Genomic DNA, 112,144 nt, shown 5'->3' with positions numbered 1-112,144 from the left:
GCACGCCGAGGTCGTCTCGCACGACCTGCGTACTCCGGACATCGCCGTCGTCACCGTCCGGCCGGACCAGCCGTACCCGTTCCTCGCCGGGCAGTACACCAGCCTGGAGACTCCCTGGTGGCCGCGGATCTGGCGGCACTACTCCTTCGCCTCGGCGCCGCGCGCCGACGGTCTGCTGTCGTTCCATGTCAAGGCGGTTCCGGCGGGCTGGGTGTCCAACGCGCTGGTGCACCATGCCCGGCCCGGCGATGTGATCCGGCTGGGCGCGCCCGCGGGTTCGATGGTCGTGGACCACAGCACGGACAATGGTCTGCTGTGCCTGGGGGGCGGTACGGGCATCGCGCCGATCAAGGCCCTGATCGAGGATGTCGCCGAGCATGGCGAGCGGCGTCCGGTGGAGGTGTTCTACGGGGCGCGCAGCGATCACGACCTGTACGACATTGACACGATGCTGCGGCTGCAGCAGTCGCATCACTGGCTTTCGGTGCGGCCGGTGGTCTCCGACAGCCGCTCCGGCGGGCTGACCGGTCAGCTGCCGGAGGCGGTGGGTGAGTACGGTCCGTGGAACTCGTACGACGCGTACCTTTCGGGGCCGCCCGGCATGATCCGCAGTGGCGTGGACGCGCTGCGGAGGATCGGCATACCGGACGAGCGGATACTGCACGACTCGGTCGAGGAGCTGGTCGCTGCCGGTGACTGACGTCCGCGTCCCGGGAGGGGCTTGGCCGGTCTCGGCTCAGCCGAGGTCGGGTGCGTGCATCGCCCGTACTCCCTCGATGTTGCCGTCGAGGTAGTGGCGCAGGGACAGCGGTACGAGATGGACGGCGGCGATGCCGACGCGGCTGAACGGCACGCGGACGATCTCGTACTCTCCGCAGGGCTCGTCGACCTCGGGCCCGTGCCGCTGCGAGGCGTCCATCGATTCGAGCCGGCAGACGAAGAAGTGCTGCACTTTGACGCCTGTCACTCCGCCGTCGGCGATGTGCTCGACGGTGTCGACGAAGCAGGGGACGACGTCGGTGATCTTGGCGCCGAGCTCCTCGTCCACTTCGCGGTGGAGGGCGTCGACGACGGTGGCGTCCTCCGGTTCGACTCCGCCGCCGGGGGTGAGCCAGTACGGGTCCACGCCGGGCTTGGTGCGTTTGATCAGGATCAGGTCGTTGCCATCGAGCAGGATGGCGCGTGCGGTGCGCTTGACCACCGGACGTTCGGTCATGGGAAGAGAGTGGCCCGCGATTCCGGTTCTGAAACTCCCAGCCGTCCTTGTGTCGTGGGACGTCACCAGTCGGCGGCCGCGCGCAGCAGGTGTTCGTGCGCCCGCGCGAGGTGCGGGAGGGCGAGTGTGCCGGTGCGCACCAGCAGGAAGTACGTGCGCAGCGGGGGCACGGGCGGGTCGAGGAGTGCCACCACTTCGCCGCTGTCCAGGGCGCTTTCGCAGAGGTAGCGGGGCAGTACGGCCATTCCGGCGCCGGCGGCGGTGCATTGCAGGACGGCCCGCAGGTCGGGGGCGATGAGGGTGGCCGCGGCGGTCGGGCGGGTGTCGAAGACGGTGGTCCAGTAGCGGGAGAGCAGGGGCAGGGACTCGTGCACGTCGATGACGGGCAGCTGGTTCAGTACGGCGGGTCCTTTGCGGCGCAGCCCGGGGCCGATGCGGGAGGCCCAGCGGGGGGCGGCGAGCAGGACGTGTTCCTCGTCGCAGAGGGGGGTGGAGCTGAGCAGTCCGCCGCGGGGGCGGGCCGTGGTGATGGCGAGGTCGTGGTGGCCGGCGGCGAGGCCTTCCATGGTTTCCGCGGCGTTGCCGAGGAAGGCGGCGCGCAGGGCGAGGCCTTGGGCGATGAGTGGGGTGAGGGCGGGCAGGGCGCGCAGCGAGGTGAATTCCGGGGGGCCGGCGAGGTGGAGGGTGCGGGCGGCTGATTCCTCGTCGAGTCCGGTTTCGGTGATCTCGACCAGGGCGTCGAGGTGGGGGGCGGCCTTGTGGGCGAGTTCGTCGCCGATGGTGGTGGGGGTCACGCCGCGGGCCTGGCGCAGGAAGAGCGGGCGGCCCAGCTGGCGTTCGAGCGTGCGGATCTGGGAGGTGACCGCGGGCTGGGAGAGCCCGAGGAGGGCGGCGGCGCGCGTGAAGGAGCCGGCCCGGTGCACGGTGACGAACGTGCGCAGCAGGGCCAGATCCATGGACTGCCCCTCTCGGTTCGGCTGGACGGCGAGCGCGCGGGCCCCGGGCGACGTGCCAACTATAAATATGTCGATAGGTCTCTGTCGCTACGGTGATTGGACACTGACGCAGAGTCAACTAGCCTTGTGCGAGTGGTTCTTCGCGCGTGGAACCTGGGCGGTCCGAGCCATGAGGGGGGAGGCTCGGACCGTCCGTATTGCGTAGTCGTGGCGGAGCGGTGCCGCCGGATTAAGCCCCGGATCACGCCCCGGATTGCGCCCTGGGTCGGGCGCGGGCCGCCTCGTCCAGGGCGCGCAGTACATCCGTGACCAGGTCGGCGGTGTCCTCGGCGCCGGCCGAGAAGCGGATGAAGCCCTCGGCTACGGCGTCGCCGCCCCATCGTCCGCGCCGCTCGGCGGTGGACCGTACGCCGCCGAAGCTCGTCGCGTCGTCGACCAGCCGCAGTGCCGCCAGGAAGCGTTCGGCGTGGGCGCGGTCGGGAAGGGCGAAGGACACCACGCAGCCGTAGCTGTGCATCTGGGCCGTCGCCGTCTTGTGCGCGGGGTCGCCCGGCAGTCCGGGATGGCGCAGGCCGGTCACCTCGGGACGGGCGGCCAGGGCTTCGGCGAGCGCGAGCGCGTTGGCGCTCTGCCGGGCGGCCCGCAGGTGGAGGGTGGCCAGGGAGCGGTGTGCCAGCCAGGCTTCCATCGGCCCGGGGATGGCGCCGACGATCTTGCGCCAGCGTCGTACGCGGGCGGCGAGTTCGGCGTCGCGGCAGGTGACGTAGCCGAGCAGGATGTCACCGTGGCCGGTGAGGCCCTTGGTACCGCTGGCCACGGAGAAGTCCGCGCCCAGGGCCAGGGGGCGCTGCCCGAGTGGGGTGGCGAGGGTGTTGTCCACGGCGACCAGTGCGCCGGCGGCGTGTGCCGCGTCGGCCAGCCGCCGTACGTCGCACACGTCGAGTCCCGGGTTTGAGGGGGTCTCGAGCCACAGCAGCCGTGCGCCGTCCAGCAGCGCCAGCTGCGCGTCGCCGGCGGTCGGTGCGGTGCGCACCTCGATGCCGTACGTCTCCAGTTGCTCGCGTAGCAGCGGCAGTGCCTGGTAGCCGTCGTCGGGCAGGACCACCGCGTCGCCGGTCCGGGCGTGGGAGAGGAGTACGGCCGAGATCGCCGCCATTCCTGAGGCGAAGACGACCGTCTCGGTCCCGCCGGGCTCGTCCGGTGCCTCCAGTTCGCCGATGGCCCGTTCCAGGTGGGTCCAGGTCGGGTTCTCGTCGCGGCCGTAGGTGTAGGGGCCGGTGGGGTCGCCGGGCAGGTGGAAGTGCGCGGCGAAGACCGGTCCGGGCAGGGTGGGTTCGTTCTTGACGGGCTCGGGCAGCCCGGCCCGTACCGCTCGTGTGCCGTCGCCGATGTTCAACGGTTCAGTCCCTGTCGTCGGGCAGCAGGATGTTCATCGCCCAGGAGACGATGCTGATGATGAGGCCGCCGAGTACGGCGGTCCAGAAGCCCTCGACATGGAAGCTGAGGTCAAGTTCGTCGGCGAGCCACGAGGTCAGCAGCAGCATGAGGGCGTTGACCACGAGGGTGATCAGTCCGAGCGTGAGGACGAACAGCGGCAGCGTGAGCAGCTTCACGACGGGCTTGACGATGAAGTTGACGAGGCCGAAGAGCAGTGCGACGAGGACCAGGGTGAGGGCCTTGCGGCCGGTGCTGTCGCCGGTGAGGGTGATGTCCTGGAACAGCCAGATGGCCACCGCCAGCGCCGCCGCGTTGGCGATCGTCTTGACTACGAAATTCTTCATGTGTCTGATCGTGGCAGACGTGATCGGCGCTGGACACCGGCGAAGCCGTGGAGTCAAGGCCGTGGAACACCGTGGAATCAACACCGTGGAATCAAGCGCAAGGGGCGGACGGGCGATGAAGGCATTCCGGCTGGACGAACTGGAGGCGGAGCGCGCCGCCAACGACGGGGCGTATCTGCAGTTCCTGCGGGAGCGGAACATGTCCGTCGGCCTGTACGCGCTGGACGCCGGCCAGAGCGACCCGCAGCAGCCGCACCGGCAGGACGAGGTGTACTTCGTCGTCAGCGGGCGCGCGTCGATCACGGTCGGGATGGAGACGACGCAGGTCGGGCGGGGCAGCGTCGTGTACGTGCCGGCCGGTGTGCCGCACAAGTTCCATCACATCAGCGAGGATCTGCGGGTGATGGTCGTCTTCTCTCCGCCCGAGAGCTGACCTCTGGTCCCCGGTCTCCCTAGGGGTCGGATCAGGGGAGACCAAGGGCTGCCGGCGCCCCGTCCGGTACCTCTTCGCGCCTAGCATCGAAAGCACAGACACTGGCGGAAAGAGGTAGGGACGATGGCCGTACGGGAGATTTTCGCGGGCATGCCGTGGTGGGTGAAGTGGATCGCGGTGCCGGTCATCGCCCTCGTCGTGTTCGGCGGCCTCATCACGAGCCTGCTCAGCTTTGTGTTCTGGCTGCTCTTCAAGGTCCTGCTGTTCGTGGCGCTGGTGGGTGGACTGGTCTTCGTCGTCAGGAAGTTCATGTCGACGTCGTCCTCACGCAGCGACTGGTGAGTCAGGCCTTGCGACGGCGTCCCCGGCCCCCGCGCTTCGGCGGGGCCGGCGGGGCTCCCGGCGAACCCGCGGCTCCCGCGGATCCCCCGGGCCCGGCTCCCGCGGCGGATGCGGGTCCGGACGCCGACGCGGCTGCCGGACGGTCGGCGGAGACCACGAGCGCCGCGAGCGCCGTCGTCACCGGCACCGAGGCCACCAGGCCGATCGAGCCGACGAGGGTCCGGACGATCTCCTCGGCGACCAGTTCGCTGTTGGCGACCGTCCCCACGCTGCTCTGGGCGATCGAGAAGAGCAGCAGCAGCGGCAGTGCCGCGCCCGCGTAGGCCAGTACGAGTGTGTTGACGACGGACGCGATGTGGTCCCGGCCGATCCGGATGCCGGCCCGGTACAGGGCGCGGGGGCCCATCGTCGGGTCGGCCTGGTGGAGTTCCCAGACCGCCGAGGTCTGAGTGACGGTCACGTCGTCCAGTACGCCGAGCGATCCGATGATGACGCTGGCCAGCAGCAGGCCGCTCATGTCGATGTCCGGGTAGAGGCCGTGGATCAGGCCGGTGTTGTCGTCCGTGTTGCCGGTCAGGCTGGCCCAGTCGATGAAGACCGACCCGAGCAGTCCGATCAGCAGCAGGGAGATCAGGGTGCCGAGGACGGCGACGGAGGTGCGCGCCGTCAGACCGTGGCACACGTAGAGCGCGATCAGCATGATGGCGCTCGATCCGACCACCGCGACGAGCAGCGGGTTCGAGCCCTGCAGGATCGCTGGGAGGATGAAGAGCGTCAGGATGGCGAAGCTCGCCGCGAGTGCGACGAGCGCGAACAGGCCGCGCAGCCGGCCGACGGCGACGACCGCGAGGGCGAAGATCCCCGCGAGCAGCGTCATCGGGAGCTTGCGGTTCACGTCGGTCACCGAGTACTGCAGGTCGCGGGGCGCGTCCGGCGCGTACGCGACCACCACGCCCTGTCCCTTCTCCAGCTGTCGCGGCGCGTCCGGCTGGACGATCTCGACGAAGGTGCGGCCCTTGTCCTCGCCGGTGGTCACCTCGATCGTCGCCTTGGCGCACTCCCCCTCCTGCGCCTGCTGCGCCTCGCGGCCCTCGGGCGTGGATGGGTCGCCGGTCGGCGGGACCTGTGAGGCGTTCACGTCCTTGCAGTCGACCTTCTGGACCGCGGTCACCGTGCCCTGCTGCGTCTGCCGGTCGAATCCGACGCCGGTGCGTTCGTGCGCGGGCGCGCCGCCCGGCCAGAGCACCACGAGGCCGACGAGGACGGCGGTGGCGAACGGGATCAGCACCGCGGCGATGACCTTGCGCAGATGCTGGGAGACGGGGGCGGCGGGACCGTGGGCGTGGGCGTGGCTGTGGGAGGGGCCGGGTGCGTGGCCGTGCGGTTCGTCCGGGGGCGGAGGCATGGAGGTCACCGACCGATCATCGCAAGAACAGAGGGGGCCCACTGTTCAGCACGCCAGAGATGACGCTAGCGTGGGGTCACCTTTGCACACGCGGGAGCTCGGAGCACCGGGCTGAGAGGGCGCTGATCACCGTACGCCGGTACGGGAAGAGGCTGCGTCGACCGCCGAACCTGTTACCGGGTAATGCCGGCGTAGGGAGTAGGTCTCATGACCATTCAGGATGCACGCACGCCTGCCGCCGAGTCGGCGGAGCGCAAGCCGGGCTGGCACAAGGGGTATGTCACGGGTTCGCGCCCGGACCTCCGCGTGCCGGTACGTCAGGTGCACCTCACCAACGGCAAGGACGTGACGCTGTACGACACGTCCGGGCCGTACACCGACCCGACGGTCGAAACCGATGTCCGGCGCGGCCTTCCGCCGCTGCGGGAGAACTGGATCATCGGCCGCGGCGACACCGAGGAGTACGCGGGCCGTCCGGTCCGTCCCGAGGACGACGGGATCAAGCACACGTCGCCGCGCGGGGGGCTCCGGAACCTGGACGCGGTCTTCCCCGGGCGTCCGCGCCAGCCGCGCCGGGGCCGAGACGGGCAGGCGGTGACGCAGCTCGCGTACGCGCGCCGGGGTGAGATCACTCCGGAGATGGAGTACGTCGCGATCCGCGAGAACGTTTCTCCCGAGGTGGTTCGGGAGGAGATCGCGGCCGGCCGGGCTGTTCTGCCGGCCAACGTGAACCACCCGGAGATCGAGCCGATGATCATCGGCAAGCGGTTCCTGGTGAAGGTCAACGCCAATATCGGCAACTCGGCCGTCACCTCCTCCATCGAGGAGGAGGTGGAGAAGATGACGTGGGCCACCAAGTGGGGCGCGGACACCGTCATGGACCTCTCCACCGGCCGCAACATCCACACCACCCGCGAGTGGGTGCTGCGCAACTCCCCGGTGCCCATCGGCACGGTGCCGCTCTACCAGGCGCTGGAGAAGGTCGACGGCAAGGCCGAGGAGCTGACCTGGGAGATCTACAAGGACACGGTCATCGAGCAGGCCGAGCAGGGTGTCGACTACATGACGGTCCACGCCGGTGTGCTTCTGCGGTACGTGCCGCTGACCGCGCGCCGCAAGACGGGCATCGTCTCCCGCGGCGGCTCGATCATGGCGGCCTGGTGCCTGGCGCACCACAAGGAATCGTTCCTGTACGAGAACTTCGAGGAGCTCTGCGAGATCCTCGCCGCGTACGACGTGACCTACTCGCTCGGTGACGGCCTGCGTCCCGGCTCGATCGCGGACGCCAACGACGAGGCGCAGTTCGCGGAGCTGCGCACCCTCGGCGAGCTCAACACCATCGCCAAGCGGCACAACGTGCAGACGATGATCGAGGGCCCGGGCCATGTCCCGATGCACAAGATCAAGGAGAACATCGACCTCCAGCAGGAGATCTGTGAGGAGGCCCCCTTCTACACCCTGGGCCCCCTGACCACCGATGTCGCCCCGGCGTACGACCACATCACCTCGGGCATCGGGGCCGCGATGATCGCCTGGTGGGGTACGGCGATGCTCTGCTACGTCACGCCCAAGGAGCACCTGGGCCTGCCGGACCGTGACGACGTGAAGACCGGCGTCATCACGTACAAGATCGCGGCGCACGCGGCGGACCTGGCCAAGGGTCACCCGGGAGCGCAGGAGTGGGACGACGCGCTGTCCGACGCGCGTTTCGAGTTCCGGTGGGAGGACCAGTTCAACCTGGCTCTGGACCCGGACACGGCCCGCGAGTTCCACGACGAGACGCTGCCCGCCGAGCCGGCGAAGACCGCGCACTTCTGCTCGATGTGCGGCCCGAAGTTCTGCTCGATGAAGATCTCCCAGGACATCCGGCGTCAGCACGGAGGTACGCAGGAGGAGATCGAGGCCGGGATGGCGGAGAAGTCGGCGGAGTTCGCGGCGGCGGGCCGCCGCGTGTACCTGCCGCTGGCCGACTGACGCTGTTGCAACTGACGCTGTTGCACCTGTCCGGGCGAGCCTGTTGGGCCAATATGTTGATCTTCCGGGTGGCATGAAGCAGGTGCGCCTGTGATCCGAATCCGCGGGGGGAAGCTCTGAACGCTTCGGAGCTTCCCTTCGGAGCACCACTCGATTCGGTTTCAAGGAGCGACGTATGAGTCCTGAGTGCAGGACGAAGACGGCACTGGGCCCTCTTTCCGGACTGGGAAGGCGGACGGTCGGCGGCGCCATGGTGTCGCTGGCCCTCGTGCTTGGGGGTATGGCTAGCCCCGCGATGGCCGCGGCACAGGGCGTTGAGAAGAACACGGACCCGAGCGTCACCACCGCACCGGACGGACATCGGGGTGAGGACGGGGACGAGTGCAAGGACAAGCCGGGCAAGCCGAAGGACAGGAAGTGCAAGGAACGTCCTCCCGTGCCTCCCGGCCAGTGCTTCGACATCGACGCCATCAGGCGACAGGCCAGCCGTGAGCAGAAGGCCGCCCTCGTCGACGGGACCGCGTACGTGGGTATCCGGGACCTCCGGAGTCAGATCACGCCGTTCGTCTGGCAGGACCTCACCGATCCGGCGATCCACCCCGGCTATCCCCCGCGCGCGTGTGCCATCTCCATCGCCGAGCACAACAACCTTGTCTCGGTTGAGGTGCTGACCTTGGACGGGGAGGTGTACGAGACCCGGTGTGAGGTGGATCCGTCCGGCGGCAACCAGGATCCGGGCGTCAACTTCGCACTTGACTGCGTCGGTACGCCGACCGACGACATCGGTCCCTGGTTCCAGCTGACGTCGCCCGAGGACAGCATGCTGAAGGCCGGCAAGCGCTCCTGATCCCGTTCTTCGGGAACGTGCTGAATCTCTGTGCCGTGTCCGGCTCTGGCCGGGCACGGCACACGGCGTTTTCCGTCCGCCCGCGCGGTCAGTCCGGCTGGTGGTCCGGGCCACCGAAGTCCGGGCTCGTGAAGTCCGGGCTGCTGTAGCTCGGGCGCCCGGCCGCGGGGCCGCCGTCCGGGCCCGGGCTGGTGAAGTCCGGGCGGCTGTACCCCAGGTTCGGGATACGGCCCACCGGGCGGCGCGGTGCGGACGCGGCCGGGTCGGCGCTGGGGTCCGCCAGCGCGTCGCGCAGGAACGGCAGGATGCCACGCTCGAGCAGGGCATGCCGCCAGGCCTCCCGCGCCCGGGAGACCTCGTCGGGCAGCTCGTCCCCTTCGTTCGCGGCCACTTCCGTCGCGCTGTTGCGCAGCGCGGTGAGCAGCAGGCCGACCGCGGCGACGAGGATCGCCGCGGCCGTGAGGCCGCCGAAGAGCCAGCCCGTGGTGATCATGGTGTCCGCGAACGCGGGCTCGGGGGTGAGCATCTTGAGGACGTAACCCACGAGCAGGAAGATCAGCGCGGCGGTGCCGGCCAGGAAGGGCGCGAGGACAGCGGCGATCGCGCTGAGGCCGGCGCCGGTGGCCCCCTCCTCCGTACTGATGCCGGTGTCGAAGGTCAGTCCGCCGCGGACCGCGAGCGGATCGCGGAGCTCCTCGCGGACCTTCACGAAGTAGTCGTACTCGGCGGCGGCCGCCGAGGTGAGAAGCGCGCTTGCGTTCAGCGCCATCGTGCGCAGTTGTTCGGCGTTGAGCCGCTCGCCGATGGCGGACAGATCAGGACGTTCCTGCGCGGTGCGCAGCGCCTCGTCGAGGATCCGCTCGAATTCGGGACGGTCCTCGGTCAGCAGGTGCGGAGCGCTGGTCATGTGCATCCCCCGATGCTCCGTAGGGCCGGTTTGCCCGCGTAGACGGGGCAATCGGCGGAAACGGAGGAGAGCCTGCTACGGATAAGGCCGATGGTAGAACGGCTACAGCACGAGGTGACAGGGCCTTTCCGGAAATTGGCCGCACGGGCTGGGCCGTGGCCGGCCGATCTCCCCGAATCGGCCCCTACCCCGTCGGCCGTCGATTACTCGTCGTCAATTGCTCATGCACCGAGAGGGAGTTGGACGACGAGGAGTTTGCCCGCCATCGTCACTCCGCCGTCCATCGCGATGGCCAGCCCGTCCGCGTACACGTGCGGTCCCTCGACGGCCGGGGCTCCGCCGTCCTCGCCGTCCTCCGAGCCGACTTCGCCGAGGAGATACGGGATGGGGCTGTGGCCGTGGACGATGCGCTGCCCGCCGTACGTACCGAGCAGGTCCCGGACCGCCTGGGGGCCCGCGTCGTCACGGAACGCGAAGCGCTTGGTGAACTTCCGGAAAAGGTCCCAGCACTCGTTGGCGTCGTTGCGGGTGAGGACGTCGTGGACGGTGTCGTTGACGGCCTCGATCGAGTCGCCGTAGTCGAGGTAGGCGGTCGTGTCGGAGTGCATCAGCAGGTGCCCGTCCTCCTCGACGACCGCGTCGAGGCGGGCCATCCACTGGAGGTGCACGTCCTGGAGGCGTTCCATGTCGGTGCGCTGGCCGCCGTTGAGCAGCCAGGCGGCCTGGAAGGTGGCGGTGCCGGCGCCGGAGTTGACCGGGGTGTCCCCGAACCTCTTGGCGCCGATCAGCAGGAGTTCGTGATTGCCCATCAGGGCCTTGCAGTAGCCGCCGGCTGCCGCGGCCTCGGCGGACAGCCGCATGACGAGGTCGATGACGCCGATGCCGTCGGGGCCGCGGTCGGTGAAGTCGCCGAGGAACCAGAGCCGGGCGGTGCCGGCGGACCAGTGGCCGTCGGCGTCGATGAGGCCCTGGGCGTGGAGTTCGGTCACGAGTTCGTCGAGGTAGCCGTGTACGTCACCGACGACGTACAGCGGGCCGGGACCGTCCTCGGCGGCGGGCGCACCGGCCGGTGCGGGGTCCACCTGGACCTGCACGGTGTCGCCCGGGCCGCCGGGTCCGGCGGAGCCGCGGCCGATGACCGGGAGATCGCGCTGCGTCGGGGTGTAGCCGTCCGGTTCGTCGGCGGCGTACGGAACCTGCTCGGCGGTGTACGGCGGAACGCGGAAGTCCCGCAATGTCGCCGTCCGCAGTACGGGTCCCTGACCGGCCCCCTGTGTCATCGACCCCTCCACCACCGTAGCGCCGCCGTACACCGTCGGACCGTCCTGGTCGTGGGGGTCCATGGTGTCGTGCGCCCATCATAGGAATGCGGCTCGTGCTGTGTGACGCACCAGGGGTGGTGAATCGGAGCAGGCAACGAGGTTCGCCGGGTGTTTCTCCCGAATTGGGTGGTTCAGTCCTGGGACGGTGAGCGCGGCGCGCTGACCGTCGTGCGGGGCGGGCGGCGCTGCGACGAGGTACGGATGATGAGTTCGGTCGGTATCACCTGCTCGATGGGCCGGCCGCCGTCGCTGCCCTCGATGGCGTCGATGAGGAGCTGGACGACGGCGGTACCGATGCGTCGCGGCTTGAGCGAGAGGGTCGTGATGGGCGGTTCGGTGTTGGCGTACACGGTGGACTCGCTGCAGCAGACCAGCAGCAGGTCGTCGGGTACGCGTAAGCCGTACCGCCGCGCGGCGGCGAGCAGGTCGGTGCCGTTGGGGTCGAAGAGTCCGTACACGGCGTCGGGCCGGTCGGGCCGGGCCAGCAGCCGGTCGGCGGCGACGGCGCCGGCGCACGGGTCGTGGGCGGGGTAGGACTCGTACACCGGGTCCTGGCCCACGCGGTCGCACCAGTTGAGGTACGCGGTGGTGGAGAGCCGGGTGTACGTGTCGGTGGTGGTGCCGGTGAGCAGGCCGATCCGGCGGGCGCCGGCGTCGGCCAGGTGGTCGAGCAGTCCGAGGACGGCGGCCTCGTGGTCGTTGTCGACCCAGGCGGTGACGGGGAGGGAGCCTGCCGGGCGTCCGTCGGAGACGACGGGCAGGCCCTGTCGTACCAGCTCGGAGACGACCGGGTCGTGGTCGGAGGGGTCGATGACGACGGTGCCGTCGAGCGCGACGTTCGACCAGACGTCGTGCCGGGAGGTGGCGGGGAGGATGACGAGGGCATAGCCGCGGGCGAGCGCGGCGGAGGTGGCGGCTCTGGCCATCTCGGCGAAGTACGCGAACTCGGTGAAGGTGAAAGGTTCATCCCCGTATGTCGTCACGGTCAGGCCGATGAGGCCCGACTTGCCGGTACGGAGCGTGCGGGCCGCCGCGGATGGGCGGTAGCCCAGCCGCTCTGCGACCTCGCGGACGTGGCGGCGGGTGGCGTCCGGGAGCCGGCCCTTGCCGTTGAGCGCGTCGGAGACGGTCGTGATGGAGACACCGGCTGCGGCGGCCACGTCCCTGATGCCCGCCCGCCCTTGCCGGCTGCCCCGCCGGGGTGTGTCCGTCCGGCTCACCTGGTGCTTCCCTGCTGCTGTCATGGCGAGCCGATAGTAGGGCTCGGGCGGGTGGTTGGTCCGCGTGCATATGCACCCGTCGACAGGCACGTTTCTGCAAGGTTCGCCACCCCCAAATACCTTTGAAACCAAGGTAGTTGAGGAGCTTAGCGTCGATCAGGCATCCATCGGCCGGTGCGGGCCTGGCGAGGAGCCGATGTCTCGAAGCGGTCTCAACTCACCTTCACGAGGGACGCGCGCCACGGCGCGGGCCACCGGCGCGCGGCGAAGGGCGGGCGCCCCCTTGCTGTCCGGCCCCTTTCTGTCCGCCGCCCATTCGCACCGGAGCGGAATCCTCATAAGGTGAGGAGTATTGAGTTGCACGGGAACGGTCGAGGAGGACCTGCGGTGAGCGAGAAGAGCCCGAGGCTGCGCGCCGAGCTGGACGGCATCCCCACGTACAAGCCGGGGCGGTCCGCAGCAGCGGCCGGTGCCGCGGCCGGCGGGCCGGTGGCGTACAAGCTGTCCTCGAACGAGAACCCGTACCCGCCGCTGCCCGGTGTGCTGGAGACCGCGATCGCCGCGGCCGGGAACTTCAACCGGTATCCGGACATGGCCTGCACGGGGCTGATGAACGAGCTGGCCGAGCGGTTCGGGGTGCCCGCTTCGCATCTGGCGACCGGCACCGGCTCGGTCGGTGTCGCGCAGTCGTTGCTGCAGTCGACGTCCGGCCCGGGGGACGAGGTCATCTACGCCTGGCGGTCGTTCGAGGCGTACCCGATCATCACGCAGATCTCGGGCGCGACAGCGGTGCCGGTCCCCCTGACGGCCGGCGACGTGCACGACCTGGACGCCATGGCGGACGCGATCACCGACCGGACGCGGCTGATCTTCGTCTGCAACCCGAACAACCCGACCGGCACGGTGGTGCACAGGGCTGAGCTGGAGCGCTTCCTGGACCGGGTGCCGTCCGATGTGCTGGTCGTTCTGGACGAGGCGTACCGGGAGTTCATCCGGGACGCCGACGTCCCCGACGGCATCGAGATCTACCGGCACCGGCCGAACGTGGCGGTGCTGCGCACGTTCTCCAAGGCGTACGGGCTGGCCGGCCTGCGGGTCGGTTTCGCCGTCGCACACGAGCCGGTCGCCGCCGCGCTGCGCAAGACCGCGGTCCCCTTCGGTGTCAGCCAGCTCGCTCAGGACGCGGCGGTGGCCTCGCTGCAGGCGGAGGACGAACTGCTCGGCCGGGTCGGTTCGCTGGTCTGTGAGCGCAACCGGGTCTACGAGACGCTGGTCAAGCAGGGCTGGACCGTGCCCGAGACGCAGGCGAACTTCGTCTGGATGCGGCTGGGGGAGCGTACGACCGACTTCGCCGCGGCCTGCGAGCGGGCCGGGGTGGTGGTCCGGCCGTTCGCGGGCGAGGGCCTGCGGGTCACGATCGGTGAGACCGAGGCCAATGACCTGTTCCTGCACACGGCCGAGGCCTTCCGGCAGGAGCTGTAGTTCTCACGAGCTTCTCACGAGTTCTCAGGGCCGGGGTACGGCAGGCGCCGCCGGCCGGCGGTACGCACCGCCGGCCTACGGCACGAGTTCCACCCGGATCGGGTCGCCGTCGCGGACGGTGGCCAGCAGGCGCGGGTCGCCGTCGAGCCGGCCGAGGAGGTTGCACGGGCTCGCGAGGCGGCATTCGTCGCCTCGCGAGATCGGTGTGGGCCCATAGGGCAGGGCGAGCGCGTCACCGTCGGTCCAGAAGGCGACCGTGCCCGGATCCACCACCTGTTGCGCGTCCGGTTCGAGGGCGGCGCTCAGGCGGGTGTCGAAGTAGACCTCCTCTCCCCAGGTGTGGGCGGAGGAGGTGAGCGGCAGGGCCTCGCTGAGGGCCTTACTCGTCGGGGTTTCGTCGAGGGTGGCCGTGAGGTGTCCGGCGGGCCAGGAGATTCGGATCTTCATGCGCTGAATTCAACAATATGTTGAAGAAATCTGGAAGGGCCACCCCCGGTAGAAGGTACGGATTTCGTATGAGCCATAATGCTTGTGAATGTGAACGCGTTCACAAGCGCGTCCTGGTTTGACCCGCGATGTGAGGGATCTACGGGGCAGACGGCCGCTGTGACAACGGAGAAGTAAGGAGAGACGACGTGGACCTCGCTCTCGCGCCAGAGACTCTCGCGCGCTGGCAGTTCGGTATCACCACCGTCTACCACTTCCTGTTCGTGCCTCTGACGATCTCTCTTGCCGCGCTGACCGCCGGCTTGCAGACCGCCTGGGTGCGGACGGAGAACGAGAAGTACCTCAGGGCCACGAAGTTCTGGGGAAAGCTCTTCCTGATCAATATCGCCATGGGCGTGGTCACCGGCATCGTGCAGGAGTTCCAGTTCGGCATGAACTGGTCGGACTACTCGCGCTTCGTCGGTGACGTCTTCGGCGCCCCGCTGGCGTTCGAAGCGCTGATCGCCTTCTTCTTCGAGTCCACGTTCATCGGACTGTGGATCTTCGGCTGGGACAAGCTGCCGAAGAAGATCCACCTCGGATGCATGTGGATGGTCTCGATCGGCACCGTGCTCTCGGCGTACTTCATCCTGGCCGCCAACTCCTGGATGCAGCACCCGGTCGGCTACCGGATCAACGAGGAGCGCGGGCGGGCCGAGCTCACCGACTTCTGGCTCGTGCTCACCCAGAACACGGCGGTCACCCAGTTCTTCCACACCATGACGGCCGCTTTCCTGGTCGGCGGTGCGTTCATGACCGGCATCTCCGCCTTCCACCTGGCGCGCAAGAAGCACATCCCGGTGATGCGGATGTCGCTGCGCGTCGGTCTGGTGACCGTCGTGATCTCCGGAGCGCTCACCGCCGTCAGCGGTGACCTGCTCGCCAAGGTCATGTTCAAGCAGCAGCCGATGAAGATGGCCGCCGCCGAGGCGCTGTGGGACGGCGAGGCGCCCGCGCCCTTCTCGATCTTCGCGTACGGAGACGTCGACGCGGGCCACAACAAGGTCGCCGTCGAGATCCCGGGCCTGCTGTCCTTCCTGGCCAACGGCGACTTCACCTCGCACGTCCCCGGCATCAACGACGTCAACAAGGCCGAACAGGAGAAGTTCGGGCCCGGCGACTACCGGCCCAACATCCCGGTCGCGTACTGGGGCTTCCGCTGGATGATCGGCTTCGGCATGGCGTCCTTCAGCCTCGGGCTGCTCGGCCTCTGGCTCACCCGCCGGAAGTTCCTGCTGCCACCAAGGCTGCGCACCTGCGACGACGAGGTGCCTCATCTGGTGCTCTTCAGGAACAAGGCCCTCAGCCCCAGGTTCACCCGGTGGTACTGGATCGTCGCGCTCTGGACGATGGCCTTCCCGCTGATCGCCAACTCCTGGGGCTGGATCTTCACCGAGATGGGCCGGCAGCCCTGGGTCGTCTACGGCGTGCTGCGCACCCGCGACGCGGTCTCCCCCGGTGTCTCCCAGGGCGAGGTGATCATCTCGATGACCGTCTTCACCCTCCTCTACGCGGTGCTCGCCGTGATCGAGGTCAGGCTGCTGGTGAAGTACGTCAAGGCCGGACCGCCCGAGCTCACCGAGTCCGATCTCAACCCGCCCACCCGGATCGGCGGTCACGACACAGACGCCGACCGGCCGATGGCCTTCTCGTACTGAGCCGCTGAGGAGCTGAAGTATGGAACTCCACGACGTCTGGTTCGTGCTCATAGCCGTGCTCTGGACCGGCTACTTCTTCCTCGAGGGCTTTGACTTCGGGATCGGGGTGCTGACCAAGCTGCTGGCCCGTGACCGCAAGGAGCGGCGGGTCCTCATCAACACCATCGGGCCGGTCTGGGACGGCAACGAGGTCTGGCTGCTCAGCGCCGGCGGTGCGACCTTCGCCGCCTTCCCCGAGTGGTACGCCACGCTCTTCTCCGGCTTCTACCTGCCGCTGCTGCTGATCCTGGTCTGTCTGATCGTGCGCGGAGTCGCCTTCGAGTACCGCGCGAAGCGGCCGGAGGAGAAGTGGCAGACCAACTGGGAGCACGCGATCTTCTGGACCTCGCTGCTGCCCGCGCTGCTGTGGGGTGTGGCCTTCGGCAACATCGTGCGCGGTGTGAAGATCGACGCCGAGATGGAGTACGTCGGCACTCTCGGAGACCTGGTCAACGTCTATTCGGTCCTCGGCGGGCTGGTCACGCTGACGCTCTTCACCTTCCACGGTGCGGTGTTCAGCGCGCTCAAGACGGTCGGCGACATCCGGGACCGGTCGCGGCAGCTCGCGACCCGGCTCGGTGGGCTGACGGCCGTGCTGGCGCTGGTCTTCCTGGTCTGGACCCAGGTCTCCCACGGTGACGGCAAGAGCTTCGTCGCCATGGTCGTCGCGGTTCTCGCCCTTGTGGTGGCGCTGGGGTTCAACAGGGTGGGGCGAGAAGGCTGGGCGTTCGCGCTGTCCGGGGTCACCATCGCGGCGGCGGTCGCGATGCTGTTCCTGACCCTGTTCCCGAACGTCATGCCGTCCTCGCTGAACGAGGAGTGGAATCTCACCGTGACCAACGCCTCGTCCAGTCCGTACACCTTGAAGATCATGACCTGGTGCGCGGCGATCGCCACGCCGATCGTGCTGCTGTACCAGGGATGGACCTACTGGGTGTTCCGCAAGCGGATCGGCACGCAGCACATCGCCGATGCGCACTAGTGGGGGATGTTTCACGTGAAACCGATCGACCCGCGCCTGCTCCGTTATGCCCGCTCCACCCGTCACTTCCTGGTGGCGGTGGTGGTCCTCGGGCTTGCCGGGGCGGGCCTGGTCGTGGCCCAGGCGATGCTCATCGCCGAGGTGGTGGTGGGCGCGTTCCAGCGCGAGCTGGGCGGGTCCGAGCTGCTGACTCCGCTGCTGCTGCTCGCCGCTGTCGCGCTGGGGCGCGGGCTGGTGGCCTGGCTGACCGAACTCGCCGCCCACCGGGCGAGCGCGGCGGTGAAATCCGAGCTGCGGGGGCGGCTGCTGGACCGCGCCACCGAGCTGGGGCCCGGCTGGCTCAGCGGACAGCGGACCGGATCGCTCGTCGCGCTCGCGACGCGTGGGGTCGACGCCCTCGACGACTACTTCGCACGCTATCTGCCGCAGCTGGGGCTCGCGGTGGTGGTGCCGGTCGCGGTTCTCGCCAGGATCGTCACCGAGGACTGGGTCTCGGCCGCTGTCATCGTGGTCACCCTGCCGCTGATCCCGCTCTTCATGATCCTTATCGGATGGGCCACCCAGGCCCGGATGGACCGGCAGTGGCGGTTGTTGTCCCGGCTGTCCGGTCACTTCCTGGACGTCGTCGCGGGGCTGCCCACGCTGAAGGTGTTCGGTCGCGCCAAGGCGCAGGCCGAGTCGATCCGCGCCATCACCGACGACTACCGCCGGGCGACCCTGCGGACCCTGCGGATCGCCTTCCTGTCGTCCTTCGCTCTGGAACTGCTGTCCACCCTTTCCGTCGCGCTGGTCGCCGTGGGCATCGGTATGCGGCTCGTCCACGGGGACCTCGACCTCTATACGGGTCTGGTGATCCTGGTCCTGGCGCCGGAGGCCTATCTGCCGCTGCGTCAGGTCGGGGCGCAGTACCACGCGGCGGCCGAGGGGCTCGCGGCGGCGCAGGAGATCTTCTCCGTGCTGGAGACCGAGCCGCTGCGGGTGGCGGGAACGGCCGCCGTGCCGGCGGGCGCGCTGCACGTCGAGGACGTCATGGTCCGCCACCCCGGGCGCACCGAACCCTCGCTGCCGGCGGTGTCGTTGTCGGTCGAACCGGGCGAGACGGTGGCGATCGTCGGCCCGAGCGGCGCCGGTAAGTCCACGCTGCTGAACGTGCTGCTCGGTTTCGTGCCGCCGACGCAGGGGCGGGTGAGGGTCGGGGACACCGACCTCGCCTCGCTCTCGCCCGAGCGGTGGCGGGAGCAGATCGCCTGGGTACCGCAGCGGCCGCACCTGTTCGCGGGGACGATCGCCGAGAACGTACGGCTGGCGCGCCCGGACGCCGACGACGCGGCGGTGCGGGCGGCCCTGCGGGAGTCGGGTGCGTACGACTTCGTCGAGGCCCTCCCGCAGGGCGTGCACACGCCGCTCGGCGAGGGCGGTACCGGTCTGTCCGCCGGCCAGCGCCAACGGCTGGCCCTGGCCCGGGCGTTCCTGGCCGACCGGCCGTTGCTGCTGCTCGACGAGCCGACGGCGAACCTGGACGGTGAGACGGAGGCGGCCGTCGTGGAGGCGGTGGGCAGACTCTCCGCGGGCCGTACGGTCCTGCTGGTCGTGCACCGCCCGGCGCTGCTGGCGGTGGCCGACCGCGTGGTGCGGCTGGCTCCCGCCCTCGCCCCCGCGGAGGACCACGGCGGCGCCACGGCGCTGCGTACTCCGGAGGGGGCTCAGGTCACCGCGGACGCCGCGTACGAACCGGACGGCCCGCAGGCCGGCGGCGACAGCCGTACGGCACGGGATCCGCTCGCGCGGGTACGGCGGGACGCCGGCGCCCTGCGGGGGCGGTTCGGGCTCGCGCTGCTGCTCGGGAGCCTCGCACTCGGATCGGCCGTGGGGCTCATGGCCGTCTCCGGATGGCTGATCTCACGCGCGTCCGAACAGCCGCCGGTGCTCTATCTGATGGTGGCCGTCACGGCGACCCGCGCGTTCGGCATCGGGCGGGCCGTGTTCCGTTACGCCGAGCGTCTGGTCTCGCACGACGCGGTCCTCCGGATGCTGGCCGGTCTGCGGGTGAGCGTGTACCGGCGCCTGGAGCGGGTCGCCCCGGCCGGACTGCGGCAGGCCCGGCGCGGGGATCTGCTGTCCCGGCTGGTCTCCGATGTGGACGCGCTGCAGGACTACTGGCTGCGGTGGCTGCTGCCGGTCGGTACGGCGGTGCTGGTGGGCGCCGGCTCGGTCGGGTTCACCGCGTGGCTGCTTCCCGAGGCGGGCGCGGTGCTCGCGGCCGGACTGCTCGTCGCGGGCGTGGGCGTGCCCGCGCTCAGCGGTGCGGGCGCCCGGCGGGCGGAGCGTCAGCTCGCCCCCGCCCGCGGCCGGCTGGCCACCCGGGTGGCGGATCTGCTCTCCGGGACGGCCGAGCTGACGGTCGCGGGCGCGCTGGAAGGGCGCAAGGCCCAGGCGCGGGAGACGGACACAGAGCTCACGCGCATCGCCTCGCGGAGCGCCGCGGCGACCGCGCTGGGCGGCGGGCTGTCCGCGCTGGCCTGCGGCCTGACCGTGGTGTGTGCGGCGCTCGTCGGCGTGCTCGCGGTGTACGACGGGCGGCTTCCCGGGGTGCAGCTGGCGGTGCTGGTGCTGACCCCGCTGGCCGCGTTCGAGGCGGTCAGCGGCCTGCCGCTCGCCGTCCAGTACCGCCGGCGCGTCAAGCGCAGTGCCGAGCGGGTGTACGAGGTGCTGGACGCTCCCGTGCCGGTGACCGAGCCCCGCGTGCCCGCCCGGAGCCCCGGGTCTCCCTTCCCGCTGAAGGTGAGCGGGCTGTCGGCCCGGTACCCGGAGCAGGAGAGCGACGCGCTCAGCGGTTTCGATCTGACCCTTCGGGCGGGGCGGCGGGTCGCCGTCGTCGGCGCCTCCGGTTCCGGCAAGACGACGCTTGCCCAGGTGCTGCTGCGGTTCCTGGACGCGCGGGAGGGGACGTACACCCTCGGCGGAACGGATGCGTACGCGCTGCACGGTGACGCGGTGCGCAGGCTCGTCGGGCTCTGTGCCCAGGACGCGCACCTGTTCGACAGCTCGGTGCGGGAGAACCTGCGGATGGCCCGCCCCGGCGCCTCGGAGGAGGAGCTGCGGGCGGCTCTCGCCGCGGCCCGGCTGCTGGAGTGGGCCGACGGGCTGCCCGACGGGCTCGACACCCTGGTCGGTGAGCACGGGGAGCGGATCTCCGGCGGCCAGCGGCAGCGGCTCGCGCTCGCCCGGGCGCTGCTGGCCGACTTTCCCGTACTCGTGCTGGACGAGCCGGCCGAGCATCTCGACCTGGAGACGGCGGACGCTCTCACGGCGGATCTGCTCACCGCCACCGAGGGGCGTACGACCCTGCTCATCACCCACCGGCTGCAGGGACTGGACGCGGTCGACGAGGTGATCGTGCTGGCCGCGGGCCGGGTGGTGCAGCGCGGTCCGTACGCCGAACTGGCGGCGGCCGAAGGGCCGCTGCGCCGCATGCTGGAGCGTGAGCGGGAGACCGGGGCCGTGGCCGCACGGACCGTCTCCGGGTAGCCGGGTAGCCGGGTAGGCCAGACAGCCGTAGCAAGGCTGTTGATACGACACATCGCGTCGGGGATGGGAAACGATCCGTGCATGCGACGTGGACCCCTTGGCCTGCCTCTTGTGCCGGTGCTGTGCGTGTGCCTCGGGCTCGCGGTGTCCGCCGGTACGGCCGGCGGAGGTGGCGACCAGACGGAGCCGGCCGGCGGATGCGCGGGGGTGGTGCGGCTGAACCAGCCCGGCGGGTGGGCCGGCGGGCACGGCTGGGTCGCGCCCGTGGAGGCGTACGAGCTGTCCGCTTCCTTCGGCAGTGCGGGACCCCATTGGGTGGGCCGGCACACGGGGCAGGACTTCGCCGTGCCGTTCGGCACGCCGGTGCGGACGGTGGGTGACGGGCGGGTCGTGCGGGTTTCGTGCGGCGGTGCCTTCGGCACCGAGATCGTGGTCGCGCACGCCAATGGCTACTACTCGCAGTACGCGCACCTGGCCTCGGTCGCGGTAGACCGGGGGCAGCGGGTGCGCGCCGGCCAGTGGATCGGCCGGGCGGGCTCCACGGGCAACTCGACCGCGCCGCACCTCCACTTCGAGATGCGGCGCACCCCCCACCACGGGTCGGGGGTCGACCCGGCGCGCTGGCTGCGCGAGCGCGGGACGCGGATCTGACGGGTGGCCGGCGAGCGGGAGGGGAAGTGCCGCCTGGATGCGCGGGCCTACCGGGTGGCGTCGCGGAGCTCGGCGAGAATGCGCTCGATCACGACGGCGACGCCGTCCTCGTTGTTGGCCACGGTGTGTCCGGAGGCGGCGGCCACCACGTCCGGATGGGCGTTGCCCATCGCGTACGACGTGCCGGCCCAGCTCAGCATCTCCAGGTCGTTGGGCATGTCCCCGAACGCCACGACCTCTTCCGGCGCGATGCCGCGCTCGGCGCAGCACAGTTCGAGGGTGCTGGCCTTGGAGACGCCGGGCCCGCTGATCTCCAGCAGGGCGGTGGGGCTGGAGCGGGTGATGGACCCGAGGTCGCCCGCCGCGGCACGGCCGAGGGCGAGGAAGGCGTCCGGGGTGAGCTCGGGGTGGTGGGCGAGCAGCTTGAGCACCGGGGCACCGGAGCCGGCAGGCTCCTCGTGCAGCAGTTTCTCGGCGGTGGCGATGGTGGCGACCGGGTCCAGGTAGAAGGGCGGGTAAGCGGGCTCGTAGTGGATGCCGGTGGTCAGTTCGACGGCGAAGGTGGTGCCGGGGGCAGCGGCGCGCAGCGCGTGCACGACGGCGAGGGCTCGGGCCCGCTCCAGCGGGCGGACCTCGATGATCCGGCCGCCCGCGTGCAGGTCGACGACGGCCGCGCCGTTGGCGCAGATCGCCAGGCCGTGGCCGTGCACATGGGCGCTGACGACGTCCATCCAGCGGGCGGGGCGCCCGGTGACGAAGAAGACCTCGATCCCGGCCTCCTCGGCGGCGGCGAGGGCGGCGATCGTGCGGTCCGAAACCGATTTGTCGTCGCGCAGCAGGGTGCCGTCGAGGTCGGTGGCGATCAGCCGGGGGCCGGTGGGGTTCTTGGGAACTGAGGTCACAGATCCATCTTCGCGTACCGGGGCGCACGAGCGTGCGCGAGGGCGCACATCTGAGAGCACGCGCTCAGGGCCGGGCGGTGCGGCCCCAGGGGCCGAATCCCGCTGTCCATTGTCAGTGCCGGGTCCTACGATGAACATCAACTCCGACCCCCTGGACTTGCGGGCGCGCCTCAGCACGTCATGACCGGGGCCGGGCCCTATCGCGATTCGTGAGGGGGGGACCCCGCGATCGCCCGACCCGCGCGTGCGGCCCGCGAGTGGCCGCACCGGCGCACCCCTGTGCCCATGAATCCTGTGAATTCCGTACCCTCCGCATCCTCGGCCCCCGCCATCAGCACCTTCCAGGTCGATCTGCGCGGTCTGGTCGACCTCCTCTCCCACCACCTCTACTCCAGCCCCCGCGTCTACATCCGCGAACTCCTGCAGAACGCGGTCGACGCGACCACCGCCCGACTCGCCCTCACCCCGGACGCGCCGGTGCGGATCCGGCTCGCCGCCACCGGCTCCACGGTCACGATCGAGGACACCGGCATCGGCCTGACCGCCGACGAGGTGCACACCCTGCTGGCGACGATCGGACGCAGCTCCAAGCGCGACGGCCTGGAGAACGCCCGGCAGGAATTCCTCGGCCAGTTCGGCATCGGCCTGCTCGCCTGCTTCGTCGTGGCCCGCGAGATCCGGGTCGTCTCCCGTTCGGCGAGAACGCCCGGTGAGCCGCCCGTCGAATGGCTGGCCACCGACGACGGCTCGTACACCGTGCGTACGCTCCCCGACGAGGACCGCCCCGAACCCGGCACCACCGTGTACCTGACGGCCCGTCCGGGTGCCGAGGAGTGGACCGTCCCCCGGCGCGTCGAGGAACTCGCCCAGGACTTCGGTTCCCTGCTCCCCCACGAGGTGACGTTCACCGGACCGGACGGCGTCGCCCGCCCGGTGACCGACCGCCCCGCCGTCTGGGACCGGCCGTACCCGACGCCCACCGCCCGCCGGGTGGCCCTCGCCGGGCACTGCGCCAAGGTGTTCGGCTTCACCCCGCTCGACTCCGTCGACCTCGACCTGCCGGTCGCCGGGGTACGCGGCGTGGCGTACGTCCTGCCGGCCGCCACCAGCCCGGCCCACCGCTCCACCCACCGCGTCTATCTCAAGGGCATGCTGCTCACCGACCGGGCGGACAACCTGCTGCCCGACTGGGCGTTCTTCGTCCGCGTCGTCCTCGACACGGACACGCTGCGCCCCACGGCCTCCCGGGAGAACCTGTACGACGACGAGACGCTCGCGGCGGTGCGCGAGGCGCTCGGCGCCCGGATCAGGGAGTGGCTCGCCGAGCTCGCCGCCGGCGACCCGGACCGGCTCGCGTCCTTCCTCACCGTCCACCACCTGGGTGTGAAGTCCCTGGCCCGGCACGACCCCGCGCTGCTCGAACTGATGCTGCCCTGGCTGCCGTTCGAGACCAGCGACGGCCGGCTCACCCTCGACGAGCTCATCCACGCCCACTCGGAGATCCACTACACGCGTACGGTCGAGGAGTTCCGCCAGGTCTCCCCGATCGCGGCGGCGCACGGCCTCGGCGTCGTCAACGGCGGCTACACGTACGACGCCGACCTCGTCCAACTGCTCCCGCAGATCAGGCCCCGCGTCACCGTCAGCGAACTCGACGCCGGATCGGTCACCGCCCACCTCGACCCGGTCGACCGGGAACAGGAGCTGGCCCTCGCCGGTTTCCTGGCCACCGCGCGTACCCGGCTCGACCCGCTCGGCTGTGATGTGGCGCTGCGCTCCTTCCAGCCGGTCACCGTGCCCGCGCTGCACCTCGACGACCGCGAGGCACGGCACGAGCGCGACCGGGCGGCGGCAGAGGAGAACGCGGACGACCTGTGGAGCGACATCCTCGGCGCGCTGCGCGGCAGCGCGCCGCGCGCACGGCTGGTCCTGAACCACAACAACCCGCTGGTGCGCCGGGTCGCCGGCATCGCCGACCCCGAACTCGCGGGCACGGCAGTGGAGTCGCTGTACGGGCAGGCCCTGCTGATGGCGCAGCGGCCGCTGCGCCCGGCCGACTCCTCGCTCATCAACCGGGCGTTCCTCGGGCTTCTGGAATGGGCCACCCACACCACCACGACGGACCCGCAGGAGCAGCAGTGACCGCCCCCACGCCGCAGGACATCCAGCAGGCCATCTGGGAGAACTTCAACGCCCCCAACGGTCTCCCGCGCAACGCCCGGGCGGAGGAGCTCGTCGCCGCCGCGGAGCGGACCGGTGACCGCGATCTGGTGCGCCAGGCGCTCTTCGGGCTCGTCAAGGCGTACGAGTACAGCAGCGAGCGGGGCAAGCTCGCCGTGCCGTTCGCCCGGCTCATGCAGGAGTGGGACCGGGATCCGTCCGCCTTCGACGGCCACGACACTTACCGGTTCCACTGGTACTTCAAGTGGGTCACCTCCGGCATGCTGACGCTGCCGCAGATACCGCTTGCCTCCATGGAGCGCTGGCTGGTCGAAATGGAGCGCCGCTACCGTATCGCCGGCTACAGCGAACGTGCCGTGCGGCAGGCCGAGTTCGATCTGGCCGACGAGACCGGTGACACCGAGCGCGCCGCCCGCGCGTTCGCCGCATGGACAGCGGCGGAGCGCGACCAGATGGCCAACTGCCACGCCTGCGAGACCAATGACCAGGGCCACTACTGGGCGCGGCAGGGCCAGGACGCCAAGGCGCTGAAGGTGTGGAAGCCGGTCCTGGACGGGCGGCTCACCTGCGCCGAGGAGCCGCACCGCACGCTTGCCAAGGCGCTGATCCCGCTGGTGCGCACCGGCCGGGCCGACGAGGCCAGGGCCCACCATCTGCGGGGCTACCGACTGGCCCGCGGTGACGACAGCCTGCTGCCGACCATCGGCCTGCACATCGAGTTCTGCGCACTGACGGGCAACGAGGGCCGAGGCCTCGAACTCCTCGCCGAGCATGCCGCCCATCTCGCCCACGAGGGCAACCCGTCGGCGCGGCTGGAACTGTTCACCGGCGCGCTGGTGCTGCTGCGCCGGCTCACCGGGCTCGGCCACGGGGACCGGCCCGCCCTGACGTACGGCGGCCGCGCGCGTACGGTCGCCGAGCTGCACGACGTCCTGGCCGCGGAGGCGAACGCCATCGCAGCCGCGTTCGACGCGCGCAACGGCAGCAGCGTGGTCTCCGGCCGGTTCGCCGAACGGCTGGCCGCCGAGCCGTTGCTCGCCGAGCTGCCGCTCGGGGTGCGGGCCGTACGGTTCTCCCCGGCGCCGGCCGCGACCGGAGCCGGGGCCGAGGTTGGGGCATCCTCCGCCGCCTTGGCGGAGCGGGACGCCGATGTGCCGGCCCTGGCCGCCGAGGCCCGCCGGCTGCGTACGGCCGGCCACCCCGGCGTGGGCGCCGCGTGGGCCCGGGTCCGCGCGGCGCTTGCCGGCCGGGGGGAGAGGCCGGACGGCGGGCTCGCCACCGAGCTGCTGGAGGACGACGCGCTGAACGCCGCTCGGGCCGGAGCCGACGGGGCGCGCGAGCTGCTGGAACAGGTGGCGGCGGCCTACCGGGAGGCCGGGGAGCACAGCAGGGCGGCGCTCAACGCCGTACGCCTCGTCTACGCCGCCGTGCAGACCGACGCGGACCCGGCGGAAATACGGGAGCTGGCCGATGCCGCGGAGCGGGAGGCGGCGGCACTCGCCCCGGACGATCCGACGCGGGCCCGGCGCGTCGCGCACGTTGCTCTGACCCGCGTCAGGCTGACCGCGTATCTGGACCATCCGACCCACGGCCGGGACGAGGGGCCGGGAGGCGGGAACTCCGGTGGTGAGCAGCGGGTGGTGGCAGCGCTGGACGCCTTCATCGCCGATGCCTCCGCCGCCCCGCCCGCCGACGGTCTGGGCGACCTGGTCGCCGACGCCGAGGCGATGGCGGCGCAGTTCGCCTGGCAGGCGCGGGACTGGGAGCGTGCGGAGACGCTTCTCTCCTCGGCCGCCGCGCGCAGCCTGGGCGCCGGACGGCCCTGGGACGCAGTCGAACCGCTGACCCGGCTGGCCCGACTGCTGTTGATGCTCGGCCGGGCCGGGGACGCCGAGGAGCCGGCCCGCGCCGCCGTCACGCACTGCGCCGAGGTCGTCGAGGCCCACGAGCTGGGTTCGGTCCGGCTGGCCCTGGCCGAGGCGCTGTACCAGCAGGACGGCAAGGAGGCGGAGGCGGCCGAGTACGCCCTGGAAGCCGCGCACTGGTTCGACGCGGCAGATGAGAGCGCCGGGGCGGGGGCCTATGCCCGGCTGGTCCTGGCCAGGGCGTATCTGGAGACCGGCCGGAAGGAGGAGGCGGCCGAGATCCTGGAGTCCGCGCTGCCCGATCTCGTGGAGCACGGCGCGGAGCAGGCGGTGCAGGCCCGCGATGTGCTGGCCCGCAGCCTGCGGGAGCTCGGCGACCACCGGGCCGCTGCCGAGCAGTATCTGCTCGCGGCCGAGGTGACCCGGGACTGGGAGTACCCGCACGCGCAGGCAAGACTGGCGGCCCTGGCCGGTGAGTGCCTCGCGGCGGCGGGCCTGCGGGATCAGGCCGCGGCGGCGTACGGGCGGTCGGTCGAGCTGTGGCGTGCGGCGGGGGAGCCCGTCCCCCTGGTACGGGTGCTGCGCGCGCTGGCGTGGCTGCGGGTCGACAGCGACGAGACGGACCCGGTGAAGGCGGTCGCTGCCGCGCGGGACCTGATGGGTCAGGCGGTGCAGGTGCTGGAGGCCGGGGATCCGGCGGATCCGCAGCTGCTGCTGGAACGTGGACGCACCTGGTCGCAGCTGGCGGAGCTGCTGACCGACCACTTCTACGACGACGAGGAGGACGAGCGCGACGAGGAGGACGCGCAGGACGCGCGGGTTCGTCCCGGCGAGGAAGAGGCCGCCCGGATCCGCCAGGAGGCGCTGGAACTCTGGGAGCGGGCCGTCGAGGCGTTCACCGCATGCGGGGCGGAGGCGTTGCGGGAGCGCGCGCAGACCGTCTGCCGTGCGGCCTGGCTGGAGAGGGACCTCGGCCGCCCCGAGGCCGGCGCAGCCCGGTTGAGGGCGCTGATCGACGAGCTGAGCGATCAGGACGCGGACGAGGCGCGGGGGCTGCTGCGCAGCCTGGAACAAGACCTGAACCACCTCACCTGACGCCCGGGCGGGCCCCAGGGCCGTTCCCCGGCCCTGGGGGCCCGGCGCCGGCGCCGGCCCCGGCCCCGCCTGGTCCCGGCCTCCGGTGCCGCCCTGGTCCCGGCCCTGGTCCCGGTCCCGGTCCCCGGCCCCGGTCCTGGTCCTGGTCCCGGTCCCGGCCCCCCGCCCAGGCCCTGGGATCTGGGGCCCGGTCCCGGCCCCGCCTGGTCCCGGCTCCGGTGCCGCCCTGGTCCCGGCCTTCGGCCCCAGGGCCCGGCCCTTGGGGCCTCGCGCCCGCCGCGTCTGGTTCCGGCCGGCCGGTTCCGGCCCTGGTTCCGGCCGCTCCGGCCCGGGGCCCCGCCGGCCGTCTGTTTCCGGCCCCGTCCGGGCCGGAAACAGGGCCGGGCGGCCGGGGCCCGGCTCGGCGCGCGGCGGTGAGGCTCGGCGGCCGCCTGGGGCGGACCGTCGAGTGGGGCAGAGGCGGCGCGCGGGCGCCGTATGGTCGTACGTATGCGTCTGAGTACCGTCATCCTTCCCGTACGCCGCTGGCACGACGGCGGCCGTGAGCAGTGGCAGCGAGCCGAGCAGCTCGGTTTCCACACCGCGTACACCTACGACCACCTGTCCTGGCGGACCTTCCGTGACGGCCCGTGGTTCGGCGCCGTGCCCACGCTCACGGCGGCGGCCGCGGTCACTGACCGGCTGCGTCTGGGCACCCTGGTCACCTCGCCCAACTTCCGGCACCCGGTGACCCTCGCCAGGGAACTGATCACGCTGGACGACGTCTCGGGCGGGCGTATCACCCTCGGCATCGGCGCCGGCGGCAACGGCTTCGACGCGACGACGCTGCTCAAGATCGGCCAGCAGCCGTGGACCCCGCGCGAGCGGGCGGACCACTTCGCCGAATTCGTGCCGCTGCTCGACCGGCTGCTCACCGAGCCCGTCGTCACGCACGACGGCACTCACTACTCGGCCACCGAAGCCCACAACATCCCGGGCTGCGTACAGCGCCCGCGTCTCCCCTTCGCCGTCGCCGCGACCGGGCCGCGCGGACTCAAGCTCGCCGCACGGCACGGACAGGCCTGGGTGACCACCGGCGACCCGAAGCTCTCCGAGACGGGCACGCCCGAGCAGTCGCTGGAGGCCATCCGCGGGCAGATCGCGAAGCTGGGCGCGGCGTGTGCGGAGACCGGCCGGGACGCGGGTGAACTGGACAAGATTCTGCTCACCGGTTTCACCCCGGACCGCCCGCTGGACTCCTTCGACGCCTTCGTCGACTTCGCCGGCCGCCACTTCGCCCTCGGCATCACCGAGATCGTCCTGCACGCCCCGATCCCGGACACCGTCTTCGCGGCGGATGTGAAGGTCTTCGAGCGCATCGCGATGGAGGGGCTCGCCCAGCTCGGCTAGGGGCGCTGGCGAGTGACGGGTGGACGGGCCGTGAACGCCGGTCAACGGCACAGGCGCCGGGCAGATGATCAGCGCGCGAACTTAATGCCGAGAACCTTGGGCCGGCCGCTGTGAACTCCTAGCGTCGTTTCACGTGAAACCGTCCGTCGTCTTTCCGCTGGACATCGAATCAGGAGAACAGGATGACCGACGTCCCCCTGCGTCCGCTGCGCGCACTGCCCGCGCGGCGCCTGCTCCAGCCCGTGATCTCCCGGATCGACCGGCGCATCGACAAGCGGCTGCGCGCGGCTGATCGCGAGATCGAGAGCCTGCGCAAGGAACTGCGGGAAACACGGGAGCAGATGGCCGCGCAGCATGTCCGTCCGCACTCCTACGACATGCTGTACGGGCGCGAGGGCCGGCTGAACGACCGGATGCCCAGCAAGCAGATGATCACGGAGCTGGCCGCCCGGATCGCCGAGGTGACCGGGCGCCCCGGGGCGTACACGGAGACCGTCCTGGCCTTCCGTACGCTCGTGGAGCTGGAAGCGCGCGGGGTCGGCCGGATCGCGGGCTCCACGTCGAACATCCTGGGGAAGCTGACCACCACCCCGCTGCTGGGGCCGCCGAACGGCGAGATCCTCGAAATCGGCACGCTGTACGGCCTGTTCGCGGGCGGCATGGCCCGCCAGCTGTTGCGGCGCGGCCTCGCGTACCAGCTGACGATCGTGGACCCGATCGCCCCGGTGCAGCTCCAGCCGGGCATGGAGATCAGCCGCGATCCGTCCGGAACGCCGATCACGGAGGAGATCGTGCGCGCCAACCTCGCCTACGCGGGGGTGGATCCGCAGCGACTGCGGCTGCACCGCGGCTTTTCCGAGGACCCTGCCGTACGGGAGGCGCTGTCCGACCGGCGGTACGGAGTGATCGTGGTCGACGGGGACCACTCCAAGGAGGGCGTGGCCAGGGACCTGGAGTGGGTCGAGCAGATCGCGGCGACGGGCGCGATCGTGGTGCTGGACGACTACGGGGACGGCAGGTGGCCCGGCGTGCAGGAGGCCGCCGACGCCCATCTGGCCGGGCACACCCGGCTGAAGATGGTGGGCAGGGTCTCCACCAGCGCGTTCCTGCGCGCGGGCTGAACACGCCAGGTCAGCCAGGTCAGCCGGGGAAGCGGAGGAATTCCGGCGGTACGGCGTCGGCCAGCCAGACGCCGTTGGCGCTCACGCGGAACACGTGTCCGGCTCGGTGCATCGCGTCGGCGTCGACAGCCAGGACGACCGGGCGGCCGCGCCGTGCGCCCACCCGGGTCGCGGTCTCGCGGTCGGGCGAGAGATGGACGTGGTGGCGGTTCATCGGGCGCAGGCCCTCGACGCGGATGGCGTCCAGGGTGCGGGCGACCGTGCCGTGGTAGAGGTACGCGGGTGGCTCGGCCGGCGGCAGACCGAGATCGATCTCGACCGTATGGCCCTGACTGGCCCTGATGCGGCTGCCGTCGACGGCGAAGCGCCGCTTGTCGTTCGCGGCGACGACGTGGTCCAGCTCGGCCCGGGTGAAGGAGAAGCCGTGCGCGGCGGCGGCCCGGATCAGGACATCGATCTCCACCCAGCCGTGGGGGTCGAGGGCGAGACCGATGCGTTCGGGCTGGTGCCGCAGATGCTTCGAGAGGTACTTCGACACCTTCACGGTGCGTCTTTCGTCCATGACGTCAGAGTGCCCGCGCGGGGCGCACTCCGGCACCCGGTTTACGCGCCTGGGCGCCACTACCGCGATTCCAAGATACGGAATATATTTTCCGGACAACGGAGATGTGGGGGGGAGAGATCATGCGTACCAGTGCGTCCTTGCACCGCAGGGCGGCCGCCGAACTTGTCGGCACCGCCGCCCTGGTGACCGTGGTGGTCGGTTCGGGCATCCAGGCGGCCGGGCTCAGCCCGGACACGGGCGTCCGGCTGCTGGCCAACTCACTGGCCTCGGCGATCGGACTCGGACTGCTGATCGTGCTCTTCGGGCCGCTCTCCGGCGCCCATCTCAACCCCGTGGTCACGCTCACCGCCTGGTGGTCCGGCCGCCGCGGCGGCGACGGCCCGGCCGGACGGGAGACCGTGGTGTACGTGTCCGTGCAGCTCGCCGGGGCTGTGTGCGGGGCGCTGCTGGCCGACGCCATGTTCGGCAGGACGCCGGGCGCCTGGTCCACACAGGTGCGCTCGGGTGGCCACCTGCTGCTCGGTGAGGCGGTCGCCACCGCCGGGCTCGTCCTGGTGATCCACGGCCTGAATCGCATCGGCCGGGCCCGGCTGACACCGGTCGCGGTCGCCGCGTACATCGCCGCCGCGATCTGGTTCACCTCGTCCGGATCGTTCGCCAACCCGGCCGCGACGGTCGGCCGGGCGTTCACCGACTCCTTCACCGGCATCGCGCCCGGGTCGCTGCCCGGCTTCATCGCGGCCCAACTGGCGGGCGCGGCCCTCGGGCTGGTGCTGGCGGCGCTGATCTACGGCCCGGTGCGGCCCAGAGTGAGCACGCCGGCTTCCGGCGTCACCACCGCCTACCAGGCGGTGAGCTGAGGCGGGCTGAGCCGTGGTCCTGTCCCGGGCAGGACCTCAAGCGGCTCACCGCCGACTCGGCTCGTCCCGAGCCGCCGGGCGGCGGGCCAGGGCATCCATGGTGCGGGCGTGCAGCTCCCGTTCCGTGGCCGCCCTGATGAACGCGGCGACCTGGTCCGTTCCCACCAACTCCCGCACCGCCCGCAGCGTGTCCGCGGGAAGCATCACGGCAGCCGGCCCGGCCTCGGCAGCCGGCCCGGCCACGGCAGCCGACTCCGCCTCGGCAGCCGGAGGAGCCGCCGCGCCGAGGTGGCTCCGCAGGTGGCGGGTGGCGAGCAGCCGCATCGCCCGGGCCAGTTCCGCGTCCACCGTCTGCCGAGCCAGCGGGCGCAGCCGCCGTACCAGCGCGGCCGCCTCGGTGGCTTCGGCGTCCGACGGCGGCCGGTGGCCGAGGTAGCGGGCGAACACGTGCTCCGTCGTGAACTCCACGAAGCGGGAGGCGATGTGCTCGACCTGAACACGCAGCTCGCGCAGATGACCGGAGATCGCGGGCAGCGGCACGCCCGCCGCGTACAACTCGGCCGCCACCGCCAGTTCCCGCGGGCTGGGCACCAGGAACTCGTCCGCACGGCCCGGAACACGCTCCAGCACCCCGAGGTCGACGGCCTCGTCCACCGCGGTGTCGTCGCGTGCGCTGCCGAACTTCTCGTCCAGCTCCGCGCGGGAGATCCGGGCCGCCACCTCGTCGGTCCACGGCCCCTGCACCTCGGCGACCAGCCCGAGCACCCCGCCGAGCCCGCGCCCCGCGTCCCACGCCTCCAGCAGTTCCTTGATGGAGGCGAGGGTGTAGCCGCGGTCGAGGAGATCGGCGATCTGGTGCAGCCGCGCCAGATGCGCATCCCGGTACACGTTGGACCGGCCGCGCCTCTCCGGCTTGGGCAGCAGCCCGCGGTCCTGGTAGCCGCGGATCGTCCGGACCGTGGCACCACTGTGGTGGGACAGATCCTCGATCCGGTACTCGGCGACTGCGCGCTCGGTCACACCCGTCTCCCTACAGCCGTGGCTCCAGTCGTGCGATCGCCCGCAGGGTCCTGGGAGCGAAACGCGACAGGAAGTGGGCGCCGCGGGCCTCCGGCGTCACCGGCACCACCGCCCGGTTCTCCACCACGGCGCGCAGAATCGCGTCGGCGACCTTCTCCGGCGGGTAGTTGCGAAGACCGTACAGCCGGCTCGACCTCTTCTGGCGACGCTTCTCCTCCGCCTCGTCGACCCCGGCGAAGCGGGCCGTCGCGGTGATGCTGGTGTTGACGAAGCCCGGGCAGATCGCCGAGACGCCGATGGACTGTCCGGCCAGCTCCGCACGCAGGCACTCGCTCAGCATCAGCACCGCCGCCTTGGACGTGCAGTACGCGGGCAGTGTGCGCGACGGCTGATACGCCGCGGCCGACGCCGTGTTGACGATGTGGCCGCCCTGGCCGCGCTCGGCCATCTGCTTGCCGAAGATCCGGCAGCCGTGGATGACGCCCCACAGATTGACGTCGAGGACCTGCTTCCAGTCCTCGCTGGTGGTCGCGAGGAACGACCCGGCCAGACCGATTCCGGCGTTGTTGACCAGCACGTCCACCACTCCGTACTCGGTGGCGACCTTCTCGGCGAGCTTCTCCATCGCCTGCTCGTCGCTGACGTCGACGGCCTCGGCCCATGCCTTCGGCGCGCCGAGCCGCCGGGCCATGTCCGCCGTCCGGGCCGCCCCCTCCGCGTCCCGGTCCACGGCGACCACTCGTGCCCCCGCCTCGGCGAACGCGTAGGCCGTGGCCCGCCCGATGCCGCTGGCCGCGCCCGTCACCAGCACGAGCTGACCGCTGAAGCGCTCGGCGTACGGGCCGGTCGCCATCGCGTCCTGCACGGGTGCCCCGTCCCCGCCGGCCCGTACGCCAGCCCGTCCGTCGGCCCGTACGTTGGCCCGTACGAACTCGCCGATCCAGCCGGCCACCTGGTCCGGCCGGGTGCGCGGCACCCAGTGCTTGGCCGGCAACGACCGGCGCACCAGCCGCGGGGCCCACTGCTCCAGCTCGTCGTAGAGCCGCTCCGAGAGGAAGACGTCACCGGTCGGGGTGATCAGCTGGACGGGCGCGTGCGCGTACGCGTCCGGGCGCGGCCTGCGCAGCCGGGCCCGGACGTTGTCCCGGTAGAGCCAGGCGCCGTGCGCCGCGTCGGTCGGCAGCGAGGGCGTCGGATAGCCGCCGCCGGGCACCTTTTCCACCCGCTGGAGAATCCCCGGCCACCGCTTGCCCAGCGGCCCCCGCCAGGCGAGCTCCGGAAGTACGGGAGTGTGCAGCAGATACACGTACCAGGACTTGGCGCCCTGACCGAGCAGCTGGCCCACCCTGCGCGGAGTGGGCCGGGACATCCGCCGCTTGATCCAGTGCCCGAAGTGGTCGAGCGACGGGCCGGACAACGAGGTGAAGGAGGCGATCCGGCCCTCGGTGCGCCGGACCGTCACGAACTCCCAGGACTGCACCGACCCCCAGTCGTGCCCGACGACATGGACCGGCCGGTCCGGGCTCACCGCGTCGATCACGGCCAGGAAGTCGTCGGTCAGCTTCTCCAGGGTGAAGCCACCGCGCAGCGGGACGGGCGCCGTCGACCGGCCGTGGCCGCGCACGTCGTACAGCACGACGTGAAAGCGGTCGGCCAGCCGCTCGGCGACCTCGCTCCACACTTCCTTGCTGTCCGGATAGCCGTGCACGAGCACCACGGTCGGCCGGGAGCCGTCCTCCGATGCCGCAGTCCCCAGCTCGGCGACGCACAACTCGACCCCGCCGGTACGGATCCGGCGCTCACGCGCCCCTTCGAGACTCACGCGGCTCTCTCCTCTGCCCTGAGCGGTACCGGCCGTAACTTGACACTGATGAAGGTGACAATGCCCGACGGCTGCGTCAAGGGTGCGTGTTCTCTCAGGGGTTTCTTTCGTCGTACCTCCCCTACGGGTCCGTACGACTCGAGGGGGACGCGATCCCACCGTCAGGTCTGACGATTCCTGTGGTCTGCGCCACTACCTTCGAACCGTGACTGTGATCGCGACCGAAAGCCTGAGCAAGCGGTTCCCGAGGGTGACCGCACTTGACCGGCTCTCCTTGGACATCGGACCCGGTGTGACCGGCCTGGTGGGCGCCAACGGAGCCGGCAAGTCCACGTTGATCAAGATTCTGCTGGGTCTGTCCCCCGCCACCGAGGGCCGGGCCGCCGTGCTCGGGCTCGACGTCGCCACCAGCGGCGGCGCCATCCGCGAGCGGGTCGGCTACATGCCCGAGCACGACTGCCTGCCACCGGACGTCTCGGCCACCGAGTTCGTCGTCCACATGGCGCGCATGTCCGGACTCCCGCCGTCCGCGGCGCGCGAGCGCACCGCCGACACTCTGCGGCACGTCGGGCTGTACGAGGAGCGCTACCGGCCCATCGGCGGCTACTCGACCGGCATGAAGCAGCGCGTCAAGCTCGCGCAGGCACTCGTCCACGACCCGCAGCTGGTCCTCCTCGACGAGCCGACGAACGGCCTCGACCCGGTCGGCCGCGACGAGATGCTCGGCCTCATCCGCCGCGTGTACACCGACTTCGGCATCTCGGTCCTGGTCACCTCCCACCTGCTGGGCGAACTCGAGCGCACCTGCGACCACGTCGTCGTCATCGACGGCGGCTCGCTGCTGCGCTCCAGCTCCACCAGCGACTTCACCCAGACCACGACCACGCTCGCCGTCGAGGTCACCGACTCCGACGACCACCCGGACGGGACGCGCGCCCTGCGCGAAGCCCTCGGCGCAGCCGGCGTCACGCTGCACGCCGGTGAGGAGCAGGGCCTGCCGGGCGCCGGCCACATCCTGCTCGTCGAAGCCACCGGCGAGGACACGTACGACCTCGTCCGGGACGCCGTCGCCGACCTCGGCCTCGGCCTTGTCCGGATGGAACAGCGTCGCCACCAGATCGCGGAGGTCTTCCGCGCGGACCACGAACTGCCCGGGTCCGGGCCCGTGTCCGGGCCCGTGTCCGGGCCCGTCTCCGAGCGGGCCGCCGCCTGGGCGGCCACGGCGGCGGCCGCCTCCGCCGCACAGCAGAGTTCCGCCGCACAGCAGAAGGGAGGGGGCCACGATGGCAAGTGAGACCACCCGGATCCACAACATCGGCTATCGCACGTACGACGGACCGCGCCTCGGCCGCGCGTACGCCCGCCGCTCGCTCTTCACGCAGTCGCTGCGCGGCGCATACGGACTCGGCCGTTCCGCCAAGTCCAAGGTCCTGCCGATGATCCTCCTGGCAGTGATGGCCGTGCCCGCCGCCATCATCGTCGCGGTCGCCGTCGCCAACCCGGTGGCCACCGACCTGCCGATCAAGTACACCGCCTACGCGATCTACCTCCAGGCCGTCATCGGGCTCTACCTCGCGGCCCAGGCCCCGCAGTCGGTATCCCGCGACCTACGCTTCAAGAGCGTCCCGCTGTACTTCTCACGCCCCATCGAGCGCGCCGACTACGTCCTCGCCAAGTTCGCGGCGATGGCCTCGGCCCTCTTCCTCCTCACCGCCGCGCCGCTCGTCGTCCTGTACGTGGGCGCGCTGCTCGCCGAATTCGACTTCGCGGACCAGACGAAGGGGTTCGCACAGGGACTGGTCTCCGTGCTGCTGCTCTCCGTCTTCTTCGCCGGCCTCGGCCTGGTCCTCGCCGCGCTGACGCCGCGCCGCGGCTTCGGCGTCGCCGCCGTCATCGCCGTATTCACCATCTCCTACGGAGCGGTCTCCACCGTCCAGGCCATCGCCCACGAGACGGGCTCGCCCGGCGCGATCGAATGGCTCGGCCTCTTCTCGCCGGTCACGCTCGTCGACGGCGTGCAGACCGCCTTCCTCGGCGCGACCTCCTCCTTCCCCGGCGGGGATGGGCCCTCGGCCGCCACCGGCATCGTCTACCTGCTGGCCGTCGCCGCCCTCGTCCTCGGCTCGTACGCCGTCCTCATGCGCCGCTACCGGAAGGTGGGGCTGTGACCACCATCAACATCGACCACACCTCCCGCTGGTTCGGCAATGTGGTGGCCGTCAACGACGTCACCATGGTCGTGGGCCCCGGCGTGACCGGACTGCTCGGCCCCAACGGCGCGGGCAAGTCCACCCTCATCAACATGATGGGCGGCTTCCTCGCCCCCTCCACCGGCACCGTCACACTCGACGGCCGGCCGATCTGGCGCAACGAGTCGGTCTACCGGCAGATCGGCATCGTGCCCGAGCGGGAGTCCATGTACGACTTCCTCACCGGCCGCGAGTTCGTCGTCGCCAACGCCGAACTGCACGGTCTCGACGAGCGCTCCGCGCAGCGGGCCCTGGCCACCGTCGAGATGGAGTACGCGCAGGACCGCAAGATCTCCACGTACAGCAAGGGCATGCGGCAGCGCGTGAAGATGGCCTCGGCCCTCGTCCACGACCCGTCCGTGCTGCTGCTCGACGAGCCGTTCAACGGCATGGACCCGCGCCAGCGCATGCAGCTGATGGACCTGCTGCGGCGGATGGGCGACGAGGGACGCACCGTCCTGTTCTCCTCCCACATCCTGGAGGAGGTCGAACAGCTCGCCTCGCACATCGAGGTGATCGTGGCCGGCCGGCACGCCGCCTCCGGCGACTTCCGCAAGATCCGCCGCCTGATGACCGACCGCCCGCACCGCTATCTCGTACGGTCCTCCGACGACCGCGCGCTCGCCGCCGCGCTGATCGCCGACCCCTCCACCGCCGGGATCGAGGTCGACGTGACCGAAGGGGCCCTGCGGATCCAGGCGGTCGACTTCGGCCGGTTCACCGCGCTGCTGCCGCGGGTCGCCCGTGCGCACGGCATCCGGCTGCTGACGGTCTCGCCCTCCGACGAGTCCCTCGAGTCGGTCTTCTCCTACCTCGTAGCGGCCTGAAGGAGGCATCGATGTACAACCCGACGGTTGCCCGGCTCACCTACCGGGCCCTCCTCGGCCGCCGCCGCGCCCTCATTCTCTTCGCGCTGCCCGCTCTGCTGCTGGTCATCGCCACGGCGGTACGGATGTTCACCGGAGTGGACGACCAGGTCGCCGCAGACGTACTCGGCGGATTCGCGCTGGCCACCATGGTGCCGCTGATCGGTGTCATCGCCGGCACGGGCGCGATCGGCCCGGAGATCGACGACGGCTCGATCGTGTACCTGCTCGCCAAGCCGGTGAAACGGCCGACGATCATCTTCACCAAACTGATCGTCGCGATCGCCGTGACGATGGCCTTCTCCGCCATCCCCACCTTCATCGCCGGCCTGATCCTGAACGGCAACGGCCAGCAGATCGCCATCGCCTACACGGTCGCGGCGCTGGTCGCCTCGATCGCGTACAGCGCGCTCTTCCTGCTCCTCGGTACGGTCAGCCGGCACGCGGTGGTCTTCGGACTCGTCTACGCCCTGGTGTGGGAGACCCTCTTCGGCAGCCTGGTGCCGGGCGCCAAGACGCTCAGCGTCCAGCAGTGGGCCCTGGCCCTCGCCGAGCGCATCGGCGCCGAGGGGGCCATCGCCTCCGACGTCGGACTGCCGGCCGCCGTCATCCTGCTGGCGGCCGTCACGGCCGGTGCCACCTGGTACGCCGGCCAGAAGCTGCGCCGCCTCACCCTCGCCGGCGACGAGTGACGAGGCGGTCCGCCAGGACGGCCGCGTGGCTGTGCTCCGGGTCCTTGGACGCGGTGAGCAGGGTCAGCCGCCCGGTACGGGCCAGCTCGCGCAGGCCGTCCAGGGCGGCCGCCGCCTCCGGGGCGTCGAGTTCGGCCTCGTAGCGGCGGCGGAAGTCCTCGTATGCGTCCCCGGACTGGCCGTGGTACCAGCGGCGCAGTTCGGTGGACGGGGTCAGGGCCTTCGGCCATTCGTCCACGCGGGCCGCGTCCTTGGACAGGCCGCGCGGCCAGAGCCGGTCGGCCAGGACACGCGTACCGTCGTCGTCCGCCGGGTCCTCGTAGACCCGGCGGATCCGGATGTCGCTCATGGGGCCAGCGTGCCACCCGGGCCGCCGGCCCACACCTCCGCGGAGCGGGCGCCGGTACACAAGGAAATTGAGTGGCGGCCAACCTCCGTACCCGGCACAGTGGTTGAGGCAGACAAGCCCACCGGACCGGGGAGGAGCGCGGCGTTGACCGAGATCAGTACGAGTCCGTCGAGTTCCCCTCAGGGCAGCCGGCGGCAGGCACCGGAGTAGCCAACCACTCCGCGCTGCCCGCCGCCGCAGCCCGGGGCGGCCGCTTCGAGCGCGCATCCGCGCGGGCCGCCCTCCCGGAGGATTGGCCGAGTGGTAAGGCAGCGGCCCGCACTGTGCCCGATCACGTGCGGCCGTCGTCGGGGTCAGCCCCCGCGCGCGTTCGATCCGCGCATCCTCCGCACAGCAACAAGCCCCTGCGACCGGGACGAGCCGTCCCACCCGCAGGGGCTCTTCCCAAGGGGCTCTTCGCACCACCGCCTAAGCGGTCAGCAACTGCTCCAGCACCACCGCGATGCCGTCGTCTTCGTTCGACGCCGTGATCTCGTTCGCCACGGCTTTCAGTTCGCCGTGCGCGTTGGCCATCGCCACCCCGTGCGCCGCCCACCCGAACATCGGGATGTCGTTCGGCATGTCACCGAAGGCGATGGTGTCCGCCGCCCGCAGTCCCAGCCGGCGCGCGGCCAGCGAGAGCCCGGTGGCCTTGGTCAGCCCCAGCGGCAGGATCTCGACCACGCCGGGACCCGCCATCACCACATCCACCAGGTTGCCCACGAGCGAGCGGGCGACCCGCGCGAGCGCGTCGTCGTCGAGGCCCGGGTGCTGGATGTAGATCTTGTTCAGCGGCGCCGCCCACACCTCGGCCGGGTCGTCGAAGAGCACCACCGGAAGCGGCCCCTCCTGCACCCGGTAACCCGCCCCGACCAGCACCTCGCCGTCGAGACCGTCCCGGCTCGCGGCCAGCGCCAGCGGGCCGACCTCCGCCTCGATCTTGGCGAGCGCGATCCCCGCGAGCTGCCGGTCCAGCGTCACCGACGTCAGCAGCCGGTGCTCGCCCGCGTGGTAGACCTGCGCCCCCTGCCCGCAGACGGCCAGGCCCTCGTACCCCAGGTCGTCCAGGATGTGCCGGGTCCACGGCACCGCGCGCCCCGTGACGACGATGTGCGCGGCGCCCGCCGCCGTGGCGGCGGCGAGCGCGTCACGCGTGCGCCGCGAGACGGTCTCGTCGCCCCGCAGCAGCGTGCCGTCGAGATCGGTCGCGATAAGCCGGTACGGGAAGGGAGCCGGAACAGCGCTCACTTGGCGACCGGCTCCAGCAGCTCACGGCCCCCCAGGTACGGACGGAGCACCTCGGGCACCCGCACCGAGCCGTCCGCCAGCTGGTGGTTCTCCAGGATCGCCACAATCGTGCGCGGTACCGCGCACAGCGTGCCGTTCAGCGTCGCGAGCGGCTGCACCTTCTTGCCGTCCCGCATGCGCACCGAGAGCCGGCGCGCCTGGAACTCGTCGCAGTTCGAGGCGGAGGTCAGCTCGCGGTACTTGCCCTGGGTCGGGATCCACGCCTCGCAGTCGTACTTGCGCGAGGCCGAGGAACCCAGGTCACCCGTCGCCACGTCGATCACCTGGAACGGCAGCTCCAGGCCGGTCAGCCACTGCTTCTCCCACTCCAGCAGCCGCTTGTGCTCGGCCTCGGCGTCCTCCGGTGCGACGTACGAGAACATCTCGACCTTGTCGAACTGGTGCACGCGGAAGATGCCGCGGGTGTCCTTGCCGTACGTACCGGCCTCGCGGCGGAAGCACGGAGAGAAGCCCGCGTACCGCAGCGGCAGCTTGCCGGCCTCGATGATCTCGTCCATGTGGTAGGCCGCGAGCGGGACCTCGGAGGTGCCGACCAGGTAGTAGTCGTCCTTCTCCAGGTGGTAGACGTTCTCGGCGGCCTGGCCGAGGAAGCCCGTCCCCTCCATGGCGCGCGGGCGGACCAGCGCGGGCGTCAGCATCGGGATGAAACCGGCCTCGGTGGCCTGCGCGATGGCGGCGTTCACCAGCGCCAGCTCCAGCAGCGCGCCGACGCCCGTCAGGTAGTAGAAGCGCGAGCCGGAGACCTTGGCGCCGCGCTCGACGTCGATGGCGCCCAGCGCCTCGCCGAGCTCCAGGTGGTCCTTGGGCTCGAAGCCCTCGGCCGCGAAGTCGCGGATGGTGCCGTGCGTCTCGAGGACGACGAAGTCCTCCTCGCCGCCGACCGGGACGTCGGGGTGGACGACATTGCCGAGCAGCAGCAGCAGGCGCTTGGCCTCCTCGGCGGCCTCGTCCTGTTCGGCGTCGGCGGCCTTCACGGCGGCGGCGAGTTCGCCGGTGCGCCTCAGCAGCTCGGCCTTCTCGTCGCCGGTGGCCTTGGGAATCAGCTTGCCGAGCGACTTCTGCTCGGAGCGGAGCTCGTCGAAGCGGACGGCGGAAGACCTGCGCCGCTCATCGGCGGAGAGCAGTGCGTCGACGAGCGCGACGTCCTCTCCACGGGCGCGCTGGGAGGCGCGCACACGGTCGGGGTCCTCACGGAGCAGGCGAAGGTCAATCACCCCCCCAGGCTACCGGTGCGGGCTTCCTGCCCTCGACCCGATATTCCATTGTGTGGCGCTATGCACCGATTGCCGGAATTGAAGGTGCGGCAATCGCCGCTTCCACCTCTGCCACTGTCCACAGGAATTGCAGCACCCATTTAGTTATCCACAGGCTGTGGGGGTGATCTGTGGACAGCGGAGGAGATCATTCCGAATGGGGCATGCGGGGCGAAGGATTCCCTGCTCAAACCCCTCCCGGACACTCATTCGGGTGGGAATGCCTCCTCCCAAAGAGTTGATCAGCGGAATAGTGCTGACGAGGGCCGACCTGACCACCCATGAGCGCAACGGGGTCTCTGAGCAGATTTGTCGACCTTGCCGGATTCACGTGTCGACTTGTCCCCAGGTCGCAAGCAACCCCTGTGGATAACTTGGTACAACTGAGGGCCGGTCAGCTACGAACGGCCGTCGAGGCAACGCGTCAGCCAGTCCGACGCTTCCGTGAACTCGCGGTCCGAGGTACCGCGGCGCAGCGCCCGGACATCCTCGGTCGCCACTCCCGCCCGCGGATAGGACCCGAGAAAACGCACCTGCGGACAGACCCGCTTGAGCCCCATCAGGGCCTCCCCCACCCGCCGGTCCGCGATATGCCCCTCGGCGTCGACGGCGAAGCAGTAATTCCCGATCCCGGCACCCGTCGGCCGTGACTGGATCAGCATCAGGTTGACCCCGCGCACCGCGAACTCCTGGAGCAGCTCCAGCAGCGCGCCCGGATGGTCGTCGCCCAGCCAGAGGACGACGGACGTCTTGTCGGCGCCGGTCGGGGCGGACGGCCGGGCGGGCCGGCCCACCAGGACGAAGCGGGTCTCGGCGTTCTCCGCGTCGTGGATCTCGGTGACCAGCGGGACGAGCCCGTACGTCGCGGCCGCGAACTCTCCCGCGAAAGCGGCGTCGAACCGGCCCTCCTGCACCAGCCGCGCGCCGTCCGCGTTCGAGGCGGCCGACTCCCACAGGGCGTGCGGCAGGTTCGCCGCCAGCCAGTTGCGTACCTGCGGCTGTGCGACCGGGTGCCCGGTCACCGTCTTGACGTCGGAGAGGTTCGTACCCGGCCGCACCAGCAGCGCGAAGGCGATCGGCAGCAGCACCTCGCGGTAGATCATCAGCGGTTCGCCGGAGGCGAGTTCGTCGAGGGTGGCCGTGACGCCGCCCTCCACCGAGTTCTCGATCGGTACCAGCGCGGCCGCGGCCTCCCCGTTGCGTACGGCGTCCAGCGCGGCGGGCACCGACACCATCGGGACGAGTTCCCGGGTGGCGGCTTCGGGGAGCGTACGGAGGGCGGCCTCGGTGAAAGTGCCCTCGGGGCCGAGATACGTATATCGAGTCGCCGACATACGGCCACCCTAATGGGCTCTGGCGGTTCACGACTCCAGCAGCCGCTGCCCCACGTACTCCCCGGGCCGCACCCCGCCGGGCACCGCGAACAGCCCGCTCGCCTCGTGCCGGATGAAGGGCGACAGCGCGTCGCCCCGGTCGAGCTTGCGCTGTACCGGCACGAATCCCTTCAGCGGGTCGGCCTGCCAGCAGACGAACAGCAGGCCGGCGTCCGGCACCCCGTCCGGGCCCATGCCGTCGTGGTACGAGAAGGGGCGCCGCAGCATGGCCGCGCCGCCGTTCTGCTCGGGTGCGGAGATCCGGGCGTGGGCGTTGGCGGGGATGACGAGTCTGCCGTCGGGGCCGGTCTTGTCGAGATCCATGTCGGTGGTTTCGCCGCCGCCCGAAAGAGGACTGCCGTTCGATTTCTTCCGGCCTATGACCTGCTCCTGTTCGGCGAGGGGAAGCTTCTCCCAGTCGTCGAGGAGCATGCGGATGCGGCGTACGACCGCGTACGAGCCGCCGGCCATCCACGCGTACCGCGGGTCGCCGCCCGCCGGCACGAAGATCCGCCGGTCGAAGTCGGCGTCGGAGGGCTGGGGGTTTCCGGTGCCGTCGACCTGGCCCATCAGGTTGCGGGCGGTCATGGGGCGGGCGGTGGCGCCGGGCGAGCGGTTGAAGCCGTTCATCTGCCAGCGCACCCGGGCGGCGTCGCCCGCTTCCTTCTGGAGCGCGCGCAGTGCGTGGAAGGCGACGAGGCCGTCGTCGGCGCCGATCTGTACCCACAGGTCGCCGTTGCTGCGCCTGGGGTCGAGGTGGTCGGAGGAGAAGTCGGGCAGCGGGTCGAGCTGGGTGGGCCGCCGGCCGGCGAGGCCGGTGCGGTCGAAGAAGGTGCGGCCGAAGCCGAAGGTGACGGTGAGGGAGGAGGGTCCGGCGTCGAGGGCGATGCCGGTGTCCTGCGCGTCGGGTCCGCCGGTGCCGACGGGCTCGCCCGCCATCAGCCGCTGGGCGGCGGCCGACCAGCGGCGCAGCAGCGCGGCGGCCTCCTTGCGCCCCGCGCCGGGTGCGAGGTCGAAGGCGACGAGGTGCCCCTTGGACTGCATGGGGGTGGTGATGCCGGCCTGGTGGTCGCCGTGGAAGGCGGCGGCGGTGGAGCCGAGGGTGGTCAGTTCCGGCGCGGTGGGCGCGGGGTCCGGGGCGGCAGCGGCGTGGCCGAGCGCTCCGCCGGCCGCGCCCAGGACGAGGCCGGTTGCGCCCGCCGCGCCGACGGTGCCGAGCAGCCGCCGTCGGGTGATGTCGTTGTCGGTCACGCCGGTCAGCCGATCTTCACGTTCTTCTTGACGGTCACTTGGTCGATGTCGGAGGAGCGCACGGTCACTTCGATCTTCCACTCGCCCGGCAGCGGGATCTGGACGCCGTTCGCGGTCCAGTGGCCGGTGGCGAGGCGGTCGGGGGTGACGGGGAGGGGGCCGATCCGCTTGTCCTCCAGGGTGAACGCGACCTTCACCTCCGGGACGTCGAGCGGCTTGCCGTTCGGGCGGTCGAGCCACAGGTGCATCTCGTTGCCGCCGGTGCCGCCCGGAGTGAGTTCCAGCCGGGCGGTGCCCTTGCCGTCCGCGCCGCCGGTGTCGAAGGGGATGCTGATCTTCACGGGCCCTTCGGACACGGCGGAGGTCTGTCCGTCGGCGCTGCCTGCCTCCTGCTCCTGGGCGCGGCCGGGCTCGGTGCTGGTCAGTACGGTCGTCACGGCCAGCAGCAGCACCGCGACGGCCGCCTCGGCCAGCACGGAGCGGCGCAGTCCGGTCCGCTCGGCGTCGGCTTCGCGGATCCGCTTCTCGCGTGCGGTGGTACGGGCGGCCTGCTGGCGGGCGAGCTGGGCGGCGCGTTCGGGGTCGTCGGGCGCGGCGGCGGTGTTGGCGGCGGTGGCGGCGGTATTGGTGGTGGCAGGGACGGTGACGGGCTCGGGTTCCTCGGCCGGTTCCTCGGCCGGTTCCTCCGCGGCTGCGGCTTGCTCGGCGGGGGCCGTGGTCGTGAGCCGGACGGTCCATCTGCGGGAGATCCAGGCGACGCCGACCAGTACGGCGACCAACGCCACCTTGACCAGCAGCAGTTGCCCGTACGACGTACCGGTCAGCGCCGACCAGGAGCCGACCTGCCGCCAGGACTGGTAGAGGCCGGTCGCCGCGAGCACGAGGACGCTGCCGAAGGCGATCCGGGAGAACCGCTGGACGGCTGCGCGCTCGATGCCGGGGGACTGGTGGAGGGCGACGAGCAGCGCGGCGAGTCCGCCCAGCCATGCGGCGACGGCGAGCAGGTGCAGGACGTCGACGGGCATGGCGAGGCCGGGCTGGATGCCGGTGGAGGCGTGTTCGGACAGGGCCCAGGTGGCCGCGATGCCGGTGGCGACGACCGTGCCGCCGATGGCGAGGCCGAAGGTGAGGTCCTTGCGCTCGTCCTCGGCTTCCGGTCCGGGGGAGGTCTCGCGCTTGGCGAACGCCCCGAAGAGGACGGCGACGAAGAGCGCGGCGGCGCCGAGCAGCAGGAGCCGCGAGACGAGCGAGGCGCCGGTCTTGGTGTCGAGTACGGCCTTGAGTCCGGTCAGGTCGAAGGCGTCGGCGAGTTTCCCGGATCCGGTGTACGGGTTGCGCAGCAGGAGCATCGCCAGGGTCGCGGCGGTCAGCGTCACCCAGCCCTGGACGACGAGGCGTTGCAGGGCGCGGATGCCCGCGCCGCGCTGCCAGCAGGCAAGGACGAAGGCGGCGCCGCCGGCGAGCAGGATGAATCCGGCGTACGCGGCGTAGCGCGCGATGTCGTAGAGGACGCCGACCAGGCCGCCGCCGGCCTGCTGCTCCGGCAGGGCGACGGTGGTCTTGGAGGGGGCGCCGATGGAGAAGGTGAAGGCGCCGGAGATGGGATGGCTGTCGGCGGAGACGGCCTGCCAGGCCACGGTGTACGTGCCGTCCGGCAGACCGGAGTGCAGGGCGACGCCGTACTTGACGAGGCCGCCGCTGCCCAGGTCGCGCAGTTCGCCGGTGTCGACGCGTTTCGCGCTGGGGTCCATCACGCGGATCGAGTCGTCGCCCATGGCGACCTGTTCGGAGAAGGTGAGGGTGATCTCCCGGGGGGCGTCGGCGACCACCGCCCCGTCCTTCGGGTTGCTTCCGGTCAGCGCGGCGTGCGCCGAGGCGGGGGTGGCGCCGGCGAGCAGGGTGCCCAGGAGCGCGGCGGCGACGAGCAGCAGCCGCACGAGTGGGGGCACCCCCGGCCGGAGGCTGGGGCAGTTTCCGAAGCGGGGGGCGGTGGCCGTCATAACGTGTCAGCCCCTCAGTGCTTCGTCGGGTTGTGGGTGGTCTCCTTCACCGGAAGGTCGACCCTGACGGGGCCGGCCTTCTCGAAGTGCAGTTCCACGGACACCTTTTCGCCCTGTTCCGGCTTCTGCTTGAGGTTCATGAACATGAGGTGGTTCCCCCCGCGTTCGAGGTTCAGCTCGCCGTCCGCGGGGACGTCGAGTGACTTCACCTGCCGCATCTTCTGGTTCTTCGTCTCGTGGATCTGCACCTCACCGGCGATGTCGCTGGTGACGGAGGTGAGTTCGTCGGCGGCGCCGCCGCTGTTCGTGACGGTGAGGAAGCCGGCCGCCATGCTGCCCGTGACGGGTTCCGGCATGAACGCGCCGCTGACCGTCAGTTCGGGCTCGGCGGAGCAGCCCGCGAGCGCCAGTGACGCGCTGAGGGCTATGGCGGCGGCGAGGGTCTTGCGGCGGTTCACGGCTTCTCTCCCCTGACGAGCTTCGGCAGGTCCTTGGCGTAGTCGTCGGAGGTGGTGTCCTCGCCGTACAGGACGTAGCCCGCGTCGGTCTTCGGGGAGAAGGCGATGACCTGTGCGCCGTGCATGGAGACGACGCCCCCGTCCTTCTCCTTCTTCGCGGGGTCGATGCCGATGCCGAGGGTGCGGGCGCCGGCCTGGATGGTGGCGAAGTCGCCGGTGAGCCCGACGAAGGACGGGTCCTGGGCCTTGAGCCACGCGCCGAGTGAGGCGGGGGTGTCCCGCTCCGGGTCGGTGGTGACGAAGACGACGCGCAGATTGTCCTGGTCGGCCTTGGGGAGCGCCTTCCTGGCGATGGCGATGTTGCTCATGGTGAGCGGGCAGACGTCGGGGCAGTTGGTGTAGCCGAAGTAGATCAGCGTCGGCTTGCCCTTGGTCTGCTCGCGCAGGTCGTACTTCTTGCCGGTGGTGTCGGTGAGGACGAGGTCCGGCTTCTCGAAGGGCCGGTCGAGTACGGTCGCGGCCTTGGTCTTCGCCTGGGCGGACACGTCGGCGACGTGGTCGTGGCCCTTGTCGTCGCTGCCGCCGCAGGCGGACAGGGTGAGTGCGGCAGCGGCGGCGAGGGCGGCGGCGAGTGTGCTGGTCTTGCGCATGGGGTGGGTGTCCCGGTGGTGAGGAGGCTGGGTCAGGAGCTGTGGCTTCAGCGGCTGTCGCCGCGGGGGCGGCGGCCGGCGAGGACGCCGAAGGCCACGCCCGCGGCGCCGACGGCGATACCCACGCCGGCGAGGACGCGCGCGGTGGTGTCGCTGCTGTCCGCGGCGGCGGCCTTCTCGTGGCCGCCCGCCTCGTCGTCGTGGCCGGCGGCCTTGTCGTCAGCCTTCTCGTCGTCCTTGCCGCCGGTGGCGCCGCCGTGGTGGCCCTCGCCGGTGGGCTCGGTCAGCTTCAGTACGGGGGCCGGGTTCTGCGGCTCCTCCGCGCCCTCCTTGGGCTCCTCGATCCAGCGGACGACCTCGTTGTTGTCGTACGTCTGGAGGGCCTTGAAGACCAGCTGGTCGGCGTCCTCGGGGAGCTGGCCGACGGAGAGCGGGAACTGCTGGAACTGTCCGGGCGCGATCTTGCCGCCGGTCCAGGTGACCTTCGAGACGGCTTCCTTGATCTCCTTGCCGTGCACCTTGAGCGGCTTGGCGAGCTTGGCCTTGGTGACCACGACCTGCCAGCCGGGCACGGGCTGCGGCATCACCGACGCGAGCGGGTGGTCGGCCGGGAAGGTGACCTCCAGCTTGTTGGTCGAGGCGTTGTCGCGCTCGTTGGGCACCTTGAAGTTGATGGTGGCGTAGCCGCCCTTCTCGGCCTGGCCGGGCTGCACGCTGACGTGCGCGAAGGCGGGGCCCGAGACCAGCAGGACGGTGGTGGCGGCGACGGCGCCGGCGACGGAGAGGCGTGAGATGTTCATGTCGGAAACACTCCACAGGCAGTGGTGAACGGTGGGTTGGCGCGCGGATGTGCGCGCACACGCGACACCGCTCCCGTCGAAAGCCCCGTGGAGGGTCCCGGGGGGAGTGCCGCGTCAGGCCGCGCGTACGAGTTCGAGAACGCGTACGGGGGCGGCCGCCGGCGGCCCGCGCCTGATCACCGTGTGCTGGAGCGCGGCTCCGCCCGCCTGCAGGGGCGTGGCCAGTGGGGTACGGGGAGCGCGCGGACCCCGTACGGGCGCCCCCGGAAGCCCCGCGCGCAGCGCCTGTACGAGGGAGAGGGCGGCGCGCAGTGCCCGTACGAGCGCCCCGGCGGCGAACTCGCCCACGCCATGGGCGGACAGCCGGATCAGCCGGGTCAGCGCGGCGTCCCCGCGGGTGAGCAGCCAGCCGGTGGCCAGGGCGGCCAGCAGGTGGCCGAGGAGCATGGGCAGGGAGGGCAGCAGACCGGTGGCGGGTTCCGCGGCGTTCGCGACGCCCGCGGCGGTGTGCTGGTGCCCGGCGTGGACGGCGGCCGGGTCCAGGCCGGCGGCGGCGACGACCTGGCGGGCCTCGGCGGGGCTCAGCGGTACGGCGTTGCCGCCGCAGACCAGCTTGGCGGCCAGTGCGGCGAGTGCGGCCGACGAGGCCGGTGAGGCCTCCGGGGAGGCCGGCGAAGCGGAGGGGACGGCGACGGCGCTCTGGCCGAGGCCGAACAGGGCGTGCAGGACGAGCTGCCCGCCGGCGAGTGCGCCGGTGACGGCCGGCAGTGAGCGTGCCCGCCCGGCCAGCGGCGCGGTACAGGCGAACACGGCGAGGAAGCCGGCGCCCAGTGCCCACCAGGGGACGGCCGCGCAGGAGGCGAGCGCATGCCCCGCCCCGGACAGCACGACGAGGACCGCGGTGAACACCGCGGCCCTCAGCAGCCGCAGACCGGCTCCGGCGTGCGCGACCGGTGTCGCGCCAGGGGTAGGCATGGCCGGGACATCATCGCACTGCGGTCCGGTGCTCCATACGGCAGGTCCGGAACCTCCCTTCCGTCCCTGTACGCCGCACATACACCGGCGTAAGGGGCGCGCGCGTCCGCCGAATGAGCGCCATCACAGAGAAGGCGCGCTTACCGACCGCTACGAGCGGCAATACGTATCGGTATGTCGAGCCGCAGCCAGGAGGCTGGAGCATGAGCATCTGGTGGTCTCTCCACTTGCGGCGCGAGGCCGCGAGCGTTCCGCTCGCCCGAAGGCTTCTCCTCGGGACCATGGAGACCGCGGGGGTCGATCCGGACATCTCCTACGACCTGTCGGTCGCGCTCAGCGAAGCGTGCGCCAACGCGGTCGAGCACGGGGGGGACGACGGATCCGGCGCAGCCACGGGGGCGTACCGGGTCACCGCCTATCTCGACGGCGAGAAGTGCCGCATCGAGGTCACCGACTCGGGACCGGGTTTTCCGGCACGCAGGGGTCCTCGCACCGCTGTCCGTCCGCCGGCCATGGCTGAGCACGGCCGTGGCCTGTGCCTCATCGAAGAACTCGCCGATCATGTGCACTTCAGAAACAGGCCGGGGTGCGGCGCGGTGGTGAGCTTCGACAAGATCCTCAAATGGCGCGAGGACGCGCTGCTCAGAGTGTCCTGAGCAACGCGACCTCGCGGTGCACGCCTGTTGATCAGGCGTTCTTCGCCTGCTGGGTGGCCGCCATCCAGGCCTCCACCTCGTCCGCCTGCCGCGGCAGGGCAGCGGACATGTTCCGGTTGCCGTCCTCGGTGACCAGGATGTCGTCCTCGATCCGGACGCCGATGCCGCGGTACTCCTCGGGCACGGTCAGGTCGTCGGCCTGGAAGTACAGGCCGGGCTCGACGGTGAGGCACATGCCGGGCTCGAGCGTCCCGTCGACGTACGCCTCGGTGCGCGCGGCGGCGCAGTCGTGGACGTCCATGCCGAGCATGTGGCCGGTGCCGTGCAGGGTCCAGCGGCGCTGCAGGCCGAGCTCCAGTACGCGCTCGACGGGGCCTTCGACGAGCCCCCACTCGACGAGCTTCTCGGCCAGCACGCGCTGCGAGGCGTCGTGGAAGTCGCGGTACTTGGCGCCCGGCTTCACGGCCGCGATGCCGGCTTCCTGGGACTCGTACACCGCGTCGTAGATCTTGCGCTGGAGCGGGGTGAAGGTGCCGTTGATCGGCAGGGTGCGGGTGACGTCGGCGGTGTAGAGGGTGTGGGTTTCCACGCCGGCGTCCAGCAGAAGCAGTTCGCCGGAGCGGACGTCGCCGTCGTTGCGCACCCAGTGCAGGGTGGTGGCGTGGGGGCCGGCGGCGCAGATGGAGCCGTAGCCGATGTCGTTGCCCTCGACGCGGGCGCGCAGGAAGAAGGTTCCTTCGATGTAGCGCTCGCTGGTCGCCTCGGCCTTGTCGAGGATCTTCACGACGTCCTCGAAGCCGCGGACAGTCGAGTCGACCGCCTTCTGCAGCTCGCCGATCTCGAACTCGTCCTTCACGGCGCGGGCCTCGGAAAGGTGGACGCGCAGGTCCTCGTCGCGCTCGGCGGTGACCTTGTCGGTCAGCGCGGCCTCGATGCCGGCGTCGTGGCCGCGTACAGCCCGGACCGGCCCGGTGGCCTCGGCCAGCGCGGCGGTCAGCTCGCGCACGTCCTTGGCGGGGATGCCGAGCAGCTGCTCGGCCTCGGTGAGGGAGTGCCTGCGGCCGACCCACAGTTCGCCCTGGCCGTCGAGCCAGAACTCGCCGTTCTCGCGGTTGGAGCGGGGCAGCAGGTAGACCGTCGCGTCGTGGCCGCCGTCGGCCTCCGGGCGGGGCTCCAGGACCAGAACGCCGTCCTGGGTCTGGTCACCGGTGAGGTAGGCGTACTCGGTGGAGGCGCGGAAGGGGTACTCGGTGTCGTTCGAGCGGGTCTTCAGGTTGCCCGCGGGGATCACCAGGCGCTCGCCGGGGAAGCGCGCGGAGAGCGCGGCGCGGCGGGCGGCGGTGTGCCGCGCCTGTGCGAGGGGCTCCAGCCCGTGCAGCTCGGTGTCGGCCCAGCCTGACTGCATGTTCTCGGCAAGCTCGTCGGAGACGCCCGGGTACAGGCCGTTCTTCCGCTGCTTGATGGGTGCCTCTTCGGATGCTTCCGGGGTCTCCGGGGTCTCCGGGTTGAGCGCCTCAGCCACGTCTTCTCCTCGATACGACATTGGACCGTCTTCTCATCGTATGTGTGAGCGGAAGATGGCCCGGTGTCCTGTGAGGAATCAGTCAAAACGGGCAGCGAGCAGCACGATGTCCTCGGCCGAGCCGACCGCGTCGAGACCGTCCGGGAGCACGGTCCGCAAGACGTGGTCCGCGATCGACCCGGGGTCGTCCCGGATGGTCTTCGGCACGCTCGCGGCGGCCGCGTGCAGCCGCGCGAAGGCCCGGTCCATGGGTTCGCCGGTGCGGTGCAGCAGTCCGTCGGTGTAGAGCAGCAGCGTTTCTCCGGGCGCGGTTTCGATCTCCACGCTGGGCGCCTCCCAGCAGGACAGCATCCCCAGCGGCGCGGACAGCGAGGTCTCCACGAACTCGGTGCGCCGCTCCCCGATCAGCAGCGGCGGGGTGTGGCCCGCCCCGGCGAGCACGATCTTGCGGCAGGCCGGTTCGCAGTACGCGAAGAGCGCGGTCGCCGAGCGGGCCGGTTCGGTCAGCCGCAGCAGCAGTTCGAGGTCGGAGAGTACGGCGACCGGGTCCTCGCCCTCCATCACCGCGTACGCGCGCAGGGACGCCCGCAGCCGCCCCATCGCGGCGACCGCGCTGGGCCCGGAGCCGGTGACCGAGCCGACGGCGAGGCCGAGCGCGCCCTCGGGCAGCGGCAGCGCGTCGTACCAGTCGCCGCCGCCGAGCGGGCCGGTGCGGTGCCGGGCGGCGAGCTGCACCCCGGCGACCCGGGGGAGGCGGCTGGGCAGCAGTTCCTCGGCGACGGTGGCGACCTGGGCGCGGGCCCGTTCGAGTTCCAGGGTGCGGGCGAGGTGCTCGGTCGCGTACCGGGCGTAGAGGCCGACGAGGTGGCGCTGGCGTTCCACCGGTTCGGCCGGTTCGGCGTACAGCCATACGGCGGCGCCGAGCCGGCCCGCCGCCTCGCTCGCCAGCTGCACGGCGTAGCTGGCGGCGTATCCGAGGCGGGCCGCGACCTCGCGGTGGCGCGGGTCGAGCCCTTCCTCGCCGAGCAGGTCGGGGTGGGCGCCTTCGCCGTCCGGCAGGCCGTCCAGGATGCGGCCGTACGAGGTGGCGCTGCGCGGCACCGTCTCGATGTGGCCGAGATCGGCGTGGGCGAGGCCGAGGCCGATGGTGCTGCGGGGGCCGAGGCCGTCGGCCGGTTCGAGGACGACCAGGCCGCGGCGCGCTCCGACGAGGGCGGCCCCGGCGTGCAGCAGTTCCTTCAGTGCCTCGTCGAGGCTGCCGGTGCGGGCCAGTCGTTCGGTGAGTTCGTGCAGCGTGGTGAGGTCGGAGACCCAGCCGGCGAGGCGGTCCTGGATCAGCGCGCCCGGGGCGGGCGGGGCGTTCCGGTCCGGGGGGATGGGCGCGACAGTGTGCGCGGGGGTGGGGACGGCCGGGTCGATTCCAGCCACTTTCGGCAGATGGGGGGCGCTCATGGCCGTCGCCTTTCCGCCGGGTGCGTTCTGCTCAATAGCATCGCAAACCCCCATGTCATTCTGCGCCGCTATCAATGGATCCACATCTACACGCAGATGTGAGTCGATGTCCAGCATTGCCCAGCTGGGATTCCTGGTGTCCGTGAGGCGATATCGGCGCATCCGGCGGATCGATGAACTTGGCTGAAAAATGCACCAGGTGGGGGTCTTTTGCGATCGACTGAGGGCGTTCGACAGGGGGGAGCCTCCCAGGACGAAGTCCCGGGGGGAGCGTCATATCGAGCGTGCTGGGTACGTAATCGGTGATGGTCAGGGGCAGTTGGGACCGCCCCGGAACCTGGCGGCAGGCCCCGGCGTCCTTACCGGAGCGGGCCGCGCCCGTCCCCGAGCGGCGGGACGAGTCACCCCCGGACAGGTCCGGTGTACACGGAGCAGTAAGCGGAGCTGTAAGCGCCACGCCCGCGCCACCCCTCGCCAGGTGTTTGATGGACACAGCCCCAGGTTCGACTTCGCTCGACGTTCGACCGACCCGACGCGTTCGGCAGCGATGACGCGGAACTTTGTACGTGTAGTGAAGTGAAGCACACGCGGTGTGATGTGGCCCTCGGCGTTCAACGGAAAGGAACGAGCGCTCATGCGCGAGATCCTCGGAAGGCGACGCAGGCTCCTGTTCCGGCGAAAGGGGAAGCCTGCCCTGCTCGGCGCGGCGCTGACCTGCGCGACCGAATGGAAGTGGCCCGTACTCCCGGGTGTGGGGACGGTGCCGGCGGGCGGCCGCGGCCGTCGCTGCGCCTGCCCCGATCCCGAGTGCGCGGTCCCCGGGGCGCACCCCTTCGACCCCGGACTGCTGGCGGCCTCCACCGATGAGCGCATGGTGCGCTGGTGGTGGACCAACCGCCCGGCCGCGCCGGTGATCCTGGCCACCGGGGGCCGCGCGCCGTGCGCGGTGAGCCTGCCGGCTGCGGCGGGCGCCCGCGCCCTGGTCGAGCTCGACCGGATGGGCATGCGGCTCGGTCCCGTCGTCGCGACGCCCACGCGCTGGTCCCTGCTGGTGGCGCCGTACTCGCTGGAGCAGCTCGGCGAGCTGCTGCACGCCAAGGACTGGGTGCCCAGTTCGCTGCGCTTCCACGGCGAGGGCGGCTATCTGCCGCTGCCGCCGTCGGCGTCGGGCACCGGACAGGTCAGCTGGGAGCGGGCGCCGCTGCCCGGTTCGGCGCGGCCGTGGCTGCCGGACGTGGTGGCGGTCGTCGATGCGCTGGTCGAGGCGAGTACCAGTGCACCGGACGGCGGGAGCCGGCTCGCGTACTGAGTGGCGCTCACTCGTACGGGTGCGGGCGGGGCCGAGTTCCCGGGTAAATGGGCGCGCGGTTCGCCGGATGGCATTGTTCCGTCGCTATCTTCGGCGCACCGCCCCCGTTTTTCCGGCCGTCGACAGGTGGAACGCGCCATGAATCTCCGCATGATCGGTCTCGTGGCTGTCGTGGTGTTCACCGCCCTGTTGCCCCTGGCGGGTGCCTCGGCCGGCCCGGAGAATCGGTCCGGCTCCCGGGAATCCCGTACGGACGTACGGGGGGACGCCAAGGGGACCGCACCGGAGGCGGCGTCCGATTCAAGCCTTCTGTCCAAAATGCCGCTTTCTGGTACGAAAGAGAGCGGGATGCCGCAGACGTCCGCCCGCTGTGGTCCCGAACTCTCCTCCCCGGCGGGCGTGGAGGCGCAGACCTGTGTGCTGGCCGGGTCCACGGACACCTGGGCGCGCAGCTATTACCGCAATGCCACCGGCGAGGAACTGCTGGCCGTACTCACCCTGATGGGGCCGGGCGGGCGCACCGTGCAGATCAACTGCCCGGTCGGTGCGGAGGATCAGCCGGGTATGTGCGAGACGCCGCGCGAGGCGACCACGGGCGAGCCGGACGCGTACACGGCCGTAGCGGAATTCGCAGGTCCGAATGTGGATGATCCATTGCTGCTGCGCTCGGGCAGTAACCCGGCCTCGGCTGCGGGCGGTTGATGCCCGGAAGCGCCTGGAAACGCAGACGCCCGGTCGCTGGCGACGGGGGATGCACCAGCGACCGGGCTACTGAAACCGTAACAAGAGATCGGCGGTTCGCAAATTCGATCTCGGGCATTCGGACATTGATTTTACCGGCCATTACCGGGAGTTGTGACTGGAGTCACCAGACTGGCTGGTCGGTTTGTTCGACGCCGCCGCCCGATCGACGTCCGATTGGCGTACGACCGACGCGGCCGCCCGATCGACGTCCGGCCGACGCGGCTGTCAGCTCAGCGTCACCTGGCGGTTGGTGAGCCCGCCACGCGCCCGCCGCTCCTCCGCGGTCAGCGGAGCGTCCGTGGCGAGTGCCCCGGCCAGCCGCTCCGCGAACTCCGCGGCCGGCTTCTCCACGTCCTTCGCGCCGACCCCGGTCGGCAGGTCCCAGACCGGGACCATCAGCCCGTGCGCACGGAACGAGCCGACCAGGCGGGTGCCCTCACCGAGGCTCGACGTACCCGCGGCGTGCAGCCGGGCGAGCGCGTCCAGCAGCTGCTCCTCGGGGTGCGGCATGACCCAGCGCAGGTGGTTCTTCTCCGGGGTCTCGCACCAGTAGGCGGCGTCCACGCCCGAGAGCCGGACCGTGGGGATGGCGGCCTCGTTGGCGCGCTCCAGAGAGGCGGCGACCTCGGGTGTGGCGTTCTCCGAGTCCGGGATCCAGAACTCGAAACCGCTGTGCACGACCGGCTCGAAAGCGCCCTCCGGGTCGAGCAGGTCCTGCAGCCGCGGCCCGTCGGGCGCGACGCGCTGGGCCGCGATGGGGGTGCCGGGCTTGGCGACGAGCGCCCGCTGGAGGGTGTCCGCCAGATCGCGGCTCAGGTCACCGGAGGACGTGTCGTTCTGCAGGCCGAGCATGACGGAGCCGTCGTCGCGGCGCAGCGCGGGCCACGCCATCGGCAGGACGGTCGCCAGCGTCACCGACGGCACGTCGTCGGGGAGTGCGTCCTTCAGCGGCAGCGTGAGGGTCGCGGCGGGCACCAGCTCGCGCAGCGCGACCCAGTCGCACTCGCCCGGCAGCCCTTCGAAGGGGCGCTGGACCAGCTCGGTGACGGCGTGCGCGGCGGCCCGGCCGTGACATGCCTTGTAGCGGCGGCCCGACCCGCACGGGCAGGGCTCGCGGCCCCCCACCACCGGATAGGTCTCATCAGCGCCGCCGGCGCGGGCCCCTGTGGCGAGCTGCGGCTGCTTGGCCTTGGTCTGGCGCTTCTTGGCCATCGTGGGTGTCTCCCGAGTGCGGCTGTACTGACGGGCGCGAGCCTAGTCGCTCGTACCCGCCGGAAGCCGGAACAGGACGCCTACCGCCTCGGCCCGTCACTCCCGTCACTTCAGCCCGTCACTCCGGTTCATCACTCGGGCCATCACTTCAGCCCGTCACTCCAACTCGTCGAACGACGCCGCGAACCCGACCGCCGGCGGCGCCCCGACGCGCGTGGCGAAGTCGTCGTGCCGATGTCCCTGGCTGACGATCACCCATACCGTGACCTCACCCGCGGCACCGTCCCGTACGCCCCAGTCCTGGGCCAGCGCACTGATGATGTTCAGCCCACGGCCGCCGCGTGCGGTGACCGAGGGCGTGGCCGGAACAGGGCGGGTGGGCCCGCCTCCGTCCGTCACTTCGACCGTCAGCCGGCCTGCCGTGTCGACGCGCCACGCGGCGCGGATGTCACCGTCACCGACCTCCCGCGCGCCCAGCGGTCTGCCGTGCCGGCAGGCATTGCTGAGCAGTTCGGAAAGGATCAGAACGGCATCGTCGACGACCGATTCGGACAGCCCGCTGATACGCAACTGCTCGCGCATCCGGTGCCGCGCCTCACCCACGCCCGCAGGACCATGGGGTACGGCCATGCTCGACGACGTGGGCACTTCTTGTGCCACCACCAACGCCACCCCCGGAACCTCCTTAGCCCCACGCCACGGTGTGAATGCCCCAATGGACTGGACCGGAAACCGGCCAAGCGGAGGCCAGTGACGCACTCGTAACGATCGAATACGGACCGGATGCGCCGGGGCACACCCTGTAACACCCGCTATGGGCGGCCAAGTTGGGACAGGACCTGCCTGGGACGGTTCGTGATGATCGCCTCGATGCCGAGATCGACGCAGAGCTGGACGTCCTCCGGCTCGTTGACCGTCCAGACGTGCACCGAGTTGCCGGCGCGTTGCAGCCGCTCGACGAAGCCCGGATGGTTGCGGACGATCCGGATGCCCGGTCCGGCGATCCGTACCCCGGCGGGCAGCCGGCCGTCGCGCAGGCGCGGTGAGATGAACTGCATCAGATAGACGGTGGGGAGGTCCGGCGCCGCGGCGTGCACGCGGTGCAGCGAGCGTGCCGAGAAGCTCATGACCCGCACCGGGGAGGGCCCGCCGGGGGGCGGGGCGTCGAGGCCGAACCGCTTGAGCAGGTGGATCAGCCGCTCCTCCACCTGGCCCGCCCAGCGGGTGGGGTGCTTGGTCTCGATGGCCAGCTCGACCGGGCGGTCGGCGTCCGCGACGAGTTCGAGCAGCCGCTCCAGGGTCAGTACGGACGTCCGCTCGCGGTCGGGGTCCCAGTCGGGGGACTCCTCGCGGTCCCTCCACGAGCCGAAGTCGAGGGCGGCGAGATCGGCCAGTTCGAGGGCCGAGACGGCGCCGCGGCCGTTGGAGGTGCGGTTCACCCGGCGGTCGTGTACACAGACGAGGTGCCCGTCGGCGGTGAGCCGGACATCGCATTCGAGGGCGTCTGCGCCGTCCTCGATGGCTTTTCTGTACGCGGCCAGGGTGTGCTCGGGGGCGTCCTCGGAGGCGCCCCGGTGAGCGACGACTTGGATGGTCTGCTGCCGTGCGTGGGTCACCGCGTCATGGTGCCACCGTCCGGAGCCCCTGCGTACGGACGTCTGCGGGTCCGCGCCCCAATTGTCGGAGATAAAGGATGGCTGCCGGACTCACAGGTCCGGCTTACAGTGCATTGACGGCCCATGGGAAAGGCTGCTCTCAGACACGTGTGCAGCCGGACCGTCACTCAAGAAGCCGTGGAACGAGGAGAGAGCTGTGAACACCGAGAACGAGGGCACCGCGGTACCGGGCTCCCCCGCGGCCCCGTCCGCACCTCCTGTGCCGGTGGCCGCTCCCGCGCCCGAGCCTGCGCCCCATCCCACGCCGGCGCCCGAGCCGGCGCACGGGCCGGTGTCCGGCGGCCATGCCGCCCCGGCCGGCGGCTGGCCGCCCCCTCCGGCCACGCTCCCCTCCTACGGAGCGGGCGGCGGGGACCCCGTCTGGGGCGCCCCCCACCCGGCACCGTCCCCGGCGGGCGGCCGCAAGCGCACCGGCGGGATGGTGGCCGCGGTGCTGGCCGCGGCACTGCTCGCCGGCGGCGTCGGCGGCGGGGTCGGCTACTGGGCGGCCGAGCGCAACGACGGCGCCACCACCGACTCGACCACCGTCAGCGCACCGCAGAACCAGACGGACCTCAAGCGGGAACCGGGCTCCGTCGCCGCGCTCGCGGCCACGGCGCTGCCGAGCGTGGTGACCATTGACGCGCAGGGCGGCGAGGGCGAGGCCGGCACCGGCACGGGCTTCGTGTACGACAAGCAGGGCCACATCCTCACCAACAACCACGTGGTGGCCTCGGCGGCCGACGGCGGAGAGCTGTCCGTGACGTTCTCCAACGGCAAGAAGTACGAAGCCGAGGTGGTCGGCCGCGCCGAGGGCTACGACGTGGCCGTACTGAAGCTGAAGAACGCCTCCGGACTGGCCCCGCTGCCGCTCGGCAACTCCGACCAGGTGGCGGTCGGCGACTCGACGATCGCGATCGGCGCGCCCTTCGGCCTGTCCAACACCGTCACCACCGGCATCATCAGTGCGAAGAACCGTCCCGTCGCCTCAGGGGACGGCTCGGGCGGCGGCAACTCGTACATGAGCGCGCTGCAGACCGACGCGTCCATCAACCCGGGCAACTCCGGCGGCCCGCTGCTCGACTCGCGTGGCGCTGTCATCGGCATCAACTCGGCAATCCAGTCGGCGGGCACCGGCGGCCTGGGCGCGACCCAGTCCGGCTCCATCGGCCTCGGCTTCGCGATCCCGATCAACCAGGCGAAGAACGTCGCCGAGCAGCTGATCAAGACCGGCGAGCCGGTCTACCCGGTCATCGGCGTCTCGGTCGACATGCAGGCGCAGGGCGAGGGCGCCAAGATCTCCGAGAAGGGCAGCGGCGACGCGGCCGCCGTCACCCCGAACGGCCCGGCCGCGAAGGCGGGCCTCAGGCCGGGCGACGTGATCACCAAGCTGGACGACACGGTGATCGACAGCGGCCCGACCCTGATCAGCGAGATCTGGACGCACAAGCCGGGCGACAAGGTGAAGCTCACCTACGAGCGCGGCGGCAACACGACGACGGTGGACGTCACCCTGGGCCAGCGCGAGGGCGACAGCTGACCACTCGGCACATGCCATGAGCGCGGAAGGGGTGGGACGCCGGACAGCTCCGGCGTCCCACTCTGCATCCAGGGGGACGTTCGCCGCCCGCATTGGCACCGTCGACACGCGGCTGGTCGCCCGGCCGTATCGACTCGGCCCGCAGCGCCCCGGAGCCGGCCCGACGTCCTGTGACCCACGGGCCCACGACCGACGCGGCGGCCGGTAGGCTGTAGCCGCTCCGCCGCAGGTGGTTGGGGCGAGGGTGGGTTGCCCGAGCGGCCTAAGGGAACGGTCTTGAAAACCGTCGTGGCGCGAGTCACCGTGGGTTCAAATCCCACACCCACCGCGCAGGCAGTGCGATGCAAACGGCCCCCGATCAGCGAGATTGGTCCGGGGCCGTTCGCATGTCCGCGCGCCGTGATCGCCCGGTGTTCCCCGTGGTTCCCCGCTGGATCGGGCACGTGAGGGGCACGGATACGCTCTCCCGCTATGGCTGACGTCAAACCTACGGACCGGCAGAGCGAACTCGACAAGGGACGCATACCGCTGTGGCTCGATCCGGATGACCTTCGGTGGCTGGCGGGTCACTGCTGCTGTGGTCCGGACGCTTCGCAGGAAGATCGCGACCGTTGCGGCCGCCTTCGCTTTCGGTCGAGTGCAGCCCTCCACAAGCACGGTCATTCGTAGATGGCTGCGGCGCTCAGAGCGTGTGCGAAGAGGCTCCAGCTCCCACCAGGAGGGAACTCGCGACTGAGATTCCTGTACAGACCGGGAGAGCTGTTGATCCACGCTGCTAGCGCCTCCAGGAAGCTCTCCAGGGTCGCGTTTTCCCACTCTTCGGGCCGCTCCAGCAGATCGGATCGGAGCTGGAGAATGTGTGCTGCGAGGGCTTCTCGGCTGTCGACAGCGGCTTCTGGGAGCGGAGTGGGCTCGGTCGTCATGGCCGCAACGTAGCGTGAGGTCGGCGGAGCGGGTTTGGCCGGTGGCGTGCCCGTGCGACTCGGGCGTCTGGACCTGGCGGAGCGAACGCTGCGGGAGGCGTTGCAGCACACGGCCTTGGCGTCCGGACAGTCGCTGCGGCGAAGAGGCGCAGTGCTGACGGACCTGGCGGCCATCGGCGTCAAGCGGCGCGATCCGGAACAGGCGGTCTCGTACGGGAGGGAGGCCGTCGAACTCGCTCGCGCCTCATCTTCCGGGTACATCGCCCGTAGACTCCGAAACCCGTGCGACGAGTTCGGCCCCCTGAGCCGGGACCACCGCGTGGCGGAGCTGGGGGCGGAGATCGCCGCTCTGAGCACGCCGTGACGAGAGTGGTAGGCATGTCGCAGACGAGGATGCACGACTGTTCCGGGAAGCCTGGATCGCGGGAGTACACCAGCACTTCCCCGGCGAGCCGAAGCCCGGCTACGTCACTCCGTGGGACGACACCCCGCAGTGGGAGCGTGAGGCCGCGGGCGCCGTCTACGAGCTGGTCCGCCACTTCGTCGAGATCAGCGGCGGCACGACGGCGCGGCTGTCCCGCGAGCAGAAGAGCCGCTTCGTCGCGACGTGCTGGACGGCCCAGATGTTCAAGCACTTCGAGGACCCGAAGCCCGGCTACGTGGCCGACTGGCCCGACCTGCCGTCCTGGCAGCAGGAGACCGACGCTGACATCTTCGAGGCGATCGAGAAGTCGCTGAGCTGACTCAGGGGGGTGGACCGCCCGGTCAGTGGGCGCCTCGTCCAGGAGGAGACAGAGCAGTCCTACTACGCGTTCGACACGTCGTGCGGGAGCTCGCAGGAATCGTCCCTCATGTGAAGGCGGCAGAGGTCTTGAAGGGCGGCGGTGGGGAAGGGGTGCTGTACCCACTTCGCTCGGTAGCCATCCTCACCGTGGATCCGCAGCACTTCCTGCGCAGCTTCCACGACAGCGTGACTCAGGAGGGCGCGGGACTGCGTCGACCTCCATGCGAGCGTCCCCTCCGAGTCCGGCTTGTCGTAGCTCGTGAACCTGTCGGGGAACTTGTAGATCGCGATGCTCACGTCTGCGCCTCGGCCTCGGAGAACCCACCTGACCTCAGCGGGTTCAAGGTCGAACGAGACACGCTGGACGGTGGTGGGGCCGTAGAGACCCGCCACGCGACGAAGCAGGTCGGCGAGTGCGTCCGTGCAGTAGCTGACGAAGTGCTTCTGCTTCGAAGCGCTGTCGGCGATACGGCACGTTGCCCAACCGGAGCCGCTGAGTTCCCAACTGAACTGGAAATCACCTGTCATCTTTCGCCTCCCGTGATCGTCTGCGAAGACCGTACAGCCGAGGTCTGTGGACCCGACCGGCCTCTTGACCGCGGGCCGCCATGGGTAATCGGTGGGGGCGTGGCTCTCCACCGCATACGCTCCCTGCATGGGTGGTCCTGTGCTGGTGGTTGAGCTGTCGGAGGCGGTTCCCGCACGTGCGGTCGAACGCCTCCGTGACGTGTTGGCGGGTGTGTCCTCCAGGCTGGAGGAGAAGCGCGTCGGCGAATACGACCTCCACGTGCGGGCGGAGAGCCTGGGCATCCATGTCCCGGAGGGAGTCGACGGCGACCGGCCGCTCTTCGTCTCCCTCATGGGGCCCGGCGCGGGAGACGAGTCCATCTTCGAGGCCGAGCACGACCCAGAGGACGACCAGTCGGCCCACATCGGCTTCACTCCCACCCACGCGGTCGACGTCATCGCCGGCTGTGACCGGCCCGTCGACCACACCACCACCGCGCTCCTGACCGCTACGGTCATGGACGTGATCGGCGGCGTCGTCAACGCTGAGCTGCGCGAGGACCAGGTGCCGATCGTGACCGGCCTTCCAGGTGTGACCGTGGCGTCCGAGCATTGGCCGGCCGCATTCGGTTCGGCGGAGTTCCTGAGAGCCTGGGCCCGGCAGCCCGGCAGCCCGGCTTCCGGCTCATGAAGTAGGGCTGCGTGCACGCCCTCGTGGACCAGGTGGGGACCACATGACGGGCCCGCCGACCTAGCCGACGGGGTTGTGCGGTGGCTGAGGCGTTCTTGTCGATCAGGCCGTTCACGAAGTCGACAGCGAACGTGTGCGACTCAGGGGAGACGTCGGTGGGTTCACCTGCGTACCAGCGGAAGGTCTCCGGCTCCCGCTCAGCCGAGGCCAGCCAGTGAGCCAAGCGGTGAAGGTGGCCTTCGCTCAGCCGTACCGCTGCCCCGTGGACCCAGTCCGCCTCCGCACCTTCGTAGGTCTCCAGAGCGCGAATGGCAAGATCGGCAGACTCCGGCGCAAACGTGGATCGGCACAGATCTCGGGTGGCGGAAGAGACCGGCATGCCTCTGAGAATGGCGTTCCCTGGTCCGCCGTGCAACGGGCTGCCCGCGTTCGGTTCCGGTACTCGAGCGTGCAGGTCAGCAGGGGTGTCTCGCGGGGAGAGGCACCTCTTTTCGCTGTTCACCTCGGTGAGCCTCTGAACGCCCGCATCGTGTCAAGTCACGTTTTTCTGGGGCATGACGGGTGTCTTCCGGTTCGTGTCTTCTGATCTGCAGGGCCGCATCAAAGGGTGCGGGCCCTCAGCCAAGCCTTCGAGATCGAGGTGGAATCCATGACTACCGTCAACCACGTACGGGAAGAGGGAGCGCCCCGTTACGGCGGTCAGGCACCCTCACCGAACTCGCGCCTGATCGGCGCACCGGCCGGAACGCCCTATCACCGGCTGGCGTGGACCGAGCGTCACCGCTGGTGGCGTCCGTTGTTGGCCACGCTGGTCGCCGGGGTCGGCTGGTGGCTTCTCATGATCCCCGTGATGTCCGGACTGGTCATCGCGGCCCTGCTGGCCGGGGTCGAGCAGGGGACGGGCGACCTGCTGTTCACCGATCCGCTGTGGGACAACGCCGCATGGTTGCTCACACTCGCGCTATTCATCCCGCCAGTGCTGCTCGCCGCGCGTCTGGTGCAACGCCGGCCGGTCGGCACGCTGGCCTCGGTGACCGGACGGCTGCGCTGGCGCTGGCTACTGGTCTGCGTGGGGGTGGCCATGGCCGCGACGCTGCTCCAGTTCAGCCTGATGACCTTCTTCACCGCCGTATCCGGGGCCCCAGCTGCCGAGGCGACGTCCAGTGACTGGGCGGGCTGGCCGGCGTTCCTGACCGCCGCCGCAGTGCTCGTTCTGGTGGTGCCGTTCCAGGCGGCCGCCGAGGAGTACGTCTTCCGCGGCTGGATCCCGCAGGTCTTCGGCTGCTACCTGCGCACTCCCTGGGTCGGCATCGTCGTGGGGGGTCTGCTCTTCGCCCTCGCCCACGGGCTGGGCACACCGTGGGGCTTCGCCGACCTGATGCTGTTCAGCCTGGTACTGGGCCTGCTGGTCGTCCGTACCGGTGGCCTGGAGGCGGCTATCGCCCTGCACGTGGCCAACAACCTCTTCGTCTTCGTCTTCTCCGCCGCCTTCGTCGGCGGGCTCGGCGATGCAGCCACCACCAGTGCCGCGGACGCCCCCTGGGCGCTGCTGGCAGCCGAGGCAATCGTGTTGCCGCTGTACGCGTGGGTGGTCCTGCGTCTGAGCCGCCGGTTCCGCATCGCACGCACCGCCCCCGGGCCCACTCGCCTCGAACCCACTTGGGGCCCGGCGGAGCCTGCGGCCGTCACGCGGGACCACTGAGCGTGGGTGCTCGTCTCCGCGTGCGGTGTGCCGTCCTCCGGAGCACGCTGGTCCTGGAGCTGCGGTCGCCCGATCGGCAGCCGGCGAGGAAGGGCTGGTGGCGATGTTCGCGAGGCTGAGCACCTATCAGGGGTCACCGGTGCCCGCGGAGGGCGACCTGAGCGCGGTGTCGGAGGCGTTGGTCGAGCAGGTGCGGACGGTTCCCGGCTTCCGGGGCGTGTACTACCTGGTCGACCGGACCTCCGGGAAGGCCAAGTCGCTGACCTTGTGGGAGGACGAGCGGGCCATGCGGGCAAGTGAGGAGCTGGCCATGCACATCCGCGAGGAAGCGGCGCGACGGGAGGGCCAGCGGATCGTCTCGGTCGAGCGTTTCGAGGTGGGCTTCAGCCACTTCGAGCCGTGACGGCGTCCGAGTGGCGCCCACGGGGTGCTTGCGTCACGGGCGGGCCGCGCCCGGTTCGAAGCCGGCGAGCATCTGTTCGAGGGCCTGCTGGTCCGGGCCGACCCAGGGGTCCGCGCCGGGCGCCCTGGTGATCGTGTCGATCATCTGCGGGGCGAGGCCCACGGCGGGTGGCAGGTGGGTGCACAGCACGATCTCGGGGTCCATCACACGCAGCGGCTGGACGGTCGCCAGGTACCTGTCGGCGTCGACGTTCTGGACCCAGGGGCTGTCCACGGTCGCCCACAGCAGTTGCGCGGCGCGCAGCTCGTCCGCCGCGACGGCGCCGGCGTCAGCGCCGGCGGCGATGTCCGCGGTGGGCATGGTCGCGCCGAAGCAGTCGGAGCTGAAGCAGGCCCGCGTGCGCTCGTCGTAGAAGCCGACCGTGGCCGGGTTGTCGTAGAGGGGCGGCCGGAACGCCCGCAGCGTACGGTCGCCGATGTCCAGGGCCTGCCCGGGGTTGACCAGGCAGACGCGGTCGAGCGGCAGTGGACGCTCGCAGGACATGATTCCGGCGCCGACGAACGTCGTCACCACGCGTGCCCCGGGAGCCGCGGCGAGCAGGTCGAACAGTCCGCCGGTGTGGTCGCGGTCGGGGTGGGTGAGCCAGATCCAGCGCACGTCGGCGGGGTCGACCGCCGAGCCCAGAGTCTCCAGGAAGTCGCGGTCCGGGAGCCCGAGGCCCGTATCGACCACCACGGGCTGGGCGGCGTGCAGCACGAAGGCGTTGACCGGGAGAAAACCGAGCCCGGGCACTTCGAGGCAGTCGCCCAGAACGGTGATGGGGCCGAGCCTGTGGATGCTCATGGCGGGTCTCCGGGGGCGGGCTCTCGAGTTGCGGCGCTGCTGTTTCCAGGTTGAGCCCGGACCGCCCATGGCGCACGCGGGAAGGGGCGGGCGCTGAGGCGGCCGCGAGGCTGTCCCGGCGTATGCGGCTGCTCCATGGGTGCGGGGGGCGCGGCTGGGCCGAGCGGGTGGTGTTCATCGGAATATCGACGCACAGGCGGCGTCGCTCCGGTGTATCCCGAGATGCGTACACATCATGAGAAAGGTATGTAGATCGCTCCGCTGAAAAGTGCTCGAAAGTGAGGGACCGTCATGGCAGCGAACAAGGTCAAGACGATGTGGACCGCCTTCCTCGGCGCGCTGGTCGCGCTCTTCGCCGCGCTGGGCTTCGCGCCCAGGACCGCCGCCGCTCAGCAGCCCGCTCAGCAGCCCGTCGTCCCCGCGGCCTCGCGCCGGCGCCCCGTCCGTACGCCGGTCGCGTACGTGCCGGCGCCGCGGCGGGCCCGGTCACGGGACACGTCCCTGCCCCCCACCATCAAGCAGCGCATCCGCGCCGAGGCGCACAACGCCTCGCCCTCCGCGCGCCGGACGTCCGCCGACGGCACCGGAGCCGGGGACGCGGGACTGGCGGATCTCCAGCCCGTCTGACGAGCGTCGCAGCCAGGTATGCAGCCAGGCGTCGCAGCCAGGCGCGCGGTCAGGCCCGCGGTCAGGGCGCCGCAGTCAGGCGCGCCGCGGAGGCGATCGTGGCGCGGGCCTCGCGTTCGGAGAGGCCGGTGCGGACGGCAGCCTCGGTGAGGGAGTCCGCGAGAGTCTCGCCCAGGCCGTTCTCGTACGCACGGCAAGCCGCCCAGAACAGCCGCGTGTTGCGCTGGCCCTCGTGAGCCGCCAGCACGAACTGCACCAGGCCGTGGCCCTGTGGGGGCCGGCCGGCGGGGTGGTGGGAGCGCGGCGGAGGCGTGAGCAGGCGAAGGAGTGCGCCGGGGCAGGGTGCGGGCGCGAGATGTGAGCTGCCGGGCGCCAGCCGGTAGATGCCGTGGGTGGCGAGTGAACCCGGGCCGACCAGGTAACCGCCGGTGCCGCGGATGTCGATTCCGGGCGCGAGACGGCCGGCGGAATTCGGAACAACCACGTCCGGTGGGCCGGTGAGCCAGAGATGGCGGCCGCCGCTGGGGGTGAGGACGGTGACCGTCCGCGGGACGGTGAAGAGGTGGCGCAGGGCCAGACGCTGGAGGGCGGCGGTGCTCTCCGTGGCGTCGGGGCCGGTGGTGGTGTCGAGGTCGATACCGATGAGGTGGTGCGGAGGCCGGCCGCAGGCGATGCCGTAGCCGGTGGCCCAGGGGGCGACGCGGAACAGCGCGCGGATGACGGCGGGATCCGTGGTGGCGTCGTGGACGCCGTGACCCGGCAGGCCGCATTCGCCGCGGCAGAGCACCGGCCTGGGTTCTTCGTGGTGTGGGGAGCGGAGTGCGGGGAGCTTGGTACGGGACAGGGGGATGACGGGGAGCCCGCGCTCGGCGGCGGAGAGCGCGTGGGCGAGGGCGAGCGTGTGCGCATGGCGGTCGGTGTGAGCCATGCCCTTATTTTCGTACGTACGTTCGAAGAAAGGAAGAGGGCGGGGCTGGCGGGCGATTGGCCGAGAATGTGCCGAAACGCTTCACCCCTTGGGGGAGCCGGGCGGGACCGGCCATGTGGGCGTGAGCTGCGGCTTTATCGGCGTGTCGGGGGTTTATCGGGCATTCCTCATGCTTGCGAGGGAATCAGGGCGTCCGGGGTGGTTCGGTGGGGATTCGGTGGGCAACTCTGGACTCGCGACGTCGAACACCACGACCGAGGCGGTCGGCCAACTGCCTTGGGACACGATGCACTTCTGGTTCCTGGAGGAATTGACATGGCAAGCATCCGCACCGCCCGCATCCTCGCCGCCGCAGCAGCCCTGCCCCTCGCCGCCGCCCTGTTCACGGGCGTGGCCCAGGCCGACAACGGTGCGTTCGCGGACGACGGGTCGAACGCGAGCGTGGCGTCGATCATCGGCAGCGGCGTCGGCGGCAACAACGGAGGCAACTCGTCCACCTCGCAGCAGGTGGCGACCGGATCCGGCGCGTCCAACCAGAACAACGCCGCTCAGGTGAACGGCTCCGGCTTCACCGCGATCGACCAGTCCAACGAGAACGTGGCGGTGAACTTCAGCCCCTTCTGGTGGTAGGTACCGGCCCGGGGAGGGGCTGCAGCGAGGGTAGGCGCGCCGAGAGGCTGCCCGACTGCCTGCCTGGCTGAACGGATGACTGACTGCCTGTGCGACGGGACTCCGGTTCCGTCGCACAGGCAGTTGTGTTGTCGGCGACCTTGACAGTCGATCCATATCTGACGGACAGTCAGAAAACCTGAACCCCGAACCTGATCCGTATGTCCGGGAGGCCGTCGCCGTGCACCTCGCTCCGACCGAGCGCCAGTTGCGGCTGCGCGCCGAACTGCGCTCGTACTTCCGGGACGTCATGCCGAGGGAGAGCGTCGTGGACGCCGCACAACAGCGTGCGCTGCTGCGGCGGATCGGCGCCGACGGCATGCTCGGACTGGGCTGGCCCGTCGAGTACGGCGGTCAAGGACGCGGCGCGGACGAACAGTTCGTCTTCTTCGACGAGGCGTACCGGGCCGGCGCCCCGGTGTCGATGGTCACCCTCAACACCGTCGGTCCGACCCTGATGAAGTACGGAACGGACGAGCAGAAGGACTTCTTCCTGCCGCGCATCCTGCGCGGAGAGATCGTCTTCGCCATCGGCTACAGCGAGCCCGAGGCCGGCACCGACCTCGCGTCGCTGCGCACCCGGGCCGTCCGCGAGGGCGGCTCATGGCTGATCGAGGGCCAGAAGAGCTTCACCAGCAACGCGCAGAACGCCGACTGGATCTGGCTCGCCTGCCGTACGGATCCGCAGGCCCCCAAGCACCGGGGCATCTCGATCATCCTGGTCCCGACCGACACGCCCGGCTTTTCGTGGACCCCGGTCGAAACGGTGGGCGGGCAGACGACCACGACCACGTACTACGACGCGATACGCGTGCCCGCCGGGAATCTGGTGGGCGAGGAGAACGGCGGCTGGGGCCTGATCACCAACCAGCTCAACCACGAGCGGGTGGCGCTCGCGGCGATCGGGATGCAGGCCGAGGACTTCTACGCGGCGGCGCTGCACCACGCGCGCACCCCCGACCCGGTGACCGGGGAGCGCCCGGCCGGCCGGCCCTGGGTGCGGGCGCGGCTGGCCGAGGCGCATGCCCGGCTGGCTGCGGTACGGCTGCTCAACTGGCGCCTGGTCGGGGACGTCGGGGCGGGCACGCTCGCGCCCGGTGACGCGAGTGGCGTCAAGTTCCTGGGAACCGAGACCGCCGTCGCGGTGTATCGAATGTGCCAGGACATCGCGGGAGACGCGGGGCTGATCCGCGCGGGATCGCCGGGGACCTTCGGGGACGGTGAGCTCGCGGACGGGGAGCTGGAGCGGATGAACCGGGCAGCGCAGATCAACACGTTCGGGGGCGGGGTGAGCGAGGTGCAGCGGGAGATCGTCGCGACGATGCGGCTCGGAATGCGGAGGGGACGGCGGTGAGCGGTCGTGGGGTCGGGGACGGGAACAGGGTCGGGGTCGGCGACGCGGAGGCGGGCGCGGGCGGCGACGGGCTCTACGTACGGCTGAAGGCGTACGAGGGGCGGGCCGCCGTTGCTTCCGGGGTGGGCAAGGACGCGGTCAACGAGCCGATGATCAGGCACTGGTGCGAGGCGATGGGGGACACCAACCCGGCCTATCCGCGGATCGCGCCGCCCACGATGCTGCAGGCCTGGACGATGGGCGGGCTCTCGGGGCACACGGACCGCTCGCCGGCGTACGACGAGCTGTTCGGTCTGCTCGACGGCGCCGGGTACACGTCGGTGGTCGCGACCGACTGCGATCAGGAGTATCTGAAACCCCTGCGCCCGGGGGACCGGATCACCTTCGACGCGGTCATCGAGTCGGTCTCGGCGCGCAAGACGACCAAGCTCGGGACCGGCCACTTCATCACGACGCGGATGGACGTACGGGCGAACGGGGAGCCGGCCGGGACGCACCGCTTCCGGATCCTCAAGTACGCACCCGCGCGGCACAAACCTCGGGAACCTCGGGCCAAGCGGCCACGGCCGGTGATCAACCGGGACAACGCCGGGTTCTGGGAGGCAGTCGCCGAGCACGAACTGCTCATCCAGCGGTGCGGCGCCTGCGGAACCCTTCGCTTTCCCTGGCTGCCGGGGTGCAACGCGTGCGGTGCGCAGGAGTGGGACACGATCGGGGCGAGCGGCGCCGGGACGGTCTACTCGTACGTCGTCATGCATCACCCGCCCTTCCCGGCGTTCGACCCGCCGTACGCGGTCGGCCTGATCGAACTCGCCGAGGGCGTCCGGATGGTCAGCAACGTGATCGGGGTGCCGTACGACAAGGTGCGGATCGGGATGCGCGTACAACTCGAATTCCTCCGCGTGGACGACGAGTTGGAGCTGCCGGTCTTCCGTGGAAGCGGGGCCTGACATGGACTTCACGCCCTCGGAGGAGCAGCGGGCCGCGCAGGAGCTGGCGGCGCGGATCTTCGGCGACCTCTCCACCCACGAGCGGTTGACCGCCGCCGGGACCGCCACGGACGGCGAGCTGTGGAAGGCGCTGTGCGCGGCGGGACTGACAGCGGCGGCCGAGGACATCGGGCTGCTCGGCCTCGTGCTGGTCCTGGAGGAGCAGGGCCGGACGACGGCGCAGGTGCCTCTCGCCGCGACCTGCGTGTACGGCCTGCTGGCGGTCGCCGCGCACGGTACGGACGAGCAGCGCGCGCGGTTGCTGCCCGCGCTGCGGGACGGCAGCGCCGTGGCCACCGGGGCGTTCCCGGCCCGGGGCGCCGCAGTACGGGCGGACGGCGCGGGGAGACTTGCCGGCGTCGTGCCCGTCGTGCCATGGCTGCGGGTTGCCACCCATGTGCTGATACCGGATGCCGGCCGGGCGCTGTGGCTCGTACGGACGGCGGACGACGCGGTGACGGTCGAGCCGGTGGAGACCACCGCGCCCTGGGCGGCGGGGCGGCTCACCCTCTCGGGAGCACCGGCCGAACGGCTCGGCGAGAGCGGGAGCGAGAGCGAGAACCGGAGCGGGCTCGATCCGGATCCCGGGCCCGGTGCGTACGCGGCCGTGCTGGCCACCGCCCGTACGGCCTTCGCCGGGCTGCAGGCGGGGGTGTGCGCCGGCTCGCTCGCCCGGGCCGTCACGCACACCTCCACCCGCGAGCAGTTCGGGCGCCCGCTCAGCACCAACCAGGGCGTGATGCTGCGGGCCGCCGACGCGTACATGGACACCGAGGCGGTACGCGTCACGGCGTACGAAGCGGCCTGGCGGCTGGACGCCGGGCTGGACGCGGCCGCCGAAGCGCTGACCGCCGGCTGGTGGGCGTCCGAGGCCGGAACGCGGGTGGTGCACGCCGGGCAGCATCTGCACGGCGGGACCGGGGCCGACCTGGACCACCCCGTCCACCGGCACTTCCTGTGGGGGAGGCAGTTGGCCGCGTATCTCGGATGCGGCGCGGAACTCCTTGCCGAACTGGGCCAGTTGCTTGCAAAGGAGCCTGAGCATGAGAGCCGGTGACACGCTCCCGCCGCTCACCATCCCCATCACCCGCACGCTGATCGTCGCGGGGGCCGTCGCCTCCCGGGACTACCAGGACGTGCACCACGACACCGAGGCGGCCAAGGAGAAGGGGTCCCCGGACATCTTCATGAACATCCTCACCACCAACGGGCTCGTCGGCCGGTACATCACCGACCACTTCGGCCCGGAAGCCGTGCTCCGCAAGGTGGCGATCCGGCTCGGCGCACCCAACCACCCGGGCGACACGATGGTGCTGACCGGCACCATCACGGCCGTGGAGCCGGACGGTACGGCGGAGGTGCGGGTGGTCGGGGCCAACGGGACCGGGCAGCACGTGACCGGCACCGTGACCGTCGCCGTCCCCGCGGCGGAGACCGTCCCCGCGGCGGAGGAGGCCGGATGAGCGGGCGTGCCGCGGACACGCTGGGCGGCCGGGCGGCCATCGTCGGCATCGGCGCGACCGCCTTCTCCAAGGAATCCGGGCGCAGTGAACTGGCGCTCGCGGTCGAGGCCGTGCAGGCCGCGCTGGCCGACGCCGGGCTCGGTCCCGCCGACGTCGACGGCATGGTCACGTTCACGATGGACACCAGCCCCGAGATCACGGTCGCCCAGGCGGCCGGGATCGGGGAGCTGTCCTTCTTCTCCCGCGTCCACTACGGCGGCGGGGCGGCCTGCGCGACCGTGCAGCAGGCGGCCCTCGCCGTCGCGAGCGGGGTCGCCGAGGTCGTCGTCTGCTATCGGGCGTTCAACGAGCGCTCGGGCAGGCGGTTCGGCTCGGGCGTCCAGCACCGGGAGCCGTCCGCGGAGGGCGCGGCGCTGGGCTGGTCGCTGCCGTTCGGGCTGCTCACCCCGGCTTCCTGGGTCGCCATGGCCGCCCAGCGCTATCTGCACACGTACAACCTGGCGCCGGAGGTCTTCGGCCACGTCGCCGTCACCGGCCGCCGTCATGCCGCGCGGAACCCGGCCGCGTACTTCTACGAGAGGCCCATCACGCTCGCCGACCACGCCGCCTCGCGCTGGATCGCCGAGCCACTGCGGCTGCTCGACTGCTGTCAGGAGACGGATGGCGGCCAGGCGATCGTGGTCACCAGCGTGGAGCGGGCCAGGGATCTGCCGCACCCGCCCGCCGTGATCCTGGCCGCCGCGCAGGGGGCCGGGCGCGGACAGGAGCAGATGACCAGCTTCTACCGGGACGATCTCGCCGGGCTGCCCGAGACCGGCGTGGTCGCCCGCCGGCTCTGGCGTACGTCCGGGCTCACGCCGTCCGACATCGACGTGGGGATCCTGTACGACCACTTCACCCCGTTCGTGCTGATGCAGCTGGAGGAGTTCGGGTTCTGCGGCCGGGGGGAGGGTGCCGGGTTCGTCGCCGAGGACGCGCTGCCGCTGAACACGCACGGCGGGCAGCTCGGCGAGGCGTACCTGCACGGGATGAACGGCATCGCGGAAGCGGTCAGACAACTGCGCGGCACGTCGGTGAACCAGATACCGGGCGCCGCCCGCACCCTGGTGACCGCGGGCGCCGGCGTCCCCACCTCCGGCCTGATCCTGGGCGCGACCCCGTGAGCCGACGCCCGCGGCCCCTCATGAGCCCTGACCCGAGACGCCACGCGCAGCCCCGGCGGCAGCCGGGACCGCACCGCTTCGCCGGGGCGGTCCCGGGGCCGACCCCTATGCGCCGGGCCCGCTCCTCCACCTTCAGGAGGTGAGGCCCGCACCCCTCCTACAACCTGAGGGGGACACCGCTTCGGGACCTGGGGCCGATCCGCGGTGGTAGTACCCGCTCCTAGCGTGGACCCATGACCACGCCAGTCTGCACCAGCGCATCCAAGGCCTCGACGCACGCATCCGCGTACCCGTCGTTCGCCTCGTACGTACGGGCCCGGGGCCCCGTGCTCCTGCGCACCGCCCGCTCGCTCACGGCGAACCCGTGCGACGCCGAAGACCTGCTGCAGACCGCGCTCACCAAGACGTATGTCGCGTGGGAGCGGATCGAGGACCACCGCGCGCTCGACGGCTATGTCCGCCGGGCCCTGCTGAACACCCGCACCTCCCAGTGGCGCAAGCGCAAGGTCGACGAGTTCGCCTGCGACGAGCTCCCGGAGCCGGAGGCCGTACCGGCGGCCGATCCCGCCGAGCAGCAGGCGCTGCGCGACGCGATGTGGCGCGCGGTGATGAAGCTGCCCGACCGCCAGCGCGCCATGGTGGTGCTGCGGTACTACGAAGACCTGAGCGAGGCGCAGACCGCCGAGGTGCTCGGTGTGTCCGTCGGTACGGTCAAGAGCGCGGTCTCGCGCGCCCTCGGCAAGCTCCGCGAGGACCCGGAACTCTCGCCCGTCCGCTGAGGCATCCGCTGAAGCGCGCGCCCGTCCGCCGAGTCGCCGCAGGTCTTTCTACTCCCGGGTAGTGACATACCGCGTGGTATGTGAGCAGAATCTGCACACCACCACTGCCACGGGGGTCCGGGGGGTGTCCCCGGAATACCGCGCGCCCACCGGGAGGACGCCGTGCTGAGCACCATGCAGGACGTACCACTGACCGTCACCCGCATCCTTCACCACGGGATGACGATCCACGGACGGTCCCAGGTCACCACCTGGACCGGCGAGAGCGAGCCGCAGCGCCGCAGCTTCGCCGAGATCGGCGACCGCGCCACCCGGCTCGCGAACGCCCTGCGCGACGAACTCGGCGTCGTCGGCGACGAGCGCGTGGCGACCCTGATGTGGAACAACGCCGAGCACGTCGAGGCGTACTTCGCGATCCCGTCCATGGGCGCCGTCCTGCACACCCTCAACCTGCGGCTGCCCCCGGAGCAGCTCGTCTGGATCGTCAACCACGCGGCCGACCGCGTCGTGATCGCGAACGGCAGCCTGCTGCCGCTGCTCGCCCCGCTGCTTCCGCACCTCCCGACCGTCGAGCACGTGATCGTCTCGGGCCCCGGCGACCGCTCGCTCCTCGACGGCGCCGCGCCGCAGGTGCACGAGTACGAGGAACTGATCGCGGGCCGCCCCACCACCTTCGACTGGCCCGAGCTGGACGAGCGCCAGGCCGCCGCCATGTGCTACACCTCCGGCACCACCGGCGACCCCAAGGGCGTCGTCTACTCCCACCGCTCCATCTACCTGCACTCCATGCAGGTCAACATGGCCGAGTCGATGGGGCTGACGGAGCAGGACACCACCCTCGTGGTCGTCCCCCAGTTCCATGTCAACGCCTGGGGCCTGCCCCACGCCACCTTCATGACGGGCATCAACATGCTGATGCCCGACCGGTTCCTGCAGCCCGGGCCGCTCGCCGAGATGATCGAGCGCGAGCAGCCCTCGCACGCCGCCGCCGTCCCCACCATCTGGCAGGGCCTGCTCGCCGAGCTCGCGGCCACCCCTCGCGACATCTCCTCGATGACGCAGGTCACCATCGGCGGCGCGGCCTGTCCGCCCTCGCTGATGGAGGCGTACGACAAGCTGGGCGTACGGCTGTGCCACGCCTGGGGCATGACGGAGACCTCCCCGCTCGGCACCATGGCCCACCCGCCGGCCGGCCTGACCGCCGAGGAGGAGTGGCCGTACCGCGTGACGCAGGGCCGCTTCCCGGCCGGCGTCGAGGCCCGGCTGGTCGGCCCCGGCGGCGAGATCCTGGCCTGGGACGGCGAGTCGGCGGGCGAGCTGGAGGTACGCGGCGCGTGGATCGCGGGCGCGTACTACGGCGGCGCGGGCGGTGAGTCGTTCCGGCCGGAGGACAAGTTCAGCGCGGACGGCTGGCTGAAGACCGGCGACGTCGGCGTGATCAGCCACGACGGCTTCCTGACCCTCACCGACCGGGCGAAGGACGTCATCAAGTCCGGTGGCGAATGGATCTCCAGCGTCGAGCTCGAGAACGCCCTGATGGCGCACCCGGAGGTGGCCGAGGCCGCGGTCGTCGCCGTCCCCGACGAGAAGTGGGGCGAGCGCCCCCTCGCGACGGTGGTGCTGAAGGACGGCGCCACCGCCGACTACGAGTCCCTGAAGCTCTTCCTCGGCGAGTCCGTCGCGAAGTGGCAGCTGCCGGAGCGCTGGGCGATCATCCCGGCCGTACCGAAGACGAGCGTCGGCAAGTTCGACAAGAAGGTGATCCGCAAGCAGTACGCGGACGGCGATCTGGACGTCACCACCCTCGGCTGAGCGTCGGTGGACCCTCGGCTGAGCGGAGGTGACCGCCGGCCTCAGCCGGTGAGCCAGCGGCGCAGCAGCCTGCTCACACCAGGCATGGCCACGTAGGTCATCAGCACACTGAACAGCACGGTGAACACCGCCGTGCGCGCCACCAGCGGAAGCACCGAGAGGTACGGCCCGAGCACCGCGTTGCCCAGCAGCGAGATCGGGAAGATGGCCAGCCCCGAGCTGATCGCCATCTTCCAGCGGGGTGGCGCGGGCCGGGTCGTACCCGGCTTGGCGAACCAGGTCTCCATGCCGGTCAGTTCGCGCCGCGCTATCTCGGTGTGGCGGTGCCCCTCGCAGTTCGCGAACCACTCGGCCCGCTCCGGGGAGTCCTGCCAGCGGCGGTACGCGGCCGAGTCCCGGAAGCGGTGCACCAGGAACCACGGGGCCCCGTCCGTCGCGGGCCGGAACAGCCCGTGCCCGAGGTGCCCCGGGAAGGCCGCGGCGGCGTCCAGGATGCCCCGGGCCCACTTCTCGAAGGCGTCCTCGAATCCCGGCTCGACCTGGCGGGCGAAGAGCAGGGTCACCTCGCCGTTGTCGGCGGGTACGGTCGCGTGCTCGGGGTCCCGGGCGGGCTTCCGGGCGGGCTTCCGGGCAGGGTCCCCGGCGGGGTTCACAGTGGTCACGGAGCTGCTCCTGTACGGGTCTTGCGTCGCGCGCCACCCGTCAGCCTACGTGCCCCACCCGGGCGGTCCGATTCGTCCCCCTACTTCGTCCCCTACTTCGTCCCGCTAATTCGTCCCGATCTTGGCGAGCAGATCGACGATCCGGCCCTGGACCTCGGCGCTCGTGGAACGCTCCGCGAGGAAAAGCACCGTCTCCCCGGAGGAGAGCCGGGGCAGTTCGCTCCGGTCGATGTCCACCGAGGTGTAGACGACCAACGGAGTGCGGTTCAACTGGCCGTTCGCGCGCAGCCAGTCGACGATTCCGGCGCGGCGGCGGCGTACCTGCATCAGGTCCATCACCACCAGGTTCGGCCGCATCTGCGTGGCGAGCGTGACCGCGTCCGCGTCGGCGCCCGCGTGGGCGACCTGCATCCCGCGGCGTTCCAGGGTGGCGGTCAGCGCGAGCGCGATCTCCTCGTGCTCCTCGATCAACAGCACGCGCGACGGGTGCTGTTCACTGTCCCGCGGCGCGAGCGCCTTCAGGAGTACGGCCGGGTCGGCGCCGTACGCGGCCTCGCGGGTCGCCTGCCCGAGCCCGGCCGTCACGAGCACCGGGACCTCGGCCGCGACCGCGGCCTGGCGCAGCGACTGCAGCGCGGTACGGGTGATCGGGCCGGTCAGCGGATCGACGAACAGCGCGGCCGGGAAGGCGGCGATCTGGGCGTCGACCTCCTCGCGGGAGTGCACGATCACCGGGCGGTAGCCGCGGTCGCTCAGCGCCTGCTGGGTGGTGACGTCGGGCGCGGGCCAGACCAGCAGCCGGCGCGGGTTGTCGAGCGGCTCGGGGGGCAGTTCGTCGTCCACCGGCTGCGGGTGCGGCCGGTTGGCCACCTCCACGGCGCCGTTGGGACCGTCCAGCGGCTCCGGGCCCTCGGCGGCGCCCGCGTCGGGTGCGCCTATCGCGTACGCACGTCCCTCGGCCGGGGCGGACAGCCGCTGCTGCGGGGGCTGCGGCTGCCGGCGGCCCGCGGCGGCGGGTTCCAGCTCGGCGCCCTGCTGTCCCTGGTCCTCCTGCGGCGGCGCGGCGAGTTTGCGCCGCCGCCCGGAGCCGCCGGAGGTCTGGTTCTGCTGCTGGGCGATCTGCTGGGCGAACGGCATGCCCTGCCCCAGGGTGCGCACGCTGATCGCGCGCCCCTGCGACGCGTCGGCGCCGGGGGGCGGGTTCTCCTCGGGCAGCGGCTGCGCGGCCTCCGGTGCGGTACGGGCGCCGGGGACCTGGCCCCGGGCCCGCGCGGCGGTGGGCTCACCGGGCGCGGGCCACGCCTGTGCTCCCGGCACGGGCCAGTTCTGCCCGGACGCGTCGGGCCCGCCCACGGCGTCCCGGCCGGCTGCCGGCGCGTGCGGGGCGTCCGCCGCGGTCGGTGCCGGCGCGGGTGGGGAGTCCGCCGCGGTCGGGGCGTTCGGTGCGCTCGGTGGGACCGGATGCGGCGGCTGCGGCGTACCCGGTGTCGTTGCTGGGACGCCGGGCGCGCGGGGTTCCGGTGCTTGGGGCGTACCCGACGCGGTGCCGGGGGCCGGTGCCTGAGGGACACCTGCCGCGCCCGGGGCCGCCGCTGTCCCTGCCGGCCCTGCGGACGCTGCCGGGCCCTGCGACGGGTCGGCGGCGAGCGCCGCCAGGCCCTGGCCGGAGGTCGCGTCCGTACGGGCCCGGCGGCGTCCGGTCGGCGCCGGATGCGGCTGCGGCGGAGTGTGATCGTCCCCGGGTACGCCCCTTACGGCGTCGTGCCGCCCGGGCAGCGAAGCATCCGCCTCCCCGGCGGTCGGCGGCGTGCGGTCGGCGTCGGCCGGCGGCAACGCGAACGGGCTGCGCTCCGGCGCGGTGCCCAGCGCTCGCCGGGCTCGCCGTCCGGTCGGCTGCGGCTCTGCCTCGGCGGCCGGAGGCGCGGCGGGGAGCGCGAGGGCGTTCTCGGGCGCCCCCTCGGGGCGCCGGGCGCGGCGGCCGGTCGGCGCGGGCATGCCCTGGGGCGGTACGGTCTGGCCGAGCTGGGCCCGCCCGTGGTCGCGCGCCCCCTCGGCGGCGGTCACCACGGCGCCCTCGTGCGCCGCCGCCTGTTGCTCCACCGGGCTCGGCCGGCCCCGCCGCCGGCCGGTGCCGCCGGCTGTATGTGCACCGCCGCGCCGGCCCGCGTCCGGGTCACCGCTGCCGCCGACGGGCCCGTTGTCCTGGCCGCCACCGGTGCCACCGGCAGGTCCACCCACGGCCCGCGCACCACCCGTCGCAGCGGCCTGTCCGCCACCCGCGCCACCGGCGTTGCCGTCCATGGGCGTGCTACCAAGCGCACTGGCGTGTCCGCCACCCGCACCACTGGCGTTGCCGCCAGCGGGCGCGCCACCGATGCTCCCGGCGGCCTCGCCGCCGTTCCGTGTCGGCACCAGCTCCGGGCCGCCCGCGCCGGACGGCGAAACCGCCTCCCCGACGCCGGACGGCGAAACCGCCTCCGGTGCGTCCAGGAACGCGTCCACGGAGGACCGCCGTGCCCGCCGTCCCGTCGGCCCCGCCACCGGCCCGGCGACCGGCTCCGGCTCAGCCTCGGGCTCCGGATCCGGCAGGGTGACCGTCCCCGCACCCGCGCCGAGCGGCACGTCCAGTACGTACGCACTGCCCGTCATCCCCGGCACCTCGTGCGTCTGCAGCACCCCGCCGTGCGCGCGGACGATCCCGCGCACGATCGGCTCGTGCACCGGGTCTCCCCCGGCGTACGGCCCGCGCACCTCGATCCGTACGACCTCACCGCGCTGCGCCGCCGCGACGACGATCGTCGAGTCCATGTACCCGCCGCCGTCCGCGGCCACCGGCGCCTTGCCGGTCGAGTCGACCCCGGCCACGTCCGCGATCAGATGCGCCAGCGCCGTGGCGATCCGGTCCGCGTCGACCTCGGCCTCGATCGTCGGCGCGTGTACGGCGAACTGCGCGCGCCCCGGGCCGATCAGCTCGACCGCACCGTCGACACCGGCCGCCACGACCCCGTCGAGCAGCACCTTCTTCTTGTTCAGCTTCTCCGCGCCCGAGTCGAGCCGCTGGTAGCCGATGACGTTGTCGACGAGCGTGGTCATCCGGGCGTAGCCGGCGGCCAGATGGTGCAGCAGCTGGTTCGCCTCGGGCCACAGCTGCCCGGCGTCGTCCGCCGCCAGCGTGGCCAGTTCGCCCCGCAGCTCCTCCAGCGGACCGCGCAGCGCGTCGCCGAGTACCGCCAGCAGCTGCGCGTGCCGCGCCGCCAGCGCGTCGTACGGCCGCCGGTCGGTGAAGGTCATCACGGCGCCGACGAGCTGGTCGCCGTCCCGGACCGGTGAGGTCGTCAGGTCGACGGACACCGGCTGTCCGTTCTTCGCCCACAGCACCTGCCCACGCACCCGGTGCTTGCGCCCGGAGCGGAGCGTGTCCGCGAGCGGCGACTCCTCGAACGGGAACGGCGTGCCGTCCGGCCGCGAGTGGACCGCCAGCGGATGCAGCTCCTGGTTGCCCAGGTCGCTCGCCCGGTAGCCGAGGATCTGCGCGGCGGCCGGATTGGCCAGCACGACCCGTCCCTCGGTGTCCGTACCGATGACACCCTCCGCGGCGGCGCGCAGGATCATCTCGGTCTGCCGCTGCGAACGGGCCAGCTCGGCCTCGGTGTCGACGGTTCCCGACAGATCGCGCACGACGAGCATCAGCAGCTCGTCGCCCGTGTAGCCATGGGTGTCGGTGTACGCGTCCCGGCCGTCCTCCAGGTTCGCGCTGGTGACCTCGACCGGGAACTCGGTTCCGTCCGTGCGCCGGGCGATCATCCGGGTGGGCTTGGTGCGTCCCTGGTCGTCCGTGTTGTCCGGGCGGCGCATGGACCCCGGAATCAGCTTCGAGTCGAAGCTGGGCAGCAGGTCGAGCAGCCCGCGCCCGACCAGGCCGGTACCCGGGGACTCGAAGGTCTCGAGGGCGATGGTGTTGGCGTTGACGACCGTGCCGTTGCAGTTGACGAGCAGCAAGGCATCGGGGAGGGCGTCAAGTATGGCTGCGAGGCGAGCAGCGCCTCGGGATGGCCTGCTGCTCACAACAACGCTTCCTCCCTGACAACTGCATCTTCCGGACAGCGGGCCCCATCTTGCTCCTCGGGGCCCGGCATGTCACTGGAGGGAGTCTAAGGGCAGCGGTTGCGCACGCGACGGCGGATGAGGGGCACCTCTCACCGAATCCGCCCGCGGGGCGCACACCGTGCCTGGTCAGGACCTCGCGCTCGGAAGCACGGGCTCCATGGCATTCCAGCGGGAGACGCCGCAGCCGTTCTTCCGGTCGAACGTGGCATCGACCTGCCGGCCCTGCCAGGTGCCGAAGACACGGGCCGTGGCGGGCCCGCCGTACATCTGGGTGCACATCTCGCCCGGCGACGCCGGCGCGAACGGGTCCGTGCCCTCCTCGGCCAGCTCCTCGAGCCGGTCGCAGGCGCGCTGCGCCTCGGGGTGCGTGCCGCCAGCCGGTCCGCACCGCAGCTCGTACGTCCCGTCCGCCTTCGGGTTCCCGGTCTCGTCGACGGTCACGGTCAGCCGGTCCGGCGTGTGCAGGAGCGGCAGGGGCAGCGGCAGGGGTCCGGCCGCCCAGGCGGCGGACGGCGCTGCGGACAGCGCGGCGACGGAGGCGACGGCGGTGAGTGCGAGGCGGCGCAGCATTGCGGCTCCAGGTCAGCGGACGAGGGGCGCGGCGCGCCCCGTACCCTTAACGCTCCACCGGCGGCGACGTTGCGCAAACGGAAGATGCTTTGCTCTGCCGGGTGCGGGGCTAGTACCGTGGGGGTGCGATTGGTGACCGGCCGCCGGGCTGTGTCATCATCTGCACGCACCACTCGCGCTGGCGCGGGTGCTGGAGGCGTCGCCTAGTCCGGTCTATGGCGCCGCACTGCTAATGCGGTTTGGGCCTTAAAGCCCATCGAGGGTTCAAATCCCTCCGCCTCCGCGTGTTGATCACTGAAGCCCCGGTCCTCGGACCGGGGCTTCAGTCGTTCGAGTGATCGCACCCCCGCCCGCACCCCACACCCCAAGCGCCGCCCACAGGACTGCCGCAGGCCGCATTTCGGGGTGTTTTCGCAGGTCAGCATGGGTGCGGCTAATGGATTTCGCCTCACGCCGCAGGTCATGTAATGTTGTTCCCGCAACGCCGACCGGGCAGAAAAAGCCGGGGAAGCCAAGCACTCGTAGCTTAACGGATAGAGCATCTGACTACGGATCAGAAGGTTGCAGGTTCGAATCCTGCCGAGTGCACACAGGTGAGAGCCCCGCTGGATTACTCCAGCGGGGCTCTTGCGTTGTCCGGACGAGGCATTGGCGAGAGGAGCCCGGATGTTCGATCTCAAAGAGGAACTGCATCGCAAGCTGCAAGCCGGCAGGGAGGGGCTGCTGGCCAAGCTGGAGGGCTTGAGCGAGTACGACCTGCGCCGGCCCATCACACCGACCGGCACCAACCTGCTCGGCCTCGTCAAGCACCTGGCCGGCGTGGAGTACGAGTACCTCGGCGCGTCGTTCAAGCGGACCCCGCCGGAGACGATGTCGTGGAACGAGGACGGTTCGATCTGGGACGGCGCCGACATGTGGGCGAAGGCCGACGAGTCCAGCGCGTACCTGATCGGGCTCTACAAGCGGGCCTGCGAGCACGGCGATCGGACCATCGCGGCACTGGACCTCGAGACCCCCGGGTGGGTGGCTCACTGGCCGGAGGGCAGGCGGGACACGACCTTGGGTGTGCTGCTCGTTCGGATGGTGGCCGAGACCGCCCAGCATGCCGGACATGCGGACGTCGTCCGCGAGCTCATCGACGGCCGCTGCGGTCCTGATCACGACGATCTCGGGGACGAGGCGTGGTGGCGGGAGTACGTCGCCTCGATCCAGGCGGCTGCGGACTCCTTCGTGACAGGCGGGCACACCGACCAGCCGTAGCGGGTCCCCCGGACATCGCCCGGGGGGCTTCTTCGCGCTGCGCTAGGTTTGCGCCGCATGAAGGTGCAGAGAGTCGTGCCCGGACTGGTGGCCGGGGGACGCCCGGACGCCGCTCCAGACGAGTACGAAGTGAGCGTGGTCGGGGCCGACTGGTGCTGAGCGGCGGATGGCAGTGTCTTGGCATGCGGTGGTCCGCCGGCGGGCCCGGGCTCGTGTGGCACCGGCCCGAACGGGGCGAGCGGGTGAGCCCGTTCGCGTACGGGAGGGAGCTGGGCTTCCGGGCCGAGGGGGAGCGCCACTGCGTCGGGGTGTGGCGGGCCGGGCGGCGCACCGGCTGCCCGGTGGGCGCCGTGGTGGCGGGAGGCAGCGGGAGTGCCCAGTGCGGCGAGTGCGCCCGGCTCGACCGGTCGTTCTCGGTGGCCGCCGATACGAACGCCGGTGATCCGCGCCCGTACTCCGTGTACCTGGCCTGGTTCGGGCCCGGCATGGTCAAGGTCGGGATCACCGCGGTGGAGCGGGGCCCGGTGCGGCTGCTGGAGCAGGGCGCCGTGGCGTTCACGTGGCTCGGCCGGGGGCCGCTGATGGCGGCCCGGCGGACGGAGGAGCTGCTGCGGACGGCGCTGGGGGTGCCGGACCGGATTCCGTACGCGCGGAAGCGGTCGGTGCGTGCCACCCTGCCGCCGCGGGAGACGCGGGCGGCGGAGGTGGCCGGGCTGTATGCGCGGGCGGTGGCGCTGGCGGGATGGCCGGAGTCGCTGGAGCGAGCGGAGTGCGAAGTGGTGGACCACGCCCGGGCGTTCGGGCTGGACGGCCTGGAGCCGGTAACCGCTGTGGTCGCGGAGCTGGTCAGCGGCGGCGTGGTCGCGGGCCGGCTGGTGGCGGCCGCCGGCCCCGATCTGCATCTGGCCGGCGGGCTGGTGGTGGACACCCGGCTGATGAGCGGCTGGCGGCTGGCGGGGGTGGACCCGGGGGTGGAGCCGGGGGCAGCGACCGCGACGGTTCCGGTGCGCCCGGTCCGCCCCGTGCCGGCGCCGGACGGCGAGACGCAGGACGGGCTCTTCTGACGGGACCGCGGTGGCGGCCGCCCCCGGAAGCGGCCGCCCCGGGCTGGCCCCCGGCGAAGGTCAAGTGTTGGATCCCTTTTGGATCCCGTACGGCAATGAGGCTGGACAGCGGGCCTTGCCGCGCCCGAGGGTAGGTGGCTGTTGCACCCGTTTCCGTGTCGTGGGGGAGAGCCATGAGTCAGCGCCCTGTGCCGCCGTTCGAACCGCCGTACTACTCGGTGGTCTTCACCTCGCTCCGCAAGGAGGAGGACAACGGCTACGCCGAGACCGCGCAGCGGATGGCGGAGCTGGTCAAGCAGCAGCCCGGCTACCTGGGTTACGAGTCGGCCCGGACCCCGGGCGGGCTGAGCATCACCGTCGGGTACTTCAGGGACGAGCAGTCGATCCAGGGCTGGCAGCGGAACCTGGAGCACCAGGCGGCGCAGAAGCGCGGCCGGGCCGAGTGGTACGAGAGCTACTCGGTCCATGTCGCCAAGGTCGAACGGAGTTACGGGTTTGACGCACCAGACGCAAGCTGACGCGGTCGTCCGGTTCTGGCAGCGGCTCGGACTGCCGGGGCTGGTCGACGTACACACGCACTTCATGCCGGAGCGTGTGCTGGCGAAGGTGTGGGACTACTTCGACGCGGTCGGGCCGCTGACCGGGATGGAGTGGCCCATCACCTACCGCCACGAGGAGGACGAACGCGTCGCGCTGCTGCGGCAGTTCGGCGTGCGGGCGTTCACGGCCATGCTCTACCCGCACAAGGCGGGCATGGCGGCCTGGCTGAACGGCTGGGCGGCAGAGTTCGCCGCGCGTACGCCCGACTGCCTGCACACCGCGACACTCTTCCCGGAGGAGGGCGTGGAGACGTACGTACGCGAGGCCGTCGAAGCCGGGGCGCGGGTCTTCAAGTCGCATCTCCAGGTCGGTGCGTACGACGCGAACGACGCGCTGCTCGACCCGGTGTGGGGGCTGCTCGCCGAGGCCGGCATCCCGGTCGTGATGCACTGCGGCTCGGGCCCGGCGCCCGGCAAGCACACCGGCCCCGAACCGGTGGGCCGGCTGCTGGCCCGGCATCCACGGCTGCGGCTGGTGGTGGCCCATATGGGGATGCCGGAGTACACCGACTTCCTGGCACTGGCCGAGCGGTACGGGGAGGTCCGGCTGGACACGACGATGGCCTTCACCGACTTCGCGGAGCGGCTCAGCCCCTTTCCGGTGCCGGAGCGGGCGCGGCTGGCGGCACTCGGGGACCGGATCCTGCTGGGGACGGACTTCCCGAACATCCCCTATACGTACCTCCACCAGCTGGAGGCGCTGGAGCGGCTGGAACTCGGCGACGACTGGCTGCGGGCGGTCTGCCACGAGAACGGGGCGCGGCTGTTCGGGCTGTAGCGGCCCGGCCGCTGCACCTCCGCTTTCTCAGGGAATTCACAGACGGGGGAAAGGGGCTTCTCAGGGCTCGCGCCCAGGGTGGGGAGCATGACCACGATCTCGCCCCATGCGCCCACCGAATCCCTCCGGCCCGGCGGCGGTCCCGTCCGGGTGCTCGTCGTGGACGACGAGGCCTCCCTCGCCGAGCTGCTGGCCCTGACCCTGCGCTACGAGGGCTGGGACGTGCGCAGCGTCGGCGACGGCGGCGCAGCGGTGCGTACGGCGCGGGACTTCCGGCCCGACGCGGTCGTCCTCGGCATGGCGCTGCCGGACATGGACGGGCTCGCCGCGCTCGGCCGGCTGCGCCGGGAGCTGCCCGGCGTCCCCGTGCTGCTGCTCACCGCGAAGGACTCGGCCGAGGAGCGGATCTCGGGGCTCACGGCGGGCGGTGACGACTGCGTCACCAAGCCGTTCAGCCTGGAGGAGGTCGTGGCGCGGCTGCGTGGGCTGATCCGCCGGTCCGGCCCGGCCACGGCCGCCGTACGCGGTGAGTCGCTGCTGGTGGTGGGGGACCTGACCCTCGACGAGGACAGTCACGAGGTGACGAGGGGCGGCGTCGGCATCCACCTCACCGCGACCGAGTTCGAGCTGCTGCGCTATCTGATGCGCAACCCGCGGCGGGTGCTCAGCAAGGCGCAGATCCTGGACCGCGTGTGGTCGTACGACTTCGTGGGCCAGGCGAATGTCGTCGAGCTCTACATCTCGTATCTGCGCCGGAAGATCGATGCCGGGCGGCCGCCGATGATCCACACCCGTCGCGGGGCGGGCTACCTGATCAAGCCGGGGGAGCAGGGGGAGTAAGCGGGCGGGTATTTGTTGTACGGCGTATGGGAGACTCCTCTACGGTGTAGAGGAACTGACCCCGCGCCGCACCAGGAGCCCGTATGACGGCGACGACCGCCGAGACCGCGACCGCCCCGCAGGGGCACCCGCAGCGCTGGCTGATCCTCGGCGTCATCTGCCTCGCCCAGCTCACCGTGCTGCTCGACAACACCGTCCTCAACGTCGCGATCCCCTCCCTCACCCAGGAGCTGGGCGCGTCGACCGCCGACATCCAGTGGATGATCAACGCCTATTCACTGGTGCAGTCGGGCCTGCTGCTCACCGCCGGCAGCGCCGCCGACCGCTACGGCCGCAAGAAGATGCTCGTCACCGGCCTCGCCCTCTTCGGCGCCGGATCCCTGGTCGCCGGACTCGCCGGATCCACCGGACAGCTGATCGCCGCCCGCGCCGGGATGGGCATCGGCGGCGCGGTGCTGCTGACGACCACCCTCGCCGTCGCGATGCAGGTCTTCACCCCCGACGAGCACCCCAGGATGATCGGCGTCTGGAGCGCGGTGAACGCCCTCGGCTTCGCCACCGGGCCCCTGGTCGGCGGCGTGATGCTCGACCACTTCTGGTGGGGCGCCATCTTCCTGGTCAACCTGCCGGTAGTGGCCCTCGGGCTGCTCGCGGCGGTGGTCCTCGTGCCCGAGTCCAAGGACCCGGCCGGCGACCGCCCCGACCTGCTCGGTGCGCTGCTGTCCACCATCGGGATGACCTCGGTGGTGTACGCGATCATCTCCGGCCCGGAGCACGGCTGGGCCTCGGGGCGCGTCGTCCTGCCGGCCGTCGTGGGCGCGGTGGTCCTCGGCGCCTTCGCGTACTGGGAGAGCCGTATCCCGTACCCCATGCTCGACCTGCACTTCTTCCGCAACAGCCGGTTCACCGGCGCGGTCGCGGGCGCGGTGCTCATCACCTTCGGTATGGGCGGGGCGCTGTTCCTGCTCACCCAGCACCTCCAGTTCGTCCTCGGCTACGGGCCGTTGGAAGCCGGGCTGCGTACCGCGCCGCTCGCCCTCACCGTGGTGGCCCTCAACTTCACGGGAATCGCGGCGCGTTGGACCAAGCGGCTCGGCATGCCGGTGTCCATCGCCCTCGGCATGGCGCTGCTCTCCGCCGGACTCGCCGCCGTCGCGGTCCTGTCGTCCGGTGGATACGGCGGCGCGCTGCTCGGCCTGGTCCTGATGGGCGTCGGCTGCGCGGTCGCCAACCCGGCCATGGCGTACGCGATCATGAGCGCGATCCCGCCGGAGAAGGCCGGGGTCGGCGCGGGCATCAACGGCACCCTCGCCGAGTTCGGCAACGGCCTCGGGGTCGCGGTCCTGGGCGCGGTGCTGAACTCCCGCTTCGCCGCGCTCGTACCCGTGGCCGTGGGCACGGCGTCGCTGCCGGCCGCGCTCGCGGCGGCGGACGGCGACGCGGAACGGCAGCGCATCACGGACGCCTTCGCCTCCGGCGTCGAGACCAGCCAGCTGGTGGGCGCGGCCGCCGTACTCGCGGGCGGGCTGCTGGCCGCGGTGCTGTTGCACCGCGCCGAGCGGGCAGACTCACGGTAGCGACGCCCTAGCATCGGGGGCAGGGCGGACCGTGGAACTCCGGACCGGACAAGGAGGGTGCGCCATGGCGACTGCGGCCGATCGCGCGAAGAGTCTCGCGCGGACCAGCGTATGGCTGGAGGGCAAGGCGGCCCCCAGACGCCGGACCGAGCAGCCCGCGGGCCTCGACCGCGGCAAGATCACCGCGGCGACCGTCCGGCTGCTCGACGCGGAGGGGCTGGCCAAGTTCTCCATGCGCCGGCTCGCCGCGGAACTCGGGGTCACGGCGATGTCCGTCTACTGGTACGTCGACACCAAGGACGACCTCCTGGAACTGGCCCTGGACGCGGTCATGGGCGAGGTGGCGCTCCCGGCGGAGGGCGACGACGCCGACTGGCGCGACCAGTTGCGCGCCCTGGCCACCGAGTACCGGCACCTCCTCGTACGGCATCCATGGGTGTCCCCGCTCATCGGCGAGTACCTCAACGTCGGCCCGCACGCGATGGCCTTCGTGACCGCCGTCCAGCGCATCATGCGCAGGACGGGCCTGCCGCTGCACGGCCAGACGGGCGCGCTCGCCGCGGTCTTCCAGTTCGTGTACGGCTTCGGCGCGGTGGAGGGCCGCTTCGCGCGGCGCTGCGCGGAGGCGGGAGTCGGCCAGGACGACTTCTTCCGCCGGGTGATGGGCACGATCGGCGAACAGCCCGGCCTGCGCGAGACGTTCCAGGAGTCGGCCGACCTGATGGAGGCGCGCGGCGGCGACACGGTGGAGGAGATGCGGGAGCGGGACTTCCGCTTCGCCCTGGACCTGCTGATCGCGGGCATCGAGGCCAAGCGCGAGCGTTAGCGCCGACGCTAGGGGGTGTCGTCAAAGTAGCGCCGTCCGCCCGAAGGGCGGGACCCGCGGCGTCTGGTGCGGTGCATCGCAAGGCGGAGGATCATCCTCGTACTGGACGTACTTGGATGACTCCGACAACGCAGCGAGGTGCCGTGCCAGGCGCCGCGGGTCAGGCGGGACTTTGACGACACCCCCTAGCGGGGACGCGCGGCCGCCGTCTCCGCGTCGCGCGCCGCCCCGTCCCTTATGGCCTCGGTCAGAGCGGGGACGCCGCCCGGCTTGGTGCTGAGCGCGACCTCCCTGATGAAGAGGGTCAGCAGGAACGCGAGCAGCGCGGTCGGCGTCGCGTACAGGAACACGTCCCCGACGCCGTGCCCGTACGCGCTCTCGATCACCGTCCGGAGCGGCGGCGGCAGCTGGTCCAGGTCCGGGATGGTTCCGTCGGCCGGCCCGCCGTGCCCCGCCGCCGCGCCCCGCGGGCCGAGGGCGGCCAGCCCGTCCCGGACGTAGTGGGTGACCCGGTTACCGAGCACCGCGCCCAGCGCCGAGACGCCGATCGCACCGCCGAGCGAGCGGAAGAAGGTGACGACCGAGCTGGCCGCACCGAGGTCCTCGGGAGCCACCTGGTTCTGGGTGGCCAGCACCAGGTTCTGCATCATCATGCCGATGCCGAGGCCCATGACCGCCATGTAGAGCGCGATGTGCCAGTACGCGGTGTCGTACCGCATCGTCCCCAGCAGCCCGAGGCCCGCCGTGACCAGCGCGCCGCCCGCCACCAGCCACGCCTTCCACCGGCCGGTCCGGGTGATGACCAGGCCGGAGACCGTCGAGGAGACAAAGAGCCCGCCGATCATGGGGATGGTCATGACGCCGGACATGGTCGGCGACTCGCCGCGGGCCAGCTGGAAGTACTGGCTGAAGAACACCGTGCCCGCGAACATCGCGACACCGACGAAGAGCGACGCCAGCGAGGCGAGGGTGATCGTCTTGTTCCGGAAGAGCCGCAGCGGGATGATCGGCTCGGCCGCGCGCGACTCGACGTACACGAAGACCAGGCCGAGCAGCACCGAGCCGCCGACCATGGCGTACGTCTGCCAGGAGACCCAGTCGTACGAGTCGCCGGCCAGGGTCACCCAGATCAGCAGCAGCGAGACCGCGGCACTGATGAAGAACGCGCCGGCCCAGTCGACCTTGACGTCCCGCTTCACGACCGGAAGCTTCAGCGTCTTCTGCAGCACGATCAGCGCGATGACGGCGAACGGCACCCCGACGTAGAAGCACCAGCGCCAGCCCAGCCGGTCGGTGTCGGTGATGACCCCGCCGAGCAGCGGACCGCCGACGGTGGCGACGGCGAACACCGCGCCGAGGTAACCGCTGTACCGGCCGCGCTCGCGCGGGGAGATCATCGCGGCCATCACGATCTGGGCGAGGGCGGAGAGTCCGCCGACGCCGATGCCCTGGACCACGCGGCAGGCGATCAGCATGCCGGTGTTCTGCGAGAGGCCGGCGACGACCGATCCCAGCACGTAGATCACCAGGGATATCTGGACCAGCAACTTCTTGCTGAACAGGTCGGCGAGCTTGCCCCAGAGCGGGGTCGTGGCGGTCATCGACAGCAGCGCCGCGGTGACGACCCAGGTGTACGCGGACTGGCCGCCGCCGAGGTCGGAGATGATCTCCGGGAGGGCGTTGGAGACGATCGTCGAGGAGAGGATCGCGACGAACATGCCGAGCATCAGCCCGGACAGCGCCTCCATGATCTGCCGGTGAGTCATCGGCGAGTTCCTTGTCTTTGCTGTCTTCGCTGCGTGTGCTGCGTGCGCTGTCTGTGCTGTGCGTGCTTACGGGTGGCGCGGGGGTACGGGGGCGTCCGGGGCGCGTGCGCCGGGCGCGCGGCCGGAGAAGCTGCTGCGCAGGCGCGCGAGCATCACGTTCAGCCGGCCGACCTCGTCATCGGTCCAGTCGTCGAGGGCGTGGGCGAGCGCGTCCGTGTAGCGCTCGGCGAGCTCGTCGAGCAGTGCCTTGCCGGCCGGGGTCAGCCGCAGGATGCGCGAGCGCCGGTCGCCGGGGTCGGTGGACCGTTCGATCCAGCCGCGCTCCGCGACGTGGGCGACGTGCCTGCTGGTGACCGACATGTCGACGGCTAGAAGTTCGGCCAGCCGGCTCATCCGCATCTCGCCGTGCCGGTCGAGCAGGTGCAGGACCGCGGCCGAGCCGGCCGGACATGCGGCGGGCAGCAGTCGGGAGAGGCCGCGCTTCACGGCTCCGACTGCGCTGAGCTGCCGGACCAGTTCGGCGTACTGGCTCTGTGCGGCCATGCTCGCGTCCTCCGTCACCCATGTTGTTGCTTAGGGCAACCATAGAATCCGTTGGTTGCTACAGGCAAACTAAAAGGGGCTGCTGGGAGTAAAGGAACCCAAAAGGCTTGGCCTGTGCCGGGTCAACCGCCCCGGCGGCCGGGCGCGACCCGGGGGTTGGGCCCGGCTCCCCGGTTCGCTAGGGTCCTGCCCCATGGCACCTAACCCCCACGCCCCCCAAGGCCCCGAGGGTACCCACGACCCCGCGGGCAGCACCCAGATGTTCCGCGCCTTCGTCGACGAGGGTGAGCCGCAGCGCCCGCAGGCGGCGGCGCAGGCCGGCCCGCGCGTCGGCCTGATCCTCGGTGTCGCCGCCGTGGTGGCGGCACTCGCCGCGGTGGCCTGGCTCGCGCTGAGCTGACCCGGACGGAACTACTTCCAGTCGGCGGAGACGTCCCGCGTCTCGACGTGCATGCCCAGCGGCACCCGCCAGGCGTCCACGCAGACGCTGTACGTCTTCGTCGTCCGCGCCCCCGCCGCGATCGGCGCGGGGAGCGGCTGGGCGGATTCGACGGTGTCCCAGTCGGTCCCGAGCAGCCCGATGATGTGCGTCCCGAAGCTGACCGTGCCCGAACGCACCGGTGAGCCACCGGTGTTGCGGAACTCCACGGTCACCTGCTCGCACCACCGCCGGTCCGCCCCCGCGCGCACCGGTGCCCCGAGGGTCAGTACGGCAGGCCGGGCCGGCTCGGCGGGCCTGGCCGGCGGGGTGGTGCCGGGTGCCGTCGGGGCGGTGCCGCCGCCAACCGACCCACCGCCCGTACCGCCGGACGTACCGCTTCCCGCGCCCCCGGAGATACCACCGGGCGCCCCACCGCCCGTACTGCCACCTGTGCCTAGGCCGCCCGTGCCGACGCCGCCCGTACCGCCTCCTGGCGGGGCAAGCGTACCGGACGGGTCCGCCGGGCTGCCGGTCGGCGCGCCCGCCGACGCGGTCGAGGACTCCGGCCCGGGGCCAGACGCGGGCCCCGGCGCGGGCGGCCGCGACGTCGAAGACGTGAGGTTGCCGTCCAGCGGCATCAGCTCGACCTCGCCCGTGGGCGGTACGGCCCGCGTGGGCGCGCCCTCGGGCCCGGCACCCGCGAGGAAACCGTCCCGCCCGTCACCGCCCCAGCCGACCGCCAGCCCGCCCAGGCACAGGGCGGCCGCGGAGGCCCCGATCGCCACACCGCGGCGGCCGTTCACCGATAGACGTCGCATCGCGCCAGTGTGGCTGACACACCGTCAACGCGGAAGCGAGTCGCCAGAACTGAGGCAGGCACTCCGGAAGGTACTCCGGCAGGACCGGCCGGTCAGTCCGCGATCAGCCCCTCCCTGAGCTGCGCGAGGGTCCGGGTCAGCAGCCGCGAGACGTGCATCTGCGAGATGCCGACCTCCTCGCCGATCTGCGACTGGGTCATGTTCGCGAAGAAGCGGAGCATGATGATCTGCCGCTCGCGCGGAGGGAGTTTGGCCAGCAGCGGCTTGAGGGACTCGCGGTACTCGACGCCCTCCAGTGCCGTGTCCTCGTACCCCAGCCGGTCCGCCAGCGAACCCTCGCCGCCGTCGTCCTCGGGCGAGGGCGAGTCGAGCGAGGACGCCGTGTAGGCGTTGCCCACCGCCAGGCCGTCGACGACGTCCTCCTCCGAGACGCCCAGGACCGCGGCGAGTTCGGGGACGGTCGGCGACCGGTCCAGCTTCTGGGCGAGCTCGTCGCTCGCCTTGGTCAGCGCGAGCCGCAGCTCCTGGAGCCGGCGCGGCACCCGCACCGACCACGAGGTGTCGCGGAAGAAGCGCTTGATCTCGCCCACGACGGTCGGCATGGCGAACGTCGGGAACTCCACGCCGCGTTCGCAGTCGAAGCGGTCGATCGCCTTGATCAGGCCGATGGTGCCGACCTGGACGATGTCCTCCATCGGCTCGTTCCGGCTGCGGAAGCGGGCGGCGGCGTACCGCACCAGCGGGAGGTTGAGCTCGATGAGCGTGTCTCGTACGTAGGCCCGCTCCGGGCTGTCCGTCCCTTCCGCGTCCAGTACGCGAAGCCGCAGGAACAGGGAGCGGGACAGGGTGCGGGTGTCGATGGCTTCCGAGCTGGTGCGGAGCACGTCGGGTGCGCTCTTCGTGAGCGTGAGCACCTTCGAGCTGCCCTGTTCTACGGACATGCCACCCCCTTGAGGTCGCGGAACGGAAGCGGCGGACGCTCCCGTTGGAGGAACGCAGCCTCCACCTGAATACCGGAGGCGGAGCTGCGGCAAACGCGGTTCCAGCAGAATGTCACATGTCGGCAACACGCTGTAGCGCCAAGTCGACATATCTGCGCAGGAACGAGGGGGTCTGGAAGTTTCCTGTCGGGAACAGTGGGACGCGCGGTTCACTCGTTCCGGTTACGCCTCGATCCTGTTTGCGGATCTGAGCCGCGCGAAGCTTCTGGCGAGCAACCGCGACACGTGCATCTGGGAAACTCCGAGTTCGGCGCTGATCTGCGACTGCGTCAGATTGCTGTAGTAGCGCAGCAGCAGAATCCGCTGCTCCCGCTCGGGCAGTTGCACCAGCAGATGCCGTACGAGGTCCCGGTGCTCCACCCCGGCCAGCGCCGGATCCTCGTACCCCAGCCGGTCCAGCAGCCCCGGCAGCCCGTCGCCCTCCTGCGCCGCCTCCAGGGAGGTGGCGTGGTAGGAGCGGCCGGCCTCGATGCAGGCGAGGACCTCGTCCTCGCTGATCCGCAGCCGCTCGGCGATCTCGGCGGTGGTGGGGGTGCGGCCGTGAGCGGTCGTCAGGTCCTCGGTGGCGCCGTTCACCTGGACCCAGAGCTCGTGCAGGCGGCGGGGTACGTGCACGGTGCGGACGTTGTCCCGGAAGTACCGCTTGATCTCGCCGACGACGGTGGGCATCGCGAACGTCGGGAACTGCACCCCGCGGTCCGGGTCGAACCGGTCGATCGCGTTGATCAGGCCGATGGTGCCGACCTGGACGACGTCCTCCATGGGCTCGTTGCGGCTGCGGAAGCGGCCGGCGGCGTACCGCACCAGCGGAAGGTTGGCCTCGATCAGCGCTCCGCGCACGCGGGTGTGCTCCGGGGTGCCCGGCTCCAGGTCCTTCAGTTCGCCGAAGAGGACCTGCGTCAGTGCCCGGGTGTCAGCGCCCCTGCTCCGGGCCGGAGCCTCTTCCTGGGGCGGCGCCTGAGGTGCAGTACTGGCCGGCACGGTCACGCCACCCCTTCACACGAGTCGGTCAAACTCCGTCAACTCATCCGTCAAAAGCGGTCATAGCATCACAAGACATGTGCACTGTGTGCAAGCACCGCATAACGCCGTGTTGTGCGGATGAGCAGCACAAAGCCCCCCACCCGACGGGTGAGGGGCAGGGGGCGACGGCGGCTCAGAACTCGTAGTCGGCGATCACCCAGGTGGCGAACTCGCGCCACTGTCCGGCGGCGGCCTGGTGGGCGGGGTGCTCGAGGTAACGCTTCAGCGCGTCCGCGTCCCGCACGGCGGAGTTGATCGCGAAGTCGTACGCGATCGGCCGGTCGGTGATGTTCCAGGCGCACTCCCAGAACTCCAGTTCGGGGACGACGCCGTCGAGCTCCTCGAAGGCCCGGACACCGGCGACGACACGGGGCTCGTCGCGCGTGACGCCCTCGTTGAGCTTGAAGAGGACCAGATGGCGGATCAAGGGGGGACTCCTTATGACCGTACGGACTCAGCGCGCCAGCGCCGCACTCCAGCTCAGCGCACCAGCTCGGTCATGAACTCTCCGACACCCTGCGCGGCGCTCGATATGCCCTCGAACCCTATCTCGACGAAGTCGGCGGCCTCTTTGGGGGAGGTGATGATCGTGTACAGCACGAAGCACACGACGGCGTACAACGCGAACTTCTTCGTCTGCACCATCCGTACGGCCTCCCCTGACCGGTCGCCCCTTGCGAAGTCGCGTGAGTCTAACCGGTCCTGGCAAGAAGGCCCGAGCCCCCTCCATGAGGGGGCTCGGGCCTTCCTGACCTTCACAGCGGTAGCGGTGGGATTTGAACCCACGGAGGAGTTGCCCCCTCACACGCTTTCGAGGCGTGCTCCTTAGGCCGCTCGGACACGCTACCGAGAGAGAGCTTAGCCCACGCGGGGCCGTGCTCCGAAATCCGTATCGCCCCCCGTCCTCAGAGGTCCCGGAAGAACGCGCTGAGCTGTGCGGAGCATTCCGTCTCCAGCACCCCGCGGACCACCTCGGGGCGGTGGTTGAGGCGGCGGTCGCGCACCACGTCCCACAGGGAGCCGGCCGCGCCCGCCTTCTCGTCCGCCGCGCCGTAGACCACCCGGTCCACCCGGGACTGCACGAGCGCGCCCGCGCACATCGTGCACGGCTCCAGGGTGACCACCAGGGTGCACCCGGTCAGCCGCCACTCACCGACGGCAGCGGCGGCCCGGCGGATCGCCAGTACCTCCGCGTGCGCCGTCGGGTCGCCCGTCACCTCGCGTTCGTTGTGGCCCGCTGCGAGCAGCGCGCCGTCCGGGCCCAGCACGACGGCGCCGACCGGCACATCGCCGGCCTCCGCCGCGCGCGCCGCCTCGTCCAGCGCCAGGCGCATGGACGCCTGCCACGGATCGCGTACGGGGTCGGGCCAGGTCACTATCGGACGGTCTCCAGGACCTCGGCGGCGCCCAGCGCTTCGGCGATGTCGCTCAGCGCCTCCGTACCGAGGGACAGCAGCTCCTTCTCGGACATTCCGAGGTCGGTGAGGATCTGGCGGTCGCCGATGGGGCCGGAGGGGACGGCCTCGCCCGCCGTGACGGACTCCTCGTCCGACTCGTCGTCCCCGCCGTCCGGTTCGCCGTCCTCCGTGCCGTCGAGGTCGACGAGCTCTTCGAGGGCGTCCAGGTCCTCGCCGGCTCCGGGCTCCCGCCCGAGCAGTTCGTCGGTGAGCAGGATCTCCCCGTACGAGCTGCGGGCAGCGGCGGCCGCGTCCGAGAGGTAGATACGAGGGTCCTCCTCGCCGTCCACCCGGACGATGCCGAACCATGCGTCTTCCTGTTCGATGAAGACGAGCACTGTGTCCTCGTCGGCCGTGGCCTCACGGGCCAGGTCGGTCAGATCGGACAGCGTCTCGACGTCGTCGAGCTCTGTGTCGCTCGCTTCCCACCCGTCTTCGGTGCGCGCGAGCAGTGCGGCGAAGTACACCGTGACTCTCCCACTGGTCATAGGCGTGCCGGTTGGGGGTCCCCCCGGCCGGAGGTGGGAGAGGTACCGGCAGCCGTTCCGCTGCTCCGTGCCCCGCCCAATCGGAATCGTGGCAGAAACGACGGCTTAGCGAGAGGTCTTCGCGCGTGCGTCGTGGACAGTCCTGCGAGATTCGCCGGGACCGGCTCACCACCGGAAGGTGCGCATCCGCATCTGCTGGCGCATCCGGGCCGCCCTCGCCCGCCTCGGCTGCACACGGTCGCGCAGTTCCTTGGCCTCGTTCAGCTCCCGCAGGAACCGGGCCCGGCGCGCGCGCCGCTCCGCGTCCGTCTCCTGCAGGTCCGCCTGCTCCTGCTCCCGCTCCGGCATCGGTCACACCACCCCAAGCCTGGGTTCGTACGACCCCAGCTTCCCCCGAACAGCGGGTTTGATGCCAGAGCGGGGCGCCATCGAGCAGCCCGGTTACTGTGGTGCCCATGCGGATCCATGTCGTCGACCACCCGCTGGTGGCGCACAAACTCACCACGCTGCGCGACAAGCGCACCGACTCCCCGACCTTCCGGCGCCTCGCCGACGAGCTGGTCACCCTGCTCGCGTACGAGGCCACCCGGGACGTGCGCACCGAGCAGGTCGACATCGAGACCCCGGTCACGGGAACGACCGGGGTGAAGCTCTCGCACCCGCGGCCGCTCGTCGTGCCGATCCTGCGCGCGGGCCTGGGCATGCTCGACGGCATGGTGCGGCTGCTGCCGACCGCCGAGGTGGGCTTCCTGGGCATGATCCGCAACGAGGAGACCCTGGAGGCCTCCACGTACGCGACGCGCATGCCGGAGGACCTCTCGGGCCGTCAGGTGTACGTACTGGACCCGATGCTGGCCACCGGCGGGACGCTGGTTGCCGCGATCCGGGAGCTGATCAAGCGGGGCGCGGACGACGTCACGGCCGTGGTGCTGCTGGCGGCGCCGGAGGGCGTCGAGCTCATGGAGCGCGAGCTGGCGGGCACGCCGGTGACCGTGGTGACCGCGTCGGTGGACCAGCGGCTCAACGAGCACGGCTACATCGTGCCGGGCCTGGGTGACGCCGGAGACCGGATGTACGGGACCGCGGTCTAGGCCCTGATCTGCCGGCAGGCCCAAGACCTCAGGCAGAGGCCGCGCCGGATTCTCAGCACTTCGGGGAGGGCGCCGGAGCGGGGTTGGCCAGTGCGGCCAGCGCCCGGTCGGCGTCCTCCTTCTTGCTGAGCGTCTTGAACGCGGTGCCCAGGATCAGGTCGACGTCCTCGGTCTCCCGCGCGTCGATCTTCTGCTCCGCCCCTGCCAGCTGCGTGCCGAGTACGGAGAAGGCGCCCTGGGTGGCCTTCGGGGGGCCGAGCAGTATCCCGGGCCCGGGGACCTTCTTGTCGTACAGCTCGGGCGCGTTGCCGACCTGGCCGACGGCGAAGCCGCGCTTCTTCAGCTCCTCGGCCGCCGCCTTGGCCAGACCACTGCGCGGCGTCGCGTTGTAGACGTTGACCTTGATCTGGGCCGGCCGGGGCAGCGCCCGCGCGGGCAGCGGCTTCGGAGCGGCCTTGGACGGCTTGCAGGCGGCCTTGGCAACGGCCGCCGACCTCGTGCCGTCGCCCGAGAACACGTCGATGAGCTGCGCCGTTCCCCAGCCGATCAGGCCGACCGCGAGGACCGATCCGGTCAGCGCGAGGGCGAGCCGGCGCCGGGGGCGACGCATCCGCGGGTACGTGTCGCCCGTGATGCGGTACTTTCCGCCCATGCCGGGGGGAGTGAGCATGCTCATGGGCGCAGCGTAATGCGGCCCGCTGGCGATGCCTACTAAATGATCAATGAATGAATGCCGGAATCGGCCAGAAGGCTCAACCCACGGGCGTGCCGGACGGCCCGGCTGGCCCGGCAGAGCCCCGGATGGCCGAACCTCGGACGGCTGAGACCCGAATGGCTCAGCCCAGGTCGAGCACGCGGGCGTGCAGCACCTGGCGCTGCTGCAGCGCCGCTCGCACGGCGCGGTGCAGGCCGTCCTCGAGGTAGAGGTCGCCCTGCCACTTCACGACGTGGGCGAAGAGGTCGCCGTAGAAGGTCGAGTCCTCGGCGAGCAGCGTCTCGAGGTCCAGCTGGCCCTTGGTCGTCACCAACTGGTCGAGCCGGACCGGGCGCGGCGCGACGTCTGCCCACTGCCGGGTGCTTTCCCGGCCGTGGTCGGGGTACGGCCGCCCGTTTCCGATGCGCTTGAAGATCACACTGAAAGCCTACCGGTCAAGCGCCTCCGGGCGCAGCCATGGCGGCGCGGTGCAAAAGTGGCAAACAGTGCCGATATGGGAGTGACACATGAGTGGAACCACGCCCTCCGCCGACTCCGCGGCCGAGATCGCGGCGGGTTACGCCTTCGGCGGACCCGCGCTCGACCTGGGCGCGCTGCTCTGGGACGGGACCTGCCTGCCCGAGCACCAGATCCGTGTCCCGCTGGCCATGCTCAACCGCCACGGCCTGGTCGCGGGCGCCACCGGCACCGGAAAGACCAAGACGCTCCAGCTGATCGCGGAGCAGCTCTCGGCGCACGGCGTGCCGGTCTTCCTCGCCGACATCAAGGGCGATGTGTCCGGAATCTCCGCTCCGGGCGAGGCCGGCGAACGGATCCGGGAACGCGCCGCGGAAGTCGCCCAGGAGTGGGACGGGACCGGATATCCGTGCGAGTTCTATTCGCTCGGCGGCATCGGCCCCGGCATTCCGCTGCGCGCGACCGTCACCAGCTTCGGCCCGGTCCTGATGTCGAAGGTGCTGGAGCTCAACCAGACGCAGGAGCAGTCGCTCGGGCTGATCTTCCACTACGCCGACTCCAAGGGCCTGGAACTGATCGACCTCAAGGACCTGCGGGCCGTCGTCGCCTTTCTCGTCTCGGACGTCGGCAAGGCCGAGCTCAAGGGGATCGGCGGGCTCTCCACGGTCACCGCGGGGGTGATCCTGCGGGCGCTCACCGCGTTCGAGCAGCAGGGCGCCGGGCCCTTCTTCGGTGAGCCCGAGTTCGATACGAGCGAGTTCCTGCGGACCGCCCCGGACGGGCGCGGCCTGGTCTCCGTACTGGAGCTGCCGGCCGTCCAGGACAAGCCGCAGCTCTTCTCCACCTTCCTGATGTGGCTGCTCGCGGACCTCTTCGACGAGCTGCCCGAGGTCGGTGACCTGGACCGGCCGAAGCTGGTCTTCTTCTTCGACGAGGCGCATCTGCTGTTCACCGGCGCGTCCAAGGCGTTTCTGCGGTCCCTGACCCAGACCGTGCGGCTGATCCGCTCCAAGGGCGTCGGGATCTTCCTCGTCACCCAGACCCCGAAGGACGTGCCCGGCGAGGTGCTGGCCCAGCTGGGCAACCGGGTGCAGCACGCGCTGCGGGCCTTCACCCCGGACGACGCCAAGGCGCTGAAGGCGACCGTGAAGACCTTCCCGAACTCGGAGTACGACCTGGAGGAGCTGCTGACCGGGCTCGGCACGGGCGAGGCGGTTGTCACCGTGCTGAGCGAGCGAGGTGCCCCGACCCCGGTCGCGGCGACCCGGCTGCGTGCTCCGCAGTCGCTGATGGGACCGGTCGACGCGGCGGCGCTGGACCGGGCGGTCAAGGGATCGCCGCTCTACTCGCGGTATGCGGAGGCCGTCGACCGCGCATCGGCGTACGAGAAGCTCACCGCCGAGCAGCAGGCGGCCGAGGCGGAGGCGGTGCGGGCCGCCGAGGAGGCGGAACAGGCCAGGCGGGACAAGGAGCCGGCGAAGGCGGGCGGGGAGGGCACGCAGGAGCGCGGCCGGGCAGGCAAGACGGGCAGGGCGGCGCAGGAGCAGGACGCCTCGCTCGCCGAGCAGGTCATGGGCAGCGGGGTGTTCACGTCGCTCGCCCGGTCGATCGGGACCCAGCTGGGCCGCGAGATCTCCCGGTCGCTCTTCGGAACGGCCCGCCGCCGCCGGCGCTGAACCGGCCCACGGCCGCAGGGCCTCTCGTTTGGATCAGGCCGGATCAGGGAGCGGGTTCTGGTGCCGTGCATCGCAAGGCGGAGGATGGGGGCACCTCCCGGCCGAAGGCTGGGGGAGAGCCATGGCGGAGCCCTGGCGACTGACGACAACGCTGGGGGTACCTCCCGTGCCCGAAGGGCTACGGGGGAGAGGTGCGGTGCCAGAGCCCGCGAGCCCGGCAAGATCCAAACGACAGGCCCTTAAGCCGACAGCTCCGCGGGACGGGTGCGCAGCGCCGACGCGTACACCTCGTCCGCGTCCAGCCGGCGCAGCTCCTCGGCGATCAGCTCGGCGCTGGTACGGATCTTGAGGGCGACCCGGCGGTCGGGCCTCCCGGGCACGGCGAGGGTGGCCAGCGCCCCGAACGGCCGGTCGACGCGGATCTCCCCGTCCTCCGTCACCATCCGTACGCAGGTGATGACCGGGCCGTCGGTGACGACCCGCTCGACCGGTACGTCGAGCCGGTCGGCCAGCCATCGCGCGAGCAGCTCGGCGCTCGGATTCGCCTCCTCGCTCTCCACGGCCGCCCCGGTCACCCGCGCGGTTCGCTGGTCGAGGGCGGCGGCCAGCAGCGAGCGCCACGGCGTGAGCCGGGTCCAGGCCAGGTCGGTGTCGCCGGGCGCGTATGAGGCGGCGCGGGCCCGTAGCTGGGCGAGCGGGTCCTCGACCGCGTACGCGTCGGTGATCCGGCGCTGCGCGAGCGCGCCCAGGTCGTCCGAGGCCACGTCCTCCGGCGCGTCCACCGGCCACCAGGCGACGACGGGCGCGTCGGGCAGCAGGAGCGGGAGGACCACCGGGCCCGCCTGGTGGGTGAGTTCGCCGTGCAGCCGCAGCAGCACCACCTCGCCGGTGCCCGCGTCCGCGCCGACGCGCAGTTCGGCGTCGAGGCGGGTCTCGCGGCGGCGCTGGTGCGTGCGGCCGGGGCGCCTGATCACGGCGAGGATGCGGCAGGGATGCTCGTGGGAGGCCTCGGAGGCGGCCTTGACCGCGTCGTACGCGTTCTCCTCGTCGGTGACCACGAGCAGGGTGAGCACCATGCCCATGGTCGGGCTGCCAATGGCTCTGCGGGCCGCCAGCAGCGCGGAGTTGACCTTGCTGGAGGTGGTGTCGGTGAGTTCTGTCTTCATGGTCTGCGACCTGCCCACGCACGGCCCCCCGTAAGACATTTACCGGTCGGCGCCACCCTGGGGTGTGTCCCCTACGTGCCACCCTTGGCGGCCTTGGCGGCCCGCTTCGCCTCCTGCTTGTAGGCCCGGACCTTGGCCAGCGACTCGGGGCCGGTGATGTCGGCGGCCGAGCGGTACGAGCCCTGCTCGCCGTACGGACCGGCCGCTTCGCGCCAGCCGGGTGGCTGTACGCCGAACTGCTTGCCCAGCAGCGCCAGGAAGATTTGTGCCTTCTGCTGCCCGAAGCCGGGCAGTGCCTTCAGCCGGTCCAGCAGCTCCCTGCCGTCGGCGACGCCCTCCCACACGGTCCGCGCGTCGCCGTCGTAGTGCTCGACGAGGTACTGGCAGAGCTGCTGCACCCGCTTGGCCATGGAGCCCGGGTAGCGGTGCACGGCGGGCTTCTCCGACAGCAGCGCGGCGAACGCCTCCGGGTCCTCGGCGGCGATCCGGTGGGCGTCGAGATCGTCGGCTCCCATGCGTCGGGCGATGGTGTACGGACCGGAAAACGCCCACTCCATGGGGACCTGCTGGTCCAGCAGCATGCCGACCAGCGCGGCCAGCGGGCTGCGGCCGAGCAGCGCGTCGGCGTCGGGCTCCTGGGCGAGCCGAATCGTGATGTCCATGTCTCGATGATCCCGTTTATATGACTGTTTTGCGCGGCGGGTAGCCGCAGGTGGCGGGGGGTAGTGCTGGGCCGACCGGGTGGTGGTTAATCAGGAGGGGCGACCCCGTGACACAGCCTTTTGAATTGCCGGACTTCTACATGCCGCATCCGGCGCGGCTCAATCCCCACCTGGAGGAGGCGCGGCAGCACACCAGGCAATGGGCCCGCGAGATGGGGATGCTCGAAGGGTCGGGCATCTGGGAGGAGCACGACCTCGAATCCCATGACTACGCGCTGCTGTGCTCCTACACCCACCCGGACTGCGGCGGTCCCGAGCTGTCCCTGGTGACCGACTGGTATGTGTGGGTCTTCTTCTTCGACGACCACTTCCTGGAGATCTTCAAGCGCACCCAGGACCGGGAGGGCGGGAAGGCGTACCTGGACCGGCTGCCCGCCTTCATGCCGATGGATCTCGCCGCCGGGTTTCCCGAGCCGGCCAATCCGGTCGAGGCGGGCCTGGCCGACCTGTGGGCCCGTACGGTCCCCAGCATGTCCCTGGACTGGCGGAAGAGGTTCGCGGAGAGCACCAGGAATCTGCTCAACGAATCCCTCTGGGAACTGTCCAACATCAACGCGGGCCGGATCGCGAACCCGGTCGAGTACATCGAGATGCGCCGCAAGGTCGGCGGCGCGCCCTGGTCGGCCGGGCTGATCGAGTTCGCGGCGGGCGCCGAGGTACCGGCGGTGATCGCGGAGTCCCGGCCGCTGCGGGTTCTGCGGGACACGTTCGCCGACGGAGTCCACCTGCGCAACGACCTGTTCTCGTACCAGCGGGAGGTCGAGGACGAGGGCGAGCTCAGCAACGGCGTGCTCGTGCTGGAGACCTTCCTGGGCTGTACGACGCAGGAGGCGGCGGACGCGGTCAACGATCTGCTGACCTCGCGCCTCCAGCAGTTCGAGAGCACGGTCTTCACCGAGCTCGGACCGCTCTTCGCCGAGAAGGGCCTGGACCCGCAGAGCGCGGCGGCGACGCTCGCGTATGTGAAGGGGCTCCAGGACTGGCAGTCCGGCGGCCACGAATGGCACATGCGCTCCAGCCGCTACATGAACGGCGGCGGCGCCGGCCCGGCCGGCGGGACCTCGTTCTCCATGGTGCCGGTGGGGCTGGGCACCTCCGCCGCCGACATCGCCACCAGCATCGGGGTGGGCGCCCCGGCCCGGCTGCGCAGCTACACCCATGTCCCCTTCCAGAAGGTCGGCCCGTCCCGGCTGCCCGACTTCGACATGCCGTTCACCACCACGCTGAGCCCGTTCCTGGAGACGGCACGCGCGAACCTGGTCGAGTGGGCCCACCGGGTGGGGATCCTGGACGACGTGTGGGACGAGCGGAAGCTCATCGCGTACGACCTTCCGCTCTGCTCGGCCGGTATCCACCCGGACGCGACCGCCGAGCAGCTGGATCTGACCTCGGGCTGGCTGGCCTGGGGCACGTACGGGGACGACTACTTCCCCGTCGTGTACGGGCACCCCCGGAACCTGGCGGGAGCGAAGGCGTGCAACGAACGGTTCTCGGAGTTCATGCCGCTCGACTGCGTCCCCACCGCCGAGCCGGTGACCGGTCTGGAGCGGGGCCTGGCCGACCTGTGGGCACGGACGGCCGGTCCGATGGACCTGGACGGCCGCCGTATGTTCCGTGCCGCCGTCGAGAAGATGACCGAGAGCTGGCTGTGGGAGCTCGCCAACCAGGCGCAGAACCGCATCCCGGATCCCGTCGACTACATCGAGATGCGCCGGCTGACCTTCGGCTCCGACCTCACGATGAGCCTGTCGCGGCTGGGCCACGGCCGACGCGTGCCTCCCGAGGTCTACGCGAGCGGGCCGATGCAGTCCCTGGAGAACGCGGCCGCCGACTACGCCTGCCTGCTGAACGACGTCTTCTCGTACCAGAAGGAGATCGAGTTCGAGGGCGAGGTCCACAACTGCGTCCTGGTCGTGCAGAACTTCTTCAACTGTGACTACCCGACCGCCCTCTCCATCGTCGACGACCTGATGAAGTCCAGGATGCGGCAGTTCCAGCATGTCGCGGCCAACGAACTGCCGGTGCTGTACGACGACTTCGGACTGGACCAGGAGGCCCGCCGGGTCCTGGACGGCTATGTGGAGGAGCTTCAGAACTGGATGGCCGGCATCTTGATCTGGCATGCGGGCTGCCACCGCTACAAGGAGGAGGACCTGCTGCGCAACAACCGCGGGCACCGGCTGCTCCCCGCGCCGCTCACCGGCCCCGGCATGTCGGCGGCACGGATCGTGCTGGGCACGGCGGCCCTGACCACGCCTGCCCGTACGCCGTGACGGGCCGGCGGGCGGAGCGAACCGGTCCGTCCGGCGATGGCGACGGCGCGAAGGCCCTTACCGTGATCGGCATTTTCCGGGGGCCTTCGCGCCGACGGCAGGATGTGCGGTCCGAACTCGTTTACCGGGCCGTTCCGAAGCTCTGCGTCCAGTAATTGCCGGGCTGCGCGAGGCCGACGCCGATCTCCTTGAACGCGCAGTTGAGGATGTTGCGCTTGTGACCGGGGCTGGACATCCAGCCCGCCATCACGCTCTCGGGTGTGGAGTAGCCGTAGGCGACGTTCTCGCCGTAGGTGCTCCAGCTGTAACCGGCCCGCGTGATCCGGTCGCCCGGAGATGACCCGTCGGAACCGGTGTGGGACATGTTCCGGTGTGCGGCCATGTCCTTGCTGTGGTTCTGAGCGGCCTGGGTCAGCTTCGCGTTGACGGTCAGGGGTGCGCACCCGGCCTTGCTGCGCTCGCTGTTGACGAGTTGCACGACGCGCGCGGTGCCCGACGCGGGCGCGGTGGTCTTCGGAGCGCTCGGGGTGCTGTGGGCGGTAGTGGGCGCGGTGGTGGGAGCGGTGGTGGGGGCCGCGCTGGGGGCGGTGGTCGGAGCCGCGCTGGGGGCGGTCGAAGCGGTGGGAGGCGCGGTGGGTGCCTGCGATGCTCGCGCGGCCGGCTTCGGGCCCCAGTCGGCCTGGCCCCACCGGTGATCCGGGCGCTCATTCTCCCAGTTGCCGTAGCCCTGGCCGTACGCCCGACTGCGCTGGTCTTCCTGCGGATCCAGGCAGGCCATGGCGACGGAGGGCACGCCCACGGCGCCCAGGGCAAGTGCAGCGATGGTTATCTGCCGGTAGTGCGTCTTCCTGCGATGCTTCCTCATGCGTGACCTCACTCGGGACGGGCCGTCATTCTCAGGACCGGTGGGCGCGAAGGGCAACGGAGGCTTAGTACTACCTCGCTTCGTAGTACCCCACGGCTCTTGAAATGGGCACACGAGCGTGCTGGTCCCGCTGTGGAACTCGGTGGGAATTCTGTGACCCCGTCAGAAGCCCTTGTTCACTCCATGAATGGGCGAAATCGCCGAGCGGCCGAATGCCGTCAAACCCTGTGCGAAATATGTCTGCGTCAAGACGGACAAATCTCATATGTCGCCAGGACGTCCACTACTACTCGGGAGCCTTGATGGCGAAGCCGGGGTGATGGATATCACGGAGGTGTGTCACGTTGAGTGAGTATATCGGTACTCTAAGTGTATGAATGTCTGAAATACTTGACGTCATGTACACATCGCCTTACCTTCCTCATGTCAAGTTTCTTTAACAGGGGGAGTGCGAGTGACGTTCGAAGAGAAACGCGCCTGGATCATGGCGATGGTCGCGATCGGCGCCTATGCGACCTACCTCGCCCTCGTTCTCGGGCGAGCGGGGGACATCCCTCTCACTGAGGTGTCGTACGTGTCGACGCTTCTGTGGACCATCGGTGCCGCGGTCGCGGTGTCGATCGCGCTCCACATCGTGGTCGCGGCCGCATCGCCAGAGGACGCCAACAAGAAAGACCAGCGTGACCGGGAGATCACTCGGTTCGGCGAATACGCCGGCCAGTCATTCGTCGTCGTAGGCGGACTGGCGGTACTCGGCATGGCCATGGCCGAGGTGCATCACTTCTGGATCGCCAACACGATCTGCCTGGCGTTCTTCCTGTCGGCAGTCCTCGGGTCCGTCGCGAAGATCGTCGCCTACCGGTGGGGCTTTCAGCCGTGGTGAAGCCGACCAGCGTCACGAACACGATCCGATCCCTCCGATTCGCGCACGGAGAGATGACGCAGGCGGAGCTGGCGGATCGCATCGGCGTGACCCGCCAGACCGTCATCGCCATCGAGAAGGGCCGCTACTCGCCCTCGCTCGAGTTGGCGTTTCAGATCGCCCGGGTGTTCCGAGTCCCGCTCGACCAGGTCTTCCAGTACCCGGACAGTGAAGGAGAAGCCTCATGAAGGCGATCGTGCAGGACAGGTACGGCTCCTCCGACGTGCTGGAACTCAAGGACGTCGACAAGCCGACGGCAGGAGAGGGGGAGCTGCTGGTACGGGTGCACGCAGGCGCTGTCGATGCGGGAGTCTGGCACCTGATGACGGGCCTGCCGTATCTCCTGCGCCTCATGGGCTTCGGGCTCCGCGCACCCAAGGTTCGCGTGCGGGGCAGAGAGGTGGCGGGTCGCGTCGAGGCTGTCGGCGCAGGCGTGACCCGGTTCCAGCCGGGCGACGAGGTGTTCGGCTTCTGCGAGGGCTCCTTCGCCGAGTACGTGAGCGCCCCGGAGGACAGGTTCGTGTCCAAGCCCGCGAACCTCACCCACGAGCAGGCGGCGGCCGTTCCCATATCCGGCGTCACCGCACTCCAGGCTCTTCGTGACACGGGACGGGTGCAGCCGGGACAGAAGGTCCTGATCATCGGCGCGGCGGGAGGGGTGGGAACGTTCGCGGTGCAACTGGCCAAGGCGTTCGGAGCCCACGTCACCGGCGTGTGCAGCACGACGAAGACCGACCTGGTCCGGTCGATCGGCGCGGACGACGTCATCGACTACACGTGTGAGGACTTCGCGGACGGGGCGCGTCGCTACGACCTCATTCTGGACACCGCCGGCCACCGTCCTTTGTCGTACCTCCGGAGTGCCCTCACCCCGCGCGGGACCCTGGTCATCGTCGGAAGCGAAGGCGGAGGGCGGTGGCTCGGCGGCACGGATCGCGTACTCCGGGCGCTGCTGCTGTCACCTTGCGTGAGCCAGAAGCTGCGCGGCCTGTTCTCGGTGGAGCGCCAGGAGGATCTTCAGACTTTGCGGGACCTCGTCGAGGAGGGCGGCATCGCGCCGGTCATCGACAGAACGTACCCGCTGAGCGAGGTCCCCGAAGCCGTCCGGTATCTGCACGGGGGCCACGCACGCGGCAAGGTCGTCGTCGCCGTGTCAAGTCCCGAAAAGTAGCGGCATGACGCGATCCGAGGGACCGGGATTACTGGAGACGTGGGCCGGCAGAGCAGCCGGCCCATGATTCACACCTCCCGATGAGTGGCTCATAATAGCTATAGGGAGGCAAATGCGAATAAACACCATTTTCCCGATGCCCTAGCTTGAGGAGAGTGTCGTGAGTTCCATACCTCCTCCGTCCGAGCGCCCCACCGGCCCCCCGTCCGGTCCGCTTTCCGGCCGGCCGACAGACGAGCAGCCGCGGGGAACACCGGGGCCCCCGCCCCCACCAAGGCCTCCCGGTCCGCCTGTCGCCATCGGCGAACCGGATGAGCCACGCCGGCGCGGCGGAGGGCCGTCGTCCTGGTGGCGGGCGCGCCGCACTCTGTTGAGTGCCGGCACCGCGGTGATTCTGGTGATGGCGGTGATCTTCGCCTTCAACCTCACAGGCGGCAGCAGCAAGGGCGGCGGAGAGGTCTTCCTCCAGACCGCCTCGGCGGCCGGCCCTGATCCGTTCACCCCGTCGACGGCCAAGGAGTCGGAGGGTGTCGAAGCCGCGTCCGCGACCCGGGACAAGTCGGCGCCCGACACGAAGGACACGCGCACCCTCGCGGTCAATGGTTCGCACCCGGGTCTGTACGGGGGCACGCGGAACGTCGCCAGCTGCGACGTCGAGAAGCAGATCACGTTCCTCGGCAAGAACAAGGACAAGGGGAAGGTCTTCGCCGGCGCCCTGGGCATCGAGCAGGCCGAGACCCCTGAGTATCTGCGGTCGCTGACGCCGGTCCGGCTGAGCTGGGACACCCGGGTCACCAACCACGGGTTCAAGAACGGCGCGGGTACCAGCTACCAGGCAATCCTCCAGGCCGGTACGGCCGTCCTGGTCGACGACCGCGGTGTACCGCGCGTCCGCTGCGCCTGCGGCAACCCCCTGACCCCGCCCGTCGCTGTCGAGGGCCAGCAGAAGTACAGCGGCCCCAAGTGGTCGTCGTTCCAGCCCTCGAACCTCGTTGCGGTCACCCCGGCCGAAAAGCCGATGAAGACCGTCACGATGTTCGACCAGACCCACAAGCAGTGGGTCGAGCGCCCGAGCGGAGACGCGCAGGCCAAGCACGACCACCAGATCCCGCCGCCGAAGGGCCAGGACCCCGGATCGTCGTTCCCCGTCCTGCCCCCGCCTGAGGACCGCCCGCACACCGACAAGAAGGAGGGCGGCAACAAGGACGACAAGAAGGACGACCCGAACAAGCACAGGGACAAGGACGACCCGAACAAGCACAAGGACAAGGACGACCCGAACAAGCACAAGGACAAGGACGACCCGAACAAGCACAAGGACAAGGACGACCCCAACAAGCACAAGGACAAGAACAAGCCGCCTGCCAATCCGCCAGCGGACCCGCCTGCGGTCAAGCCGCCGGCTGACCCGCCCGCGGACCCTCCGGCCGACAACCCTGCGGACCCGCCTGCGGACAACCCGGCTGACCCGCCTGCGGACCCGCCCGCGGTCAAGCCGCCGGCTGACCCGCCTGCGGACCCTCCGGCCGACCCGCCTGCGGACCCGCCTGCGGACCCGCCTGCGGACAACCCCGCGGACCCGCCCGCCGACCCGCCTGCGGACCCGCCTGCGGTCAAGCCGCCGGCTGACCTGCCGGCCGACCCGCCTGCGGACCCTCCGGCCGATAACCCTGCGGACCCGCCTGCGGACAACCCTGCGGACCCGCCCGCCGACCCGCCTGCTGACGCACCTGCCGACCCGCCTGCTGACGCACCTGCCGACCCGCCCGCGGACCCGCCCGCCGACGCACCAGCGGATGACTCCGGTTCGGAGTGACTGGAGCCACGGAACGACGAAGGACCCGACCGCTCAGCGGCCGGGTCCTTCGTCTGCCGTACGCGGCCCGGCCGGTGCAGTTCCTCACTCGGGTCGGAGAGCAATCGGTCCGCCGCAGCGGCTTCGGAGCCGCGCCCGTCCACCGGGCGAGCACGGCTACGGCAGCCACCTCGACCGCGATAACGACGGCACCGGCTGCGACTGGGGCTGACCGCAAGGGGACAGGTGCCCTCGGACGGCGTGAGGCGGGCGGCGAACGCAACCTGAACTGCAACCAGCCGGCTTACTTACGGTCCTCCGGGCCGTACCACTGGAGTGGCTGGCCCGTCACAGCGGCGATGCACTCGAAGTCGTGGTCACGATGCAGGAGGGTAAGCCCCTGCAACTCCGCCGTCGCGGCGACAACGAGATCCACCGCGCCGGCGCCGCGGTGCCTCCCCCGCTTCGTGAGGGCCTCCTGAACGTGCCAGGCGCGGTCGTAGGCGCGGTCGTCGATGGGGACCCACCCGAAGAGCAGCCGCATGTCCTCGATGCCGCGCGCCCGGTCGGCGGCCGACCTGGCGCTGTAGAAGAATTCCAGCTCTGTGATGGGGCAAGTGGCGATGAGTCCTGCTGCTGCCGCCTGATCCCAGCCGTACTGTTCCGCGTCCCCGTGCATAAGGCGTGCGAGCGCGCTGGTATCGATCAGGAACTGCGCCGCGTTCACCGGCGGTAGTTCCTCTTGTCCTCGAACAGCTCCAGGTCGAAGGCGCCATCATCGGCAGCGGCGCGGAGGCGGGTGAGAGCCAGGGCGCGACGCCGCGCAGGGGCGACTGGGCGCTCGGCGAGGAGCCGACGGGCTTGGCGTGCCTCGGCAGAGATCACCTCGGCAGTCAGACGGCGGTGGCCGGGCGTGGGATGCCGTGGAAGACCTGGCTGGTGTGCCAGGAGCGGTGGGCCGCCGTGATGGGGCGGGCGCCCGGCTGAGGACCGATGAGCGGGCGGCCCGCGAGCGCTATGACGTGCTCGCGGGCGGCTGGGCTGTGGCCCACGAAGCGCTGCGAAACCAGGATGCGGTGGCCGTCACCGATACCGAGGACGCCCTTGTCGAAGAGCTTGTGGTGCAGCGAGCACAGGCATAGCCCGTTGTCGACGTCGTCCGGACCGCCGAACGCCCACCAGCGCACATGCGCGGCCTCCAGCCCGACCGCTACCGCGCCGATCCTGCCGTCGTAGCCGCAGAAGGCGCACTGGTATTCGTAAGCTGTCAGCACCAGCTCCCGCATCCGTCGATTCCGCTGCCGCCGTGCGACCGAGAACCGTTCGGTCTCCGCAGGCTCCAACTCCAGACCGATCGCGTCGCACAGCTCGCCGTGGAGCGAGGGCGGGAAGTTCAGGTCGAGCAGTACCCGTGCCATCCGGCCGAGCAGCGACGGCTCGCCCCGAAGCGCTGCCCGGAGTTGCGGCGCCAGCCGCCCCGCGGCCCCCGACGCCCGCAGCTCCCGCACCCCGCTGCCGGGGCTGCCCGGCCCGCGATCGGTGCGCACCTCCCACACCCCGTCGCTGACCAGATGATGGAACGGGTAGGCAGGGGACGTCTTGTTGGGCGGTCCGTACTCGGCCAGCAGCAGCTTGAGATCTTCCTCCACCGCGCTGTACGGCAGCGTGCCGTCGGCGTCCTGCTGAAACCTGCTGAGGGCGTACAGGAACAACAACGGCTTGTGCGGAGCGCGCGTCCCGTTCCTGCTCCACTGCCTCAGCTTCGCGGTGCGCTCGAGCCAGTCCATGACCGGCGATCGTAGCGGCGCCGGTCACTACGAACTCCGGAAAACTCCGGTCATTGCGGTGCGGTACTCGCCCGGCGCTCAAGCAGTTTCCTGGTGGCTGTGGGCGCCCGCGCCACGAGTGTGGCGACCCGTTCCGGATCGGTGCTCCACCAACGTCGCCAGCCGCTACTGGCGGGCTTGTTCCCCAACGTCACCAGCATGCAGCGCAGTTCGTCGGAGGTCGCGCCCTCCAGCAACTCGGCCAGCGGCGCATCCAGTCCCAGCGACGCGTCCAGCCCGTGAGCGCGCTCTCCCTCTCCTCCCCCCCAGCAGCTCCGCCACGGCGGCTTGCGGCGCGGGTGCCAGTACTGCAAGCACCTCGGTCACCTGCAGCTGGGGCAACGCGAGCCGGGGAAGTACCTGCGCCCCGGGGGCTGAAGACGATCGGCCAGTTCGCCGATCGATCGTAGCTCGGGAGGGGATACGGCGACCGTCCGCACCGCGAGGACCTGCTCCAGCGGAGGGCGTCGAGACCGCGAAGCCAGGCAGCCAGTGTTGATCTGCTTACTGACGGGGGCCACCTCGCGAGGGAAGAGAGCCGTTGCATCCGGACCGAGCCCGGTCCTCGCACAGGGTTCAAGAGTGGCGCACTGACGCGCCAAGACCCCGAATGCGCTGGTGTAGCCAGCATCTCCTACCCGGAGAGTCTCATGGCGAGCGAGGATCCCAACCCGCTCCGGGACCGGAGACGACAGGGGGCGTGCCGGGCGTACAAGACGCCCGGCACGCACGCATCCGGCGAGGAAGCCTGTCGCTGAGGTCAGAACTTGCCGTAGCGGCCGGTCAGGTCAGCCTCGGGGCAGGCGACCGAACCGATCAGGCAGCTGACATTGGCGTACTTCCGGGTGTAGACGTTGGTGACCTTGCCGCCGTCGTAGATGTAGATGTGGTGGTTCGGGAACAGCCGGTGCTTGCCGGAGCGGATGGCGTAGTTCCCGCTCGTGGTCAGGTTCATGGTGAAGGCACCGGACGCAGCACCCTTGACTCCGCCCAAGCCCTTACAGAACGGGTTGGTGGCGTGCACGACCATCCGCACGTCCACGTAGTTCTTGCCCGACCCCAGCTTCTTGGCGTAAGTGTCCTTGGCGCTGGCGGTCTTCTTGGTGACATACTTGCCGGTCTTCTTCACGTACACGGTGGTGGGGTTGATGTGTTTGTTGCCCACCACCTTCTTGGAATTCCACGTGACGGTCGCGTGCACGGCGAAGCGGTACTTGCTCGACTTCCAATTGAAGTCGGAGTGCCCGTCGCCGCCGAACTGGAAGTTCTTGCCGTAGTCACAGCCCGCCAAGGGAGCGTCGACCTTTTTCTGCGGGATGAAGCCGGTCCAGGTCAACGTGGACGTCTTGGCCACGGCCGCGGTGGCCGCCCGCTCGACCGCCTCCTCGCGCAGACCCGTCAGTGATCCGGAGGCGGGGACGGACACCTTCATGCCGTACAGCCGGGACTCCGGGTTGCCGTTCTTCGGCAGCAGTGGCACGACCTGGTAGTCGTAATCGGCGCCCGGCTTCACGTTGGTGTCGCGGAAGGACGTCACCCCCGCAGCCAGGGTGGCCACATCCTTGCCGCCCCGGGTGATCACGTAGCGGGCGTCCTTCGCATAGCCCTTCCACGACAGCTCCACGAAGCCCTTGCCGGCCGCCGCGGTGATCCCCTCGCGGGCCATCGAGCTGTCGACGACCGCCGTCGCTCCCGAAGCCGCCCGCCTGACGCTGAACCCATGCGTCTCCAGCGCCTTGCCCTCGACGCTGTTCGCGCTGACGCCAGACACGTCCTTCAGTCCGCTGGAGGACAGTGCGGATATGGAGAACGCCGAAGCGCCCGGCGGCGGGCCCTGGTCGGAGGAGGCAGACGCCTGGAACCCGGTCGCAACAAGTGTGAGTGGAGCCACAGACAGCGCCGTCACCTTCGCGTAGCGAGAAAGCTTCATAGTTGTTTTCCCTTTCATCCTTTTCAATGCCGTTGACGACCTGTGGGAGCGGACAACCCCGCTCCTCCCTGCCAGGCCTCTGCGGCGGCACCGCTTTCACGGCCGGAAGCCGGTGGACGACCGACTCGCCCTTCGGGGCATCGTCTACGTCCTGTGTAAAGGCGTGAGTTGGAGAGATGTGTCAGCGGAACGGATCGACTGCAGTGGAGCGACCTGCTGGCGTCGGCTGCGTGACTGGACCGATGCTGGGGTCTGGCCCCGTCTGACACCAGGCACTGCTGACCGAACTGCGAAGAGCCGGCCTGCTGGACGCCCGGGCGGCAAGCACCACCTCGTCGTCGCCAAGCACGGCCACCTACTCGCCGTCTCGCCGACCGGCGTAAACCGGTACGACATCACGCTCATCCCGCTGCTGGACGGGATGGCCTCCCTGAACTCGCCTACAGCATCATCTGCTTGAGGCGGTCCGCGCCTCATTTGAAACGATCAGTAAGTGTTGTGCCGTTCGCGCACTGGGGGATGTGGTGCGGGTCAGCGGTTGGCGAGCTTGGCGGAGTAGTAGCCGTTGTCCGAGCCCCAGGTGCTCTGGTTCTTGGTCACCGGCTTGCCGAAGGACTCCACCAGGCCGGTGGCCTTCCAGCTGATCTCGGCGGAGGCGGCGCCGTTGAGCTTGGTGGTGATCTTGCCCTGCGGGGCGATCTTGATGGCGCCGTTGACGTTGGTGACGTTGGCGGTGCCGGAGACGATCCGCGGGGAGCTCTTCTTGCTGGCCCGGGTGTAGGTCAGGCCGATGGTCTCGCTGGTGACGGGGATGCTGAAGATGGTCTCGGTCACCTTGAACGTGACCTTGGTGGTGCGGTTGTCGTCCGTTCCTGTCTGCGAGGTGACCTCGGTGACGAACTTGACGTCCGTGTTGTATGGGTCGACGACGCGCAGTGGCTTGCCGATGGTGCCCTTGACCTGGTCGATGAGGGCGAGGTAGATGCGCCGGTCCTGGAGGTAAGCGACGAACTGCGCCTTCTGCTTGGCGTTGAGCTTGTTGAACTTGGCGAGGGTCCGCTTGGCCTCGGGGATCTTCTGAGTCTTGAGATAAGCGGTGTAGCTGTTGACGGTGAGCTTGCCGGGAATCTTGTTTGGGGCAGGCGCGGCGGTGGCGGCGGGGGAGACAACTGCGAGTCCGGCGGCAGCGGCGATGCTGGCAGCGGTGAGGCGGAGGCTTGTGCGCATGGTCCATCTCCTTCTGTCAGGGGAGTGTCAACGACCCTAGGCAGGAGGAGGGTTGGGGCGTAATTGTCAACTGGGGCAGTGTCCTGAGGGGCAGTGTTCGAAAGGGTAGGGGGCTCTTCGTGTGGCAGACCGGCCGGTTGGGTTGGCGGTGATCCCTGCCGAACCGGAGCACGGGGCTCTGCTGGGAACAGCGGGGGTCAAGAAGGACCAGAACATGAGTGGACGGTCCGATGCTGGAGACGCCACCTGGACGCACACGTTGGTGCTGGGCTGGGCGGGGTCATACCGCAGCGGATGATGACGGTCTGGTCACCCCAGACGGCTACGCCGTCGAGGCCGGTGTTCTGCCGGTCGTGGTCGATGATTTTCTGGAATCAGCTGTACTGGACGGTGTGTCGGCGTACACGTGAACGTCCCCACCCGCGTACGGATGAACGTCCCCAGTTCTTGATGCCTTGAAGGGACACCTT

Annotated in this window: 107 protein-coding genes, 5 tRNA genes and 1 pseudogene (1 of these 113 cut by a window edge); 57 read left to right on the top strand and 56 right to left on the bottom strand. The window is 70.8% G+C overall.

Translation table 11 applies throughout. The annotated features are described in order from the left end of the window. Positions 1-700: the 3' end of a globin domain-containing protein gene (locus ACWV17_RS03545; RefSeq protein WP_455358432.1), read on the top strand. 821 nt of this gene lie to the left of the window's left edge; only the last 700 of its 1,521 coding nucleotides appear in the window; its start codon lies beyond the left edge, outside the window; it ends in the stop codon at positions 698-700. Between the two features lie 36 nt (positions 701-736). On the opposite strand, the gene ACWV17_RS03540 is transcribed toward ACWV17_RS03545, so the two are convergent. From ACWV17_RS03540 to ACWV17_RS03525, 4 genes are all read right to left on the bottom strand, one after another. Next, on the bottom strand, positions 737-1,216 hold the full coding sequence (locus ACWV17_RS03540) for an NUDIX domain-containing protein (protein ID WP_455352989.1): 480 nt from the start codon (positions 1,214-1,216) through the stop codon (positions 737-739). 62 nt (positions 1,217-1,278) lie between these two features. After that, the gene (locus ACWV17_RS03535) at positions 1,279-2,172 is read right to left on the bottom strand and encodes a LysR family transcriptional regulator (protein WP_455352990.1); all 894 of its coding nucleotides are present in this window, start codon (positions 2,170-2,172) and stop codon (positions 1,279-1,281) included. Between the two features lie 241 nt (positions 2,173-2,413). Continuing rightward, positions 2,414-3,568 (bottom strand): cystathionine gamma-lyase, encoded by a 1,155-nt coding sequence (locus ACWV17_RS03530; protein ID WP_455358431.1) that lies wholly within the window; start codon positions 3,566-3,568, stop codon positions 2,414-2,416. Positions 3,569-3,572: 4 nt separating this feature from the next. Next, positions 3,573-3,953: a phage holin family protein gene (locus ACWV17_RS03525; protein WP_455358430.1), complete on the bottom strand. Its 381-nt coding sequence runs from the start codon at positions 3,951-3,953 to the stop codon at positions 3,573-3,575. 115 nt (positions 3,954-4,068) lie between these two features. Here ACWV17_RS03525 and ACWV17_RS03520 point away from each other — a divergent pair, with 115 nt between their 5' ends. Continuing rightward, positions 4,069-4,386 (top strand): cupin domain-containing protein, encoded by a 318-nt coding sequence (locus tag ACWV17_RS03520; RefSeq protein WP_455352993.1) that lies wholly within the window; start codon positions 4,069-4,071, stop codon positions 4,384-4,386. Between the two features lie 123 nt (positions 4,387-4,509). Next, positions 4,510-4,728, top strand: a complete 219-nt coding sequence (locus ACWV17_RS03515) for a DUF5326 family protein (RefSeq protein WP_455352994.1) — start codon at positions 4,510-4,512, stop codon at positions 4,726-4,728. 1 nt (position 4,729) lies between these two features. On the opposite strand, the gene ACWV17_RS03510 is transcribed toward ACWV17_RS03515, so the two are convergent. Further along, on the bottom strand, positions 4,730-6,133 hold the full coding sequence (locus tag ACWV17_RS03510; RefSeq protein WP_455358552.1) for a YibE/F family protein: 1,404 nt from the start codon (positions 6,131-6,133) through the stop codon (positions 4,730-4,732). Between the two features lie 207 nt (positions 6,134-6,340). Between ACWV17_RS03510 and thiC the strand changes: the two genes are divergently transcribed. Both thiC and ACWV17_RS03500 read left to right on the top strand, forming a co-directional pair. Then, a complete protein-coding gene (gene thiC, locus ACWV17_RS03505; RefSeq protein WP_455358429.1) occupies positions 6,341-8,107 on the top strand; it encodes a phosphomethylpyrimidine synthase ThiC in 1,767 nt (588 codons plus the stop codon). A gap of 280 nt (positions 8,108-8,387) precedes the next feature. Continuing rightward, on the top strand, positions 8,388-8,954 hold the full coding sequence (locus ACWV17_RS03500; protein ID WP_455358428.1) for a hypothetical protein: 567 nt from the start codon (positions 8,388-8,390) through the stop codon (positions 8,952-8,954). An 88-nt stretch (positions 8,955-9,042) separates the two neighbouring features. Here the strand turns inward: ACWV17_RS03500 and ACWV17_RS03495 are convergent, their stop codons facing one another. The 3 genes from ACWV17_RS03495 to ACWV17_RS03485 all read right to left on the bottom strand — a co-directional run bounded on the left by ACWV17_RS03495 (position 9,043) and on the right by ACWV17_RS03485 (position 12,427). Beyond that, positions 9,043-9,867: a hypothetical protein gene (locus ACWV17_RS03495; protein ID WP_455358427.1), complete on the bottom strand. Its 825-nt coding sequence runs from the start codon at positions 9,865-9,867 to the stop codon at positions 9,043-9,045. A gap of 215 nt (positions 9,868-10,082) precedes the next feature. Continuing rightward, entirely contained in the window at positions 10,083-11,156 is a 1,074-nt protein-coding gene (locus ACWV17_RS03490; RefSeq protein WP_455358551.1) for a metallophosphoesterase, read from the bottom strand. A gap of 158 nt (positions 11,157-11,314) precedes the next feature. Further along, positions 11,315-12,427, bottom strand: coding sequence for a LacI family DNA-binding transcriptional regulator (locus ACWV17_RS03485; RefSeq protein ID WP_455353001.1), 1,113 nt, complete (start codon positions 12,425-12,427; stop codon positions 11,315-11,317). Between the two features lie 363 nt (positions 12,428-12,790). Between ACWV17_RS03485 and hisC the strand changes: the two genes are divergently transcribed. Further along, the gene (hisC, locus tag ACWV17_RS03480) at positions 12,791-13,885 is read left to right on the top strand and encodes a histidinol-phosphate transaminase (protein WP_455353002.1); all 1,095 of its coding nucleotides are present in this window, start codon (positions 12,791-12,793) and stop codon (positions 13,883-13,885) included. Between the two features lie 75 nt (positions 13,886-13,960). Here the strand turns inward: hisC and ACWV17_RS03475 are convergent, their stop codons facing one another. Beyond that, a complete protein-coding gene (locus ACWV17_RS03475; RefSeq protein WP_455358426.1) occupies positions 13,961-14,332 on the bottom strand; it encodes a cyclophilin-like fold protein in 372 nt (123 codons plus the stop codon). Between the two features lie 188 nt (positions 14,333-14,520). Between ACWV17_RS03475 and ACWV17_RS03470 the strand changes: the two genes are divergently transcribed. From ACWV17_RS03470 to ACWV17_RS03455, 4 genes and pseudogenes are all read left to right on the top strand, one after another. Next, positions 14,521-16,029 (top strand): cytochrome ubiquinol oxidase subunit I, encoded by a 1,509-nt coding sequence (locus tag ACWV17_RS03470; protein WP_455358425.1) that lies wholly within the window; start codon positions 14,521-14,523, stop codon positions 16,027-16,029. A gap of 19 nt (positions 16,030-16,048) precedes the next feature. Further along, positions 16,049-17,050, top strand: a complete 1,002-nt coding sequence (cydB, locus tag ACWV17_RS03465) for a cytochrome d ubiquinol oxidase subunit II (RefSeq protein ID WP_455358424.1) — start codon at positions 16,049-16,051, stop codon at positions 17,048-17,050. A 15-nt stretch (positions 17,051-17,065) separates the two neighbouring features. After that, complete coding sequence (cydD, locus tag ACWV17_RS03460) at positions 17,066-20,578, top strand: thiol reductant ABC exporter subunit CydD (RefSeq protein WP_455358423.1); 3,513 nt, start codon at positions 17,066-17,068, stop codon at positions 20,576-20,578. A gap of 180 nt (positions 20,579-20,758) precedes the next feature. Continuing rightward, a pseudogene (locus ACWV17_RS03455) lies at positions 20,759-21,229 on the top strand (M23 family metallopeptidase); the annotation flags it as partial. A gap of 47 nt (positions 21,230-21,276) precedes the next feature. On the opposite strand, the gene ACWV17_RS03450 reads toward ACWV17_RS03455, so the two are convergent. After that, the gene (locus tag ACWV17_RS03450) at positions 21,277-22,179 is read right to left on the bottom strand and encodes a Cof-type HAD-IIB family hydrolase (protein ID WP_455358422.1); all 903 of its coding nucleotides are present in this window, start codon (positions 22,177-22,179) and stop codon (positions 21,277-21,279) included. Between the two features lie 237 nt (positions 22,180-22,416). Between ACWV17_RS03450 and ACWV17_RS03445 the strand changes: the two genes are divergently transcribed. The 4 genes from ACWV17_RS03445 (at position 22,417) to ACWV17_RS03430 (ending at position 29,782) form a co-directional block, all read left to right on the top strand. Further along, positions 22,417-24,273, top strand: coding sequence for an HSP90 family protein (locus tag ACWV17_RS03445; RefSeq protein ID WP_455358421.1), 1,857 nt, complete (start codon positions 22,417-22,419; stop codon positions 24,271-24,273). Beyond that, on the top strand, positions 24,270-27,272 hold the full coding sequence (locus tag ACWV17_RS03440) for a tetratricopeptide repeat protein (RefSeq protein ID WP_455358420.1): 3,003 nt from the start codon (positions 24,270-24,272) through the stop codon (positions 27,270-27,272). Before ACWV17_RS03445 ends, ACWV17_RS03440 begins: the two co-directional genes overlap by 4 nt. Positions 27,273-27,749: 477 nt before the next feature. Beyond that, positions 27,750-28,661 (top strand): LLM class flavin-dependent oxidoreductase, encoded by a 912-nt coding sequence (locus tag ACWV17_RS03435; RefSeq protein WP_455358419.1) that lies wholly within the window; start codon positions 27,750-27,752, stop codon positions 28,659-28,661. Between the two features lie 182 nt (positions 28,662-28,843). Continuing rightward, positions 28,844-29,782, top strand: a complete 939-nt coding sequence (locus ACWV17_RS03430) for a class I SAM-dependent methyltransferase (RefSeq protein ID WP_455353011.1) — start codon at positions 28,844-28,846, stop codon at positions 29,780-29,782. A gap of 19 nt (positions 29,783-29,801) precedes the next feature. Here the strand turns inward: ACWV17_RS03430 and ACWV17_RS03425 are convergent, their stop codons facing one another. Further along, positions 29,802-30,344 (bottom strand): RNA 2'-phosphotransferase, encoded by a 543-nt coding sequence (locus ACWV17_RS03425; RefSeq protein WP_455358418.1) that lies wholly within the window; start codon positions 30,342-30,344, stop codon positions 29,802-29,804. Between the two features lie 122 nt (positions 30,345-30,466). On the opposite strand from ACWV17_RS03425, the gene ACWV17_RS03420 reads away from it, so the two are divergent. Beyond that, a complete protein-coding gene (locus ACWV17_RS03420; RefSeq protein WP_455358417.1) occupies positions 30,467-31,207 on the top strand; it encodes an aquaporin in 741 nt (246 codons plus the stop codon). A 45-nt stretch (positions 31,208-31,252) separates the two neighbouring features. Here ACWV17_RS03420 and ACWV17_RS03415 read toward each other — a convergent pair whose 3' ends face one another. Both ACWV17_RS03415 and ACWV17_RS03410 read right to left on the bottom strand, forming a co-directional pair. Beyond that, a complete protein-coding gene (locus tag ACWV17_RS03415; RefSeq protein WP_455358416.1) occupies positions 31,253-32,227 on the bottom strand; it encodes a MerR family transcriptional regulator in 975 nt (324 codons plus the stop codon). Between the two features lie 10 nt (positions 32,228-32,237). Further along, the gene (locus ACWV17_RS03410) at positions 32,238-34,049 is read right to left on the bottom strand and encodes an SDR family oxidoreductase (protein ID WP_455358415.1); all 1,812 of its coding nucleotides are present in this window, start codon (positions 34,047-34,049) and stop codon (positions 32,238-32,240) included. A gap of 205 nt (positions 34,050-34,254) precedes the next feature. Between ACWV17_RS03410 and ACWV17_RS03405 the strand changes: the two genes are divergently transcribed. From ACWV17_RS03405 to ACWV17_RS03390, 4 genes are read left to right on the top strand one after another with little or no spacing between them, the layout of a single operon-like run. Beyond that, positions 34,255-35,343: an ABC transporter ATP-binding protein gene (locus ACWV17_RS03405; protein WP_455358414.1), complete on the top strand. Its 1,089-nt coding sequence runs from the start codon at positions 34,255-34,257 to the stop codon at positions 35,341-35,343. Then, a complete protein-coding gene (locus tag ACWV17_RS03400; protein WP_455353016.1) occupies positions 35,333-36,217 on the top strand; it encodes an ABC transporter permease in 885 nt (294 codons plus the stop codon). Before ACWV17_RS03405 ends, ACWV17_RS03400 begins: the two co-directional genes overlap by 11 nt. Next, entirely contained in the window at positions 36,214-37,125 is a 912-nt protein-coding gene (locus ACWV17_RS03395) for an ABC transporter ATP-binding protein (RefSeq protein WP_455358413.1), read from the top strand. Before ACWV17_RS03400 ends, ACWV17_RS03395 begins: the two co-directional genes overlap by 4 nt. 11 nt (positions 37,126-37,136) lie before the next feature. Then, positions 37,137-37,856 (top strand): ABC transporter permease, encoded by a 720-nt coding sequence (locus ACWV17_RS03390; RefSeq protein WP_455353018.1) that lies wholly within the window; start codon positions 37,137-37,139, stop codon positions 37,854-37,856. Here the strand turns inward: ACWV17_RS03390 and ACWV17_RS03385 are convergent. Next, positions 37,834-38,205: a DUF488 domain-containing protein gene (locus tag ACWV17_RS03385; RefSeq protein WP_455353019.1), complete on the bottom strand. Its 372-nt coding sequence runs from the start codon at positions 38,203-38,205 to the stop codon at positions 37,834-37,836. The genes ACWV17_RS03390 and ACWV17_RS03385 overlap by 23 nt on opposite strands. 286 nt (positions 38,206-38,491) lie before the next feature. Between ACWV17_RS03385 and ACWV17_RS03380 the strand changes: the two genes are divergently transcribed. Next, positions 38,492-38,594 (top strand) — tRNA-OTHER (locus tag ACWV17_RS03380). A gap of 79 nt (positions 38,595-38,673) precedes the next feature. Here ACWV17_RS03380 and ACWV17_RS03375 read toward each other — a convergent pair. From ACWV17_RS03375 to ACWV17_RS03335, 9 genes are all read right to left on the bottom strand, one after another. Then, positions 38,674-39,492 carry an HAD family hydrolase gene (locus ACWV17_RS03375; protein ID WP_455358412.1) on the bottom strand — a complete coding sequence of 273 codons (819 nt, stop codon included), beginning with the start codon at positions 39,490-39,492 and terminating at the stop codon, positions 38,674-38,676. Beyond that, positions 39,489-40,766: a serine--tRNA ligase gene (gene serS / locus ACWV17_RS03370; protein WP_455353021.1), complete on the bottom strand. Its 1,278-nt coding sequence runs from the start codon at positions 40,764-40,766 to the stop codon at positions 39,489-39,491. The genes ACWV17_RS03375 and serS overlap by 4 nt, the downstream gene beginning before the upstream one ends. Before the next feature lie 437 nt (positions 40,767-41,203). After that, positions 41,204-42,139 carry a prephenate dehydratase gene (gene pheA, locus ACWV17_RS03365; RefSeq protein ID WP_455358411.1) on the bottom strand — a complete coding sequence of 312 codons (936 nt, stop codon included), beginning with the start codon at positions 42,137-42,139 and terminating at the stop codon, positions 41,204-41,206. Between the two features lie 27 nt (positions 42,140-42,166). Further along, a complete protein-coding gene (efeB, locus tag ACWV17_RS03360; RefSeq protein ID WP_455358410.1) occupies positions 42,167-43,429 on the bottom strand; it encodes an iron uptake transporter deferrochelatase/peroxidase subunit in 1,263 nt (420 codons plus the stop codon). A 5-nt stretch (positions 43,430-43,434) separates the two neighbouring features. After that, entirely contained in the window at positions 43,435-45,429 is a 1,995-nt protein-coding gene (locus tag ACWV17_RS03355; protein ID WP_455358409.1) for a copper resistance CopC/CopD family protein, read from the bottom strand. 14 nt (positions 45,430-45,443) lie between these two features. Continuing rightward, the gene (locus ACWV17_RS03350) at positions 45,444-45,887 is read right to left on the bottom strand and encodes a copper chaperone PCu(A)C (protein ID WP_455358408.1); all 444 of its coding nucleotides are present in this window, start codon (positions 45,885-45,887) and stop codon (positions 45,444-45,446) included. Next, positions 45,884-46,537 (bottom strand): SCO family protein, encoded by a 654-nt coding sequence (locus tag ACWV17_RS03345; protein ID WP_455358407.1) that lies wholly within the window; start codon positions 46,535-46,537, stop codon positions 45,884-45,886. Before ACWV17_RS03345 ends, ACWV17_RS03350 begins: the two co-directional genes overlap by 4 nt. Before the next feature lie 47 nt (positions 46,538-46,584). After that, positions 46,585-47,337 carry a YcnI family copper-binding membrane protein gene (locus ACWV17_RS03340; protein WP_455358406.1) on the bottom strand — a complete coding sequence of 251 codons (753 nt, stop codon included), beginning with the start codon at positions 47,335-47,337 and terminating at the stop codon, positions 46,585-46,587. Positions 47,338-47,451: 114 nt separating this feature from the next. Then, positions 47,452-48,312 (bottom strand): hypothetical protein, encoded by an 861-nt coding sequence (locus ACWV17_RS03335; RefSeq protein WP_455358405.1) that lies wholly within the window; start codon positions 48,310-48,312, stop codon positions 47,452-47,454. Positions 48,313-48,515: 203 nt separating this feature from the next. Here ACWV17_RS03335 and ACWV17_RS03330 point away from each other — a divergent pair, with 203 nt between their 5' ends. After that, entirely contained in the window at positions 48,516-48,968 is a 453-nt protein-coding gene (locus ACWV17_RS03330; protein WP_455353029.1) for an ATP-binding protein, read from the top strand. A 31-nt stretch (positions 48,969-48,999) separates the two neighbouring features. Here ACWV17_RS03330 and ACWV17_RS03325 read toward each other — a convergent pair whose 3' ends face one another. Continuing rightward, positions 49,000-50,490 carry an aminopeptidase P family protein gene (locus ACWV17_RS03325; RefSeq protein WP_455358404.1) on the bottom strand — a complete coding sequence of 497 codons (1,491 nt, stop codon included), beginning with the start codon at positions 50,488-50,490 and terminating at the stop codon, positions 49,000-49,002. A 78-nt stretch (positions 50,491-50,568) separates the two neighbouring features. Continuing rightward, on the bottom strand, positions 50,569-52,059 hold the full coding sequence (locus ACWV17_RS03320; protein WP_455358403.1) for a PP2C family protein-serine/threonine phosphatase: 1,491 nt from the start codon (positions 52,057-52,059) through the stop codon (positions 50,569-50,571). A gap of 517 nt (positions 52,060-52,576) precedes the next feature. Here ACWV17_RS03320 and ACWV17_RS03315 point away from each other — a divergent pair. Together ACWV17_RS03315 and ACWV17_RS03310 are read left to right on the top strand one after the other, a co-directional pair. Beyond that, positions 52,577-53,251 (top strand): bifunctional DNA primase/polymerase, encoded by a 675-nt coding sequence (locus ACWV17_RS03315; RefSeq protein ID WP_455358402.1) that lies wholly within the window; start codon positions 52,577-52,579, stop codon positions 53,249-53,251. Positions 53,252-53,599: 348 nt separating this feature from the next. Next, positions 53,600-53,953, top strand: coding sequence for a hypothetical protein (locus ACWV17_RS03310; RefSeq protein ID WP_455358401.1), 354 nt, complete (start codon positions 53,600-53,602; stop codon positions 53,951-53,953). Between the two features lie 267 nt (positions 53,954-54,220). On the opposite strand, the gene ACWV17_RS03305 is transcribed toward ACWV17_RS03310, so the two are convergent. From ACWV17_RS03305 to ACWV17_RS03295, 3 genes are all read right to left on the bottom strand, one after another. Further along, positions 54,221-55,207 (bottom strand): DUF5926 family protein, encoded by a 987-nt coding sequence (locus tag ACWV17_RS03305; protein ID WP_455358400.1) that lies wholly within the window; start codon positions 55,205-55,207, stop codon positions 54,221-54,223. Between the two features lie 156 nt (positions 55,208-55,363). Beyond that, on the bottom strand, positions 55,364-55,966 hold the full coding sequence (locus ACWV17_RS03300) for an ATP-binding protein (RefSeq protein WP_455353035.1): 603 nt from the start codon (positions 55,964-55,966) through the stop codon (positions 55,364-55,366). Between the two features lie 53 nt (positions 55,967-56,019). After that, the gene (locus ACWV17_RS03295; protein ID WP_455353036.1) at positions 56,020-56,823 is read right to left on the bottom strand and encodes a glycerophosphodiester phosphodiesterase; all 804 of its coding nucleotides are present in this window, start codon (positions 56,821-56,823) and stop codon (positions 56,020-56,022) included. A 196-nt stretch (positions 56,824-57,019) separates the two neighbouring features. On the opposite strand from ACWV17_RS03295, the gene ACWV17_RS03290 reads away from it, so the two are divergent. After that, the gene (locus tag ACWV17_RS03290) at positions 57,020-58,402 is read left to right on the top strand and encodes a S1C family serine protease (protein ID WP_455358399.1); all 1,383 of its coding nucleotides are present in this window, start codon (positions 57,020-57,022) and stop codon (positions 58,400-58,402) included. Between the two features lie 243 nt (positions 58,403-58,645). Further along, positions 58,646-58,730: transfer RNA gene (locus ACWV17_RS03285), tRNA-Ser, on the top strand. Between the two features lie 331 nt (positions 58,731-59,061). On the opposite strand, the gene ACWV17_RS03280 is transcribed toward ACWV17_RS03285, so the two are convergent. Beyond that, positions 59,062-59,325, bottom strand: a complete 264-nt coding sequence (locus ACWV17_RS03280; protein ID WP_455358398.1) for a DUF7660 family protein — start codon at positions 59,323-59,325, stop codon at positions 59,062-59,064. A gap of 151 nt (positions 59,326-59,476) precedes the next feature. Between ACWV17_RS03280 and ACWV17_RS03275 the strand changes: the two genes are divergently transcribed. Together ACWV17_RS03275 and ACWV17_RS03270 are read left to right on the top strand one after the other, a co-directional pair. After that, positions 59,477-59,689 (top strand): hypothetical protein, encoded by a 213-nt coding sequence (locus ACWV17_RS03275; RefSeq protein ID WP_455358397.1) that lies wholly within the window; start codon positions 59,477-59,479, stop codon positions 59,687-59,689. Between the two features lie 37 nt (positions 59,690-59,726). Further along, positions 59,727-60,068 (top strand): hypothetical protein, encoded by a 342-nt coding sequence (locus ACWV17_RS03270; protein WP_455358550.1) that lies wholly within the window; start codon positions 59,727-59,729, stop codon positions 60,066-60,068. A 62-nt stretch (positions 60,069-60,130) separates the two neighbouring features. On the opposite strand, the gene ACWV17_RS03265 is transcribed toward ACWV17_RS03270, so the two are convergent. Beyond that, positions 60,131-60,748, bottom strand: coding sequence for a hypothetical protein (locus ACWV17_RS03265; protein ID WP_455358396.1), 618 nt, complete (start codon positions 60,746-60,748; stop codon positions 60,131-60,133). A 16-nt stretch (positions 60,749-60,764) separates the two neighbouring features. On the opposite strand from ACWV17_RS03265, the gene ACWV17_RS03260 reads away from it, so the two are divergent. From ACWV17_RS03260 to ACWV17_RS03250, 3 genes are all read left to right on the top strand, one after another. Further along, positions 60,765-61,307, top strand: coding sequence for a DUF6368 family protein (locus ACWV17_RS03260; RefSeq protein WP_455358395.1), 543 nt, complete (start codon positions 60,765-60,767; stop codon positions 61,305-61,307). A gap of 649 nt (positions 61,308-61,956) precedes the next feature. After that, positions 61,957-63,009, top strand: a complete 1,053-nt coding sequence (locus ACWV17_RS03255) for a CPBP family glutamic-type intramembrane protease (protein WP_455358394.1) — start codon at positions 61,957-61,959, stop codon at positions 63,007-63,009. Positions 63,010-63,112: 103 nt separating this feature from the next. Then, complete coding sequence (locus ACWV17_RS03250; RefSeq protein ID WP_455353160.1) at positions 63,113-63,412, top strand: hypothetical protein; 300 nt, start codon at positions 63,113-63,115, stop codon at positions 63,410-63,412. A 33-nt stretch (positions 63,413-63,445) separates the two neighbouring features. On the opposite strand, the gene ACWV17_RS03245 is transcribed toward ACWV17_RS03250, so the two are convergent. After that, positions 63,446-64,255, bottom strand: coding sequence for an MBL fold metallo-hydrolase (locus ACWV17_RS03245; protein WP_455358393.1), 810 nt, complete (start codon positions 64,253-64,255; stop codon positions 63,446-63,448). A 291-nt stretch (positions 64,256-64,546) separates the two neighbouring features. Between ACWV17_RS03245 and ACWV17_RS03240 the strand changes: the two genes are divergently transcribed. Then, the gene (locus ACWV17_RS03240; RefSeq protein WP_455358392.1) at positions 64,547-64,882 is read left to right on the top strand and encodes a DUF6344 domain-containing protein; all 336 of its coding nucleotides are present in this window, start codon (positions 64,547-64,549) and stop codon (positions 64,880-64,882) included. Between the two features lie 61 nt (positions 64,883-64,943). Here ACWV17_RS03240 and ACWV17_RS03235 read toward each other — a convergent pair whose 3' ends face one another. Next, complete coding sequence (locus ACWV17_RS03235) at positions 64,944-65,810, bottom strand: bifunctional DNA primase/polymerase (RefSeq protein ID WP_455358391.1); 867 nt, start codon at positions 65,808-65,810, stop codon at positions 64,944-64,946. A 315-nt stretch (positions 65,811-66,125) separates the two neighbouring features. On the opposite strand from ACWV17_RS03235, the gene ACWV17_RS03230 reads away from it, so the two are divergent. From ACWV17_RS03230 to ACWV17_RS03195, 8 genes are all read left to right on the top strand, one after another. Continuing rightward, a complete protein-coding gene (locus ACWV17_RS03230; protein WP_455358390.1) occupies positions 66,126-66,440 on the top strand; it encodes a hypothetical protein in 315 nt (104 codons plus the stop codon). A 220-nt stretch (positions 66,441-66,660) separates the two neighbouring features. Continuing rightward, positions 66,661-67,833, top strand: a complete 1,173-nt coding sequence (locus ACWV17_RS03225; RefSeq protein ID WP_455358389.1) for an acyl-CoA dehydrogenase family protein — start codon at positions 66,661-66,663, stop codon at positions 67,831-67,833. 83 nt (positions 67,834-67,916) lie between these two features. After that, positions 67,917-68,783, top strand: a complete 867-nt coding sequence (locus ACWV17_RS03220) for a bifunctional MaoC family dehydratase N-terminal/OB-fold nucleic acid binding domain-containing protein (protein WP_455358549.1) — start codon at positions 67,917-67,919, stop codon at positions 68,781-68,783. A gap of 1 nt (position 68,784) precedes the next feature. Continuing rightward, the gene (locus ACWV17_RS03215; RefSeq protein ID WP_455358388.1) at positions 68,785-69,879 is read left to right on the top strand and encodes an acyl-CoA dehydrogenase family protein; all 1,095 of its coding nucleotides are present in this window, start codon (positions 68,785-68,787) and stop codon (positions 69,877-69,879) included. Then, complete coding sequence (locus tag ACWV17_RS03210; RefSeq protein WP_455358387.1) at positions 69,866-70,285, top strand: MaoC family dehydratase; 420 nt, start codon at positions 69,866-69,868, stop codon at positions 70,283-70,285. The genes ACWV17_RS03215 and ACWV17_RS03210 overlap by 14 nt, the downstream gene beginning before the upstream one ends. Next, a complete protein-coding gene (locus tag ACWV17_RS03205) occupies positions 70,282-71,448 on the top strand; it encodes a lipid-transfer protein (RefSeq protein ID WP_455358386.1) in 1,167 nt (388 codons plus the stop codon). The genes ACWV17_RS03210 and ACWV17_RS03205 overlap by 4 nt, the downstream gene beginning before the upstream one ends. A 233-nt stretch (positions 71,449-71,681) precedes the next feature. Further along, complete coding sequence (locus ACWV17_RS03200; RefSeq protein ID WP_455358385.1) at positions 71,682-72,227, top strand: SigE family RNA polymerase sigma factor; 546 nt, start codon at positions 71,682-71,684, stop codon at positions 72,225-72,227. 162 nt (positions 72,228-72,389) lie between these two features. After that, positions 72,390-74,039, top strand: coding sequence for a long-chain fatty acid--CoA ligase (locus tag ACWV17_RS03195; RefSeq protein ID WP_455358384.1), 1,650 nt, complete (start codon positions 72,390-72,392; stop codon positions 74,037-74,039). 41 nt (positions 74,040-74,080) lie between these two features. Here the strand turns inward: ACWV17_RS03195 and ACWV17_RS03190 are convergent, their stop codons facing one another. From ACWV17_RS03190 to ACWV17_RS03180, 3 genes are all read right to left on the bottom strand, one after another. Beyond that, positions 74,081-74,701, bottom strand: coding sequence for an antibiotic biosynthesis monooxygenase (locus tag ACWV17_RS03190; protein ID WP_455353063.1), 621 nt, complete (start codon positions 74,699-74,701; stop codon positions 74,081-74,083). 105 nt (positions 74,702-74,806) lie between these two features. Then, on the bottom strand, positions 74,807-78,766 hold the full coding sequence (locus ACWV17_RS03185; protein ID WP_455358383.1) for a PAS domain-containing protein: 3,960 nt from the start codon (positions 78,764-78,766) through the stop codon (positions 74,807-74,809). Positions 78,767-78,934: 168 nt separating this feature from the next. After that, positions 78,935-79,378, bottom strand: a complete 444-nt coding sequence (locus tag ACWV17_RS03180; protein WP_455358382.1) for an SSI family serine proteinase inhibitor — start codon at positions 79,376-79,378, stop codon at positions 78,935-78,937. Positions 79,379-79,570: 192 nt separating this feature from the next. On the opposite strand from ACWV17_RS03180, the gene ACWV17_RS03175 reads away from it, so the two are divergent. From ACWV17_RS03175 to ACWV17_RS03135, 9 genes are all read left to right on the top strand, one after another. Further along, positions 79,571-79,661 (top strand) — tRNA-Ser (locus tag ACWV17_RS03175). Positions 79,662-79,893: 232 nt separating this feature from the next. Beyond that, positions 79,894-79,966, top strand: a tRNA-Arg gene (locus ACWV17_RS03170). Positions 79,967-80,044: 78 nt separating this feature from the next. Next, positions 80,045-80,638 (top strand): DinB family protein, encoded by a 594-nt coding sequence (locus ACWV17_RS03165; RefSeq protein WP_455358381.1) that lies wholly within the window; start codon positions 80,045-80,047, stop codon positions 80,636-80,638. A 182-nt stretch (positions 80,639-80,820) separates the two neighbouring features. Further along, positions 80,821-81,702 carry a DUF2797 domain-containing protein gene (locus tag ACWV17_RS03160; protein ID WP_455358380.1) on the top strand — a complete coding sequence of 294 codons (882 nt, stop codon included), beginning with the start codon at positions 80,821-80,823 and terminating at the stop codon, positions 81,700-81,702. 173 nt (positions 81,703-81,875) lie between these two features. Continuing rightward, positions 81,876-82,220: an antibiotic biosynthesis monooxygenase family protein gene (locus ACWV17_RS03155; RefSeq protein ID WP_455358379.1), complete on the top strand. Its 345-nt coding sequence runs from the start codon at positions 81,876-81,878 to the stop codon at positions 82,218-82,220. Next, a complete protein-coding gene (locus tag ACWV17_RS03150) occupies positions 82,168-83,079 on the top strand; it encodes an amidohydrolase family protein (protein ID WP_455358378.1) in 912 nt (303 codons plus the stop codon). Before ACWV17_RS03155 ends, ACWV17_RS03150 begins: the two co-directional genes overlap by 53 nt. Positions 83,080-83,166: 87 nt before the next feature. Continuing rightward, positions 83,167-83,919, top strand: a complete 753-nt coding sequence (locus ACWV17_RS03145) for a response regulator transcription factor (protein ID WP_455358377.1) — start codon at positions 83,167-83,169, stop codon at positions 83,917-83,919. Positions 83,920-84,002: 83 nt separating this feature from the next. Then, entirely contained in the window at positions 84,003-85,496 is a 1,494-nt protein-coding gene (locus ACWV17_RS03140; protein ID WP_455358376.1) for an MFS transporter, read from the top strand. A 64-nt stretch (positions 85,497-85,560) separates the two neighbouring features. Further along, positions 85,561-86,322, top strand: a complete 762-nt coding sequence (locus ACWV17_RS03135; RefSeq protein ID WP_455353076.1) for a TetR/AcrR family transcriptional regulator — start codon at positions 85,561-85,563, stop codon at positions 86,320-86,322. A gap of 185 nt (positions 86,323-86,507) precedes the next feature. On the opposite strand, the gene ACWV17_RS03130 is transcribed toward ACWV17_RS03135, so the two are convergent. Together ACWV17_RS03130 and ACWV17_RS03125 are read right to left on the bottom strand one after the other, a co-directional pair. Further along, positions 86,508-88,088, bottom strand: a complete 1,581-nt coding sequence (locus ACWV17_RS03130) for an MDR family MFS transporter (RefSeq protein ID WP_455358375.1) — start codon at positions 88,086-88,088, stop codon at positions 86,508-86,510. Between the two features lie 66 nt (positions 88,089-88,154). Then, entirely contained in the window at positions 88,155-88,631 is a 477-nt protein-coding gene (locus tag ACWV17_RS03125) for a MarR family winged helix-turn-helix transcriptional regulator (RefSeq protein WP_455358374.1), read from the bottom strand. Between the two features lie 193 nt (positions 88,632-88,824). On the opposite strand from ACWV17_RS03125, the gene ACWV17_RS03120 reads away from it, so the two are divergent. Next, positions 88,825-89,031 carry a hypothetical protein gene (locus ACWV17_RS03120; protein WP_455358373.1) on the top strand — a complete coding sequence of 69 codons (207 nt, stop codon included), beginning with the start codon at positions 88,825-88,827 and terminating at the stop codon, positions 89,029-89,031. An 11-nt stretch (positions 89,032-89,042) separates the two neighbouring features. Here ACWV17_RS03120 and ACWV17_RS03115 read toward each other — a convergent pair whose 3' ends face one another. The 9 genes from ACWV17_RS03115 to ACWV17_RS03075 all read right to left on the bottom strand — a co-directional run bounded on the left by ACWV17_RS03115 (position 89,043) and on the right by ACWV17_RS03075 (position 94,187). Beyond that, a complete protein-coding gene (locus ACWV17_RS03115; protein WP_455358372.1) occupies positions 89,043-89,870 on the bottom strand; it encodes a hypothetical protein in 828 nt (275 codons plus the stop codon). Positions 89,871-89,962: 92 nt separating this feature from the next. Further along, positions 89,963-90,811, bottom strand: coding sequence for an RNA polymerase sigma factor SigF (locus ACWV17_RS03110; protein ID WP_455353081.1), 849 nt, complete (start codon positions 90,809-90,811; stop codon positions 89,963-89,965). A 222-nt stretch (positions 90,812-91,033) separates the two neighbouring features. Continuing rightward, the gene (locus ACWV17_RS03105; protein ID WP_455353082.1) at positions 91,034-91,852 is read right to left on the bottom strand and encodes an RNA polymerase sigma factor SigF; all 819 of its coding nucleotides are present in this window, start codon (positions 91,850-91,852) and stop codon (positions 91,034-91,036) included. A gap of 175 nt (positions 91,853-92,027) precedes the next feature. Then, the gene (locus ACWV17_RS03100; RefSeq protein WP_455353083.1) at positions 92,028-92,321 is read right to left on the bottom strand and encodes a Dabb family protein; all 294 of its coding nucleotides are present in this window, start codon (positions 92,319-92,321) and stop codon (positions 92,028-92,030) included. A 53-nt stretch (positions 92,322-92,374) separates the two neighbouring features. Beyond that, positions 92,375-92,539 (bottom strand): hypothetical protein, encoded by a 165-nt coding sequence (locus tag ACWV17_RS03095; protein ID WP_455353084.1) that lies wholly within the window; start codon positions 92,537-92,539, stop codon positions 92,375-92,377. A gap of 116 nt (positions 92,540-92,655) precedes the next feature. Then, positions 92,656-92,742, bottom strand: a tRNA-Ser gene (locus ACWV17_RS03090). Positions 92,743-92,799: 57 nt separating this feature from the next. After that, the gene (gene tadA / locus ACWV17_RS03085; protein ID WP_455358548.1) at positions 92,800-93,228 is read right to left on the bottom strand and encodes a tRNA adenosine(34) deaminase TadA; all 429 of its coding nucleotides are present in this window, start codon (positions 93,226-93,228) and stop codon (positions 92,800-92,802) included. Between the two features lie 41 nt (positions 93,229-93,269). Further along, positions 93,270-93,818, bottom strand: a complete 549-nt coding sequence (locus ACWV17_RS03080) for a tRNA adenosine deaminase-associated protein (protein ID WP_455353164.1) — start codon at positions 93,816-93,818, stop codon at positions 93,270-93,272. Positions 93,819-94,004: 186 nt separating this feature from the next. After that, positions 94,005-94,187: a hypothetical protein gene (locus ACWV17_RS03075; RefSeq protein WP_455353085.1), complete on the bottom strand. Its 183-nt coding sequence runs from the start codon at positions 94,185-94,187 to the stop codon at positions 94,005-94,007. Between the two features lie 107 nt (positions 94,188-94,294). Here ACWV17_RS03075 and upp point away from each other — a divergent pair, with 107 nt between their 5' ends. Continuing rightward, positions 94,295-94,930: a uracil phosphoribosyltransferase gene (upp, locus tag ACWV17_RS03070; RefSeq protein ID WP_455353086.1), complete on the top strand. Its 636-nt coding sequence runs from the start codon at positions 94,295-94,297 to the stop codon at positions 94,928-94,930. 52 nt (positions 94,931-94,982) lie between these two features. On the opposite strand, the gene ACWV17_RS03065 is transcribed toward upp, so the two are convergent. Together ACWV17_RS03065 and ACWV17_RS03060 are read right to left on the bottom strand one after the other, a co-directional pair. Further along, on the bottom strand, positions 94,983-95,606 hold the full coding sequence (locus ACWV17_RS03065) for a LytR C-terminal domain-containing protein (RefSeq protein WP_455358371.1): 624 nt from the start codon (positions 95,604-95,606) through the stop codon (positions 94,983-94,985). 160 nt (positions 95,607-95,766) lie between these two features. After that, positions 95,767-96,063, bottom strand: a complete 297-nt coding sequence (locus tag ACWV17_RS03060; RefSeq protein ID WP_096626547.1) for a type II toxin-antitoxin system VapB family antitoxin — start codon at positions 96,061-96,063, stop codon at positions 95,767-95,769. 88 nt (positions 96,064-96,151) lie between these two features. Here ACWV17_RS03060 and ACWV17_RS03055 point away from each other — a divergent pair, with 88 nt between their 5' ends. After that, positions 96,152-97,777 carry a helicase HerA-like domain-containing protein gene (locus ACWV17_RS03055; RefSeq protein ID WP_455358370.1) on the top strand — a complete coding sequence of 542 codons (1,626 nt, stop codon included), beginning with the start codon at positions 96,152-96,154 and terminating at the stop codon, positions 97,775-97,777. Positions 97,778-98,016: 239 nt separating this feature from the next. Here ACWV17_RS03055 and opcA read toward each other — a convergent pair whose 3' ends face one another. Beyond that, positions 98,017-98,943: a glucose-6-phosphate dehydrogenase assembly protein OpcA gene (gene opcA / locus ACWV17_RS03050; protein ID WP_455353089.1), complete on the bottom strand. Its 927-nt coding sequence runs from the start codon at positions 98,941-98,943 to the stop codon at positions 98,017-98,019. Positions 98,944-99,014: 71 nt separating this feature from the next. Beyond that, a complete protein-coding gene (locus ACWV17_RS03045) occupies positions 99,015-99,605 on the bottom strand; it encodes an HhH-GPD-type base excision DNA repair protein (protein WP_455358369.1) in 591 nt (196 codons plus the stop codon). A 107-nt stretch (positions 99,606-99,712) separates the two neighbouring features. Between ACWV17_RS03045 and ACWV17_RS03040 the strand changes: the two genes are divergently transcribed. Continuing rightward, positions 99,713-101,938, top strand: coding sequence for a terpene synthase family protein (locus ACWV17_RS03040; RefSeq protein ID WP_455358368.1), 2,226 nt, complete (start codon positions 99,713-99,715; stop codon positions 101,936-101,938). Positions 101,939-102,059: 121 nt separating this feature from the next. Here ACWV17_RS03040 and ACWV17_RS03035 read toward each other — a convergent pair whose 3' ends face one another. Beyond that, positions 102,060-102,803, bottom strand: a complete 744-nt coding sequence (locus ACWV17_RS03035; RefSeq protein WP_455358367.1) for a CAP domain-containing protein — start codon at positions 102,801-102,803, stop codon at positions 102,060-102,062. A gap of 454 nt (positions 102,804-103,257) precedes the next feature. Between ACWV17_RS03035 and ACWV17_RS03030 the strand changes: the two genes are divergently transcribed. From ACWV17_RS03030 to ACWV17_RS03015, 4 genes are all read left to right on the top strand, one after another. Next, positions 103,258-103,686: a hypothetical protein gene (locus tag ACWV17_RS03030; RefSeq protein WP_455353093.1), complete on the top strand. Its 429-nt coding sequence runs from the start codon at positions 103,258-103,260 to the stop codon at positions 103,684-103,686. After that, on the top strand, positions 103,680-103,913 hold the full coding sequence (locus tag ACWV17_RS03025) for a helix-turn-helix transcriptional regulator (protein WP_455353094.1): 234 nt from the start codon (positions 103,680-103,682) through the stop codon (positions 103,911-103,913). The genes ACWV17_RS03030 and ACWV17_RS03025 overlap by 7 nt, the downstream gene beginning before the upstream one ends. Next, positions 103,910-104,896, top strand: a complete 987-nt coding sequence (locus tag ACWV17_RS03020; RefSeq protein ID WP_455358366.1) for an NAD(P)-dependent alcohol dehydrogenase — start codon at positions 103,910-103,912, stop codon at positions 104,894-104,896. Before ACWV17_RS03025 ends, ACWV17_RS03020 begins: the two co-directional genes overlap by 4 nt. A gap of 370 nt (positions 104,897-105,266) precedes the next feature. Further along, entirely contained in the window at positions 105,267-106,712 is a 1,446-nt protein-coding gene (locus ACWV17_RS03015; protein ID WP_455358365.1) for a DUF6777 domain-containing protein, read from the top strand. Positions 106,713-106,995: 283 nt separating this feature from the next. Here ACWV17_RS03015 and ACWV17_RS03010 read toward each other — a convergent pair whose 3' ends face one another. From ACWV17_RS03010 to ACWV17_RS02995, 4 genes are all read right to left on the bottom strand, one after another. Then, positions 106,996-107,418, bottom strand: coding sequence for a PIN domain-containing protein (locus tag ACWV17_RS03010; protein WP_455358364.1), 423 nt, complete (start codon positions 107,416-107,418; stop codon positions 106,996-106,998). Beyond that, the gene (locus ACWV17_RS03005) at positions 107,415-107,576 is read right to left on the bottom strand and encodes a hypothetical protein (RefSeq protein ID WP_455358363.1); all 162 of its coding nucleotides are present in this window, start codon (positions 107,574-107,576) and stop codon (positions 107,415-107,417) included. The genes ACWV17_RS03010 and ACWV17_RS03005 overlap by 4 nt, the downstream gene beginning before the upstream one ends. An 8-nt stretch (positions 107,577-107,584) precedes the next feature. Continuing rightward, complete coding sequence (locus ACWV17_RS03000) at positions 107,585-108,478, bottom strand: phosphorothioated DNA-binding restriction endonuclease (protein WP_455358362.1); 894 nt, start codon at positions 108,476-108,478, stop codon at positions 107,585-107,587. 799 nt (positions 108,479-109,277) lie between these two features. Beyond that, complete coding sequence (locus ACWV17_RS02995) at positions 109,278-110,447, bottom strand: hypothetical protein (protein ID WP_455358361.1); 1,170 nt, start codon at positions 110,445-110,447, stop codon at positions 109,278-109,280. Between ACWV17_RS02995 and ACWV17_RS02990 the strand changes: the two genes are divergently transcribed. Continuing rightward, on the top strand, positions 110,446-110,907 hold the full coding sequence (locus ACWV17_RS02990) for a transposase (protein ID WP_455358547.1): 462 nt from the start codon (positions 110,446-110,448) through the stop codon (positions 110,905-110,907). The genes ACWV17_RS02995 and ACWV17_RS02990 overlap by 2 nt on opposite strands. A gap of 71 nt (positions 110,908-110,978) precedes the next feature. Here ACWV17_RS02990 and ACWV17_RS02985 read toward each other — a convergent pair whose 3' ends face one another. After that, positions 110,979-111,674, bottom strand: coding sequence for a hypothetical protein (locus ACWV17_RS02985; protein WP_455358360.1), 696 nt, complete (start codon positions 111,672-111,674; stop codon positions 110,979-110,981). Positions 111,675-112,144: the final 470 nt, after the last annotated feature.

Source organism: Streptomyces mabaensis, from assembly GCF_053763515.1.
The sequence above is the reverse complement of the archived record's forward strand: the minus strand, read 5'-3'. Positions and strand labels throughout refer to the sequence as shown.

Bases quoted from the DNA above. Each gene is read 5' to 3' on its own strand.
- ACWV17_RS03485 (WP_455353001.1), bottom strand. From the start codon at position 12,427: ATGACAGCAGCAGGGAAGCACCAGGTGAGCCGGACGGACACACCCCGG.
- ACWV17_RS03390 (WP_455353018.1), top strand. From the start codon at position 37,137: ATGTACAACCCGACGGTTGCCCGGCTCACCTACCGGGCCCTCCTCGGC.
- ACWV17_RS03445 (WP_455358421.1), top strand. From the start codon at position 22,417: ATGAATCCTGTGAATTCCGTACCCTCCGCATCCTCGGCCCCCGCCATC.
- ACWV17_RS03355 (WP_455358409.1), bottom strand. From the start codon at position 45,429: ATGACGGCCACCGCCCCCCGCTTCGGAAACTGCCCCAGCCTCCGGCCG.
- ACWV17_RS03045 (WP_455358369.1), bottom strand. From the start codon at position 99,605: ATGGACATCACGATTCGGCTCGCCCAGGAGCCCGACGCCGACGCGCTG.
- ACWV17_RS03110 (WP_455353081.1), bottom strand. From the start codon at position 90,811: ATGTCCGTAGAACAGGGCAGCTCGAAGGTGCTCACGCTCACGAAGAGC.
- ACWV17_RS03000 (WP_455358362.1), bottom strand. From the start codon at position 108,478: ATGGACTGGCTCGAGCGCACCGCGAAGCTGAGGCAGTGGAGCAGGAAC.
- upp (WP_455353086.1), top strand. From the start codon at position 94,295: ATGCGGATCCATGTCGTCGACCACCCGCTGGTGGCGCACAAACTCACC.
- ACWV17_RS03255 (WP_455358394.1), top strand. From the start codon at position 61,957: ATGACTACCGTCAACCACGTACGGGAAGAGGGAGCGCCCCGTTACGGC.
- ACWV17_RS03055 (WP_455358370.1), top strand. From the start codon at position 96,152: ATGAGTGGAACCACGCCCTCCGCCGACTCCGCGGCCGAGATCGCGGCG.
- ACWV17_RS03475 (WP_455358426.1), bottom strand. From the start codon at position 14,332: ATGAAGATCCGAATCTCCTGGCCCGCCGGACACCTCACGGCCACCCTC.
- ACWV17_RS02985 (WP_455358360.1), bottom strand. From the start codon at position 111,674: ATGCGCACAAGCCTCCGCCTCACCGCTGCCAGCATCGCCGCTGCCGCC.
- ACWV17_RS03095 (WP_455353084.1), bottom strand. From the start codon at position 92,539: ATGGTGCAGACGAAGAAGTTCGCGTTGTACGCCGTCGTGTGCTTCGTG.
- ACWV17_RS03260 (WP_455358395.1), top strand. From the start codon at position 60,765: ATGGGTGGTCCTGTGCTGGTGGTTGAGCTGTCGGAGGCGGTTCCCGCA.
- ACWV17_RS03305 (WP_455358400.1), bottom strand. From the start codon at position 55,207: ATGGCCAAGAAGCGCCAGACCAAGGCCAAGCAGCCGCAGCTCGCCACA.
- thiC (WP_455358429.1), top strand. From the start codon at position 6,341: ATGACCATTCAGGATGCACGCACGCCTGCCGCCGAGTCGGCGGAGCGC.
- ACWV17_RS03235 (WP_455358391.1), bottom strand. From the start codon at position 65,810: ATGGCTCACACCGACCGCCATGCGCACACGCTCGCCCTCGCCCACGCG.
- ACWV17_RS03435 (WP_455358419.1), top strand. From the start codon at position 27,750: ATGGTCGTACGTATGCGTCTGAGTACCGTCATCCTTCCCGTACGCCGC.
- ACWV17_RS03200 (WP_455358385.1), top strand. From the start codon at position 71,682: ATGACCACGCCAGTCTGCACCAGCGCATCCAAGGCCTCGACGCACGCA.
- ACWV17_RS03160 (WP_455358380.1), top strand. From the start codon at position 80,821: ATGCGGTGGTCCGCCGGCGGGCCCGGGCTCGTGTGGCACCGGCCCGAA.
- ACWV17_RS03515 (WP_455352994.1), top strand. From the start codon at position 4,510: ATGGCCGTACGGGAGATTTTCGCGGGCATGCCGTGGTGGGTGAAGTGG.
- ACWV17_RS03250 (WP_455353160.1), top strand. From the start codon at position 63,113: ATGTTCGCGAGGCTGAGCACCTATCAGGGGTCACCGGTGCCCGCGGAG.
- ACWV17_RS03180 (WP_455358382.1), bottom strand. From the start codon at position 79,378: ATGCTGCGCCGCCTCGCACTCACCGCCGTCGCCTCCGTCGCCGCGCTG.
- ACWV17_RS03245 (WP_455358393.1), bottom strand. From the start codon at position 64,255: ATGAGCATCCACAGGCTCGGCCCCATCACCGTTCTGGGCGACTGCCTC.
- ACWV17_RS03210 (WP_455358387.1), top strand. From the start codon at position 69,866: ATGAGAGCCGGTGACACGCTCCCGCCGCTCACCATCCCCATCACCCGC.
- ACWV17_RS03315 (WP_455358402.1), top strand. From the start codon at position 52,577: ATGCGCGAGATCCTCGGAAGGCGACGCAGGCTCCTGTTCCGGCGAAAG.
- ACWV17_RS03510 (WP_455358552.1), bottom strand. From the start codon at position 6,133: ATGCCTCCGCCCCCGGACGAACCGCACGGCCACGCACCCGGCCCCTCC.
- ACWV17_RS03140 (WP_455358376.1), top strand. From the start codon at position 84,003: ATGACGGCGACGACCGCCGAGACCGCGACCGCCCCGCAGGGGCACCCG.
- ACWV17_RS03020 (WP_455358366.1), top strand. From the start codon at position 103,910: ATGAAGGCGATCGTGCAGGACAGGTACGGCTCCTCCGACGTGCTGGAA.
- ACWV17_RS03400 (WP_455353016.1), top strand. From the start codon at position 35,333: ATGGCAAGTGAGACCACCCGGATCCACAACATCGGCTATCGCACGTAC.
- ACWV17_RS03500 (WP_455358428.1), top strand. From the start codon at position 8,388: ATGGCTAGCCCCGCGATGGCCGCGGCACAGGGCGTTGAGAAGAACACG.
- ACWV17_RS03125 (WP_455358374.1), bottom strand. From the start codon at position 88,631: ATGGCCGCACAGAGCCAGTACGCCGAACTGGTCCGGCAGCTCAGCGCA.
- ACWV17_RS03520 (WP_455352993.1), top strand. From the start codon at position 4,069: ATGAAGGCATTCCGGCTGGACGAACTGGAGGCGGAGCGCGCCGCCAAC.
- ACWV17_RS03340 (WP_455358406.1), bottom strand. From the start codon at position 47,337: ATGAACATCTCACGCCTCTCCGTCGCCGGCGCCGTCGCCGCCACCACC.
- ACWV17_RS03035 (WP_455358367.1), bottom strand. From the start codon at position 102,803: ATGAGGAAGCATCGCAGGAAGACGCACTACCGGCAGATAACCATCGCT.
- ACWV17_RS03420 (WP_455358417.1), top strand. From the start codon at position 30,467: ATGCGTACCAGTGCGTCCTTGCACCGCAGGGCGGCCGCCGAACTTGTC.
- ACWV17_RS02995 (WP_455358361.1), bottom strand. From the start codon at position 110,447: ATGAAGCTTTCTCGCTACGCGAAGGTGACGGCGCTGTCTGTGGCTCCA.
- ACWV17_RS03540 (WP_455352989.1), bottom strand. From the start codon at position 1,216: ATGACCGAACGTCCGGTGGTCAAGCGCACCGCACGCGCCATCCTGCTC.
- ACWV17_RS03135 (WP_455353076.1), top strand. From the start codon at position 85,561: ATGGCGACTGCGGCCGATCGCGCGAAGAGTCTCGCGCGGACCAGCGTA.
- ACWV17_RS03335 (WP_455358405.1), bottom strand. From the start codon at position 48,312: ATGCCTACCCCTGGCGCGACACCGGTCGCGCACGCCGGAGCCGGTCTG.
- ACWV17_RS03525 (WP_455358430.1), bottom strand. From the start codon at position 3,953: ATGAAGAATTTCGTAGTCAAGACGATCGCCAACGCGGCGGCGCTGGCG.
- ACWV17_RS03115 (WP_455358372.1), bottom strand. From the start codon at position 89,870: ATGCGACGTCTATCGGTGAACGGCCGCCGCGGTGTGGCGATCGGGGCC.
- ACWV17_RS03310 (WP_455358401.1), top strand. From the start codon at position 53,600: ATGCCGCAGACGTCCGCCCGCTGTGGTCCCGAACTCTCCTCCCCGGCG.
- ACWV17_RS03215 (WP_455358388.1), top strand. From the start codon at position 68,785: ATGGACTTCACGCCCTCGGAGGAGCAGCGGGCCGCGCAGGAGCTGGCG.
- ACWV17_RS03430 (WP_455353011.1), top strand. From the start codon at position 28,844: ATGACCGACGTCCCCCTGCGTCCGCTGCGCGCACTGCCCGCGCGGCGC.
- ACWV17_RS03120 (WP_455358373.1), top strand. From the start codon at position 88,825: ATGGCACCTAACCCCCACGCCCCCCAAGGCCCCGAGGGTACCCACGAC.
- ACWV17_RS03495 (WP_455358427.1), bottom strand. From the start codon at position 9,867: ATGCACATGACCAGCGCTCCGCACCTGCTGACCGAGGACCGTCCCGAA.
- ACWV17_RS03165 (WP_455358381.1), top strand. From the start codon at position 80,045: ATGTTCGATCTCAAAGAGGAACTGCATCGCAAGCTGCAAGCCGGCAGG.
- ACWV17_RS03150 (WP_455358378.1), top strand. From the start codon at position 82,168: ATGTCGCCAAGGTCGAACGGAGTTACGGGTTTGACGCACCAGACGCAA.
- ACWV17_RS03330 (WP_455353029.1), top strand. From the start codon at position 48,516: ATGAGCATCTGGTGGTCTCTCCACTTGCGGCGCGAGGCCGCGAGCGTT.
- pheA (WP_455358411.1), bottom strand. From the start codon at position 42,139: ATGTCGGCGACTCGATATACGTATCTCGGCCCCGAGGGCACTTTCACC.
- ACWV17_RS03320 (WP_455358403.1), bottom strand. From the start codon at position 52,059: ATGCTGGACATCGACTCACATCTGCGTGTAGATGTGGATCCATTGATA.
- ACWV17_RS03230 (WP_455358390.1), top strand. From the start codon at position 66,126: ATGGCAAGCATCCGCACCGCCCGCATCCTCGCCGCCGCAGCAGCCCTG.
- ACWV17_RS03280 (WP_455358398.1), bottom strand. From the start codon at position 59,325: ATGACGACCGAGCCCACTCCGCTCCCAGAAGCCGCTGTCGACAGCCGA.
- ACWV17_RS03065 (WP_455358371.1), bottom strand. From the start codon at position 95,606: ATGAGCATGCTCACTCCCCCCGGCATGGGCGGAAAGTACCGCATCACG.
- ACWV17_RS03535 (WP_455352990.1), bottom strand. From the start codon at position 2,172: ATGGATCTGGCCCTGCTGCGCACGTTCGTCACCGTGCACCGGGCCGGC.
- ACWV17_RS03145 (WP_455358377.1), top strand. From the start codon at position 83,167: ATGACCACGATCTCGCCCCATGCGCCCACCGAATCCCTCCGGCCCGGC.
- cydB (WP_455358424.1), top strand. From the start codon at position 16,049: ATGGAACTCCACGACGTCTGGTTCGTGCTCATAGCCGTGCTCTGGACC.
- ACWV17_RS03425 (WP_455358418.1), bottom strand. From the start codon at position 30,344: ATGGACGAAAGACGCACCGTGAAGGTGTCGAAGTACCTCTCGAAGCAT.
- ACWV17_RS03240 (WP_455358392.1), top strand. From the start codon at position 64,547: ATGGCAGCGAACAAGGTCAAGACGATGTGGACCGCCTTCCTCGGCGCG.
- ACWV17_RS03345 (WP_455358407.1), bottom strand. From the start codon at position 46,537: ATGCGCAAGACCAGCACACTCGCCGCCGCCCTCGCCGCCGCTGCCGCA.
- opcA (WP_455353089.1), bottom strand. From the start codon at position 98,943: ATGAAGACAGAACTCACCGACACCACCTCCAGCAAGGTCAACTCCGCG.
- ACWV17_RS03155 (WP_455358379.1), top strand. From the start codon at position 81,876: ATGAGTCAGCGCCCTGTGCCGCCGTTCGAACCGCCGTACTACTCGGTG.
- ACWV17_RS03385 (WP_455353019.1), bottom strand. From the start codon at position 38,205: ATGAGCGACATCCGGATCCGCCGGGTCTACGAGGACCCGGCGGACGAC.
- tadA (WP_455358548.1), bottom strand. From the start codon at position 93,228: ATGCGCCTGGCGCTGGACGAGGCGGCGCGCGCGGCGGAGGCCGGCGAT.
- ACWV17_RS03075 (WP_455353085.1), bottom strand. From the start codon at position 94,187: ATGCCGGAGCGGGAGCAGGAGCAGGCGGACCTGCAGGAGACGGACGCG.
- ACWV17_RS03205 (WP_455358386.1), top strand. From the start codon at position 70,282: ATGAGCGGGCGTGCCGCGGACACGCTGGGCGGCCGGGCGGCCATCGTC.
- ACWV17_RS03130 (WP_455358375.1), bottom strand. From the start codon at position 88,088: ATGACTCACCGGCAGATCATGGAGGCGCTGTCCGGGCTGATGCTCGGC.